96 protein-coding genes and 3 pseudogenes (1 of these 99 running past the window's edge) are annotated in these 115343 nt (G+C 48.7%); 83 read left to right on the plus strand and 16 right to left on the minus strand.

Features of this window, described 5'->3' with window-relative positions; genetic code table 11:
- Nucleotides 1–59: 59 nt before the first annotated feature.
- The 7 genes and pseudogenes from H8S80_RS27285 to H8S80_RS27315 form a co-directional block, all read right to left on the minus strand.
- Nucleotides 60–248 (minus strand): transposon-encoded TnpW family protein, encoded by a 189-nt coding sequence (locus H8S80_RS27285; RefSeq protein ID WP_117461393.1) that lies wholly within the window; start codon nucleotides 246–248, stop codon nucleotides 60–62.
- 11 nt (nucleotides 249–259) lie between these two features.
- Nucleotides 260–1099 carry an ATP-binding protein gene (locus tag H8S80_RS27290; RefSeq protein WP_117461392.1) on the minus strand — a complete coding sequence of 280 codons (840 nt, stop codon included), beginning with the start codon at nucleotides 1097–1099 and terminating at the stop codon, nucleotides 260–262.
- Entirely contained in the window at nucleotides 1096–1845 is a 750-nt protein-coding gene (locus H8S80_RS27295; protein WP_117461391.1) for a phage replisome organizer N-terminal domain-containing protein, read from the minus strand. The genes H8S80_RS27290 and H8S80_RS27295 overlap by 4 nt, the downstream gene beginning before the upstream one ends.
- A complete protein-coding gene (locus tag H8S80_RS27300) occupies nucleotides 1835–2047 on the minus strand; it encodes a hypothetical protein (protein WP_117461390.1) in 213 nt (70 codons plus the stop codon). Before H8S80_RS27300 ends, H8S80_RS27295 begins: the two co-directional genes overlap by 11 nt.
- Before the next feature lie 184 nt (nucleotides 2048–2231).
- The gene (locus H8S80_RS27305; RefSeq protein WP_118090882.1) at nucleotides 2232–3854 is read right to left on the minus strand and encodes a relaxase/mobilization nuclease domain-containing protein; all 1623 of its coding nucleotides are present in this window, start codon (nucleotides 3852–3854) and stop codon (nucleotides 2232–2234) included.
- Nucleotides 3826–4233: pseudogene (locus H8S80_RS27310) on the minus strand (plasmid mobilization protein); the annotation flags it as partial. The gene H8S80_RS27305 and the pseudogene H8S80_RS27310, both read right to left, overlap by 29 nt.
- Nucleotides 4234–4849: 616 nt before the next feature.
- The gene (locus H8S80_RS27315) at nucleotides 4850–5338 is read right to left on the minus strand and encodes a YfbM family protein (RefSeq protein ID WP_117461408.1); all 489 of its coding nucleotides are present in this window, start codon (nucleotides 5336–5338) and stop codon (nucleotides 4850–4852) included.
- Nucleotides 5339–5497: 159 nt separating this feature from the next.
- On the opposite strand from H8S80_RS27315, the pseudogene H8S80_RS35190 reads away from it, so the two are divergent.
- Nucleotides 5498–5566: pseudogene (locus H8S80_RS35190) on the plus strand (AraC family transcriptional regulator); the annotation flags it as partial.
- A gap of 102 nt (nucleotides 5567–5668) precedes the next feature.
- Here H8S80_RS35190 and H8S80_RS27325 read toward each other — a convergent pair.
- Complete coding sequence (locus H8S80_RS27325) at nucleotides 5669–7054, minus strand: sensor histidine kinase (protein WP_117621019.1); 1386 nt, start codon at nucleotides 7052–7054, stop codon at nucleotides 5669–5671.
- The gene (locus H8S80_RS27330) at nucleotides 7047–7736 is read right to left on the minus strand and encodes a response regulator transcription factor (RefSeq protein ID WP_002601036.1); all 690 of its coding nucleotides are present in this window, start codon (nucleotides 7734–7736) and stop codon (nucleotides 7047–7049) included. Before H8S80_RS27330 ends, H8S80_RS27325 begins: the two co-directional genes overlap by 8 nt.
- Nucleotides 7737–7901: 165 nt before the next feature.
- Between H8S80_RS27330 and H8S80_RS27335 the strand changes: the two genes are divergently transcribed.
- From H8S80_RS27335 to H8S80_RS27365, 7 genes are all read left to right on the plus strand, one after another.
- Nucleotides 7902–10160 (plus strand): hypothetical protein, encoded by a 2259-nt coding sequence (locus H8S80_RS27335; RefSeq protein ID WP_147338532.1) that lies wholly within the window; start codon nucleotides 7902–7904, stop codon nucleotides 10158–10160.
- 52 nt (nucleotides 10161–10212) lie between these two features.
- A complete protein-coding gene (locus H8S80_RS27340; RefSeq protein WP_117621017.1) occupies nucleotides 10213–12468 on the plus strand; it encodes an extracellular solute-binding protein in 2256 nt (751 codons plus the stop codon).
- Nucleotides 12458–13318, plus strand: coding sequence for a carbohydrate ABC transporter permease (locus H8S80_RS27345; RefSeq protein ID WP_117621016.1), 861 nt, complete (start codon nucleotides 12458–12460; stop codon nucleotides 13316–13318). Before H8S80_RS27340 ends, H8S80_RS27345 begins: the two co-directional genes overlap by 11 nt.
- Nucleotides 13315–14190 carry a carbohydrate ABC transporter permease gene (locus H8S80_RS27350; protein WP_117621015.1) on the plus strand — a complete coding sequence of 292 codons (876 nt, stop codon included), beginning with the start codon at nucleotides 13315–13317 and terminating at the stop codon, nucleotides 14188–14190. Before H8S80_RS27345 ends, H8S80_RS27350 begins: the two co-directional genes overlap by 4 nt.
- 4 nt (nucleotides 14191–14194) lie before the next feature.
- The gene (locus H8S80_RS27355) at nucleotides 14195–15892 is read left to right on the plus strand and encodes an HlyD family efflux transporter periplasmic adaptor subunit (protein ID WP_117621014.1); all 1698 of its coding nucleotides are present in this window, start codon (nucleotides 14195–14197) and stop codon (nucleotides 15890–15892) included.
- Nucleotides 15893–15899: 7 nt separating this feature from the next.
- Entirely contained in the window at nucleotides 15900–17027 is a 1128-nt protein-coding gene (locus H8S80_RS27360; RefSeq protein ID WP_117621013.1) for an ABC transporter permease, read from the plus strand.
- Nucleotides 17028–17140: 113 nt separating this feature from the next.
- Nucleotides 17141–17986 carry a MerR family transcriptional regulator gene (locus H8S80_RS27365; RefSeq protein WP_002601029.1) on the plus strand — a complete coding sequence of 282 codons (846 nt, stop codon included), beginning with the start codon at nucleotides 17141–17143 and terminating at the stop codon, nucleotides 17984–17986.
- 111 nt (nucleotides 17987–18097) lie between these two features.
- Here the strand turns inward: H8S80_RS27365 and H8S80_RS27370 are convergent, their stop codons facing one another.
- Nucleotides 18098–19426, minus strand: a complete 1329-nt coding sequence (locus H8S80_RS27370; protein WP_117621012.1) for an MATE family efflux transporter — start codon at nucleotides 19424–19426, stop codon at nucleotides 18098–18100.
- Nucleotides 19427–19595: 169 nt separating this feature from the next.
- Between H8S80_RS27370 and H8S80_RS27375 the strand changes: the two genes are divergently transcribed.
- A complete protein-coding gene (locus tag H8S80_RS27375) occupies nucleotides 19596–20414 on the plus strand; it encodes a MerR family transcriptional regulator (RefSeq protein WP_117621011.1) in 819 nt (272 codons plus the stop codon).
- A 51-nt stretch (nucleotides 20415–20465) separates the two neighbouring features.
- Here H8S80_RS27375 and H8S80_RS27380 read toward each other — a convergent pair whose 3' ends face one another.
- Nucleotides 20466–20783, minus strand: coding sequence for a hypothetical protein (locus H8S80_RS27380; RefSeq protein ID WP_117621010.1), 318 nt, complete (start codon nucleotides 20781–20783; stop codon nucleotides 20466–20468).
- A 216-nt stretch (nucleotides 20784–20999) separates the two neighbouring features.
- Between H8S80_RS27380 and H8S80_RS27385 the strand changes: the two genes are divergently transcribed.
- The 9 genes from H8S80_RS27385 to H8S80_RS27425 all read left to right on the plus strand — a co-directional run bounded on the left by H8S80_RS27385 (nucleotide 21000) and on the right by H8S80_RS27425 (nucleotide 32127).
- Nucleotides 21000–21737 carry a response regulator transcription factor gene (locus tag H8S80_RS27385; protein WP_002601025.1) on the plus strand — a complete coding sequence of 246 codons (738 nt, stop codon included), beginning with the start codon at nucleotides 21000–21002 and terminating at the stop codon, nucleotides 21735–21737.
- The gene (locus H8S80_RS34905; RefSeq protein WP_117621008.1) at nucleotides 21734–23512 is read left to right on the plus strand and encodes a cache domain-containing sensor histidine kinase; all 1779 of its coding nucleotides are present in this window, start codon (nucleotides 21734–21736) and stop codon (nucleotides 23510–23512) included. The genes H8S80_RS27385 and H8S80_RS34905 overlap by 4 nt, the downstream gene beginning before the upstream one ends.
- Nucleotides 23513–23692: 180 nt before the next feature.
- The gene (locus H8S80_RS27395; RefSeq protein ID WP_181987895.1) at nucleotides 23693–25072 is read left to right on the plus strand and encodes an ABC transporter substrate-binding protein; all 1380 of its coding nucleotides are present in this window, start codon (nucleotides 23693–23695) and stop codon (nucleotides 25070–25072) included.
- Between the two features lie 21 nt (nucleotides 25073–25093).
- Nucleotides 25094–26011, plus strand: coding sequence for a carbohydrate ABC transporter permease (locus H8S80_RS27400; protein WP_002601022.1), 918 nt, complete (start codon nucleotides 25094–25096; stop codon nucleotides 26009–26011).
- Between the two features lie 16 nt (nucleotides 26012–26027).
- On the plus strand, nucleotides 26028–26879 hold the full coding sequence (locus H8S80_RS27405; RefSeq protein ID WP_002601021.1) for a carbohydrate ABC transporter permease: 852 nt from the start codon (nucleotides 26028–26030) through the stop codon (nucleotides 26877–26879).
- A 32-nt stretch (nucleotides 26880–26911) separates the two neighbouring features.
- Nucleotides 26912–28342, plus strand: coding sequence for a family 43 glycosylhydrolase (locus H8S80_RS27410; protein ID WP_117621006.1), 1431 nt, complete (start codon nucleotides 26912–26914; stop codon nucleotides 28340–28342).
- A 324-nt stretch (nucleotides 28343–28666) separates the two neighbouring features.
- Nucleotides 28667–30229 (plus strand): ATP-binding cassette domain-containing protein, encoded by a 1563-nt coding sequence (locus H8S80_RS27415; RefSeq protein WP_117621005.1) that lies wholly within the window; start codon nucleotides 28667–28669, stop codon nucleotides 30227–30229.
- 191 nt (nucleotides 30230–30420) lie between these two features.
- On the plus strand, nucleotides 30421–31206 hold the full coding sequence (locus tag H8S80_RS27420; RefSeq protein WP_117621030.1) for an aspartate dehydrogenase domain-containing protein: 786 nt from the start codon (nucleotides 30421–30423) through the stop codon (nucleotides 31204–31206).
- Nucleotides 31207–31227: 21 nt separating this feature from the next.
- The gene (locus H8S80_RS27425; protein WP_117621004.1) at nucleotides 31228–32127 is read left to right on the plus strand and encodes an NAD(P)-dependent oxidoreductase; all 900 of its coding nucleotides are present in this window, start codon (nucleotides 31228–31230) and stop codon (nucleotides 32125–32127) included.
- 309 nt (nucleotides 32128–32436) lie between these two features.
- Here H8S80_RS27425 and H8S80_RS27430 read toward each other — a convergent pair whose 3' ends face one another.
- On the minus strand, nucleotides 32437–33885 hold the full coding sequence (locus H8S80_RS27430; RefSeq protein ID WP_243007862.1) for a hypothetical protein: 1449 nt from the start codon (nucleotides 33883–33885) through the stop codon (nucleotides 32437–32439).
- A 76-nt stretch (nucleotides 33886–33961) separates the two neighbouring features.
- A complete protein-coding gene (locus tag H8S80_RS27435) occupies nucleotides 33962–34900 on the minus strand; it encodes a GDP-mannose 4,6-dehydratase (protein WP_117621002.1) in 939 nt (312 codons plus the stop codon).
- 641 nt (nucleotides 34901–35541) lie between these two features.
- Between H8S80_RS27435 and H8S80_RS27440 the strand changes: the two genes are divergently transcribed.
- The 16 genes from H8S80_RS27440 to recN all read left to right on the plus strand — a co-directional run bounded on the left by H8S80_RS27440 (nucleotide 35542) and on the right by recN (nucleotide 56654).
- On the plus strand, nucleotides 35542–36108 hold the full coding sequence (locus H8S80_RS27440) for a signal peptidase I (RefSeq protein ID WP_117621001.1): 567 nt from the start codon (nucleotides 35542–35544) through the stop codon (nucleotides 36106–36108).
- Between the two features lie 222 nt (nucleotides 36109–36330).
- Nucleotides 36331–36927 carry a hypothetical protein gene (locus H8S80_RS27445; RefSeq protein ID WP_117621000.1) on the plus strand — a complete coding sequence of 199 codons (597 nt, stop codon included), beginning with the start codon at nucleotides 36331–36333 and terminating at the stop codon, nucleotides 36925–36927.
- Between the two features lie 124 nt (nucleotides 36928–37051).
- On the plus strand, nucleotides 37052–38728 hold the full coding sequence (locus H8S80_RS27450; protein WP_117620999.1) for a carboxypeptidase-like regulatory domain-containing protein: 1677 nt from the start codon (nucleotides 37052–37054) through the stop codon (nucleotides 38726–38728).
- A 64-nt stretch (nucleotides 38729–38792) separates the two neighbouring features.
- On the plus strand, nucleotides 38793–39290 hold the full coding sequence (locus H8S80_RS27455) for a signal peptidase I (RefSeq protein ID WP_117620998.1): 498 nt from the start codon (nucleotides 38793–38795) through the stop codon (nucleotides 39288–39290).
- Nucleotides 39291–39323: 33 nt separating this feature from the next.
- Nucleotides 39324–39884, plus strand: coding sequence for a hypothetical protein (locus tag H8S80_RS27460; protein ID WP_051364838.1), 561 nt, complete (start codon nucleotides 39324–39326; stop codon nucleotides 39882–39884).
- 16 nt (nucleotides 39885–39900) lie between these two features.
- Complete coding sequence (locus H8S80_RS27465) at nucleotides 39901–40641, plus strand: hypothetical protein (RefSeq protein WP_117620997.1); 741 nt, start codon at nucleotides 39901–39903, stop codon at nucleotides 40639–40641.
- A 36-nt stretch (nucleotides 40642–40677) separates the two neighbouring features.
- A complete protein-coding gene (locus H8S80_RS27470) occupies nucleotides 40678–47802 on the plus strand; it encodes a hypothetical protein (protein WP_117631045.1) in 7125 nt (2374 codons plus the stop codon).
- A 255-nt stretch (nucleotides 47803–48057) separates the two neighbouring features.
- Complete coding sequence (gene nusB / locus H8S80_RS27475; protein ID WP_117620995.1) at nucleotides 48058–48501, plus strand: transcription antitermination factor NusB; 444 nt, start codon at nucleotides 48058–48060, stop codon at nucleotides 48499–48501.
- A 6-nt stretch (nucleotides 48502–48507) separates the two neighbouring features.
- Nucleotides 48508–49788 (plus strand): exodeoxyribonuclease VII large subunit, encoded by a 1281-nt coding sequence (gene xseA, locus H8S80_RS27480; RefSeq protein WP_055656512.1) that lies wholly within the window; start codon nucleotides 48508–48510, stop codon nucleotides 49786–49788.
- A gap of 34 nt (nucleotides 49789–49822) precedes the next feature.
- Nucleotides 49823–50035, plus strand: coding sequence for an exodeoxyribonuclease VII small subunit (xseB, locus tag H8S80_RS27485; RefSeq protein ID WP_002601005.1), 213 nt, complete (start codon nucleotides 49823–49825; stop codon nucleotides 50033–50035).
- The gene (locus H8S80_RS27490; protein ID WP_029465539.1) at nucleotides 50025–50912 is read left to right on the plus strand and encodes a polyprenyl synthetase family protein; all 888 of its coding nucleotides are present in this window, start codon (nucleotides 50025–50027) and stop codon (nucleotides 50910–50912) included. Before xseB ends, H8S80_RS27490 begins: the two co-directional genes overlap by 11 nt.
- Nucleotides 50913–50929: 17 nt before the next feature.
- A complete protein-coding gene (gene dxs / locus H8S80_RS27495) occupies nucleotides 50930–52846 on the plus strand; it encodes a 1-deoxy-D-xylulose-5-phosphate synthase (protein ID WP_002601003.1) in 1917 nt (638 codons plus the stop codon).
- Nucleotides 52843–53658: a TlyA family RNA methyltransferase gene (locus tag H8S80_RS27500; protein WP_117620994.1), complete on the plus strand. Its 816-nt coding sequence runs from the start codon at nucleotides 52843–52845 to the stop codon at nucleotides 53656–53658. Before dxs ends, H8S80_RS27500 begins: the two co-directional genes overlap by 4 nt.
- 9 nt (nucleotides 53659–53667) lie before the next feature.
- Complete coding sequence (locus tag H8S80_RS27505) at nucleotides 53668–54522, plus strand: NAD(+)/NADH kinase (protein WP_117620993.1); 855 nt, start codon at nucleotides 53668–53670, stop codon at nucleotides 54520–54522.
- A gap of 11 nt (nucleotides 54523–54533) precedes the next feature.
- Nucleotides 54534–54983: an arginine repressor gene (argR, locus tag H8S80_RS27510; protein WP_002601000.1), complete on the plus strand. Its 450-nt coding sequence runs from the start codon at nucleotides 54534–54536 to the stop codon at nucleotides 54981–54983.
- Between the two features lie 12 nt (nucleotides 54984–54995).
- Nucleotides 54996–56654, plus strand: coding sequence for a DNA repair protein RecN (recN, locus tag H8S80_RS27515; RefSeq protein ID WP_117620992.1), 1659 nt, complete (start codon nucleotides 54996–54998; stop codon nucleotides 56652–56654).
- Between the two features lie 74 nt (nucleotides 56655–56728).
- Here recN and H8S80_RS27520 read toward each other — a convergent pair whose 3' ends face one another.
- Entirely contained in the window at nucleotides 56729–57520 is a 792-nt protein-coding gene (locus tag H8S80_RS27520; protein ID WP_055656498.1) for an IclR family transcriptional regulator, read from the minus strand.
- Nucleotides 57521–57878: 358 nt separating this feature from the next.
- Between H8S80_RS27520 and H8S80_RS27525 the strand changes: the two genes are divergently transcribed.
- The 21 genes and pseudogenes from H8S80_RS27525 to H8S80_RS34440 all read left to right on the plus strand — a co-directional run.
- Nucleotides 57879–59315: an ABC transporter substrate-binding protein gene (locus tag H8S80_RS27525; RefSeq protein WP_181987894.1), complete on the plus strand. Its 1437-nt coding sequence runs from the start codon at nucleotides 57879–57881 to the stop codon at nucleotides 59313–59315.
- A gap of 95 nt (nucleotides 59316–59410) precedes the next feature.
- Nucleotides 59411–60760 carry an FAD-dependent oxidoreductase gene (locus tag H8S80_RS27530; RefSeq protein WP_117620990.1) on the plus strand — a complete coding sequence of 450 codons (1350 nt, stop codon included), beginning with the start codon at nucleotides 59411–59413 and terminating at the stop codon, nucleotides 60758–60760.
- Nucleotides 60761–60776: 16 nt separating this feature from the next.
- Nucleotides 60777–61709: a carbohydrate ABC transporter permease gene (locus H8S80_RS27535; RefSeq protein WP_117620989.1), complete on the plus strand. Its 933-nt coding sequence runs from the start codon at nucleotides 60777–60779 to the stop codon at nucleotides 61707–61709.
- Between the two features lie 22 nt (nucleotides 61710–61731).
- Nucleotides 61732–62586: a carbohydrate ABC transporter permease gene (locus tag H8S80_RS27540; protein WP_117620988.1), complete on the plus strand. Its 855-nt coding sequence runs from the start codon at nucleotides 61732–61734 to the stop codon at nucleotides 62584–62586.
- 15 nt (nucleotides 62587–62601) lie between these two features.
- Nucleotides 62602–63309, plus strand: a complete 708-nt coding sequence (locus H8S80_RS27545; RefSeq protein WP_117620987.1) for an RraA family protein — start codon at nucleotides 62602–62604, stop codon at nucleotides 63307–63309.
- Between the two features lies 1 nt (nucleotide 63310).
- Nucleotides 63311–65362 carry a beta-N-acetylhexosaminidase family protein gene (locus H8S80_RS27550; RefSeq protein ID WP_117620986.1) on the plus strand — a complete coding sequence of 684 codons (2052 nt, stop codon included), beginning with the start codon at nucleotides 63311–63313 and terminating at the stop codon, nucleotides 65360–65362.
- A gap of 18 nt (nucleotides 65363–65380) precedes the next feature.
- Complete coding sequence (locus H8S80_RS27555; protein WP_117620985.1) at nucleotides 65381–67393, plus strand: alpha-amylase family protein; 2013 nt, start codon at nucleotides 65381–65383, stop codon at nucleotides 67391–67393.
- Entirely contained in the window at nucleotides 67390–68292 is a 903-nt protein-coding gene (locus H8S80_RS27560) for a sugar phosphate isomerase/epimerase family protein (protein ID WP_117620984.1), read from the plus strand. Before H8S80_RS27555 ends, H8S80_RS27560 begins: the two co-directional genes overlap by 4 nt.
- A gap of 3 nt (nucleotides 68293–68295) precedes the next feature.
- Nucleotides 68296–69273, plus strand: coding sequence for a D-2-hydroxyacid dehydrogenase (locus H8S80_RS27565; protein WP_117620983.1), 978 nt, complete (start codon nucleotides 68296–68298; stop codon nucleotides 69271–69273).
- 31 nt (nucleotides 69274–69304) lie between these two features.
- A complete protein-coding gene (locus H8S80_RS27570; protein WP_117620982.1) occupies nucleotides 69305–70261 on the plus strand; it encodes a 2-hydroxyacid dehydrogenase in 957 nt (318 codons plus the stop codon).
- A 29-nt stretch (nucleotides 70262–70290) separates the two neighbouring features.
- Nucleotides 70291–71244 (plus strand): AEC family transporter, encoded by a 954-nt coding sequence (locus H8S80_RS27575; RefSeq protein WP_117620981.1) that lies wholly within the window; start codon nucleotides 70291–70293, stop codon nucleotides 71242–71244.
- Nucleotides 71245–71391: 147 nt separating this feature from the next.
- Nucleotides 71392–72639 carry an endo-1,4-beta-xylanase gene (locus tag H8S80_RS27580; protein ID WP_187049079.1) on the plus strand — a complete coding sequence of 416 codons (1248 nt, stop codon included), beginning with the start codon at nucleotides 71392–71394 and terminating at the stop codon, nucleotides 72637–72639.
- Nucleotides 72640–72669: 30 nt separating this feature from the next.
- Nucleotides 72670–74073: an MATE family efflux transporter gene (locus H8S80_RS27585; RefSeq protein WP_117621029.1), complete on the plus strand. Its 1404-nt coding sequence runs from the start codon at nucleotides 72670–72672 to the stop codon at nucleotides 74071–74073.
- Between the two features lie 128 nt (nucleotides 74074–74201).
- On the plus strand, nucleotides 74202–75476 hold the full coding sequence (spoIVB, locus tag H8S80_RS27590; protein ID WP_117620979.1) for a SpoIVB peptidase: 1275 nt from the start codon (nucleotides 74202–74204) through the stop codon (nucleotides 75474–75476).
- A gap of 266 nt (nucleotides 75477–75742) precedes the next feature.
- Nucleotides 75743–76537, plus strand: coding sequence for a hypothetical protein (locus H8S80_RS27595; RefSeq protein WP_117620978.1), 795 nt, complete (start codon nucleotides 75743–75745; stop codon nucleotides 76535–76537).
- On the plus strand, nucleotides 76444–77304 hold the full coding sequence (locus H8S80_RS27600; protein ID WP_147419176.1) for a hypothetical protein: 861 nt from the start codon (nucleotides 76444–76446) through the stop codon (nucleotides 77302–77304). The genes H8S80_RS27595 and H8S80_RS27600 overlap by 94 nt, the downstream gene beginning before the upstream one ends.
- A 12-nt stretch (nucleotides 77305–77316) precedes the next feature.
- Nucleotides 77317–80052, plus strand: coding sequence for a coiled-coil domain-containing protein (locus H8S80_RS27605; RefSeq protein WP_117620976.1), 2736 nt, complete (start codon nucleotides 77317–77319; stop codon nucleotides 80050–80052).
- Nucleotides 80039–81043: a hypothetical protein gene (locus H8S80_RS27610; protein WP_117620975.1), complete on the plus strand. Its 1005-nt coding sequence runs from the start codon at nucleotides 80039–80041 to the stop codon at nucleotides 81041–81043. The genes H8S80_RS27605 and H8S80_RS27610 overlap by 14 nt, the downstream gene beginning before the upstream one ends.
- Nucleotides 81044–81046: 3 nt before the next feature.
- Nucleotides 81047–86296, plus strand: a complete 5250-nt coding sequence (locus H8S80_RS27615) for a DEAD/DEAH box helicase family protein (protein WP_117620974.1) — start codon at nucleotides 81047–81049, stop codon at nucleotides 86294–86296.
- Between the two features lie 21 nt (nucleotides 86297–86317).
- The gene (locus H8S80_RS27620; protein WP_117620973.1) at nucleotides 86318–87694 is read left to right on the plus strand and encodes an ATP-binding protein; all 1377 of its coding nucleotides are present in this window, start codon (nucleotides 86318–86320) and stop codon (nucleotides 87692–87694) included.
- Between the two features lie 74 nt (nucleotides 87695–87768).
- Nucleotides 87769–87891, plus strand: a pseudogene (locus H8S80_RS34440) (SpoIVB peptidase S55 domain-containing protein); the annotation flags it as partial.
- 79 nt (nucleotides 87892–87970) lie between these two features.
- Here the strand turns inward: H8S80_RS34440 and H8S80_RS27630 are convergent.
- Nucleotides 87971–88795 carry a DeoR/GlpR family DNA-binding transcription regulator gene (locus H8S80_RS27630; protein WP_117620972.1) on the minus strand — a complete coding sequence of 275 codons (825 nt, stop codon included), beginning with the start codon at nucleotides 88793–88795 and terminating at the stop codon, nucleotides 87971–87973.
- 509 nt (nucleotides 88796–89304) lie between these two features.
- Between H8S80_RS27630 and H8S80_RS27635 the strand changes: the two genes are divergently transcribed.
- From H8S80_RS27635 to H8S80_RS27730, 20 genes are all read left to right on the plus strand, one after another.
- Entirely contained in the window at nucleotides 89305–90432 is a 1128-nt protein-coding gene (locus H8S80_RS27635; protein WP_117620971.1) for an iron-containing alcohol dehydrogenase family protein, read from the plus strand.
- 15 nt (nucleotides 90433–90447) lie between these two features.
- Nucleotides 90448–91284: a transketolase gene (locus H8S80_RS27640; protein WP_117620970.1), complete on the plus strand. Its 837-nt coding sequence runs from the start codon at nucleotides 90448–90450 to the stop codon at nucleotides 91282–91284.
- Complete coding sequence (locus H8S80_RS27645; RefSeq protein WP_117620969.1) at nucleotides 91281–92246, plus strand: transketolase family protein; 966 nt, start codon at nucleotides 91281–91283, stop codon at nucleotides 92244–92246. Before H8S80_RS27640 ends, H8S80_RS27645 begins: the two co-directional genes overlap by 4 nt.
- Before the next feature lies 1 nt (nucleotide 92247).
- The gene (locus H8S80_RS27650; RefSeq protein WP_117620968.1) at nucleotides 92248–93132 is read left to right on the plus strand and encodes a class II fructose-bisphosphate aldolase; all 885 of its coding nucleotides are present in this window, start codon (nucleotides 92248–92250) and stop codon (nucleotides 93130–93132) included.
- An 18-nt stretch (nucleotides 93133–93150) separates the two neighbouring features.
- The gene (locus tag H8S80_RS27655; protein WP_055656439.1) at nucleotides 93151–93783 is read left to right on the plus strand and encodes an RpiB/LacA/LacB family sugar-phosphate isomerase; all 633 of its coding nucleotides are present in this window, start codon (nucleotides 93151–93153) and stop codon (nucleotides 93781–93783) included.
- A gap of 27 nt (nucleotides 93784–93810) precedes the next feature.
- Nucleotides 93811–94242: a PTS sugar transporter subunit IIA gene (locus H8S80_RS27660; protein WP_117631043.1), complete on the plus strand. Its 432-nt coding sequence runs from the start codon at nucleotides 93811–93813 to the stop codon at nucleotides 94240–94242.
- Nucleotides 94243–94256: 14 nt separating this feature from the next.
- Nucleotides 94257–94754 (plus strand): PTS sugar transporter subunit IIB, encoded by a 498-nt coding sequence (locus H8S80_RS27665; protein WP_055656435.1) that lies wholly within the window; start codon nucleotides 94257–94259, stop codon nucleotides 94752–94754.
- A gap of 21 nt (nucleotides 94755–94775) precedes the next feature.
- Complete coding sequence (locus H8S80_RS27670) at nucleotides 94776–95570, plus strand: PTS mannose/fructose/sorbose/N-acetylgalactosamine transporter subunit IIC (RefSeq protein WP_055656433.1); 795 nt, start codon at nucleotides 94776–94778, stop codon at nucleotides 95568–95570.
- Complete coding sequence (locus H8S80_RS27675; protein WP_055656431.1) at nucleotides 95567–96394, plus strand: PTS system mannose/fructose/sorbose family transporter subunit IID; 828 nt, start codon at nucleotides 95567–95569, stop codon at nucleotides 96392–96394. The genes H8S80_RS27670 and H8S80_RS27675 overlap by 4 nt, the downstream gene beginning before the upstream one ends.
- Nucleotides 96395–96831: 437 nt before the next feature.
- Nucleotides 96832–97635: a sporulation transcription factor Spo0A gene (gene spo0A / locus H8S80_RS27680; RefSeq protein ID WP_002600991.1), complete on the plus strand. Its 804-nt coding sequence runs from the start codon at nucleotides 96832–96834 to the stop codon at nucleotides 97633–97635.
- 103 nt (nucleotides 97636–97738) lie between these two features.
- Nucleotides 97739–99184 carry a glycogen synthase GlgA gene (gene glgA, locus H8S80_RS27685; RefSeq protein WP_117631041.1) on the plus strand — a complete coding sequence of 482 codons (1446 nt, stop codon included), beginning with the start codon at nucleotides 97739–97741 and terminating at the stop codon, nucleotides 99182–99184.
- A gap of 29 nt (nucleotides 99185–99213) precedes the next feature.
- Entirely contained in the window at nucleotides 99214–99783 is a 570-nt protein-coding gene (locus H8S80_RS27690) for an HD domain-containing protein (protein ID WP_117631039.1), read from the plus strand.
- Nucleotides 99784–99826: 43 nt separating this feature from the next.
- Nucleotides 99827–100285 carry a divergent PAP2 family protein gene (locus H8S80_RS27695; protein ID WP_002600988.1) on the plus strand — a complete coding sequence of 153 codons (459 nt, stop codon included), beginning with the start codon at nucleotides 99827–99829 and terminating at the stop codon, nucleotides 100283–100285.
- A 111-nt stretch (nucleotides 100286–100396) separates the two neighbouring features.
- On the plus strand, nucleotides 100397–100960 hold the full coding sequence (locus tag H8S80_RS27700) for a putative ABC transporter permease (RefSeq protein ID WP_117631063.1): 564 nt from the start codon (nucleotides 100397–100399) through the stop codon (nucleotides 100958–100960).
- Between the two features lie 157 nt (nucleotides 100961–101117).
- Nucleotides 101118–101723 carry a Maf family protein gene (locus tag H8S80_RS27705; RefSeq protein WP_117631061.1) on the plus strand — a complete coding sequence of 202 codons (606 nt, stop codon included), beginning with the start codon at nucleotides 101118–101120 and terminating at the stop codon, nucleotides 101721–101723.
- Nucleotides 101720–102505, plus strand: a complete 786-nt coding sequence (locus H8S80_RS27710; protein ID WP_002600985.1) for an HAD family hydrolase — start codon at nucleotides 101720–101722, stop codon at nucleotides 102503–102505. Before H8S80_RS27705 ends, H8S80_RS27710 begins: the two co-directional genes overlap by 4 nt.
- A gap of 55 nt (nucleotides 102506–102560) precedes the next feature.
- Nucleotides 102561–103715 carry an exonuclease SbcCD subunit D gene (locus H8S80_RS27715; protein ID WP_117631037.1) on the plus strand — a complete coding sequence of 385 codons (1155 nt, stop codon included), beginning with the start codon at nucleotides 102561–102563 and terminating at the stop codon, nucleotides 103713–103715.
- On the plus strand, nucleotides 103712–105985 hold the full coding sequence (locus tag H8S80_RS27720) for an AAA family ATPase (RefSeq protein ID WP_117631035.1): 2274 nt from the start codon (nucleotides 103712–103714) through the stop codon (nucleotides 105983–105985). The genes H8S80_RS27715 and H8S80_RS27720 overlap by 4 nt, the downstream gene beginning before the upstream one ends.
- Nucleotides 105986–106036: 51 nt before the next feature.
- Nucleotides 106037–107011, plus strand: coding sequence for a peptidylprolyl isomerase (locus H8S80_RS27725; protein WP_117620961.1), 975 nt, complete (start codon nucleotides 106037–106039; stop codon nucleotides 107009–107011).
- A 27-nt stretch (nucleotides 107012–107038) separates the two neighbouring features.
- Nucleotides 107039–107269, plus strand: a complete 231-nt coding sequence (locus H8S80_RS27730) for a hypothetical protein (RefSeq protein WP_002600981.1) — start codon at nucleotides 107039–107041, stop codon at nucleotides 107267–107269.
- Between the two features lie 102 nt (nucleotides 107270–107371).
- Here the strand turns inward: H8S80_RS27730 and H8S80_RS27735 are convergent, their stop codons facing one another.
- A complete protein-coding gene (locus H8S80_RS27735) occupies nucleotides 107372–108670 on the minus strand; it encodes a M18 family aminopeptidase (protein ID WP_117631033.1) in 1299 nt (432 codons plus the stop codon).
- A gap of 171 nt (nucleotides 108671–108841) precedes the next feature.
- Here H8S80_RS27735 and H8S80_RS27740 point away from each other — a divergent pair, with 171 nt between their 5' ends.
- The 8 genes from H8S80_RS27740 to H8S80_RS27775 form a co-directional block, all read left to right on the plus strand.
- Nucleotides 108842–109609, plus strand: a complete 768-nt coding sequence (locus H8S80_RS27740; protein ID WP_117631030.1) for a DUF6882 domain-containing protein — start codon at nucleotides 108842–108844, stop codon at nucleotides 109607–109609.
- Between the two features lies 1 nt (nucleotide 109610).
- Entirely contained in the window at nucleotides 109611–110108 is a 498-nt protein-coding gene (locus H8S80_RS27745) for a DUF5721 family protein (protein ID WP_002600978.1), read from the plus strand.
- Nucleotides 110109–110255: 147 nt separating this feature from the next.
- A complete protein-coding gene (gene htpG / locus H8S80_RS27750) occupies nucleotides 110256–112274 on the plus strand; it encodes a molecular chaperone HtpG (protein ID WP_117631028.1) in 2019 nt (672 codons plus the stop codon).
- 267 nt (nucleotides 112275–112541) lie between these two features.
- Nucleotides 112542–112838, plus strand: coding sequence for a hypothetical protein (locus H8S80_RS27755; protein ID WP_002600976.1), 297 nt, complete (start codon nucleotides 112542–112544; stop codon nucleotides 112836–112838).
- 129 nt (nucleotides 112839–112967) lie between these two features.
- Nucleotides 112968–113465, plus strand: coding sequence for a MarR family winged helix-turn-helix transcriptional regulator (locus tag H8S80_RS27760; RefSeq protein ID WP_117631026.1), 498 nt, complete (start codon nucleotides 112968–112970; stop codon nucleotides 113463–113465).
- Nucleotides 113466–113501: 36 nt separating this feature from the next.
- Nucleotides 113502–114095, plus strand: a complete 594-nt coding sequence (locus H8S80_RS27765; protein WP_117631024.1) for a flavodoxin domain-containing protein — start codon at nucleotides 113502–113504, stop codon at nucleotides 114093–114095.
- An 87-nt stretch (nucleotides 114096–114182) separates the two neighbouring features.
- Nucleotides 114183–115025, plus strand: a complete 843-nt coding sequence (locus H8S80_RS27770) for a DegV family protein (protein WP_117631022.1) — start codon at nucleotides 114183–114185, stop codon at nucleotides 115023–115025.
- A 293-nt stretch (nucleotides 115026–115318) separates the two neighbouring features.
- On the plus strand, nucleotides 115319–115343 hold the 5' end (the start) of the coding sequence (locus tag H8S80_RS27775) for a flavodoxin family protein (RefSeq protein ID WP_002600972.1). Its footprint extends 401 nt past the window's final position; 25 of the gene's 426 nt are visible here — the first part of the coding sequence; it begins with the start codon at nucleotides 115319–115321; its stop codon lies beyond the right edge, outside the window.

Raw genomic sequence — 115343 nt, forward strand, 5'->3', positions numbered from 1 at the left:
CACATGGGGCGGCTGTCTGTATAGCGGCAAAAGCGTCAAATCTGCTTCTTTATGGTCGGTCAAATCGCCGTTTTTTGTGTAGCAGCTTCCGCTTCCAGCACTTTCATCATCTTGTCGGCGGCGGTGTCAGTTGCGCCCTGCTTGAAAAAGCCGGAAACAGTAAGGACGGAGTTGCCCATGCGGATTTCCGTCACACAGTCCGGGCGGCGGTCTGTTTTGGTGGTGCTTTTCTGTTTCGTTTCTGCCATAGGCTCTCCTTTCAGTGCTTCATCAGTTGCTTTAGCCGTCCCAGCTTGTCCTGTGCGGTTTCCTTTCGGAAGTTGCTGCCCGTGAAACGGACGGGGGCGCACATGGAAAGTAGCCGGTCATAGATACGGGCATGGGGTGTGTCCTGCGGGTGCTGTAATTCCTCCAACGTGAGGTTGGTCGTGACGATTAGCGGCTTGCCGCTTCGGTAACGGCTGTCAATCACGCTGTAAACCTGTTCCAGCCCGTATTCTGTCCCCCGTTCCATACCAAAATCATCAAGTATCAGCAGGGGGTAGCTGCAAAGACGGGAAATATATTCATTCCTGCCCTCAAAGCTGGCGGCAAGGTCATTTAAGATAAGGGCAAAATTTGTCATGCAGACGGCAACCTCTTTCTCCATAAGGGCGTTGGCGATACTGGCGGCAAGATAGCTTTTTCCCGTCCCCACGCCGCCCCAGAACAGATAGCCGATATTTTCAGCCCGCATGGTGTCCCAGTTCTCCACATAAAAACGGGCGGTTTCGGTCTGTGGGTTTCTGCCATTGTCATGCTCAAATGTCCAGTTCTGCATAGCAGGGTCAGTAAAGCCCCGGCGTTTCAAGTCCTCCACTTTTTCAAGGTGCTTCTGTCGGCTTTCAGCAGCTTTCTGCTTTTCACGGGCTGCCCGCTGGCAGTCGCAGTCTGTTGGGTGGCGGTCACGCCCGAAACAGGTCTTTCCCTCTGCAAAGTAGGCTTCTTTGGGCGTATGGCATTTGCCGCAGTATAAAAGCCCGTCCTCCCCGGTGTAGTCCTCCGCTTCGGCGGTAGTGGCTGTCATATTTAAAATCATATCTTCAATTTCGTTTTTCATAAGCTCTCGCCCTCCTTGCAAGAATAATCGGGGATACTCTGTTTTGGCGTACCCTTGCCTTTGGCTGCGTCCTCCTGCGCCCACTTGTAAATGGTGGCTGCATGGCTGTGGTACTGTTTCCCGGTAGAAGCGATGTGGCAGGATAGGCGGTCAAGGTAATACTCCCATTTGTCGGGCAACTCTGTTTTCAGCCCGAAAAGCTCTGTATCGGTCAGTATCACATTGTTGTATCTGCCATAAGCGGCGGGGGCGGGGTGTCCCGTTTCTCCCTCTCTCTCTTTTTCTATCTCTATCTCTATCTCTTTCTCTAACTCTATCTCTGGTGGACGAATGTCGGACAAATGTCCGCCGTTTGTCCGGGGTGGTAAAAGTGCCTTGTTTTCCAGCCTTGCAGCCCGTTTTCTCTCGGCTTCGGTAGAGGATTGTCCTATCATCAGTTCAATGTCGGTCATATAGAAAGCCCCGCTGTCAAGCTGCTCCACAAGCCCCAACTGTCGGAAAATCTCTAAAGCCCTTTCAACCGTCCCTATCTGGTGGCGGGTCAGCGTCGCTATCATCTGCGCTGTGTAGGGGATATGCTCGTCAAGCTGCAACTTCCCGCCGTTTTTCAGCGATTTTAAGTACAGCTTCAAAAGGATGTTGGAATATAAAATCCCGTCTTTCATATCTTCCAGCAGCACAATGGAGTCGCTGTCAAAAAAGTTCTCTTTCAGCTTGAGGTAGTAATACTTGCGGTTATCTGCCATTGTCCCTGCCCTCCTTTTTCCGGCGTTTGGAATAGTAGCGGGGGCAGAGTATGATAACCGCCCGGAAACTCTGCTTGCAGCTATGGGTACAGCCCCGGCAGAGGTCATTGTATGTGATACGGTCGCAGGTGGTATCCCCGACTTTTACCTGCCGCAGGAAAAAAGACCATTCCAGTCGCCGTTTCTTGCTCATTCTTGGCATAATTGTGCTCCTTTCTGCCGTTTCCGCTGGTGTGGCGGTATCGGCGGTAATTCTGTATCATCTCGGTATCATTTTCGGGGTTTTTCTGCTCTGTAAGCCCGTTAAAAAATCCTTTGGTATTGCGGATAGGGTACGGGGCAGCCCCCTTGTTTGGTATGGGTTCGGGTGCATTTGGGGGTAGTTTTTATCGCTCCTGTTCCTGATTCTTCACGGGCTTTCGCTCCCGGCTTAAAATCTGGTCGATATTGCCTTTGACCGTCTGTAAGCGGCGGTATTCCTCCCGTTTTGTCCGGTAATCGTTGTAGCCGCTGTTTTTCTCTTTGATAAGGGCTTCAATCTCTGCTTGCAGGGCTTTATAGCTTGGCAGCTTGGAAATGCCGTTTTCCTTGAAATAGCGGGCGGCTGCGTCTGCTATGATAAAGTCGCTTTCGTGCTGCTGGCGGTAGGCTGCCCTTGCCTTATCGTTTTTCTGCTGTTTCAGCCCGTCCCGGACGGGGCGGGTCTTGGAATAGGCAAGCACCTGCCGTTGCAGCTCCTTTTTCCCGTTCAGCGTCTTTTCCACATTTTTCAGTTCTGTAAGGCTTTTCTGCATGGCGGCATAGGCGGCGGAGCAGGCTGCGTCCAGTTCCTCCGGGGAAGAAAAGCCGTATTCCCGATAAGCGGTAACGGTAGCCGCCATCTGCTTTAGGTTGTGCTTTGCCGCCCAGCGGTCATAGCCCACGCCCTTGCCCTCGGCTCGCTTGGCTTCCCGGTCAACCATGCGCTGTAAGGTGTTGTCTGCCGGGGTGTTTTTTTCGATTTTCTCCCCTTGTAACGGCTCTTTGACAGCGGCAGGGTATTCGGGTATGGCTTTGGTCTGTCCAGCGGCTCTGTGGGCGTTCTGCGTGAGCATGGCAAGGACGGTAGCCTTGTCAAAATCGTCCCCCAGCTTCCGGGCTGTGATGGGCTTTGTCCTGTCCGGCGTGAGGTAAGAAAGCCGCCCCCGGCTCTCCTTGACGGTCACACCCTCCCGCAGCAAAAGGGAAGAAAACTCGTCAAAGCTGGCGGCTTGGGAAAGTGCCTGCCGTATCGTCCGGCGCAGCTTCGCCTTGTCCGTTTCAAACTTGGTGGGCTTGGTCGGCTGTCCGGCGGCTTCTCTGGCGGCGTTCTCTTTATCAAGGGCAAGCTGCCCTTTCTTTGCCGCCCAGTATTCCCGTTCGGTTATCCGTTCCTTGCTGCCGTTTAGGAGGTCGATTTGGTAAAGCCCCTCCCGGTGGCACATCTCCATGACTTCACTCTTGAAATATTCCATAGCGGCATTGGTGCAGCGGTGCTTGCAGCCCTCCCGTGTGTCGGCTGGTCTGTCCATGTAGGGCAGAAGCGGGACTTCATAAATCCGCAGGGAGTTGATGACGATATGCACATGGATATTGCCGCTGTGGTTATGCCCGTCCGGGTGGGTGCAGACTAAGGCTTGGTGTCCGGGGAAATGCTCTTTACAGAACTGCTCGCCCAGCTCCTGCGCCCGGTCTACGGTCAAGCCGTTGTCTGTCCCGTCCCGTGGGTCAAAGCTGATGATATAGTGGTGGCTTTTCACATCTTCCTGTTTTTGGTTTTTCTCATAGTGGAGATTGGCTCGCATACAGGCAACAGCGAAATCCTCGCCCCCGCAGTTGAGGGAAGAAATGCGGTAATCCTCCCTCGGTATCAGCCGCCCGTTTTCATCAAGGGTGGGCTTCATGGTAAACTCGTCATGCTCAAATGTGAGGTAGGCTTCCGCTGCGCCATAGTCGGCATTTTTAGAGCTGATATGTTTGAATGTTGCCAACAGCGTCACCCACTTTCTGCAAGACTTCAAACTTTAGGGCAGCAAGGTCGGAAACCGCCGCCCGTACCTCCCCGGCAAGCTGCGGGTAGGGACTGTGCCACTCGTTCAGCGTCCGGGCTATCTGGTTTAGGTTGCCGCCGATCCTGCCGTATTCGGCGGTCAGCTTCCCGACAGCGGCAAGCAGCTCGTCATTGACGGGGGAAACAGTTATGATGGGGCGTATGGCTGCCCCGGTTATGGCTTGCCGGATAAACTCGGCTTGGCTCATGTGGTAAGCAGAAAGCCTTTCCGCAAAAGCGGCGTATTCTTCTTCTGTCATGCGTGTCTTGACTACCCGGCTGCGGTGGGGTGTGTTGTATCGTTTCATAGGTGGTTGACCTCCTTTCTTGTGCGTGGTGTCCTCCCACTAATAGGAGAAAAACGGGGTGTGAAGCGGAACTGTTTTTGAAAAATCCGAAAAATATTTTGAGGGATTTTTCAGCGGCGTAAGCCGCATGGCAGGGTTTGGGGAAGGCACTCCCCAACAAGATTCCCGCAGGGGCAAAATGAGCAGAAAGCGAATTTTGGCACCTCGGTAGAATCTTGCTCTAAGAAACTGCCGGACTGCCGCTCACTTCCTACTGCCACTTTTCCGGGAAATCGCAACCAGCTTTTTTTCACACATAGAGCGTTGGGCTGGCTGCGTTTTGCCCGCTGTATGAAAAAATCAGCGGCTTTTTCCGGCTTCATTCCCTAATACAGAACATTTTGAAATTTGCCAAACGGACAACAAAAAAGCAGCAAATCTTTTTCGGATTTACTGCTTCATGTGCCGCTGCGTGGCGACGGTTATTCAGTTGTAAATAATAAAAGAGGGCGGTAGCACTTTGGGCTATCGTCCTCTTGGCTGCTTATCAGCAAAAACGGGCGAGGCTGTCAACGGTGGGCGAAGCCCACTTGCTTGCCGTTGACTGGCTCGGCTGGATTTGCTATCTGCTCGATAAACTGAAATTTGCTTAAAAGTCAACAGTAAAAATCACTTGGCAATTTTCTTTCAGTGCGTTTTCGTAAAAAGCAAGAATTTCTTCGCTCCAACCTAAAGTGTGTTCTAATCCATCATCGTTTTTATACATAAAATTTTCATCATCAATATTCCAAAAGTTCTTTTGTATTATTTCTTGCAATTTATTCTGATGAAGATATTCAACAATATCTCTGACATCTTGATGATTTTTCAATGTAATAATTTCATCATCCGTTTCTACCAAAACTTCTCCGCCAAAGACAATATTAGTCGGGATGCAATTATCTTCATTCCATTGTCCACCACCTAAGCAATACTGAATACCCTCCCATGCTTTATCTAATTCACAACTGCGCGGACTTCCGATTAAGGCTTCTTCTATTTCTTCCAACATATATTCATATCGTTCTTCTTCTGGCACAGAGCGAAGTTTTTTTACATCTTCTTCGTTCAGTGCATAAAGCATACCTAATCTTGACATATTGTTATCCTCCCATATCAATTCTTGTTTGTTGATTTGTTCATAATCATATTCTACCATACAGATTTTAAGAAATCTATTTATTTTCCCTTAATTTTAGGAATAGTGAGGGGCTGTTGTCTATTAAATTCTTGTGTGTTACTTTACCGCACATGAGCATTCAGCAAGGTATTTAAGCAGTTTACCGGGATGACTCCCAGTGAATACCGGGAGGCGCTGAACAGGTAATAGGATAAGAACTGTGATTCCTTTGTAAGCTAAGACAACAGGCCCGTTAAAAATCAGGCCTGTTGCCTTTTTTATTTCCCTGGTCAATGAGCCCGGGCGCATTTACAGTCTCTGCCCTTCATTTTCCGCCATGACAGGCAGCTTCACCCGGAAGGCTGCGCCGCCGCCTTCCGTTTCATCCACCGAGATCCGGCCGCCGTGGAGCGTGGTCAGCTCTTTGGCGATGGAGAGGCCGAGGCCGAAATGGCGTTTGTCCGTCCTGGAGGTGTCGCCCCGGTAAAAGCGGTCGAAGATATGCGCCCTGACATCGGCGGGAATCCCGCACCCCTGGTCTGCTACGCAGATCGTCATTTCTTTCCCTTTCACCGCGGCGCTTATGGTGATCTTTTTATTGGCCGGTGTATAGGACACGGCGTTGTCCAAAAGGATGGTGAGCAGCTGTTTTAAGCAGGAGGCGTCGCCGGTTACATGGGGAAGCGTCTCTTCCGGCAGGTCCAGGAAAAGCCTGACCTGGCTGTTTTGACAGACCGGTTCAAAGAGCTCGTAGGTTTCGATGAGAAGCGTATCCATATCCACGGTCTCCTGTTTGATGGACCAGCTGCCGGCGTCTGTGGACGCGAGAAGCAGCATATCCCCCACAAGCGCCGCCATGCGCCTGCATTCACTCCGTATGTTTTTCAGATACTGGGCCTGCTTTTCCGAACACTCCGCTGATTGCAGGGGAGAGGGACTGTCCGAACCTTCCGCCGACTGTAAGGGAGAGTGACTTGCCGCTACTGCGTCAATGGCGGTGACACTGGATTCGATGACTGCCAAAGGGGAGCGAAGCTCGTGGGAGGCCGAAGCGATGAATTCGTTCTGGCGTTTTCTGCTCATTTCGACCGGTTCCAGGGATTTTCCGACGAAATACCAGCTGACGAGAAAGAGGGCTGCAATCCCCAGAATATCGAACAGCAGGAAGCGCGGCCCCTGACTCCTGATCAGAGAGATACCCGGCGTCCGGTACCCCAGAAGCGTCAGGCTCTGATATCCTTTGGCGGTGGGAAAGACAAGGATTGTGCCGTAATAGGAGTCTCCCTGATCCCCCTTTACCGTGAAGACCGAGCTCTGAATGACCGAGGAGGAGACGGGGCGCACCGCCGGATTGACTTTTTCCTTCAGGGCCTCTTCCCGCGCCCGGTCGATGAGCGTCTGCCGGTCCGTGGCCGGAGCCCAGGACCCGGAATAGAGAAATGGTTCCCGGTTCTCCTCAATATGTATGATCAGCTTTTCTGAAGCCTCGGTCTGGGCCAGCCAGCTTCCGGAAATGGTGGAGCCGTACTGCATGCGGGACGCGACGGCTACGATCTGATTCTGGAAGGTCTGCAGCGCGTCCTTTTCCGATACACGAAGGTTGTAGAAGAGGAGTCCTGCGACTACCAGGGTCAGAATGGTTCCCGTGGTTACGGTGTACAACAGGGTCAGTTTTTTGCGAAGCTCTTTAATCATGGAATTCCTCCAGCCGGTAGCCGACGCCATGGACCGTCTGGATTTTTGCATTTCCATGAAGCGCCTTTAAACGCCGGCGTAAAAAATAGATGTAGTTGTCCAGATTGCCTGCCTCCACCTCGGAATCCGGTCCCCACACGTAGGAGAGGATGGCATTTCGCGGAAGCGTACGGCCGGCATTTCTCATCAGATACTCCAGAAGCGACGACTCCCGGCCGGAGAGTGTAACCGTCTCGGAGGCGGCGCCTTCTCTGGTGAGTTCATGCTTGACCGCGTCCAGGCTGAGGCTGCCGAAGGTCAGAGTCGTGGTGTCCGCGGTTCGTCCGGGTCTGCGGGTGACTGCCCGGATCCGTGCCAGGAGTTCCTCCACTGCAAAGGGCTTGACTAGGTAGTCGTCCGCGCCTGCGTCCAGCCCGTCGATTCTGTCGCCCACACCGTCGAGCGCGGTGGTGATGATGACAGGAGTCATGACGGATTTCTGCCGGATGGCCTGTAAGAGGCTTAAACCGTCCAGGCTCGGGAGCATCCGGTCCAGAATCAGCACGTCATAGGGATACTCCGTCGCGTAGTAGAGGGCGTCATCGCCCCGGTAACACTGATCGACCTGATATCCCGCCTGCTCTAACTGCATGGCTACCGTGCTGCACAGTATTTTATCATCTTCTACCAGTAAGATTCTCATGTCTGTGATCCCTGCTTTCTTTCTTATTTATATCAGTTGTTTCCTCTATTATAGCAGAGAAATCTCTAAAAAATCTAAAAACCAGCCGTTTCCAGTTTTTTTAGAGATTTCTCTGGTATGATTATTCTAAAGGCAAATCCGGAATGGCAGAAAGGACAAAAAGGGATGGACAGAAAAAAAGGAATGACCGCACGGAAAGCCGCCGCATGGCTCTTGATACTGGCCGCGGTAACTGTGATGGCGGCAGGATGCGGCCCGAAGCCGGGTGGTGCGGAGGCGGGCGGGGCGGATGCGCCGACGGCCGATAATGGGGGAGCCGGTGATAACTCCGACGTCCCCAGAGGACGGTATGTGGAGCAGGAACTGGCATTTCCGTTCGATCCATCGACGGAGATGATGGAAGCCATGATGCTTTCTCCGGAAGGAGATCTCCTGGTTCTTACATACAACCAGGAGATGGAAAACAGGATTTACCGGATGGAAGATACGGGTGAATGGAACATGGATGAAGCCCTCACCGCCAGCATTCCCGAGGGCAGCATGCTTTTAAAGATGAACGGTACGAAGGATGCGGCGTATTACTACCTTACACAGGGGGAAGAGAGATACATCGGAAAGATGGCCTGGGGCAGTCAGAAGATGGAGCGGCTTGCAGATCCCGCGTTTGAAAAGGATGGGATCTATAATATCTCCGATTTTCTGGCGGCTGACAGCGGGGCGGTGCTCTTTTCCCTGATGGATGGAAAGACCGTGGTCTGGAAGCCGGAAGACGGGGTGTCCCTCCAGCTGTATCAGAAAAACAGAAACAGCACGCTGAATACCAGCAGCACACTGGTGGGAGATACGTACATAACGGCGGGTGACCTGGGATTTCTGGCTTATGACATGGAGACAGGAAAGGAACTGGAGACGATTCCTTACCAGACGGGGGACTCCGACGCGGAGGGCAGCCTCGCAGCCGGAGAAGGGGACGATATCTACCTGTGCAACGCGGCGGGAATTCACCACATGGCGCTCGGCGGGACGATGTGGGAGACCATTGTGGACGGGAGTCTGAATTCCTTAAGCCTTCCGGGGATTAGAATTAGTAAGATGTGTGTCGGTAAGAACAACGACTTTTTCGTATGGTACGAGAAAGACGAAAATCCCGTTCTTGCACACTATGTATACGATCCGGACACCATTTCCGTTCCGACATCGACGCTGACCGTATACGGTCTTGATCTGTCGGAGAAGTATCTGATCCGCCAGGGAGCCATACGGTTCCAGATGGAAAATCCCGATATTCGTGTCGAGGTGATCGACGGAAGAAAGCAGATGGAAGGGATGATGGATGCGGATATCATCCGAAGCTTAAACGAGGAGCTGCTGACCGGAGCGGGAGCGGATGTTCTCGTGCTGGACGGCCTTCCGGGAAAGTCCTATATAGAAAAAGGGATTCTGGAGGATATGAGCGAACTTCTTGCGCCGTTTACAGAGAGTGGGGAAATATACCGGAATCTGACCGGCCATTTCCGGAGAAGCGACGGATCTGTCTACGAGGTGCCAGTGAGGGTCTTATTCCCGGTTGTATATGGGGAGGCCGGGGCCACAGCGAGTTTATCCAGCCTGCAGGCGTATCTGGAGTATCAGGAATCGCCGGGAGCCGGCTCCATAAGTGGAAAGACCGTATATGAAAATATTCTCCGGCGCCTTGCTTTTCTGTATGACCAGGAGCTTTGGGATGACGATGGAAAATTAAAGGAAGAGGAGCTTACAGACCTTCTGGAAGCGGCCATGCGGACCGGAGAGCATTCCGGCGCCCGCGTTCTGTATCCGGAGGACGAGGATAACGGAGCCGGAAAACGGTATAATCTGGTCGCTGAGAACGGGTTTACCACTCCGGACCATCTGGGGATTATGGCGGGAGACAATCAAGCCTCTCTGGAGCTTCCGCGGGAAATGGCGGAGATGAGCCTTTCGTTTGCAGTTATGAGGGAAAAAGGGTATCCGCTTCAATCCGTCAATCATACCTTCTATCCGGAAGAGCGGGTCGCCATTAACCGGAACAGCAGGCAGAAAGAGACGGCGGAACGCTTTGTAACCTTCCTGCTGTCGGAACAGATACAGGGAGAGGACGTGGAGGATGGCTTCCCCGTCACCCGTGCTGGTGTGGAACGATGGAAGCAGCGGCAAATAGTGATGAGCTATGGGACGGGGAACTGGGAGGGCCTTATGATCTACGGGGATTATCCAACGGAATCAGAGCGGAAGCTTTTGCTGGATATGATCCCGGACCTGGATAATCCGGTCGTACCGGATCCCACGGTTCTGTCCATTATGGCGGAAGAATCGGAAGGCTATTTCAGCGGGACACAGGATCTCCCGGCCGCTGTAAAGGCCATAATAAGCAAGGTGACGCTCTATCGGGCGGAGACAGAATAAAGATATGGTTTGATTTATGCAGGAGTGAATTGAGAGAAAGGAATAAAAGAAGATGAAAAACAGTCACTTGATTCAGAGAGCCGCGGCTCTGGCTCTGGCCGCGGTCATGGCAGTCATGACCGCCGGATGCGGCACAAAGGAACAGAAGGATGGCGCCACAGAGGGGGCAAAGGACAGTACAAAACAAACAGGGAATGCGGACCCGGGAACCGCGGACGTCGCAAAGGGGCGTTACGTGGAGCAGGCGGTTGCATATCCGTTTGAAGCTGGAACGGAACGTGTTGTGGATATCATCCAGGACCAGAACGGGGAGCTGGTGATGTTCACCTTAATCGGCCAGGAAGTGGATGGGAAAAAGAAGGCCTACCGCTACGACGGTTCCTCCTGGAGCGAAGATACGGCATCTCCGGTGCAGGAGCTTCAGGACAGCGACTATTTAACGTATTCCGCTTACGGCGCGGATGGGACGCTTTATCTGATCTACGCGGATCAGAGTTATAAGGCGCATCTGGTGAAGTTTGCAGAAGGGCAGCCCATGCAGGAGATTTCCGCCGGGATTGAGGATGCCATGGTTCTGCTGAACGGACTGTACGTAAGCGAAGACGGCACTCTGTTCATTCCCTCCGGTGACCAGGTCATCGTCGTCGGTACGGATGGCGTGGTGGAAAAGAAGCTCCCTCAGAGGAATTCCCACAGCAATTTCTGCGACAGCCACACGCTGACAGCTAATAGTTTTATGACTACAGGAGACAGGGGATTTCTCCGGTACGATTTAAAATCGCTGGCGGAGAAGGAAGTGATTCCGTTCCAGACCGACGAGTCAGACGTATACGGAAGTCTGGCCCGTGGAGAAGGAGATGATTTCTACCTTGCCAATACTAAAGGAATTCATCACATGGCGGATCAGGGAACGATGTGGGAGACCATCGTGGACGGTTCCCTGAATTCCATGAGCATGCCCAGCGCATACGTAAAACGTCTTCTCGTCGGAAATGACAATGATTTTTACTTATGGTACTCGGAAAGTGAGGAACAGAAACTGGCCCGCTATACGTATGATCCGGAAATGCCGACCATACCGTCGAAAACCCTTACGGTATACGGCTTAAACCTTTCGGAAAATCAGACCGTGAAACAGGCGGCCGCCCTCTTCCAGATGGAGTATCCCGATGTCAGAGTCGAACTGATCGACGGAGCCGGCGAGTCGGGGAGCACCTTAAAATCCGATACGATCCGTTCCTTAAACGCGGAACTGTTAAACGGCAACGGCGCTGACGTGCTGGTGCTGGATGGGCTTCCGATCGAATCCTATATTGAAAAAGGGGTTCTGGAGGATTTAAGTGATATTATCACTCCCATGGTAAAAGCGGGAGAGCTATACCCCAACATAGCGGAGAGCTTCACCGGTTCCGACGGAAGTGTCTATCAGTACCCGGTCCGTGTCACCATTCCGATTATGTACGGAGACGGAACGGCGGTGAGCCAGATGGCTGCGATCGGTTCTCTCCGGGCGTGGCAGGAGGCGAATCCGGATAAGGCTCTCTTCCCAAAGACCATCTATGAAAATATTCTGAGGCAGATGATCTATCTCTACTATCCGGAGCTGGCAGGAAAAGACGCCGGACAGCTGGATACGGAGAAAGTCAGAATCCTTCTGGAAACCGCGAAGCTGGCGGGAGACGCCAGCGGAAGCAAGGTAGTCTTCGATGAATCGGAAGACGGCGGCCGCGGACGGGTATACAATGCCGCCGATACGAGAGGATTTACTGGTTTAAGCGATTATGGACTGCTGACGAAAAATGCAGAGATCTCTCTGGTGGAACTGGCGGGTATGATGGATGTCATGACACCTGTTGCAATCGTTGATAAGTATGGTTACCAGATGGAACAGTTTAATGATATCTATTATCCGAAGGGACTCCTGGGAGTCACCAGCTTTGGTAAGGAAAAGGAGACTGCGAGAGAGTTTGTCGCGTTTGCCCTGTCACCGAAGGTTCAGAATGGGGATTTAAATGACGGATTTACTGTGAGTAAGACCGCTTCCGGTGCCTGGATAGAACGGACTTCCATGGTGAGCATCGGTTTCAGCTTTGACGGCGGCGATATGATGAGCGCAGAGTACCCGGATGATAAGAAGAAGGAAGAGATTATGGGAATGCTGGATAAGCTCCATACACCCATTTCTGTTGACGATATACTGCTGGAGATGATAGTCAGTGAAACTAAGGGATATTTTGAAGGGAAACAGACTGCGGCCGAGGCGGCGGGGCAGTTTGAAAACAAGGCGAAGCTGTATTATGCGGAATAAAACACAGTCGGGCCGTCTGGCACGGAAGGCGTATCTGTTCCTTCTGCCGAGTCTGGCGGGGACAGCCGTGTTTGTCCTGCTCCCGTATGTGGATGTTGTCCGCAGGTCATTTTTCGAGGCGGCAGGAGGGCGTTTCGTCGCCATGCAGAACTATGTGACGGTGGTCGGCAACAGCGCGTTTCGATTGGCATCTTTTAACACACTCCGCTTTCTGGTGATCTGCGTACCGCTTCTGGTGCTGGTGTCACTGTTTTGCTCCATGCTGATTGCGGGATTAAAGGAGGAGGGGACCGTCTTTAAGACGAGTCTCCTCGTTCCGCTTGCCATTCCTGTGGCTTCGATCGTCCTGCTGTGGAAGCTGTTTTTCCATCCACAGGGGATGGTCAACCAGATCACCGCGCTCTTCGGCATGGCGGGGGTAGACTGGATCAATGGAGACACGGCCTTCGGCGTGCTGGTCTTTACCTATGTGTGGAAGAATCTGGGATACGATGTGGTTCTGTGGGTGGCGGGTCTGGCGGCCATATCGGATGAACTTTACGAGGCGGCCAGAGTGGACGGAGCGGGCATCGTGGCACGGTTTTTATACGTGACGCTGCCGGGCCTTTCCAAGACGGCATTTCTGGTGGTATCCCTTTCCGTGTTCAATTCCTTTAAGGTATTCCGGGAAGCGTACTTAATCGCAGGGGAGTATCCCCACGAGAGCATTTATATGCTGCAGCACCTGTTTAACCACTGGTTTGTGACCCTGGATATCCAGAAGATGAGTGCGGCCTCCGTCCTTCTTTTGCTGGTGGTGGCACTGCCGGTTATCACGAAAGGGCTGGCTTCGAGGAGAGGTGAAACATGAAATGGTTGAGAGAACGGATGCCGGAGAAAAAGATTCTCCCGCACGTCAGAAGGCTTATCCTGTCGGTAATCTGCCTGTTTATCTGGCTTCCCCTGCTCATGATGGCGGGAAATTCCTTCCTGTCCAGGGGGGAAATGCTGTCCCGGTTCGGTCCGGTGTTAAACGGCGGAACCGGAGCGGTGAAAGTTACCCTGTTTCCGGACTTTCCGACCTTAAGTCCCTTTGTGGAGCTGCTTCTGGATTCCCCGGGATTTTTCGTGATGTTCTGGAACTCCTGCCTCCAGACCGGGGCTGTGCTGTTCGGCCAGATGCTGGTGGCCGTTCCGGCGGCGTGGGCGTTTGCCATGTATTCATTTCCGGGTAAAAAGGTGTTGTTTATGGGATATATCATACTGATGATACTCCCGTTTCAGGTTCTGATGACCCCGGATTACTTTGTGCTGAACCAGATGCATATTTTAGATACCCATCTGGCGGTCATCCTTCCGGGGATATTTTCCACATTTCCGGTATTTATCATGGCACAGTTCTTTTCCTCGATCCCACCGTCTCTGCTGGAAGCGGCGCGTCTGGATGGGGCGGGAGAAGGGGCGGTGTTCTTTCGGATCGGTATACCGATGGGGTTCCCGGGAATCATGTCGGCAGGAATCCTGGGCTTTTTAGAGAGCTGGAATGCCATCGAGGCGCCGATGGCATTTTTGAAGAACCGGACGCTCTGGCCGCTGTCCCTCTATCTTCCGGATATTACGGCGGATAAGGTCAGTGTGGCGTGGGTGGCATCCGTGGCGGCTATGGCGCCCCCGCTCTTTTTGTTTCTGGCCGGACAGAGTTTTTTGGAGCAGGGAATTATGGTATCGGGGATAAAGGAGTAGACAGATGGAGAGGAAAAAAATACGAAAATGGTGCAGAGATGGTTTCCTTATGTTTCTTGGAGCCATGGCGGTCTTTACCGTTCTTTCCAGAAGCCTGGATTCCCTGACGGTGCCGCAGGTCGGCACCTCTTACGGCAAGATGGGAAATGTAAATTATGAAATCAAAGGGGACGGGAAATTTCTCGCCGCCGGAATCACATACTTAAATCCCGAGGAAGGGTTAAAGGTCCAGTCCGTCGGAAAAACGGCCGGGCAGAAGGTGGAGGCGGGAGAGGTGCTTTTCGCCTATCAGCTGGAGGGAATTCAGAAGAAAAAGGAGGAACTGGCTCTTTCCATCGAAAAGATGAGACTGGAGCTGACCCAGTCCGAGGTCCGCTCGAAACAGATACCGGGAATATCCGAGGAGACGCTGGCCATTCAGTCGCTGGACGCGGCAAAACGGGCCCTGGATTTCGGATATCAGGACTTGGAGGAACTGAGGCGGGAGAGCGGCGAAAAGCTTGCAAAGCTCAAACGGGACTACAATCAGAACATGACCCAGTCCGAGGAAGAGATGGAGGAGGAGACGAGACGGCAGTACCGGACCGCCGAGCGGGCCTACGATGCGGCTGTGGCGAAGAAGGAGAGTGCGGTCAAGAAAGCGGAGCGCGAGGTGACCGACTGCGAGGAGAAGCTGGACCGCCTGGAAGAAGAAGGGGCTTCAGACGAGGAGATCCTGAAAGCCAGAAAAGCTCTGGACCGGGCAAATGAGGATCTGGAAGAGGTGCGGGAAGAGCAGTCGCTTAACGTGGAGGAGGCGAAAGCGGCCTTAAACAGCGCGGAGGAAGATTACGGCGATGTCAGTGCCGGTAGGAGAACCGCGGCGGAAGCGCTAAAGAGCAGCTATGAGTCCTCGGTGGAAGCGGTGGAGGCGCAGATCAAGGCCGGAGAGAAGAGCGTGAGGAATTTGGAAGAAGCGCTCAGCCAGGCTGAACTCGCGGTATCCAACGCGCGGGCCAGGGATGCGGTGACGGCCGCCGAAAATCAAAAGGAGCAGACCGCCTCCGGCCTGGACCGCCAGGTGAAGCAGCTGGATATTACAAAGGCGGAGGAGCAGTTAAAAGCCCTGGAAGCCCTGGAGGCAGCATCTGGTGAAGTGACGGCTCCGGTATCCGGTGTGGTGACAGAGCTGGCCGTCGTCCCGGGAAAGACCGTGACGGGTGATGAGCTTGTGGCCATAGGTGACGGAAGGCTGAAATTCGAGGGAACGGTAGAAAAAAAGCTGGGCGAACTGATTACGGCGGGAACGAAGATAAACCTGCAGTATGGAGAGTCCAGGCGAACGTATGAGGCGGTGGTGGACAGCGTGGACTTCTTATCGGAGGAAGAACAGGCGCATTTTACCGCATCGGTCCAGGAGGACACGGGGATTCTGGGGGCAACGGCCGCATTTTCGCTTAATCTGACATCCCGGCAGTACACTCAGGTTATTCCCATCGCAGGGCTCAGGCAGGAATCGGATGGTTACTACATCCTGGTGGTAAAACCGCAGAAGACGATACTCGGCGAAGAGCTGACCGCGGAAAAGATTCCCGTGGAATTACTGGAAAAGAGCAGCACCCAGGCGGCAGTACAGGGTGCATTCAGCAATACGGACCAGCTGATCGTATCCAGCAGCAGGATCATCGAGGCAGGCGACCGTGTCAGAATATCCGGAGAGTGAGAGAACGATGAACAGGTTTAAGACATGGATCAGAACGGGCAGAGCAGCCAGAGTAAAAACCGTGTTTCTGGCAGTGCTTCTGTCGGCGGTTCTGTGGGGAATTTCCCTGTGGCAGGGAGAGAAGATAGAGCCATACGCCGGTGATATCCAGATCCGTTACCACGGACAGGGGGTGTCCCGGCAGGCTTTGGAGCAAATAAAAGAAGCCGGGTTAAAGCCTGAAGATGAGAGCTTCCCGGAGACCGCGGCATGGAATGTGGAGTACTATGTGGAGGCCAGGAATCCGGTGCTGAACTTTAAGCAGGATGTCACCTGCATCATGGTCCGGGGAGAGATGGATCAGATCGTGAAGGACCGGCTGGTGGCCGGCACGTATGGCTTTGGAGATGATGAGGAGGGCTGTGTCGTCAGCAGTAAAACGGCATGGGAACTGTTCGGCTCCACCGATGTGACCGGCAGCTGGATCTCCGTAAAGGGGAAACGCTTTGTCATTCGGGGAGTGACGGCCGCCTCCTATCCCATGGTAATGCTTCCGGCAAAACGGCTGGAGACGGAGTTTTTTCCCAACGTCTCCTTTTCTTACTCCGGTCAGGAGGGACTTGAGGGGCAGGCGGAAGAGATGATCATGCGCTTCGGACTGCCGGGACATGAAATCAGAATTAATGGGAGTATTTACTATGCCATGGTAAGGTTTTGCTGCACGCTGCCCGGATGGGCCCTGCTTATCTGGTTCTGGATTTTGATGCGGCGTTCGCGGCGTTTGAAAAAATTTGATATGCAGCAGGCTGGGCGGAGAGACAAAACGGAAAATCATGCTAAATATCGAAACTGGCTGTGGAAAGTTTTTTTCTTTGCGGTGATGGCCGGAGGTGCGGCAGCTCTGCTCTGGTATGGCTTCCGTTTTCCGGGAGAGTTTATTCCATCCCGGTGGTCGGATTTTTCCTTCTATGCGGAAAAATTCACACAGGTAAAAGAGAATCTCTTTGACATAGCCATGCTGCCAAAGACCCGGTGGGATGTGGAGATGATACGCGCGTTTGCTGCCTCCGTGTTCTGTTCGGCAAGCGCGGCTGCGCTGATCATCATAACGGGAAGTCTTCTGCTTTCCATGCCTGACCATACCGGGCAGGAGTAGAAGGCTCCTTTTTTCTTCAAATATAAGTATTTCAAACAATTTATGCATAAGCTATTGACTGTAAACCCTGTTTATACCTTATAGTAAACAGCAAAAAAGGGAGAAAAGACGACATGACAATTAAGGAAGTGGAAGAAAAAACAGGGATTGTACGTTCCAGTGTCCGTTTCTACGAAAAAGAAAAACTGATCCATCCTGTCAGAAATAACAGGAATGGATACCGGGAGTATACGGAAGAGGATGTACAGAACATCAAAAAAATAGCGTACTTACGAACCTTGGGAATCTCACTGGAAAATATTCACCGTATAATCGATCACGAGGTATCCCTGCAGGTGGTCCTTGAAAGACAAGCGGATGCGCTGGAGAGCCAAATCGCAGATCTGGAGAAATACCATTATATATGTAAAAAGATGCTGACCGAAAAGGAAATGACGTATGAAGATTTAGAGGTGGAAGCATACGTGACAGAGCTGGAAGAATACTGGAAAAATAACAGTAAGGTCTTTCGGCTGGATTCGGTCGGTTTCCTGTATCTGTGGGGTGGATTACTGGCATGGGGCGGAATCACAGCGGTGTGCTTTCTGCTTGCGCTGCTTGCATATCCGCATTTGCCATCCCAGGTTCCGATTCAGTGGAATAACGGCGAAATAAGCCGTCAGATTGGAAAAGCATTTATTTTTGTATATCCCGCCGCCTGTATCATCATAAGATTTTTTTTGCGTCAGTTTATATGGAGATGGCTGACACTCCGTCTGTTCTGCTTCAGTGATACCATCTGCGATTACGTGACCAACTGCCTGTGTTTTGTCATATTATCAGTAGAAGCATTTACAATCTTTTACGTGAATGGAATGATGCAAAATGTGACCACGATTCTGACTGCGGACGCAGTGGTGCTTGTGGGAGTCCTTTTGATCGGGTGGTACAAACTGACCGTGGGACAAGCGCGGGATTGAAAGACCGGGGGATAGGAAGAGACTGATCGGAATGCAAACAGGTCAGCATTTTCAGTTGTTTTTCAACTTCGAAAATGCTGACCTGTTTTGTATGAACGCCGTATGCATAAATCAAATATAGCTGTATGTTTTTGCATGCCTCTTCAGGAAGAAAAGGCAGAGCAGGAACCCTCCCGCTTCTGCTACCGGAACGGCAAGCCAGACTCCGTCAAGCCCCATAATAAGAGGAAGGAGCAGTAAGCATAGGACGATCAGGCACAGCGTGCGCACGAAGGAAATCACAGCCGATACCCTGCCGTTAGATAAAGCGGTGAACAGGGCCGACGAAAAGATGTTGACTCCGGAAAATAAGTAGCCGAAAGAGAACACCATGAATCCGTGGCGGGCCAGATCGTATACGGCTGTGCCGGGGTGTGCGAAAATCGTTACGATAATCCCGCCCGCCAGCTGTGCTGTGGCAAATACGAGGAACGAAGTGACACCTGTAAAGATCAGGGAGGTCTTAAACACCTGCTTCAGCTGCTTCGTATTGCGGCTGCCGTAATTGTAGCTGATGACGGGTGAGACGCCCTGTGAAAATCCCATGTACAATGCATTTAACAGGAACTGGGAGTACTGGATAATGGTGATGGCCGCGACGCCGTCTTCTCCTGCGTAGTGCATCATCAGGAGGTTGAACAGGAACGTGATAATGCCGGAGGATAAATTGGTCACCATTTCCGAGGAACCGTTAATCAGTGTTTCCTTTAATTCTGCCGCAGAAAGACGGGGCTTTACGAGCCACAGCGCCTTGCGGGAAAAGGCAAAGTAGATCAGACCGAATACCGCAGGGATCATGTAGCCGATAACGGTAGCAATGGCAGCGCCAGCCACGCCCAGCTTGAGCGGGACGATGAGAATATAATCCAGAACCGCGTTGCTTAAGCCGGCCAGAATCGTAAGAAAAAGTCCCAGTCCGGGCCGCCCCTCCGTGATAAAATACATCTGAAACAGAATCTGAAGCATCAGCGCCGGAGCGAAGGCCATCTGCCATCTCATATAAGTAATACAGTCGCTCATGAGCAGGTCGCTGGCTCCCAGGAGCCGTACGATCGGTGCAGCAAAGAGATTGCCGAGAACCGCCGTTACGGCTCCGACAATGATATTCAAATATATAATAGAAGTAAAGGCAGCCCGTGCTTCCTCTGCTTTTCCTTCGCCCATCTTCTTTGCAACGATGGCGCAGCTGCCGGTTGAAAACATGACCGCAATGCCGAGCACGATGTTAATGGCGGGATAAACGATATTGATGGATGAAAGCGCATTGGTCCCGACGAAACGCGATACAAAGACCCCGTCAATAATCGTATAGAGGGAGGTAAAAATCATCATGATGGTCGTCGGCAGTGCAAACATCATGAGGGAACCAAATGTAAATTTTTTTGCCAGTGAATAATTCATACTATTTCTCCTGATTTTCTTGTAAATTTCAGCCGCATGGATTATCATAGGGTATAGGGTAGGCCGATAGTCAAGCAGAAAAACTTTGTATATAGAAAGGAATGTTGCAGCTCACAGACCGGGAAGCGGTGACCGACAGGGCTGTGAGCTGCAACAGAGGAATCAAAATATGGAAAAACAGTCGGAGTTATATTTTACAACAGGTGAGTTTGCGAAGATTTTAGGGGTTAAGAAGCATACGCTGTTTCACTATGATGAGATTGGTCTGTTTTCGCCGGTGGTGAAGGATGAGGAGAATAATTACCGGTATTATTTTGTGTGGCAGATGGATACGTTTGAGGTGATTCGGGCATTGCAGAAGCTGGGGATGCCTCTCAGTGAGATCAGGGAGTATATGGAGACCCGGTCGCCGGAGCATTTTCTGGCGCTGGTGGATCAGAAGGATGCGGAGATCGACCAGGAGATTGAACGTCTGAAAAATATGAAGCGTTTTATGGAGTGGGAGAGAACGACGATTAAGGAGGCGCTGGAGGCCGAGGTGGATAAGCCGAAGCTGGCGGAGAGAGGCCAGGAATACTTATTTTCTTCCGAGGTGAATATCACAGGGGAACGGAAGCTGGCAGAGGAGATCGCACACCATGTCAGGGTCTGCGAGCAGTACCATATCAGCATGAACGCCGTGGGCGCAGTCTGTCTGGGCAGAGACTTAGAGGCGGGGAAATACGACCGCTACCGGAGTGTCTATACGCGGCTGGATAAGCGCATTTCGGCGCTGAAACCGTATGTGAAGCCGGCGGGAACCTACGTGGAACTGTATTACCGGGGGTACGACGGAGACATGGGGAAGGCGTATCCGGTTATTCGGGATTTCGCCGAACAACAGGGGATCCGTCTGGATGAAATGTGGTATGAGGACCTTCTCCTCGATGAACTGACGGTCAGAGATACCGCGGATTACGTCGTGAAGGTGGCGGTGCGTGTGAAATAACGCTTCCGGCCGGTGAAGCGGGAAGCGTTGTCCGATCGCCTGGGATACCATTTACCACATATTGGCGAGGTGGCTTTCAATAAAGGAATCCAGCTGTTCCGGATCCAGGCCGAGGGCGGGAACCAGGAGGTTTTGGAGCTGCAGCTTTGCCTGCTGTTCCATGGCGGCTTCCGCGTCGCTGGGACGCCTTCCTGTTTTCGGGTCGTTCCGGCAGATATAGATGGTTTTTACGACTTTGATCCATTCAACCGGATCGTCGGATTTCTGAGCGGCCCGGAGGGCGCTTAAGCGGTTTCTTTCGTTGGAGATCACAAAGGCCGGTATGTACGGCATTCTTTCGATCAGTTCTAATGCGTCGTCTTTCGTCATGGTTATGTCCTCGTTTAATCAGATTGGGTATAGGGTCCGGATCTATTTTACCATAGATAAAGGCCGGATTTCAAAGGACGTTTTGTACAAAGAAACAGGTCTGCTGATTGGTGAAATCCGCATTTGCCTTTTAAAGCCGGTATGTTATAATGCAGGTAGTGTAAAAAGCTGCGGCTGGGAAGCCGTAAGGCTGATTTTAACGGGGGATAAAGGGATATGTACCGATTGATTATTATCGATGACGAGGAAAAAATCGTAGAAGGGATGGGGATGCTTTTTCCGTGGAAGACCATAGGATTTTCCGTGGAGGGCCTCTTCACCAGCGCGGTGGAAGCGCTGGAATTTATGGAGAACAATCAGGTGGACGTGGTGCTCAGCGATATTGAGATGCCGGATATGGATGGCATCGAGCTCAGCCGCAGATTGTTAGAGAAGGAAGATGTGAAGGTGGTTTTATTCAGCAGCCACCAGGATTACGACTATTTCCGGGCGGCGATTCAGAACCGGGTGGAGGACTTTTTGCTGAAGCCGGTGGATTACGCCATGCTTCTGGAATGTCTGGGCCGGGTGAAGGAGCAGCTGGATGCCAGAAGCCAGAAGAAGGTGGAGCTTCCAAAAGGGTATTACGACAAGATCGTGTCCGGCGTCAGGGAGTATCTGAGGAAGCATTATCAGGATGCCTCCCTGGAGGGGGCGGCCGAGACGGTGAATTTAAGCCCTGCTTACTTATCTAAGATTTTCAAAGAGAAAAATGGGACCAGCTTTTCGGATACGCTTCTTTCCATTCGGATGGAGAAGGCGAAGGAGATGCTGGAGGACATTCGTTATAAGAGCTATGACATTGCCTACTATATCGGCTACGACAATCCGAAGAACTTCTCCAGGGCGTTTAAGTCATACTATGGAATGACTCCGATGGAATACCGGAAATCAAAGACGGAGGAAGGGCAGTGAAGAAAAAGTTCTTTTTCAAGCGTGTGGCGATTTATCTGGGTATGATGCTCCTGCCGATGACGCTCCTGTTTACGGCGTTCTGCGTCCTGAATTTGCGGACGATAGACCGGGACTTAAAGAGACAGGGGAGACAGACCGTGGATGCGGTGGATGTGAACTTTGATCTGGTCCTGAGCAATGTCCTCTACCAGAACGATCTGCTGACCAGCACGACCCGGATGAACCTGTCGCTAAAGAGAATTCTGTCCCAGAGCGAAATGGCTTACGGCGATGCGGTCAACATCGACAGCCTTCTGGCCATTCTGCGGAGTATCAAGGATTCCCATGAGTATGTGGAGTCCATCTATCTCTACACCGACGGCGCGGCCCGGTATTTTTCCTCGGACAAGGGTATTCATACCATAGATGAGAGTACGGATTCCTCCTGGCTCGATGTCTACCGGGAGATTGCAAAGGACAGCAGCAGTTACATTGCGCCGCGGGAGATATCCCTGGGAGCGGATCAGGTGGTTCCTGTTTTGAGCATTTACAAACGCCTTCTTTTACAGAAGGGATGTATTGTGGTAAACATTGACGTGGCGAAGCTGGAGGAGATTCTGGCAAAGCAGATTTCCGGCCATGAGGAGACGGTCTATCTGGTAAACAGGGACGGCGATGTCCTGGCAGAACAGTCGGCGGGAAGCGGTAAGAACGGGGACCGGGAGTATTTTGCACGGCTGAAGGAACAGTATGGGGACGGATGGCAGGAGCATTTAAAGGGGATGGACGGCACCTGGGTCAGGACTCAGAACGGCACCTGCCTCCTGAGTGTGGGAAGCTACGATGCGATGGAAGTGTATTACGTGTCGGCGATCTCCTCAAAGGCCAGAACCGAGAGTATTTTCGCCATGCTGCAGTCATTCCTGGCGTTTCTGGTCCTGGATCTCTGTGTGGTGGTGTTCCTGGCGTATTTGACGACGAAGCGGTCCTTTGACCAGATTTCCTATATGATTTCGGTGTTCAATGAGGCGGAAAAGGGGCTGCCGGTGGCGAAGCCGGAAAACAGCAACCGGGACGAATACGATGTGATCATGAATAATATCATCTATCTGTTCCTGAACACCAACCATTTAAACGCCCAGCTAAAGGAAAATGAATACAAGAGAGAACACGCGGAAATGATGGCGCTCCAGCTTCAGATCAATCCCCATTTCCTGTTCAATACGCTTCAGACCGTGGACATGGAGGTGCGGAAGCAGGGGGCCAGTCCCGAGGAGATCAGCACGGTAATCCGCTGCGTCTCGGATATCTTAAAATATGCGCTGAGCGCCCCCGGGGAGCCGGTCACGGTGGAGGAGGAGATCCAGTACTTAAAAAAATACGCGGCTATTCAGAAATTCCGGTTCGGCGACCAGTTTATCATCTACTATGAGGTCGATGATGAGGTGATGGACGCCGCGGTGTTCCGGCTGTTCTTACAGCCGCTGGTGGAGAACAGCCTGCTCCATGGGATACGCGGATCGAAGCAGAAGGGCTACGTCAAGGTATCCATTCAGAAACGGGGAGAACGCCTGCGCTGCTGTGTGATGGACACCGGAGCGGGGATGACCAAAGAAGAGAAGGCCGGTCTGGAGAGCCGCTTTTCGAGTGATGACGCGGGTGGAATCGGACTGGCGAATCTGTACCGGAGACTCGTGCTCCGGTATGGAGAGGATAGCGCCCTGCGTGTCTGGTCGAAAAAGGGGATGGGAACCGCGGTCAGCTTCTATATACCCTGTGAAAAGATGAATGTGTAAGAGATGGTATCATTCCTTTCGGTTATCAAAAGGAATGATACCATTTTTTGCAGATATCGCAATTTAAGAAGAATTTTAGAAAGCCGGGCGCCTTTTATTTCTCCTGGTTTCATTATAAAATAGGAGTATCAAAAGGAGAGACGGTCCGGACGTCCAAACAAGAAAATGGAGGAAGGTTTCATGAAAAAATATTTAGCAATACCAGCGGTGCTCTGTCTGGCAGCAAGTTTATTAACAGCCTGTGGGGGCGGAAAAGGTGAGACGACCGCTGCGGATACGAAGGCAGAACAGGGCCAGACCGCGGCGGCGGAAAAAGAAACCGCCAAAACAGCGGATGGCGGATCGGAACAGATTACACTGCGGTTTTCCTGGTGGGGCGGTGAGGAACGCCTTGCGGCCACGCTCGATGTGATTAAGCAGTTTGAAGAGCTGAATCCCAATATTAAGATCGAACCGGAATACGGAAGCTCCGACGGCTATGCGGACAAACTGGCAACCCAGCTCGCAAGCGGAACGGCTCCCGACATCATCCAGATCGATCCGGGCCTCATGCCGGCGCTGGTTTCCGATGAGACCAATTACTTCCTGGATTTAAATACTTCCAGCTTCGATTTTTCCAATTTTGACGAAAACTACTATAAGCTGAGAATCAACGGCTTCTATGATGGAAAGCAGCTCGGAATCCCGACCGGAATATCCGGCGGCGCGGTTCTGGTAAATCAGGGACTGGCAGATCAGATCGGTATCGATTTCCACACCCAGTATACCTGGGACGACATCTTTGACTGGGCGAAAAAGGTGAGAGAGTACGACGATTCCATGTACTTAATCTGCTCCAACAAGGATTATGTGGCCAATATTCTGGCCAACAACTATGCGAAACAGTTAAGCGGCAAGACGTTTATCAACGAGGAAACGAAGGAGATTAACTTAACATCCGAGCAGTGGCAGGAGGTCTACACCTTTGTGAAACGCCTGTACGATGAGGAAGTGATCGCTCCGGCTTCCTATTCGGCCGCATACTCCGGAGACAATATGCAGTCCGATCCAAACTGGATTGCCGGAAAATACGTCTGCAGCTTTACCTACATGTCCACCATGGAAACCCTGGCGGCTGCCAATGCGGATGCAGAATACACAGCCGGTCTCTTCCCTCTCTATCAGGGCTCCGATGTGGATGCATGGAATGCAAACTGCCCGCAGATCATAGCGATCAACGCCAAATCCAAAAATCCGGAAGCGGCAGTGGAATTTTTAGATTATTTCTTTAACAATGAGAAGGCCATGGAGACCTTGGGATGCACCAGAAGTGTTCCTCCGACTGCAAAGGCCAGAGAAATCTGTACGGCGGACGGCTCATTGAGCAAGCTGTTGTCGGAGGCCGCGGATGTAGCCGGAAGCTACAGCGGAATGGTTGACGATAAGTATTTTTCAGCTGCGGAAGCAAAGCAGATCGTGACCGATGAGGTGGAGGCGGTTGGATTCGGAGTGACAACTCCGGAAAGCGCGTCTGAGGAGACTATCAGCCTGCTGAACAATTACATTTCCGGCATTCAGTAAACGGCGGCGGGGGAAACTATTATGGCAGCAAACCAGACAGCAATAAAAACCAAACGGTATAAGAAGCGGGACTATCAGGCATTTCTCTACCTGATGCCCTGGATTTTGGGAATGCTTATCCTTCAGATTTATCCATTTTTATGTTCTTTCTATTATTCATTTACCAATTATCAGGTCAGCTCCAGTCCAAACTGGAGCGGCCTGGATAATTACCGCTATCTCTTTACCAAGGACACCGAGTTCTGGAATTCGGTGAAGGTGACTGTGGTCTATACCCTGTATACCGTACCCGGCAAGCTGGTGATGGCCCTGGCGGTCGCTGTATTTTTAAACCGCAACATCAAGGGGATTAACCTGATCCGGACGCTCTACTACATACCGTCGCTGTTTGGCGGAAGCGTGGCGGTCTCTGTCCTGTGGAAGGCGCTTTTCATCGACAACGGCGTGATCAACGCCCTGCTTACAGGCTTAAGTCTGCCGGCCATCCAGTTCTGGGGCGATCCGAGATATGCACTAAAGACCATCTGCGCCCTGGAAATCTGGCAGTTTGGTTCCTCCATGGTGATGTTTCTCGCTGCCTTAAAGCAGGTTCCCGCGTCGCTTTACGAGGCCGCCTCCATCGATGGAGCGGGAAAGCTTCAGAGCTTCTTCCGGATCACGCTTCCCCAGATCACTCCGATCATATTTTTTAACCTGATCATGCAGACGATTCAGGCGCTGCAGAACTTCACCTCCGCCTTCGTCATCACCAAGGGCGGCCCGGTGAAATCCACGTATGTGCTGGGAATGAAGCTGTACAAGGAGGGCTTCTCCTATTTTAAGATGGGGTATGCCTCCGCCATTTCCTGGGCGATCTTTGTCATGATCGTGGCAGTTACCATGTTGTTGTTCCGATCCTCGTCTGTCTGGGTTCACTATGACGACGAAGGAAGTTTCTGATGGAAGAGGGATGAATATGAATAGAAAAACGACGAAAAAGACTGTGAAGACCATATTGTCCTATCTTGTGATCGCGGTGATCGGACTGGTGCTGCTGTATCCGATTCTCTGGATGTTTTTTGCGGCATTCAAGACCAACGATGAAATATTTGGCTCCACGAAACTGCTGGCCACCCATTACAGCTTTCAGAATTTTATAGACGGTTGGAGAGGAAGCGGCACCATGACATACGCCGTCTATTTCTGGAATACATTCCGGCTGGTGATTCCGGTCACCCTGCTGACGCTGGTGTCCAGCACCCTTGTGGCCTACGGCTTTGCCAGATTCAATTTTCCATTTAAGAAGGCGCTGTTTTCCCTTCTGATTGCGACGCTGATGCTTCCCAATGCGGTCATTATCATTCCGCGCTACACGCTGTTTGCCAAATTTGGCTGGATTGATACGTATATCCCCTTTTACGCCCTGGCGGCTCTGGCCTGCTATCCGTTCTTTATCTTCATGCTGGTGCAGTTTTTGCGGGGAATTCCGCGGGATCTGGACGAGTCGGCATACATAGACGGCTGCGGCACATTCCGCACGCTGATGCAGATTATCCTGCCCCTCATGAAGCCGTCCCTGTTCTCTGCGGCATTATTCCAGTTCATGTGGACGTACAACGACTACTTCAATTCCCTGATTTTTATCAATTCAGGGAAGAAATATACCGTATCCCTGGCGCTCCGCTTATCCCTGGATTCCGAATCCGTGATCAACTGGGGCAAAATCATGGCCACCTCCTTCGTAGTCGTACTGCCCCTGATCCTCCTGTTCTTCATGGCACAGAAATACTTTGTCGAAGGCATTGCCACCAGCGGATTAAAGGGTTAAAACCGTCCAAGTAAAAGGAGAGTATACATACTATGAAGAAACCAGGATTTAACCCATATCTTCCATCATGGGAATACGTACCGGATGGCGAGCCGCACGTCTTTGGCGACCGCGTTTACGTCTACGGCTCCCATGACCATTTTAACGGATACGTCTACTGTCCCGGCGATTACGTCTGCTGGTCGGCCCCTGTCTGCGACCTGACGGACTGGACCTGTGAGGGCGTGATCTACAAACGGACTGACGACCCGGAAAACGGCGACGGTGAAATGTGTCTCTATGCCCCGGACGTCACACAAGGCCCGGACGGAAGGTACTATCTTTACTACGTACTGGACCGTCTCCCCATAGTCTCGGCGGCAGTCTGTGACACGCCTGCCGGAACGTATCGGTTTTACGGATACGTTCACTACCTGGACGGCACACTTCTGGGAAAACGCCCCGGTGACCAGCCTCAGTTTGATCCGGGAGTTCTGACAGAAGGAGAGACCACCTGGCTTTACACCGGATTCTGCAGGAAAAATGATCCGTCACGCATCGGTTCCATGGTATGTGCCTTAGAGCCTGACATGGTCACCGTCAAAGAGGGGCCGGACTTCCTGATCCCCGACGCCTTCCACAGCCAGGGGACCGGCTTTGAAGGCCATGAGTTCTTCGAGGCTTCCTCCATCAGAAAGCGGAACGGTCTTTATTACCTGATCTATTCCTCGATCCTGGGTCACGAACTCTGCTATGCTGTCAGCCGATTCCCCAACCGCGATTTCACATACGGCGGCGTAATCGTGAGCAACAACGATTCCTATATCAGTACCTATAAGCCTGCAGAACGTCCCATGTACTACGGCGGCAATAATCACGGAAGCATCGTAGAAATTCAGGGCCAGTGGTACGTCTTTTACCACCGTCACACCAACGGAACCAATTTCTCCAGACAGGGCTGTATAGAACCGATCACATTCCGCGGCGACGGCTCCATACCGCAGGCTGAGATGACCTCCTGCGGCCCCAACCAGGGCCCTCTCCCGGGAAACGGTACGTACCCGGCATACATCGCCTGCAACCTATACTGCCGGGATGAGTCCGCCTTCACCGCCCTCCCCGGCGACTGGATGGACTGCCGCTTCCCCAAAATCACCCAGGACGGATGCGGCGGTTCCGAAGCACAGGGCTACATAGCCAACCTGCGGGACGGCGCCGCCGCAGGCTTTAAATATTTTTCCTGCGACGCCGTAAAACAAATTTCCGTAACCACCCGCGGCATGGGAAACGGAGCCCTTGAACTCTTAACATCCTGGGACGGAAATCCCCTCGGAGAAATCCCGGTAACCAGCTCTAACGAATGGAAAACCCACAAAGCCGATCTCCGAATCCCGGATGGAGTCCATGCGTTATACTTTCGGTACAGAGGAACAAAAAATATCAGTTTCCACTCGTTTACCCTTTCCGCAGACTCAGGAGTGTAACTTTCCATCACTCCCCCTTGACAAATTCTCCACCCTATCGTATACTGCGGATAGCACCAATTAAAAAAATAAAAACAGGAAAGAAGGTTCTGTCGGAAGATGATGACAAAATAATGACGAAGAAAAGGCTGAGAAACACTGAGGTAACAGGCATGCTCCCCCACGTAAGTGCGGAGATGGTGCCCTGTATTCTATGCCATTTCGTCCGGTCATCAGGGAAAATTCCGTACAGACATGAGTTTGTGCAGGCTTTGTTCTGCGCGCGTTTCCTCATACGTATAGAATCTTTAATCCCTTCCGGACGATTGGCCGGGAGGGATTTTTATGTTACAGATAAAACAATTGACAATAACGCATAAAAAGGATTTCAGAGTCATATTAAAGGATTTCAGCTTTGTGCTGAACCCCGGGGATAAGGTAGTTTTGATCGGGGAAGAGGGAAATGGAAAGAGCACCCTGTTAAAATGGATTTACGATCCCGAACTGATCGAAGGCTATGCGGAGGCGCAGGGCGAACGGATCTGTACGGGAGAGCATCCGGGCTATCTGCCCCAGGAACTGCCAGCGGAGGAGAAAGAAAAGACAGTCTATGAATATTTTTGCGGGGAGGATGCCTTTGGGATGCAGACGCCCAGAGAACTGACCCATCTGGCCGGACAGTTGAAGCTGCCCACGGATTTCTTCTACCGGGACCAGAAGATGAGCACGCTTTCCGGCGGTGAAAAGGTAAAAGCGCAGATGGCACGGCTTCTCATGGCACAGCCCACCGTCCTGCTTCTGGATGAGCCGTCCAATGACATTGACATCGAGACGCTGGAATGGCTGGAAAAGCTGATTCTCGAAGCGGTACAGCCCGTGTTGTTTATCTCCCACGATGAGACGCTGATTGAGCGGACCGCCAATGTGGTAATCCATATCGAACAGCTGAAGCGTAAAACGGAAAGCCACTACAGCATAGCAAAAACCAGCTACCGCCAGTATGCGGCAAACCGTGCGGCGCAGCTGGCCAGTCAGGAACAGCAGGCGTTAAGTGAGCGCAGGGAAGAGAAGAAACGGCAGGAGAAATTCCGCAGAATCGAGCAGGCGGTGGATCACGATTTGAACAGCATAAGCCGTCAGAACCCACACGGCGGATACCTGCTGAAAAAGAAGATGAAAGCGGTGAAATCTCTGGAAAAGAGGTATGAACGGGAGGCTTTAGACAAAACGGAGATACCGGAGACTGAGGATGCGATCTTCTTTAAGCTGGGTGAAAAGGTAAAAATGCCCGCCGGAAAAACCGTTCTGGAATATTCCCTGGACCGGCTCCTTACACCATCCTCGGAAGAAGAGGAACCGCGTCTTCTGGCGGAACATGTATTCCTGCGGATAAAAGGCGGAGAGCGGGTCTGTATTACCGGAAAAAACGGCGCTGGCAAGACGACGCTGCTGAAACAGATGAAGGAGGAGCTTTTAAGCCGGACCGATATCCGGGCCTGTTATATGCCGCAGAATTATGAGGACCTTCTGGAGCTGGACCGGACGCCTGTGGAATTTCTGTCCGTGACCGGTGACAAGGAAGAGACGACACGCATCCGGACGTATCTGGGCTCTATGAAATACACCGTCGATGAAATGAATCATCCGATGTCGGAGCTCTCCGGCGGCCAGAAGGCAAAGGTACTTCTGCTGAAAATGAGCCTGTCAGGGGCCGATGTCCTGATCCTGGATGAGCCGACGCGCAATTTCTCCCCGCTGTCAGGGCCGGTAATCCGAAAGATACTGCGCCAGTACCAGGGAGCCATATTAAGCATTTCTCATGACAGGAAATATATCGAAGAGGTCTGTACTGCCGTTTATCAGCTGACGCCGGAGGGTCTTGTGAAGACGGACGGAGAGGGCGTGTAAGCTCCCTTTACTCGGAACATCTCAGAAAAAGAGAGGTTCCTTGAACTGGAATTTCATGGTATACTGGGCTGGTATGGAAACCGGCCGCGATGGGGAACAGAGGTCGCGGCCGGTTTTTAAAATAAATGAATCGAAGAAACGAAAAAGAAAAAAAGACTGCCGCCCGAGCAGGCGGCCGAAGGGAGTTTATCATGAGCAGATTAAAACTTGGAATCCTGGGTAGTGGGTATCTGGGCGGAATTATTGCAGACGCGTGGAAAAACGGTTATTTGGACGAGTACGAGCTGGTGGGAATCGCGGGCCGTAATGAGGAGAAGACGAAGGCTCTGGCGGAAAAAACAGGATGCAGGCCGTGCGCGGATGTGGACGAGCTTCTGGCGCTGAAACCGGATTACATAGCCGAGGCGGCCTCTGTTGCCGCGGTAAAAGGGATGGCTGTCAAGGCTCTTTGTGCAGGAACCAGCATCATTGTGCTGTCGATCGGCGCATTTGCGGACGCGGATTTCTATGAGGAAGTAAAGCGCACAGCCCTGGAGCATGGGACCAGGGTACATATTGCGTCCGGCGCGGTGGGCGGTTTTGATGTGCTTCGGACGGTTTCTCTGATGGGGGATGCGGTTTCCGGTATTGAGACGAGGAAGGGGCCGAAATCGCTGAAGAATACGCCTCTGTTTGAAGACCATTTGATGACAGACACAGAGGGCACAGAGGTATTCGCGGGCAATGCGAAGGAAGCGATCGCGCTTCTGCCGACCAAGGTCAATGTGGCAGTGGCGGCTTCTCTGGCCACAACAGGTCCGGAACACACGAAGGTAAATATTCACAGCATCCCCGGATTTGTGGGTGATGACCATAAGATCACGGCGGAGATTAAAGGGGTAAAGGCGGTCGTGGATATCTACTCCGACACCAGTGCGATCGCGGGCTGGAGTGTCGTGGCCGTTCTTCGCAATCTGGTATCACCAATCGTATTTTAACGAAATAAGGAGGATGAGGATATGTTTAAGAAATTAGTGGCCATCGAGCCGGTAAGCCTGGTGGAAGAGGCGGAAAAAGAACTGCATCAGTATGCGGAGGAAGTCGTCATGTACGACGGCGTGCCGGCGGATGATGATGAAATTATCAGGAGAATCGGAGACGCGGATGGCGTCCTGCTCAGCTATACATCAAAAATCAACAGCTATGTATTTGAACATTGTCCCGCTGTCCGTTATGTGGGCATGTGCTGCAGCCTGTATTCCAAAGAGAGCGCCAATGTGGACATCGCCTGGGCGGAGGAGCACGGCGTTACCGTGAAAGGAATCCGGGACTATGGCGACAGAGGTGTCGTGGAATACGTGGTCTGCGAGCTGGTGCGTTTTCTTCATGGCTATGACCGTCCCATGTGGAAGGAGATGCCGGTGGAGATCACGGGACTCAAGGTAGGCATGGTGGGAATGGGCGTGTCCGGTGGAATGATCGCCGAGGCCATGAAATTTATGGGCGCCGAGGTTTCCTACTACAGCAGGAGCAGAAAGCCGGCTTACGACGCAGAAGGCATGGTATACCGTCCGCTTACCGAGCTGCTGGAGCAGTCCGAGGTGGTATTTGCCTGCTTAAATAAGAACGTGATTCTCATGCACGAGGAGGAATTCAAGGCGCTGGGCAATGGAAAGATCCTGTTCAACACATCCATCGGACCTGCCTTTGAAGCGGAAGATTTAAAGAACTGGCTGGATGGTGGAGATAACTACTTTGCCTGTGATACGGCCGGAGCCATCGGCGATCCGACGGGAGCGCTTTTAAACCATCCGAGAGTATTCTGCGTCAACTATTCCGCAGGCAGGACGAAACAGGCATTCGGCCTTCTGAGTGAAAAGGTGCTGGACAATATCAAAGAGTATATGGTGAATGCTTAAATCTGGTTGAAGGTTCATAGAGTACCAGGCTAAAACGGACCAAAGCTGAAAATTGAAAAAACGGACAAAATACGGCAAAATGTCCCGAATTGGCAGGATTGTGATATAAAAAGGCAGAAATGGAATAGTGATATATGGGGAATTGAACTATAATGATATATACAGAGAGAACAGGGAAATGGATCCCCTTCCATTTCGTCAGAACGAATTACCAGTCTTTGCAAATAGTTCATTATGAATGGGGGCCAAATGCTTTTGCGTTTGGCCCCCAAACCCCATCCATGGCCTGGATACGGAAGACAGAATCGATTAAACCTGAAGTTCCCGAATCCTTTTTTTTATCTGAGAAATAATCTTGGCTCTGTTCATTCCGCTGTATCCGATCTGCTCAGCCATTTTGTATAAATATTCCTGACAGAGCTGTATCATCTCAGGCTGAGATATTTCCAGGACGGAGACCGGATGATATCCACGCACCAGAAGAACTCTATGGCCATCTTTCACCATAAGCGTACCTTCCTTTTGGGCTCTCGGATTAATAGGCACAAAATGGTAATTATCATAGGTATCTAAAATATCCAGAATATTTTTTAAATGCAGAATGTAAGTTTCAGATGTGTAGTAAAGCGGAGGCGAGTCGACATTAGTATAAGACAGGAGAATAGGGACTTTGCCGCTTTTTACATCTTCTGCACTGGCTAGATACACAAGATCAATAAATACATATGGTTTGCTGCTGCCTTTAGAAAGGGCTAATTCCTGAAGATAGAGATTACCGAGTTTCAACAGGTCGGGATGTGCCTGCTTTTCCGTACAGTAGGCCATCAGCTCGGGAGGCGCCGTTTCTGCGGAAAGAGAGGGCAGCTTTTGAATGCGGTCCCCATCAAATGATAAAAAACTGGTAAAACAGTACATTAGTCCCTGAGACTCCGTATATATAATCTGCATAGGGCGGCAAAGGGATATATAGTCCTGAAACTGAGAGGCATAGGCCAGAGTCAGCCTCGTGTCCGTAGTCAGCATGGTCTCGGTGCTGATGGTTTGATGCGCGGCGGAGTTTGAAGTCATAGTGATTTCTCCGGGCACGACGATGAGGGTACGCCGATGCAGACTGTCCCGCAGCCGGGGATAGAAATATGCGGTTACCTGGAAGGTCATATAGAGAGGAAGCCAGCGGGTTAATGACTCAAATGCCAGGTTGGAAGGCGCAGCAGGAGGTACAATCTGTAAAATTTTAAACCCTCTGTGCAAAAGATTTAACCCCCAGGCCTGAAGGCTGCGGGAAAATTCTATATCTTCAGAAATCCAGTCATCGGCTTCATCCGACAGGATGTAAATCGTACACGGTTTTTCCATCGACAGTAAATGCTGATAAACCGTGCGCGTGGCGGATCGTTTTCCGTCATTGCCATAATAGACGGCATTATCAATGTTTAGCCTGAATGGATCCTCTGGGATACCTGCGTCCGGATCTCCAAAGGTGAGCGACTCGAAGGTCCGGATAAAACGGCCGACTTCAGCGGATTCACCGCAGAGCCAATAATAGAGGATCTCAGACAGCTGATCCTTTTTCAGAGTAAGCGCCTGCTTGATACCGAGCATTCCGGAAAGGGCCTGACGCTGATATTCCGTGTTGCACCGTTTTGCGAAGTAGGAGGACATGGCTTTAATAAGATCGCGGTTGCGCGGAATTCCTCTGGCTCCGGTACGCAGACGGCTGATCTGTGAGGGGTCCACCTGAATTTCATGTGCCAGCATTCGATTTGTAACTTGTGTGAGATTTTGTAAAAATATAAGTTTTTCATAGAATTGCATAAAATTCCTCGCTTTAGTCTCAATTCTGCTGAGTCATGTACCAGAGGATCGTCTTCCTGAGACCCGTTTCAAAATCATAGGAGGGGACCCAGCCTAGCGCCTGCGTGATCTTTGAAGTATCCAGTACAGATTGTCTTTTATGATTCCCATTATCTTTAGAACAGTAGACAAGATCTTCCGGTTTGTTCAGAATCCTTACTATTGTCTTAACGGCTTCGGTCTTCGTCAGCATACTCTCACTGGCGATATGATAGATCTCACCGTCTTTCCCCTCATTGATAATCAGATCGAGGGCACGGCAGTGATCCGCTACATAGAGCCAGCCGTTTATGGTTTCTCCGTCTGTTTCTGGAATTATCGTTTCTTCAGCCAGTGCTTTCCTGACAACTGTAAAAGGGAATTCATTCTGGCTGCAATAAGGCCCATAGTTTTTGGAACATCGTGAAATAGTAACTGGAAGACCGTCGAATCTGTGGTACATCCGGGCGGTCAGATCCGCGTCCGTCATCACTGGAGAGAATGCGTCTGACACAGCGATGGGAGTTTCTTCTGTAAAAATGTGAGGGGTATGATAAGGCGGACGTGTGCCATAGATTTTTTCTGATGATACGTGATGATACCGTCTGATGCCACAGGTGCGGCAGGCATCGAGAAGATTTATGGCTGCTGTCTCCGATTTTTCTGCGTATGAATCCATTCCACAGGGGTCTCTTTGTTCCTGTGCAAAGTTGATGATAATATCGGGTTTTACCGTATCAAGCAGATGAAAAACTGCCTCCCGGTTGGTCAAATTCCATCTCATAAACTGATAGTTAGCCATATCTTCCATCGATCTTAATTTCTGCTTATCCTCGTAAATATCCAGGTTAATAATCTGATTTTCCGGGTATTTGCCGGCCATATACTGAACAAAATGACTGCCCATAAAACCCGAGCCGCCAGCAATTATTACTTTCATATGTAACCCTCCGTTTTATCTGATCGTAGACCGCCTAACTGTGGATGCAATTCATGGTATATCAAAAGAGTACAATTCAAGGAAAATGGCATATGTGTAATTTCTCTTCTTTGCAAAGAATACTTCATTTAAATGTAAATGACAAGATAATGGAAGATATTGGCAATGCCATTTATTTGGCATCAAAAATGCCAGAATACCACCTGGATAAACCTTCATGATACTTTAGTTAGTCCGAACTGTATTTTCCGATAAATAGAAAATGGCATCATTATTGCCACATAAATGGCATTGCCAAAACGGTGTAAAATCTTGTTATTTCCAGTAAAAAGAAGTATTCTAAAAACATAAGAAAATGTTAGAAGCGGCGGGAAATATCCCTTGAAGAATAAGTCGAAGGAATGCCAGCCAGTTGCCTGTAGATAGAAAGTCAGCTGTGTAGTATGAGGCTGGCTTTTATTTTATGTAATAGGAAAGTATACAGGGGAGACAGAAACGATGAACATACGCTTAAAGCGTACATTTGCGAGCGCCTTTCAATCCAGTCTGCCCGAAGCTGAATACAAGAGCCAAAAGGAGAATTTCATGAGCGTAGAAAGACCTCCACGATAGTTTCTACGGTAACAGGGGCGGTACTGTGTGTGCTGCTCATTCCTGTTATTATCATCAATCTGATATTAATTGTCGGAAGTTATAGGAATCCTGATGAGCTTCCCGGTGTTTTTGGCATCAAGCCTGCCGTGGTGTTATCCGGTTCCATGGAACCGGTGATTCGGGTTGGCGATATGATTTTTATACACAATACGGATACGGATCTGCTGAAAGAAGGGGACGTTATCTGTTACCTCTCCTCCGGAAAGGCGATCACGCACCGTATCGCAGGCGTGACTGCAGGTGAGGAGGGGGAGGTAAGATATGTAACCCGGGGCGATGCCAATAATACAGAAGACCGGCTGCCAGTGACTGCGGATCAGATACAGGGCATCTGGAAGGGCGGAAGAATCGGGGGCCTGGGCAGCATGATCCTGTTTATGCAGACTACCACAGGGATGATCCTCTTTATTATTTGCCCCCTGCTTCTTTTCCTTCTCTGGGATATCTGGCGGAGGCGCCGGGCTGACCAGGAGGAGGCGTCCCATACCGCGCAGCTGGAGGCGGAGCTTGCGGCCCTGAAAGCGGAACGTGAGAGTAAGGAACGAAAACCATGAAGCTTAAGGCATGATACTTTCGTGTATGTAACGAAAGGTAAGAAGATAAGTTGTATGCACTGGCTCTTGCTCTATGGGCACGGCGTAGGAGAGCCATACAGAACCGGGTATGGGAGTGCCCGGGATAAATCTTAATGTCACAGGCACAGGGAACCGTACCTTGACGATGTTCTGTTATCAGCTAAGCGGTTCCCTATTATATGGAAAGCGAGGAGATTAAGTATGAAGAAGAGATCGTATGTTTCCTGTCTTGGCGCTTTGGCAGTGGCAATGACACTTGTGACTACCAGCCTGACGGGCGGGACGATGGCTAAGTATGCTACGGAGGTTACCGGGAGCGCCACGGCTACGGTGGCGGCTTGGAGTTTTAAAGCGAATGGCCAAGAGGCAACAATGACGGGGATTGATTTGGGGAGTACTGCAAACAGGGCCAGTTATAACGAAGGTACTATTAAAGAGGGTGTGATTGCACCTGGGACAAAAGGCTCTTTTGAGATTGTGGTTGATGGAACTGGCAGTGAGGTGGGAATTGATTGCAGCATTATAATCAGTAAAGATGGTGCAAATGGAATTCCAGATGGATTTATTTTTAAGGTGGATGGTACTTCATATACGTTGGGTGAGAGTATTACAAAAAAAATTGACTATGATGGAGCGGCAGATGCTATGAAAAAACCAATTACCGTGACTTGGGAATGGCCAAATGGAAATGCCACAGCAAGCGACAACGATAATGCTTATAACGATAAAGATTTAACATTAAAAATTACTGTCACCGGTACACAGCAAACTCCAACCTCAACTACTGAAAATCCATAAAAATCACTACCCCCTGTGCCGGGGTATTTCTGCGAGGGCCTTCAGCCCTCGGCAAAGAATATGGGTGACCGTATTTTTTGCCATAGGCTGAATGCACTATTTTCCCTAAAGGAGGATTCACGCCATGGAACAACAGAAAAAAACGGGATCTGAGGTAAAAAGACGGGATAACAGCAGAATATGGCTGGTGCTGATCCTGCTGTTGTTTTTTATTACACTGATAACCTCCAGTCTGGTGGGATACATATTAGGCAGCAATGCCGGACCGTCTTCTATGGGACAGCTGATCGATACGATCTTACTGACGCCGGAGAGTACGGACAGCCGTACAATGATTCATCTCTCCGGTATTGTGGCATACACGGATGGCACACCGGCAGCAGGGCGGCGTCTCGAACTGCACAGTGATCCGATTACAACCGTATCAGACTCAAAAGGCGGTTTTTTATTTCCCAATGTACCGCAGGGAGAGCATACCATATCCATTCTCACCGATGAGGGAGAAGTACAGGTACAGAGAAAGATCAATATCCAGTATGACAGCAGGAAAGAGAAAGACGTGTCCATCCAATTGACGGAAAATGGAGCATATGCGATTGAACTATCCATTGATGTACGAGTGCTGGAAGTAGTAATTGAGCTGGATCAGGAGAGTATGAGGATTGATTCAGAAAGCTTTACCTTCTCCACTCGTGACGGAGACGTTGTCACACCCACGGGAAGCGCAAATGTCAGAGATGGTGTGATCGTGACTCCGGGAGGCAACGTGCATCTGCCCGATGGGAACGTAGTATTTCCGGGAGGTAAGACGGATGACACCGCCTATATTATACTCTCAGATGACACTGTGATAGAAAAACAGCCGATAGCGTCCGGTGATATTAAGGTGGACGCCGATGGAGCGGTAAGTCTGCCTGACGGAACAGTGATTGAGCCTGGAGGAAAGATTATAAATCCGGATGGAACTGCAGAGCTTCCGGGTGCATCGGGCGTCGTTGTTGGAGACGGAATTGTCAGTCCTATCGGCAGCGGAACTTCGAAGCAGCCGGAAACGGAAAGTGAGGCTGGAAGTGATACGTCTGCCCCATCCTCCGAAGAAATTGGGAGACCGGGAGCGTCAGACCGTTTTCCGGAAATTTCAGAATCTCCGGAAGAATCTTCTTCGAAAAATAGCGCTGGTCAGTCAGATACGGAAGAACAGGAGAATCCAACAGGACCCACTTTCCCGGCAGACCAGGTAATGCCATCAAAGCCATCCGGTTCCGGGAACTCATCTGATTCGGATCGTGATTCTGTAAAACCTGAGAAGCCGGAAGAACCGACGCAGCCTGATGGAGGAGTTCTTGATGTTTCCGGGCAGACAACAGATGGATCTTATGCGCAGTGGACGCAGAACTGTACCATTGATTTATTTTCCAACCGCACCGGCGGAGAGCAGAACAAAATTGCACCGGGATCTTCCGGATACTACTTATTCCGGCTGCAGAACACGCGGCGTACTTCGCTGAACGCAACGGTAACCATGTCAGAAGGAGATGGACTTCATCTTCCGCTTTCCTTCACGCTGACCCCACTGGATAACGCTGGAAATAAGCAGACGAAGCGGTCGGTTTCCGGTACTCTGCAAAGGAACGGCACAGATCTGAGGTTAAACACGGAAATATACGCTGAATCGAGTGAACTATACCGGTTGGACTGGATCTGGCCGCCGGAAGGAAATGACAGCGAGGATACCCGTATCGGCAGCGGTACGGAACATACCTATATACTGAATATGAAAATTCATGCGGAGGAAAGCTGACGACACGTCTGCGGCAGGCGCAGAGCTTAGCTGAGATGCAGAGACTGGCAGCAGAAGGAACATTTTGAGAAAACTGAGTAAAAACGTTGTTTTAATCCTGATGGTCATTGTCATTATAATCAATGCCTGGCAGTTATTTTCAAATATGATGTGGAAGGATCAATTACCGGCCATCTTCGGATATTCCCAGGTTATTGTTCTGACGGGCAGCATGGAACCAGTCATATCGGCAGGGGATCTTCTGATTATCCATCAGGAGGAACTGTATCAGGAAGGGGATATTATCAGCTATTGGGATAACGGCAGCCTGATTACACACCGTTTTATTGAAAATACAGCGGATGGCATTATTACGAAGGGCGATTATAACAATGTGGCTGACCGTGTTCCGGTACAGACGGACCAGATTGCAGGCCGTGTGATCGTTGTTATTCCGGGTATTGGAAACATTTTCATGTTCTTTCGCACAGTTCCCGGCAGGCTTCTCATATTACTGGCCGTGGTATTGTTCGTATGCTTTCCCGGTCAGACGGTTCGAAAGTCTAAGAGAAATGAGCACTGAATAAGCAGAAATACCATAGGCAGGAAGGATACTATGAAAATGAAAAAACACCTGACAAGAGCCAGAATCATAGGATATATCTTACTGTTTTGTGCAGTCACAATGACGATACTGCCAAGTACCCTTGCCAGATACAGAACCCGGATAGAGGGCGGAGCTGTGGCGTCTGTGGCATTGTGGGGAAGCGGCAGCAGCGAATTTCAGATCGATATAAATGGGATGAAGCCGGGAAATGACTCGGCACAGCAATATGAGTTCGTTGTTACCAACACAAAAGAGGGCCAGATTAGTGAGGTAGGGCAGAACTATTCAATTACGGTCGAAACTACAGACAATCTGCCATTGAAATTTACGCTTTCTGCAAAAGAGGAATCAGGGAGCAGCGGATTGGGAAATACAGTGAATACTGGAATATTGAGCTTCTCGGATGGGAAAGCCGTCTTGGAAGGCGGCTTTCTTCCTCATTCCGTAGAAACTAAACATACTTATGTATTAACCGTTTTGCTGCCCGTGAGCAATGCAGAATATGCCGATGAGATAGACCTGATAACAGTGACCGTTCAGGCAGAACAGACGACCCCGGTCAGTCCGTAATGAGGAGACAAAGGTTATGAATAAAAATAAAAAAAGCCGGCGTCTGCTGCGGTTTCTTCCAGGGATAGTTCTGTTGACCGTACTGGCAGCTGGAGTGAGTGTCACTGCGGCGCGTTACGTGTCCAGGAAAGAACAGAGCGGAATCATTGCGCCCCAGGAATTCTATTTTACAAGCGATCTTCTGAAGGAAGAGGCGGAGGATGTGAAATATTATATCGATCCGGATAGAGCAAACTTCACGGTGCAATTGTTTAATTACGCAGATGCTCAAAGAATAACCCAGACAGAGATCCCATATGAGATAGAGGTAACAAATGGAAGTGCGTCGCCTGAATCCGGTAAGCTTTCAGCCGGGTCACAGACTACAGCAGAGATTACCGTGACGCCGGTTAAGAATGACCAGGTGACAACCGTAACCGTAAAATCGATGTCCCCATATGAAAAAACGTTAAAAGCCGTTTTTGAAAAAGGTCTGGGGAATCAATATACGGTGGAGGATCATGAGGGCAACGCCGCCGCAGTACTGACAATGATCTGTGCCGATTCGTCAAGAGATATTAAAATTCAGATATTGTCAGATCAAATTACGGTGAATCAGGCCGACGACAGGGTGAAATTAAATGGCAGTGAATTTATCTATACATCACCGGGGCTCGGGGTGTATTCTCTGATTCTGCTGAAGTCAGATACCAGCCTGAATCTTACCGCAGGCGGTCAGTTTGCAGATTCTATCACGATTGGCGGGATAAGCGAGTAAAGGCTTCCTGTTATTCATAAAGTCGGAGGTATAACTATGGACACAAAACAGATACGAAACAGAAGGAACAGGCGGAGATATCACCGGCAGCGGTGGATTGCTGCTAGTCTGATCGTCTGTCTTATGCTGACTAATTTGAGTTTTGAGTCTATACTTGCCTATGCAACAGAGGGCAGAACAGTAAAATTCCATGTGGGTGAGAGTGTGACCGCTGAATTGGAAGACGGTGTTCTGACATTAAAGGGTACCGGTGATACAAACGATTTTACCAAGGAAAATGCACCATTTCTGGAGTATGCAAAAGAGATTCACACTCTGATGATAGAAGATGGCATTACCTATATCGGTTCCTGTTTGTTTTATGATCTGGGCGGTCTGAAAGGAGAATTGAGGCTTCCGGAGAGTCTCATGGGGATTGGTGATTATGCGTTCTCAGGCAGAGACGCAGAACACGCTCCCCGATTTTCTGTTGTGATCAATGAATTTGATGGCGGGGAAATTGTCAGCCGTGATTGGGAATTTCTAGATAAAGAACAGAAGGCGACACCTTCCAATGCTGCGAAAAAATCAAGTCCGAGCAATGCATATAGTGAGAATACGCCACCGGCTTTGAATGCAGGGATTATACCCCATATCCAGGCGCTGTTGTGCGAAGGTGCGGTAACGGCAGGGACAAATGACGATGATTCCAGGACGGAAAGTGGTATTGGAACGAAAACGGAATCTGGAGCGGAAAGTAGTATCAGAGCGGAAATAGAATCTGAAGCAGGAAATGGTACCGGAAGAAAACTGGAAACGGGAGCAGAAGATGGTATCGGAACGTCCCCGGAAACGAGAGCAGAAAATGGAACCGGAACACCCCAGGAAACGGGAGCAGAAAATAGAACCGGAACCCCCTCGGAAACGGGAGCAGAAAATGGAACCGGAACACCCCCGGAAACGGAAGCAGAAAATGGAGCCGGAACACCCCGAGAAACCAAACCAGAAAATGGAACCGTAAAACCCCGAGAAACCAAACCAGAAAATGGAACCGTAACACCCCCAGAAACCAAACCAGAAAATGGTACTGGAACACCCCCAGATACCAAACCAGAAAATGGAACCGTAACACCCCCAGAAACCAAACCAAAAAGTGCTGCCGGAACACCCCCAGAAACCGGAACAGAAAGTGATACAGAAACACCCCCGAAAACCGAAGCAGAAAATAGTACAGCAACGAATACCGAAGCCGGAGCAGAAAACAGTACCGAAACAGACACCGAAGCGGAGACTGGAACCGCTGTGGAAACAGAGACCGGTGCAGAAACAGTGCCAGGAGTAGAAAATGGAGGAGCCGCAGCAACGGATTCCGCCACAGACAGGGGTAGAAAGAAGATCAAAAATCCCTTGGAGGATGAAGCGGAATACGCGATAGAGTACATAATGGAACAACAGATCGAAAACCCGGAAACCATATTTTATGAGGATCAGAGAGGTTTTGTGATTTGTTCTCAGGATAATCAGACTTTCATCGATGCGGCGGAATATGCCGGATACGAAGTGGCGGACGGGCTTGTTACGGCTGCTTTGGATGATAAGGCAGAGATGGAACTGCCGGTCCGGGATGAACAGATTCTTCTGCCGGAATGTCCGGAAGAGATCAGTCTGCTCCATGAGGATAACGAATTTTACCAGGAGACGTTTAAAGGCTGGACTTTAGAAGGGGAGGAACCTGGCCTGGTGAGAACTCCCGGGGAGACCATTTCTTCGGTGGAGGGCGAGTATCTGAGCTTGTACTCGGTATGGGAAAAGGCCGAAAACTATCATTTCCGCGTGGAAGCGAAACGGGAAGGGAACACGGCAGTGTATACCGTGATCGATAACAGCACCGGGGAGATACCGGAAAATCCGGATGAATTTATGTACCGGTACCAGTGGCAGGTTACTGATCGTGCCGGGGATATAGAACAGCAGGAAGGAAAGAAGATCACAATCATGCACGCTGCCCATTCGGCTACCCCATCGGAAGCCGTTGGCAGTGACATGGAGACGGAAAGCGGCTGGACGGAGCTTCAGGGGGCCGATACTCCAAGATATGAGAGAGAGCTTGAAGAAAATCGTGTTGATTTATATTACCGGTGTGTGATCACTCCTGTGAAACTGACACGTTCGCGTTCCGCTTCTGAGGCGGTTGTACTGTATTCTGACGCAGTGGCTGCGGTAGAGGATATCAATATAATTTATGTAGATCAGTTAAATGGTAATGACATCAATTCCGGAAAATCCAGCGATCAGGCCGTTCAGACGTTGGAAATGGCGGCGTCACGGCTAAATAAGAGGGAAGCCGGAGGAACAGCTGAAAGTAACCAGATTATATTGACACAAAATTATACCTATAAAGGAAATAGTTCGGTGTCTGAGCAAAATAAATGGAAGTGGCATTTTTTATCAGATAATGCAGTCCCAGTCACAATTAAAGGTATCAATGATAAAATAGAATTATCGAATCACGCAAACAGTGCAAACAATGATTTTTACCAGTACGAGGAAATTATCTTTGATTCTGTTAAACTGTTGAACCTGGATCATATGTACTGTAACGGACACAATATTCGGATTAACAGCAGTGTTACAACTGGTTCAAATCTCTATTTGTATGGATCCGGACAGAATGACATCACTGAAAATGTGGGAACAATCAGTGTATACGCCGGAAAAATTACAAGAATTGTAGGTTATATAAGAAGTAAGCCCTCTGTCGATGTTAAGCAGAAGAAAGCCGTTATTACGGTAGGGGGAAGTGCAGATGTAGCGACTATTATTGCAGGCAGCGCCAGTGGAGAAATAAAAAATGCAGATGTGGAAATCAACATAGAAGGGGGAAATGTAGATAAACTGGTCGGTGGCTGTCAGGGATACAGTGAGGCCAAATCTCCGTATTCCGGAACTACGGTCCTTAATATTTCAGGCGGAACGGTCAAAAGCATCTATGGGGCAGGATCGGGCAGGAATAAAAGCATTCCGACATTTTCCGGTGAGCTGGATATCAATATAACGGGGGGCAGCGTGGGTAATGTATACGGCTCCGGTTCTGCAGCCTATGTTACCAGCAGCGGGAGTGAAATATCAAAAGTAAGAATTACTGCTTCCGGAGGCGTCGTAGGAAATATCTTTGCAGCAGGTATTGGCGGGGAAGCCAGTGTTTCTGCAGAAAATGAGGCCAATCAGACGTTAGCTAAAGATTTTGGAAGCTTGACAGGTGACGTAACAATTACAATTAAAGACAATGCAGAGATAACAGGAGATGTTTATACGAGCGGAAGCGGACATGACACAACGGGGACGCCCGGATATGATATCACCCAGAATGCATATTTGAAAGGAAACGTGACCTTGAATATCTCCGGGGGAGCGATTCAGGGAAATGTCTACGGAGGCGGTAAAGGAATCAGCCGGTCTGGATTCGATGACTGTGCCCGAATTGAAGAAGGCTCTACGGTCAATTTTCAGATAAGTGGCGGCAGCATAAAGGGAAATGTCTACGGAGGCGGAAAAAATGCGAAGGTCAAAGGAAGAACCATCATATCCATTTCCGGCGGAACGATTCAGGGAAACGTCTATGGCGGAGGAGAAAAGGCTGAGATAAGCGGCTCCACGTCAATAACTATAACCAATGGGATCATCGTGAGTAATCTCTATGGAGGAGGAAGTGAAGGTCTGGTTCGGGGAGATGCCTCCGTATCCATCACTGGCGGAACGATTCAGGGAAACGTCTATGGCGGCGGCAGTGAAGGGCTGGTTCAGGGAAAAACCAACATTAAAATAGAAGATGGAACCATTAACGGTTCTGTTTATGGTGGCGCGCTTGGCAAGGCTGGCGAGCGCTATGTCTTAGGCGGCTCCACCGTCAACCTGACGGGCGGCTGGATACGCGGCAATTTATACGGCGGCAGTGAATTCAGCAATGACGGGCCGGAAGAAGGCGACCCTGAAGATTTGATTTTCCTTAATTTTGTCGGAGGCAAGGTCAGCGGCAAGGTATTCGGCGGCGGCTACCAGGGGATTACGAATGGATCGACTCATGTGCATATAGGGGTGGAGGCGATAGGAGCATGCCAGCACTATAAGGATAATCCGGGTGAAAAGCCTGATTTGAAGGCCTCCGATCTGTCTGTGGAAAGCTCTGTATATGCCGGCGGTGATTTTGGCGGAGATACTCCGGATTACACAACCATAACTGTAAAGGGCTTTTCACATATTTATATAGACGGAGAGGGGTATGACTTCGGCGGAGATCAGGGCGGCAGTAAAATGAGTATATCAGGCGGAGTATTTGGCAGCGGAGCCTCCTGTGACGCCGGTTCCGTCAGACTGGTGACCGTGGCTAATTATGGCAGAAAGCTTACGGACGCTGACGGGAATCTGGACAGTGTCAGCAGCACTCTTACATCGATCCAGAGGGCAGACCAGGTTCGCCTCATCAATTCTCATGTCCATTTATCCGGACAGTCGGATGCGGCCAATAGTAATCAGACGGCATTGTATTCTTTAAACCGGATTGGAGATCTGGAAAAGCCGGAGGAAGATCAGAAGAAGCTGGGCGTATTGGGAAACAGTCTGGTGCTGGCAGACGGAAGTACGCTGGTTCTGGATTCCGCTTCCATCGAACTGGCTAATTATAAGAGTGTTCAGATTACGGAGGCGGGAATAAAGGAAGTGAAGTACGAGGAGCTTTCCAGTGTTTCCAATACAATTATGCTGACAACCGGTACCGTATTCCTTGTCTCTCATAAATCAGCGGCCGATTCCACGACGGAAACGTATGGGGCGGTTAATGGGTATTCCTACCTGCTTGCAGAGGAGACCGCGAAAGCCTATGCCTACGCCCGGATTAAGAACGATGATGCTAATCCGGACGACGGAGGTTTTGCCGTACCCAATCAGGCCGGAGAACTGGGGTATACAAATGTCATTGACCAGGGCTTCCGCTTCTGGCAGGTGGCTGGGGCCAATGCCAGCGCTGTGCGGGAAACCGTACTGACCGCGCAAAAGCTGGAAGATGGGCCGGCGGATGGGTTCTCTGTTGCATCAGGCACGGTCGAACTGCCTCCTGCGGAGCATGAATCAGTCTATAAAATCAGCAGTATCACGATACCAGCCGCAGTTAAGCTTGCAGATACCGCAAAGGATAAGGAGGGAAATTGGATTAAGTCTGACGAGTCTATTGACGGTGACACTGAGAAAAATAAGATTAAGGCAGACCCGCTGAACAGTTTTGGTCTGAGCATAGGCACAGACATCGGACTTATTTCAGCTGCGGATCATATCATTTCACCCAATACGGCCAGTTCGGGTTCATCCTATACGATTATCGGAAAAAGCTCAGACTCTGTCAGTCAGGGAAAGGTACCTAAGATTACGCTGTACCTGACCTATGATAACGACGGAATCACCAAGAGCCAGGACTTGGGGACTGTGACTGCCGAGATCGAACGTTACGAGGGAAATGTAAAAAAAGAGACGACCACCCTGAATATAGAAATAGTCACGAAGGCGGCTGCGCTGTCCGATCAGAGTGTGGAACTCTACGCGACACAGAGCGGCAATTACACGGGGAAGCTGGTGATACCGGCCGGAATGAGCAGAACGTTGGATTTAACAGGTGTGAAGACCGACTTTAAGGGAACAACCACATTATGCAGCTATCATTCTGAAACGAAGCTTACAGGGTACAACATCGCAGTCGCCATGCAGCCTGTCCAGAGTCAGGGATGGCACAGCGCGGACCTGATGGCAGAAAGTTATGATCTGAGCGGTTATATGGAAGCGGATTCCGTGAGAATTGGATCAACCGACAGCCGGTATGAAGCGGCCATAGAATTTACCCTTTACAACGCGCCCGGATTTACGGCAAAGAACGATATTGATGTGGTGGCTTTAAGTCTGCAGGATGGAAGCGGCGTGACGGTTACCATTGAACTGAATGTCCGCTGGGAAGAATCAGCGGTTTCCGAAATAAAGACAGCCGGTGGAAAACAGTATAATGGTTTCGAGGCAGCAGAAAATATTATGATCTCTCCTAAAAGTTCGTTGACGGCATCGTTTATACTCAGAAAGCCATACAATGCTGCGGATCTGTGGCTCGAACTGCAGAAGTCGGGAAAAAGGATCCCGATCCCGGCGGGAACGAAATTGACTCTGACAGAACAGGGAAAACCATTTTTTATATACCGTGTGACGGGAAATGAGCAGGACGAAAAGATTAAGCTGGATGATTTCGAGAAGATGTGGGCCGGCAGTAAACTGACTGGTGAGACAGGCAGCAATCCGGTTACTGTTATCATGGAATTTGACTCATCGGACGGGATAACCGCAGATGAGTACAGCCTTCGTCTCCGCAATGAAGAGAGCGCAGATTCCATAGGAGCCGGTTTTACGGTGAATAATTCGTCCGTGTCTTTAGCCGTAAGCGGGGGCGATGGTCTTTCCCGCGGTGAGCATACGTTTCAGCTGGAGGTGGCGCTTAGAAACGATACCCGTATGCTGGATGGGGCGGCTGTGGTAATGCAGCCTGAGGACGGAACCGTTTTCCCGGACGGGACGGTATTCACCGTCGGAGAAAAGAATTACTATCCGGTTGGCGGCAGGGTTTATCTGCCCATCAGCCTGAGCGATCTGGAGAAGGGAAGCTTTCCGGTTACCATGAACACCACAGATACCGTTGGATTACCTCCGGGCGAAAACCGCGTATCGGTACAGCTTTTTTCAACAGGAGTGAACTCCGGCGGAGCGGCAATCACCTCTGCCGTAACCGATTATACGGTAGAAGAAAATCCAGAATATGGATTGAAGATTTTTACCCATGAGGGGAAGCGGCTATTTTCTCCTGGATCAGAAGTGATAGTTTATGCAGATTATATTATTAAAAATGCAGCAGAAGGAATTGCGGTACAGGTTGAGTTTTACAAAAAGGAGAATGGCTCTTACGTGAAAATGGACGACTGGAATGTAAGCAGCAGCGGACTGCCTGTCGGCGGACTTCCGCAATATACAGGCACCCAGACATTCCATATCAATGTGCCTGACGCAGATCAAATGACTCCGGGTACTTACCGTCTGGTCTTTATCCTTGGAGACAGGAGCGTTCCGTATAATATCATTGTCCGGCAGAGCGGGCAGTAAAAGAAATCTGATTATCCGGTCAGTCCGGCAGTGAGTTTGAAAAACCGCAGCTATCCCGCTGCGGCTTTTCTTTACCGGAAGATTGGAAGTTCCAGGCCTGCATGATAAGGAACGCCGGAAGGCTCTGTGCCCGTCCGCCACAAAATCCTGAAAAAGTATTGTAGAAAAATGCGCATTAAGGTATAATAAACCCAATATGCTAAGTAATGAATCATTATAAATTCAATGAATTACCATACAGGAGGACCACAAACCATGACCAGGAGTAAACTGCGTGAACACTGCTTTAAGATGCTTTTCTGTGCCGATTTCTATCCGGCAGAAGAAAAAGAGGAGCAGATAGACCGGTATTTTGACGAGCCGAAGGAAGATGAGACGACTCCGGAAGGGGTAGATGAGATTCTTCATGATGTGGAGATGAGTCCGGAAGATGAAAGCTATTTAAAAGCCAAGACGGAAGCCGTTATGCGGAAGATTCCGGAGCTGGATGAGAAGATCGATGCTGTGGCCGAAGGATGGAAGACGAAGAGAATGGGCAAGGCGGAGCTGGCGATTCTGCGCCTTGCGTTATATGAGATTTTATACGACGAAGAGGTACCGGAAAAGGTAGCGATCAATGAGGCGGTAGAACTGGCGAAACGGTTCGGCGGGAATGAATCCCCGGCGTTTATCAACGGAGTTCTGGCGAAACTGGTGTAATGGCCTATGGCGAGTGTATATTCCGTTTCACAGGTCAATGCTTATATTAAGAATATGTTTGCCCAGGATTTTGCATTGAACCGCATATCCATTAAGGGCGAGGTGTCCAACTGTAAGTATCATACGTCCGGCCATATTTATTTTACCCTGAAGGACAGAGGCGCGGCGATTGCGTGTGTGATGTTTGCCGGTCAGCGGAAAGGTCTTACGTTTAAGCTGGAGGAAGGCCAGAAGGTGATTGCGAAGGGCAGCGTCGAGGTCTATGAGCGGGATGGCCGTTACCAGCTTTACGCTCAGGAGATCACAAAGGAGGGTGTCGGAGATTTATTCGAACGGTTCCAGAAGCTGAGGGACGAGCTTGAGGAGATGGGGATGTTTTCCCCGGAGTACAAGCAGCCCATCCCGCGCTACGCCAGGACGGTCGGGATCATAACAGCCCCGACAGGCGCGGCGATCCGGGACATTATGAACATTTCCGCACGAAGGAATCCGTATGTTCAGCTCTATCTCTATCCGGCCCTTGTTCAGGGCGAGAACGCAAAATTCAGCATTGTAAAGGGAATCGAGACGCTGGACCGCCTGGGACTGGATGTCATCATCGTGGGAAGAGGCGGCGGCTCCATCGAGGATTTGTGGGCGTTTAATGAGGAAATCGTGGCGCGTGCCATCTTTGCCTGTAAGACGCCTGTGATCTCGGCGGTGGGACATGAGACCGATGTGACGATCGCAGATTATGTGGCGGATATGAGAGCGCCGACACCGTCCGCGGCGGCGGAACTGGCGGTGTTCGATTACAGCCAGTTCGAAGGCCAGGTGGAACTATACCGGGATGCCCTGGGGAAATCCGTGGCCAGAAAATTAGAACGTTACCGCTATCAGACGGAGCAGTTCAGGCTCCGTTTTCAACTTTTTGACCCGCGCCGTCAGGTGAGGGAAAACAGGCAGCGGGCGGCTGATCTGGAAGAAAAGCTGAAAAACAGGATGGCTTCCCAGATTGTGACAGACAGGAACCGTGCCGTGGAGGCGGAAAGCCGCTTAAGGCAGCTCATCGAAAAGCAGGCGGTAAGGGACAGGCATCGCCTGGAGCTTATGAGCAGCAGGCTGGATGGACTGTCTCCCCTCAAGAAGATCGGCGGCGGCTACGGCTTTTTGACCAATGATAAGAACCGACGGATCGAGTCGGTGGAACAGGTGAAAAAAGGAGATCTTATTCAGATGAGAATCCGCGATGGACGGATCGATGCTGTGGTTTCCGGCACTGCTGCTGCGGAGCTTGGGGCCAGATGACAGAAGACAGCGGACAGTAAGGAGGCAGATGCGAATGGCTGCAAAGAAAGAGAAAAGTGTTGAGGAGACCTTTCAGGAGCTGGAGGAGATTATTCGTAAGCTGGAAAGCGGCGAAAGCTCTCTGGAGGAATCTTTTAAATATTATGAGGCAGGAATGAAGCTTGTGAAATCCTGCAATGAAAAGATAGACAAGGTAGAGAAACAGATTATTGTCCTGGAGGAAGATGGTGAAAGTCATGAACTTTAATGAGATGCTGGAGACCAGAACGAGGGAAGTGGAAGCGGTGGTGGAGCGTTATCTGCCGGCCGCGGACGGATACCAGAAGACCGTTCTCGATGCCATGAATTACAGCGTGCGCGCCGGCGGCAAGAGGCTGCGCCCCATGCTGATGGAGGAGACATACCGGTTGTTTGGCGGCAGCCAGGAGGTGGTCGAACCGTTTATGGCGGCCATCGAGATGATCCATACCTCATCCCTGATTCACGACGATCTTCCCTGCATGGATAACGACGAACTCCGGAGAGGGCTTCCGACCACATGGGTGAAGTACGGATACGACATGGCGGTTCTTGCTGGCGACAGCCTGCTCATTTACGCGGTGGAGACTGCGGCAAAGGCATTTGCCATGACGGAGGATCCGGCGGTCGTGGGCCGCTGCATCGGAATTTTGGCGCAGAAAACAGGAATCTATGGCATGATAGGTGGGCAGACTGTGGATGTGGAGCTGACCAATAAACCCATTCCCCATGAAAAACTGGACTTCATCTACCATTTGAAGACAGGGGCTCTCTTAGAGGCATCCATGATGATCGGCGCGCTGCTTGGCGGCGCTGACGAGGAGGAGACCCGGCTGGTGGAACAGATGGCCGCGGCCATCGGCGTTGCATTTCAGATTCAGGACGATATCCTGGATGTGACCAGCAGCATGGAAGTGCTGGGAAAGCCGGTACTCAGCGATGAAAAGAACAATAAAACCACTTATGTGACCCTGGAGGGGCTCGAGAAGGCAAAAAAGGACGTGGCCCGGATTTCCGACGACGCTGTCCGAATTCTTCATGAGCTGCCAGGGGAAAACGAATTCCTGGAGGCATTGATCCACATGCTGGTGAGCCGGGAAAAGTAAAAGGATCTGGTTAAATTATGATACTGGAATTAATCAATGGCCCGGAGGATATCAAGAAACTGACGGGGAAAGAACTGGATATACTGAGACAGGAGATACGGGACTTTTTGATCGGAAAGATCAGCAGGACCGGAGGCCACCTGGCTTCCAATCTGGGAGTCGTGGAGCTGACCATGGCTATTTATCTCGTGTTTGATCTGCCGAAGGATAAGATCATCTGGGATGTGGGACACCAGTCGTACACCCATAAGATCTTAAGCGGCAGAAAGGGTGAGTTTGACGATTTGCGGCAGTACGGCGGGATGAGCGGCTTCCCGAAACGGAAGGAGAGCCCCTGCGACGCCTTTGATACAGGTCACAGTTCTACTTCTATTTCGGCAGGACTCGGTCTTGCACAGGCCAGGGATGTTTCCGGACAGGACCATTTCGTCGTGTCTGTGATCGGCGACGGTGCATTAACCGGCGGTATGGCCTACGAGGCGCTGAATAACGCTGCCCGCATGAAGAAGAATTTCATCATTATATTAAATGACAACAACATGTCCATTTCCGAGAATGTCGGGGGAATGTCCCGGTATTTAAACGGAATCCGGACTGGCGACGGATACCTGGATCTGAAGAAATATGTGACAAATGTCCTTTCCAGAATCCCGGTAATCGGAGATGAACTGATTGACAAGATCAGCCGTACGAAAAACGGCATCAAGCAGCTCCTGATTCCGGGAATGCTGTTCGAAAACATGGGAATCACGTATCTGGGACCGGTGGATGGCCATGATGTCAAGGCCCTGGCCAGAGCGCTCAAAGAGGCGAAGAAGCTGGACCACGCGGTTCTCGTCCATGTTATCACGAAAAAGGGAAAAGGCTATGAGCCTGCGGAAAAGAATCCGTCCAGATTCCATGGTGTGGAACCATTTGACGTGCTCACAGGGGAATCGAAAAAAGAGAAAAAGAATCCCAGCTATACGGACGTATTTTCCAAGACGATCTGCCAGCTGGCGGAAAAGGACCCAAAGATCACGGCGGTGACGGCAGCGATGCCGGACGGAACCGGACTCAAGCGCTTCAGCCGTCTCTATCCGGACCGGTTCTTCGATGTCGGAATCGCGGAGGAGCACGCGGTGACTTCCGCGGCTGGGATGGCCGCCGGCGGTTTGAAGCCGGTGGTGGCGGTCTACTCATCCTTTTTACAGAGAGGCTTCGATCAGATTCTGCATGATGTCTGTATCCAGAATCTGCCGGTGGTATTTGCCGTGGACCGTGCCGGACTGGTCGGCAGCGACGGCGAGACCCATCAGGGAATCTTTGATTTATCCTTCTTATCGGCAATCCCGAACATGAGCATCTTCGCCCCGAAGAATCTATGGGAGCTGAAGGCGGGACTGGAATTTGCCGTGTCCTTCGGTGGGCCGTTTGCCATTCGCTATCCGAGGGGAGAGGCCTACAGAGGCTTGAAGGAATTTAACGCGCCTGTCGAATACGGCAGGGGCGAGATGCTGTACGAGGAAAAGGACATTGCCCTTCTGGCCGTGGGCAGCATGGTGAGTACGGGAGAGCACGTCCGGGAGAAGCTAAAGTCAGAGGGCTGGAGTTGTACGCTGGCCAACGGCCGGTTTGTCAAGCCGTTTGACGAGGAGCTGGTGGACCGCCTTGCGAAAAACCACTGGCTGATCGTCACCATGGAGGAGAATGTCCTTCAGGGCGGCTACGGCCTCATGGTCACTCGGTATATCCACGAGCACTATCCGCACGTGAAGGTGATGAATATCGCCATTCCGGACGGCTATGTGGAGCACGGCAATGTATCGCTTCTGAGAAAAGGTCTGGGCATCGACAGTGATTCCGTGATCTGGAGGATGAAGAAGGAATATCTCGATACCGAGCGTCAGAATATGGAATGGAAGACTATCAATACAGAGGAAAAGAAGGCATGAAAGAACGATTAGATGTGCTTTTAGTGAAACGGAATTTAGCGGAATCCAGGGAGAAGGCGAAGGCTGTGATCATGTCCGGCATCGTCTATGTGGAAGGCCAGAAGGAAGATAAGGCGGGAACCACCTTCGATGAGTCCGCGAATATTGAAGTGCGGGGCCATACTTTAAAATATGTGAGCCGCGGAGGACTCAAGCTGGAGAAGGCCATGAGCCATTTCGGCGTCATGCTGGAGGGAAAGACCTGTATGGACGTAGGCTCTTCCACCGGTGGATTTACCGACTGCATGCTTCAGAACGGGGCTGTAAGGGTCTATGCCGTGGACGTCGGACACGGCCAGCTGGCCTGGAAGCTTCGGAACGACGAGCGGGTAGTCTGCATGGAAAAGACGAATATCCGCTACGTGACGCCGGACGAGATCCCGGAAAAGATCGATTTCTCATCCATCGACGTGTCCTTTATCTCTCTGACGAAGGTGCTGGAGCCTGTGAAGAAGCTTTTGAAGGACGACGGCGAGATCGTCTGCCTAATTAAGCCGCAGTTTGAAGCAGGCCGTGAGAAGGTTGGGAAAAAAGGGGTGGTACGTGAGAAGAGCGTGCATCTGGAAGTGATTGAGATGGTGATCGCCTACGCGGTTTCCATTGGCTTCGAGGTGCTTCATTTAGAATACTCTCCGATCAAGGGGCCGGAGGGCAATATTGAATATCTCCTTTATTTGAAGAACCATCCGGAAGGAGTGCATTTTCCCGACGTGCCGGTGGCGCCGAAGGAAATTGTGGAAGCCGCGCATCAGGAACTGAGCGAGGGAAAATAAGGAGAGGTTATGAAAGAGTTCTTTATCATCATGAATCCCGAGAAACAGGGGGCGAAGGAGACGGCGCAGGTGATCCGCGATTATCTGACCAGTCATGGCGCTTCCTGTCTGATCGGGAAGGGGGACGGCAGACGGGGCGGGGATTACCATTATACGGACGCTTCCATGGTGCCGCCGGAGACGGAATGCATCATCACTCTTGGCGGAGACGGAACCCTGATTCAGGCGGCCAGGGACTTGGCGGGCAGAAATATTCCCATGCTGGGAATCAACCGCGGCACCCTGGGGTACTTAACGCAGATTTCCAGGACTGAGGAGATCGATACGGCTCTGGATGCCCTTCTGGCAGACGAGTATCAAGTGGAAGAACGGATGATGTTAAACGGACGGGCCTACAGCAGTACAGGCCGTCTGTATGAGGATATCGCGCTGAACGAGATCGTAATTACGAGAAACGAACGGCTGAAAATGCTTCATTTTCGGGTTTATGTCAACCATGAATTCTTAAATGAATACCGGGCGGATGGGCTGATCGCAGCCACCCCCACGGGATCTACCGCGTACAATCTGTCGGCCGGGGGACCGATCATAGTTCCGGATTCCACTCTGATGGTCTTAACGCCCATCTGTTCCCACGCATTAAATGCCAGGAGCATCGTCATGTCCGCTGACGCGCGGATACGGATTGAAATACTGGGCGACCCGGGAACAAGCCAGGCTGCCGTCTACGATGGGGACACGGCCGCGGAGCTGCATTCCGGGGATTACATCGAGATACACCGGTCGGAGACGAAGACCGTTCTTATAAAATTAAAAGATGTATCATTTCTTGACAACCTGCGCAATAAAATGGCTGGCATATAGGAGGGCACATTATGAAACTGGAAAGACACAGCAAAATTGTGGAACTCATCGGGAAATATGAGATTGAGACCCAGGAGGAACTGGCGGAATACTTAAACCAGGCCGGATTTGCCGTGACTCAGGCGACGGTATCGAGAGATATCAGGGAGCTGAAGCTGACAAAGGTTCAGTCGGAGTCCGGAAAGCAGCGGTACATGGTGCTTCAGAATCAGAGCTCCTTTTCTGACAAGTACATCAGAATTCTGCGTGACGGGTACATGTCCATGGACATGGCGCAGAACATTCTCGTCATCAAGACTGTTTCGGGCATGGCCATGGCCGTGGCGGCTGCCCTGGACGCTCTTCATTTTAATGAAATCGTAGGCTGTATTGCCGGGGATGATACGATCATGTGCGCAGTGCGCAGCGCGGACGATACCATTCTGGTGATGGACAAACTGAAAAAACTCATCGCAGGATAAAGGAGGCGTGCCATGCTTTCAGAATTACATGTGAAGAACCTGGCCCTGATCGAAAAGGCAGATATCGAATTCGGGGAGGGGCTTAACATTTTAACGGGTGAGACGGGGGCTGGAAAGTCGATTATCATCGGCTCAGTCACCATGGCGCTGGGCGGTAAGGTGCCGAAGGACATTATCCGCAGGGGCACGGAGTATGCCTATGTGGAACTCTTATTTACCGTAACGGAGCCGGACAAGGTGCGCGTATTGAAGGAGATGGACGTCTGCCCGGATGAGGGCGGAACCGTGATCATTTCCCGGAAAATTATGCCCGCGCGCAGCCTCTGCAAGATCAACGATGAAACGGTGACTGTCGGAAAGCTTAAGACGATTACCGGTCTTCTAATCGATATTCATGGTCAGCATGAACATCAGTCTCTGCTGTACAAGCACAAGCATCTGGAAATTCTGGATAAATACCACGAGCGAAAATCATACGACCTAAAACAGAATATTGCCGGCCTGTACCGAACCTATACCGGGCTTAAGGATCGGGTGGCTTCGTTTCACATGGATGAGGAATCCCGCCTGCGGGAGATGGATTTTCTGCGGTTCGAGATTGATGAGATCGAGGGGGCGAACGTAAAAGACGGGGAGGAAGAGGAGCTGACGGCCCGCTACCGCCTGTTTACCAACGCCAGAAGGATTGCGGAGAGCCTGTCGGCCGCCTATGAGGCGGTGAATACCGATACGCTGGATTACGCCTTAAAAGAGGTGGAGCATGTGGCCTCCTTCGATGAGAAGCTGGGGGCGATCCGGGATCAGCTGTTTGACGCCGACGCGATTTTGAGCGATATCAGCCACGAGATTTCATCGTATATGGAGGACATGTCCTTCGATGAGGAGGAATACCGGGAGCTGGAGGAGCGGCTGGATGTGATTCACAATCTGGAGGCGAAGTACGGGAAGACGGCGGAGCAGATTCAGGAGAATTTAGAGAATAAGAGAAAGCGTCTGGAAGAGCTGGAAGATTACGATGCCTTAAAGCAGAGGACGGAGCAGGAGCTGGAAGAGACGGAGAGCAGGCTGGAGGTGCTCTGCGGGCAGCTGTCCGAGATGAGAAAGGCTGCGGCGAAGGAGCTGACGGCGAAGATCAAAGCCGGGCTCACGGACTTGAATTTCATCGATGTGGAGTTTTCCATGGAATTCAGCCGTTTAAGCCACTTTACCGCCGGCGGATTTGACGAAGCGGAGTTCATGATCTCCACGAACCCGGGAGAGAGCGTAAAGCCTCTGGGCATGGTGGCCTCCGGCGGCGAGCTGTCGAGAATCATGCTGGCCATCAAGACTGTGCTCGCGGACACCGACGACATTCCCACTCTGATCTTCGATGAGATCGACACGGGAATCAGCGGCAGAACGGCGCAGATGGTGTCGGAGAAGCTCTCCTACATCGCAAAGAACCATCAGGTTATCTGCATCACCCACTTACCGCAGATCGCGGCCATGGCCGATGCGCATTACGAGATCGCGAAGACGGCCGCAGACGGGCGGACCACCACCACGATCCGGCCGCTGGCGGCGGATGAGATGGTGGACGAGCTGGCAAGGCTGCTGGGAGGTGCGAAGATCACCGAAGCGGTGAGAGAGAACGCCAGGGAGATGAAGAGGCTGGCGGGGGAGAGGAAGTAGAGAAGATAATTGAAGCTTTAACAAAACAAAAAAGAATCACTGGATTTTTTAGTCCGGTGATTCTTTTTTGTATCTTAGCCGTGATATCCGAGCTGATAGGAAATATCCTGTACAGTTTCCAGGATCGTCCGGAAACAGGAATTGATAAAATCATCCGTCATGCGGCCAAGTGGTCCTGTGACACTTAGGGCGGCGATAATCTTTCCGCTGTAGTCCCGCAATGGGAAGGCAATGCAGCGGGCGCCGAGTTCACACTCTTCATTGTCATAGCCGTACCCTCTTTTCCTGATTAGCTGCAGTTCATTAAGGAGCATCTCCTTCGTAACCAGGGTATTGCTGGTGTATCGGGTAAGACCTTTTAGCCGTATCATCTCATCGATCCTGGATTCCGGGAATTCTGAGAGGATTACCTTGCCGACGCCGGTGCAGTGCATGGGGGCCTGACTGCCGATCCGCTGGGTGGTCCGCAGCATCTGGCCGGGACCGTCTGCGACGTGAACGTAGACCACGGTATAGTCCTGTTCCACCGCCAGACAGACACATTCACCAAGATTAGTAGACAGCTGTTTCATCGGACCGGATGCGATTTCCACAATGCCGGTCCGGTTGCTGATATGGCTGGCAAGACCGCATAACTTGTATGTCATCTGGTATTTTAATGTTTCACGGTCCTTGTAGACGTAGCCGTTGCGTTCCAATGAATTTAAAAAACGCAGAGTCGTGCTGGTGTTGTAATTTAACTGGTTTGAGATATCAATAAGTCTCATGGGCTCTTTGCTACAGGAAAGCAGTTCTATAATGGCTAATACCTTGTCAGTCGATTGATTGTCCTTTGCAAAGCGGTTTGAATGTTCTGTCTCTTCCATGATCCGCCTCCGTTTCTGTTCTTGAAGATTAGTATACCATAAACACGATATTCGTAAAAGACCTTACTTCGTGCTCATAGTATACCATACTTTATCGGGCTATGAGTATATCATATCGGCCGGTGTATAGAATTGTCAATGGTTTGAGGAAAATAATTTCAATAAATGAAATAAGATTTTAAATAATAAAATAAAAATAGTAAACCATCTTGACTTATTTTGGAAAATAATATATAATTTTGATTAACAAAAGTAGAATTCAATTATTAAAAATAAATAATCGGAAGGAGGGTATAGAAATTACGTTGCATTGGGGAAGCAAGAGGAAAATATTGATTGGTACATGAAGGAGGAGAACATGAAAAAGAAGATTTTAGCTCTTTTAGCAGGAACAGTATTGGTTACGGGGATACTTGCCGGATGTGGGAATTCCGGAAAAACAGAGGTGCAGAATAACAGCACCGAGGCGGGGAAGGCAGAGAGTACAAAAACGGCTCAGACGGAGGAAAAGAAAGAATCCGTGGAGATGGATACCATCACCGTATGGTCTGATAATGCCCATGAGCAGGAACTGAGAGAAAAACAGATTGCAGATTTTAACAACGGAGAAGGAAAAGAGCTGGGAATTCAGATCGATTACAAGGTTTATGGGGACAAGTACTCCGATACGATCAAGATTGCCGCCCAGGCGGGAGAAGCTCCTGACTTATTCCGTTCGGATTCAAAGTGGATGCAGGATTTCGTGGACAATGGTTTTCTGGTTCCAATCGAGGAGCTTCCGGGAAGCGAAGCGCTTCTGGACCAGTATAAGGATCTGGTGGCGAACCAGTCCCATGTATTTAACGGCAAGACGTACACACTGCCCTATAACCTGACTACATATGGATTTGTAATTAACAAGGAGTTATTTGCAAAGGCTGGTCTCACGGAAGCAGACTATCCAACGACCTGGGATGAAGTAAGGGAGGTAGCAGCGAAGATCACGGAGGCTTCGGAAGGAAAGGCGTATGGCCTGGGACTTTCCAGCACGCTCTGGACGATCAGTTCCTTCTATACCATGCCGGCAGGACAGAACGTGGGTCACTATGGGTATGACTGGAATGCGAAGAAGTTCGACTATTCCGCATTTAATCCAATGATTAAGGCGATTGATCAGATGGTAGCAGATGAAAGTGTGTTCCCAGGATTTGAGACGCTGGACGGTGATGGCATCAGGGCTCAGTTTGCGGCAGGTAATATCGGTATGATCGGTGCGGCCAGTTTCGACTGTGCGGTTTACACGACTCAGTTCCCGGCTGTATGTGACTGGGAAGTCATTAATATTCCGAAGTTCACCGAAGATCAGGTTACATATAAGCGTTTCGGAAATCCAACAAACCTTTTATGTGTGGGTACAAAGGCCAAAGAGCATCCGGAAAAGGTGCTGAAAGTGCTGGAATTCTTCTATTCAGACAAGAACGCAGCCGAGATGTATGAAAACGGCCTGTATATTCCGGTAAGGACCCAGGCAGTCGAGATGGCGTCAAAGAAGCCGGAGTTAAAGGGCTGGGAGGCATTTGCTGATTTTGATGAAATCTTTGCTATGCCGCCGGTTCCGGATACCTTAATTACAGTGGAGGGCACCACTTACAGAGAGGCCATTGCCAATATCTGGTCCAATGCGGAAATCGATGATGTGGATTCGATTATGGCAGATATCGATCAGCGTTACAATGACGCCCTGCAGAAGGCAGATCAGACAGTAGTGGCACTTTACGCACTGAAGGACGGGGTAACACCGGAAAAAAGTAAATAGTATACCAGGATTGTGAGAACAGGAGCCGTATTCTTAAAACTGCAGAAAATTTAAGGATGCGGCTCTTATAAATGCAGGAGACGGGGGATTAAAAAATGAAGGTAATCAGGAAAGAACAGGCCCTGGAAGTCTGGAAGCATGTGGATATTGTTGTGGCTGGAGGCGGTCCTGCGGGGGTAGGAGCGGCCGTATCAGCTTCACGTCAGGGAAAAAAGGTGCTTCTTCTTGAAAAACGGGCATACCTTGGAGGCAATATAACGGCGTGTTACGTCGAGAACTGCAACTACTTCTTAAAGGGGACGGGCTTCGAATCAGAGGGAATTTATGCGGAAATCGAAAAAAAGTGTTATGAGAAATATGGGAATGATAATCTGCGGGAATGCAATAAGACGTGTTTCAGCAGCGAGTATCTGAAGGTGTTCCTGGATGAGTTTGTGCAGGAAGCTGGTGTGGAAGTCCTGTTTCATTCCTTTGTAAATGAAGTGATCATGGAGAAGGACCGGATTGCTGCCGTTCTGATCCAGACAAAGAAAGGCCCGATGGCAGTAACTGCTGATATCTACATTGATACCACCGGCGATGGTGATGTGGCCTTTGCGGCGGGAATTCCATATGAGCAGGGACGAAAGGAAGACGGACTATGCCAGCCGGGAACCGTTTCTCTGCGGCTTTCAGGCGCCGATACGGATGCTTTGCTGCAGGATGGAGACCGGCTCTCTGAAATCGGGCGGATCTTTAAAGAGGATTACCGGGCCGGCAGGACGGGACTTCCCTGCAAACGTCAGGATCTGCCGTTTGGAAGGCTGACTGGGGGCGGAGTGATCTCTTATGTGAATTATTCCTGCTGCTATGGCCTGGATCCTACGGATCCCGGGGATTTGACAAAGGGGGAACTGGAATGCAGACAGTATGTCATGGATATCTACCGCTACTTAAAAGGGCATTTTGAGGAGCTGAAAGGAATCGAAGTCGCCTCCATATCGCCGGAAATTGGTTTCCGCGACAGCAGAAGAATTCTGGGAAAGTATTATCTGACAATTGAGGATATGGAGAGCCAACGTCATTTCGATGATGTGATAGCAGTATTTCCGCGATTTTATGACATGCTTGCACCGGATGCATATATGGATGGAGACGGCAGGGTGGAAGGAAAAGGCTACAAAGGCCATATCTATGAACCGGTCGTGGACAAGAGAACGTTTGAGGTTCCGTATGGGAGCCTGCTTCCTGTATCCGTCACTAATCTGTTGACGGCAGGACGGTGTATCAGCGCAGATCATGTAGCTGAGAGCGGGGTGCGTGCGATATCACTCTGCATGATGACGGGAGAGGCGGCTGGTACGGCAGCGGCGCTTGCAGTCAGGGACCAGGTGACTCCGGCGGAGATCTCTGTGAAGGAACTGCAGACCATATTAAAACAGCAGAACAGACTGCTGCCGGTATAAGACAGGGGTGGATAAAATGGGAAAAGAGAGAAACGGGAAGCTTCCCGGAAAGAGACGCAGGCTGAAGGGGGATTCCATTCAGGCAATCGCCATGCTGACGCCAATGATGCTGGGATTTGTAATATTTACGTATGTACCGATTGTATATATACTGCGCTACTCCTTCTATCAGTCAAACGGTTTTCGGGAAACCTGGATCGGTCTCGATAATTTCGTCAGGGTGTTTACAAGAGATCCTGCGTTCTGGCAGTCCATCGTGAATGTCTTTATCCTGTCGTTCGGGAAGCTGGCTGTGGAAATCCCGCTGGCTCTTCTGCTGGCAGTACTGTTAAACAAGGGGCTGAAGGCTACTGGTCTGTTCCGGGTTGCCCTGTTCCTTCCGGCGATCATCAGCACAGCCATAACCGGCCTCATCTTTTCGCTGATGTTTGCCTCGTTTAATGGAATTATCAACGGCATGCTTCAGAGTATCGGATGGATTCAAAAGCCGATCAGCTGGTTCAGCCATAAGGGAACCGCCATGCTGGTTCTGGGAATGGCTTCTGTCTGGAATAATTTCGGAATCAACATGATTTTCTTCCTCATGGCGCTCCAGAGTGTTCCGATAGAGCTGTATGAATGTGCAGATATTGACGGAATTACTCCGTTTAAAAAGTTTTTTTACATCACGCTTCCGATGATAGGGCCGACCTTCCAGGCAGTACTCTTAATGGCAATTGTAGGAAGCTTAAAGATGAGCGAGCTGATCCTCGCTTCCACCAACGGCCAGCCTGCAGGCAAGACCGAGGTGGTCATGACGTACGTGTTCAAGTATTTCTTTGGATATGACGGAAGAACTGTAGAGGTGGGGTACGCTTCGGCGATGGCTCTCGTAACGGGTGTGATTTTGGCCGGTATTTCCGCCGTATACATGAAGTGCAGCAATAAAATTGGCCACAGCATTGATTAGGGGACAGAAAAGGGGTGTACATATGAGCGAAGGCAAACGAAAAAAAATAATATCATCCGCACTGGTTTATCTGGTCCTTACGGTAATCCTGATTATTTCTATTTTTCCTGTTCTATATACGATTCTGGGCTCATTTAAAGGAAATATGGAACTGCTGACCGAAGGCAACCGTTTATTTCCAAGGAAATTTGTTCTGGACAACTATATTCAGGCGTGGAATCTGGCGGATTTCGAGAAATATACCGTGAATTCCGTGTTTATGTCGGGGACTATTGTTATCGGTACGATTGTGACCAGCACGATCGCCGGATACGTTTTTGAGAGGGGAGATTTCCCCGGAAAGAATCTTTTATTTGGACTGGTTATTTCATCCATGTTCGTGTCACTGGGAAGCCTGACTCTTTATCCGACCTTTGTGATCGCCAAGTTTTTCGGTATCAACAAGTCTTTATGGGGTGTCATCATAATCCGGGTGTTTGGGTTAAATGTGACGAATCTTTTCATCACCCGATCCTACATCCGATCCATCTCGAGAGAGATAGACGAGTCGGCAAAGGTGGATGGCTGTTCCTTCTTTGGTATTTACCGCAGAATCATCTTTCCGCTGCTGAAGCCTCTGATTGCTACGATAGCAATTCTGGAGTTCCGCCATTCTTGGAATGATTATCTGATGCCCATGGTGTTTACACTGTCGAATCCGGACCGTATGCCGCTGATCGTGGGAATCATGAACTTAAAGGGATCGGGAGAAGCGGCATCGTCCTGGAATTTAATGCTGGCGGGATCATCCATCGCGTTAATTCCCATGATTATTGTATATCTGATATTTAACCGCTATTTTATCGAAGGCCTGACGGCCGGTTCTGTTAAAGGATAAGGAGAGGAAACCGATATGACGAAAAAGGAATTGATTACAGAAATAAGAAAATATAGATGTTCCGATCTGTCTGATGGTATGGATGCGATGGGGCTGGTCGATAAGGGAACAATGGCTGAAGGCATGCGGCCGATCCGGCCAGGCATCGAGTTCAAGGGGTATGCCCATACGGTCAGGCTTCTTCCGAGACAGAGCGCGGTGACCCGCTGTACGAGCGTGGAGGAATGGAGAAAAGTACTGGCAGAGGGCTGTGACAATATTTATAATTTCGTGGATACCGTGACGGAGGAGAATGCCGGCGATATGGTAATCTGCATCGACATGGCCGGCGTGCGCGGTGGTGTATGGGGGTCGGAGATTGCCATGACCATGATGGAAAAAGGAATAGAGGGTGCCGTTATTGACGGCGGATGCCGGGATTCGTATGAAGCGAACCTGGAAAATGCACCTGTGTTCTGCACAAAAAGAACCTTTACTCATGCTTATGGCAGAGTGGAGCGCGGCGCCATCGGCGTACCTGTGGAATGTGCCGGTGTTACCGTGAAGCCGGGAGACATCATCTGTGCAGACGACGACGGTGTTCTGGTGATTCCCATTGAATACGCGGAGGAAGTGATACAGTATGCACGCGCCCAGCTGGAAGACGATATCGCGGTCAGAAGCAGACATTACGAGAATCTGGGATATGAGTCGGACTCCACTCTGGAGAGGCTAAAGGAGTAAGATGTTTTACGTATACGGCAGTATGGCGGAAGAACAGCCTGTGCAGTTCGCCGCAGGAAAAGTGAGAGAATGGCTGGAGGGTTCAAACAGCGGCGGTGATCTGTATGTTTTCCTGGAAGAAGACAGGAGGTGCCCCGAAGAGGGATACCGGCTGAGACGGGAAAAAAGCGGTTTTCGAATCGCGGCTTCAGACCGGGCCGGCATGATGTACGGTCTGCTGGATCTGGGCCGGGCACTGACTAACGCCGATGGCCGGACGGAGTGTGTCAAAGACAGGAGTGTGACGCCGTACATACGAAAGAGAGGGATCAAGTTTAATATCCCTCTGGATGCCAGAACGCCCAGCTATTCTGATGCATCAGACTCCGCCTTCGAAACAATCCCCGATGTGTGGGATTTTGAATTCTGGCAGGAATACTTAGACGCTATGGCGGAGTACCATTACAACGTCCTTTCCCTCTGGTCTCTGTCACCTTTTCCGTCTATGGTGAGGATCCCGGAGTACCCGCTTACCGCACTGGAAGATGTAATGCGGTCCGTAATTATCCCACAGCCGGAGATGAGCGGCTGGAAGATGTATACAGAGGACATGAAGAAAGGGCTGTATCCGGTAAAGAAGATGTCCATGGATGAGAAGATGGATTTCTGGAAACGGGTTATGGCCTGCGCCGCAGACCGATGCATCGAAGTGTATCTGTTTACCTGGAATCTGTTTGTCTATGGCACGGAAGAGAGTCCGTACGCGCTGACCTCCGATCAGCATAATCCTGTGACAAAAGATTACGTGTACCATGCCGTGCGCGCCATGCTGGAGACGTATCCCCTGTTGGCGGGAATCGGCGTGACAGCAGGCGAGTATATGGCCGGAGACGGCACGGATATTGCATTTATCCGGGATACCTACGGAAGGGCGGTGGAAGACTGTCTGAAATGCCATCCGGGCAGGAAGATCCGGTTTATTCATCGGATGCAGTATGCGGCATTTCATGAGATAGAAGAGAAGTTTCGTGATTTTCCGGGGACGTTTGAGATCAGTTTTAAGTACTCCCAGGCACATATGCATTCCTCGGTAAAACCGCAGTTTTTCCTGGATTTTATAAAGGAACATGATACGGAGACAAGGTTCTGGTTTACACTCCGTGACGATGATTACTATATGTTCCGCTGGGGAGATCCGGATTTTGCAAGAGAGTATTTAAGGAATATGCCGGTTTCAAGGATGACGGGATTTTGTCTCGGTGCGGACGGTTTTACCTGGGGGCGCGATTATATGGACCGGATCGATCAGACGCATCCCCTCTATATACGAAAGATGTGGTACAAAATGTGGCTGTGGGGCCAGCTTTCCTATGATATAAACTGTGAAGAGGAATTCTTTGCCGGCGAATTGGAGCGCGTGTATGGAACAGAGGGAAAAAGGCTGAGTGGCGTATGGAAAAAAGCATCACGGATTATCAGCATATTTCATCTGGTTCACTGGCACGACTACGATTTTCAGTGGTATCCGGAAATGTGCTGCAGCCTCGAGCATCCACCGGTAAGAAAACTGGAATTTGCAGATATCAATGAATTTATGGCATGTAAGAGCATGCCGGAAGGCGGATGCATCTCTGTTAAGGAGTTTGCAGAGTGTCTGGTGGAAGGGCAGACTGTAAAGGCGGTCACGCCTCTTCAAATCGCACAGATTATGAAACAATATTCGGAATTTGTGCTAAAAGAAGTTGCATTATTGGAAAAAGGTTGTAAGATGGGATGCGGGCTTTATCGTCTTCTCATGGATATGAGAGCGCTGGCATATCTGGGAACCTATTATTCTGATAAATTGAAGGCTGCTGTTCATTTATGCGTCTGGCGCATCGATCCGGAGCGGTACCAGGAAAAAAAAACGGCAGTCGGACTTTTAAGAGACTGTGCCGGGCACTGGAAAATGTATTCGTCATTTATAAAGCAGTATTATAAACCACAACGTTTTGCAAGGCTGTGCAGCTATGTGGATCCGGAATATTTTGACCGGTGGGCTGAGCTGGATATTCAGCTGGCTGAAAATCAGTGAGGGACGGGAGGGAAGATTATGCCATGGTGGAAGGAAGAGCCGTGGAGGCTGATTCAGACGAATCTCCGGGAAATTGATATGCAGGATTTATCAGCGGAACGGTATGTTGCGGATTTAAAAGATTTCCATGCTACGGTTGTCCTGCTCAATGCGGCGGGAATTAGCGCGGGATACGATACGAAACTGCCGTATCACAGCAAAAATCCGTATCTGACAGGGGACAGCCTGGAAAGAATCGTGGAACTCTGCCATGAAAATGGTATACGGGTGATTGCCAGAGCCGACTTTTCAAAGGTAAGGCGGAACGTGTACGAAATGCATCCGGAATGGGCATTTCGAACGGAACACGGAGATGTAATGGAACAGAACGGTTTTGTCCAGACGTGTCTCTGCGGAGATTACCAGCAGAAATACGCCTTTGAAATTCTGGAGGAGCTTTTCGGACGGATCCCATTCGACGGCCTGTACTGCAACATGGGCGGCTTTCAGACAAGGGACTATGAATTTCGGGATTATGGATTCTGTCACTGCCGAAGCTGCCGCGAAGCGTTTCGGAATTACTCGGGAAAAGAACTTCCGGAACAAAGAGATTTGCAGGATCCTGTCTGGAGTGAGTATGAGGTATTTCAGAAACACATGCTTACAACTTACCGGAAAAAGATGGCAGGTTTCCTAAAGGGGATAAGCGGGGAGATCTGTTTTGACGACGTGGATTACGCCAGGATTGAAGCGGCTACAGAGGTAAGCACACGCCTGCCTCACTGGATCTACCATGCTTCCAGCAACTGCCGGGCAATCATTGGTGACGGCACATCCGGAATTATCTGTTCCAATACCTCTGTCAGCTATCCTGGTTACGGTCTGCGCCACGCGTCGGTGAGTCCTGCTCTGCATGCCATGCGTCTGTGGCAGAATATGGCGAACTTAGGAGTCCTGGACTACTATCTGATCGGTAGGCTCGATACGGCATCGGACAGAAGCGCATTTGAAACCGTAAAACGTATTTTTGCATTTCGTGAGAAGCATGACGCTGTATACCGGAATCTTCATTCGACTGCCAGTGTTCTGCTGCGAAGAAAGGACCGATGGGTGGCCACGGAAGAAGAAAAAGGCTGGATTCGCGTTCTGACGGAAGCGCATATTCTGTTTGCGGAGATCTTGCCTGACGCGATGAAGCAGGCAGATTTGAGCAGGTACCGGGTGGTAATTCTTGCTGACGAGGGGGAATTGGAGCAGCAGGAAGGTGATCGGATTGATGAATATGTCCTGCGGGGCGGAACCGTAATCGCATCGGGGCAGAACCGGATCAGAGAGTACCCCGCCGGAAGCGGAGGACCGGAATTCCTAAGAAGCTCCGGCATTATGAAATTAGAGAAGGAAGACCGGCAGGCCATGTCTGCGCAGCTGTTTCTGGAAAAAGAAGAAAAACAGGCCTTTCCTTCTCATCAGGACATCGATGCTGTTCCAGTGGGAGACACCTACTTTTTCCTGGAGTGGGACAAAGCGGCGAAAACCTTTCTGAAACTGATACCCCGTCAGCCTTTTGGTCCGCCGGAATGCTGCTGTTCCAGGGAAGTATGGAACTATCCGGGACTGATTGAATATACGTACGGTTCCGGGAGATCGTTCACTCTTCCCTGGCTGCCTGGAAGTTTTTACAGTAAAACCGGCCATTCCAACACGGTTGGAATCATGAGAGATATTCTTACAGAGCACTGTGGCCTGGTCAGTGTGGCTGCGGACTTAACACCGATGGCAGAGGTCACCGTATCAGCGGATGAGAGCGGCCATATCCTGATCCAGCTGGTTAATAACAGCGGCGCCTTTGGTCTCACATTTTTTGGTCCGCTGCCGGTGGAACAGGTAAGCCTGCAGATTCCAACAGAAAAAATACCGGTAAGTGTTATAAGTCTTATGGGAGGCCATGTGACGTGGCGGAAGGAACATGGAACTCTGTTTCTGCTGCTGGACCGCCTGGCAGAGTACGATGCTCTGAGAATAGAATTTGAGGATGGAGGAAGTGACGGATGAGAGATAGTATTCATAAGTATTTCAGGGTGGGGACCATACTATGGATGAGTTACCCGCCAGCCCAGTATGGTTTTACAGAACCGTTAAAAAAGATCCTGAGAGACGATTATTTTGACGCAATAGAAGTGAAGTCGGTCGAAGACGAGACACAAAGAACAGAAGCAAAGGCACTTCTTGCCCAGTCTCATATGACCGTGTGCTTCGGCGCGCAGCCAGGACTCTTAAGCCGTGGATTAAATCCCAACTCTCTTGTGGAGGAAGAGCGGAAGGAAGCGGAAGCCTTTCTCTGCGCTTCCATTGATGAGGCGGAATACCTTGGCGCGGAGGGGATTGCATTTCTGTCCGGCGCATGGGAAGAGGAGACGAGGGAACAGGCCTTTAAACAGCTAAAAAAAACCACGCTGGCCGTATGCAGATACGGAGCGTCAAAAAATATGACTGTAAATCTGGAAGTATTTGATTACGATATGGATAAGAAAGCGCTCATAGGGCCTGCGCCTTATGCCGCGAGATTTGCCTCTGAAATCAGATGCTTTTGCAGGAACTTTGGCCTTTTGGTGGATCTGTCCCATTTTCCGACCACATATGAGACGAGCCGGTTTGTGATTCAGACTCTGAGACCGTATATCACCCATCTTCATATTGGAAATGCGGTGGTGAAGGAAGGCTGTGACGGATATGGCGACAAGCATCCAAGATTTGGATATCCAGGCAGTGCCAACGATACTCCTGAACTGCTTGATTTCTTTCAGGTATTGAGAGAAGAGGGCTTTTTTAGAAAGGCCGATCCATTGGTATTATCCTTAGAGGTGACGCCGCGGCCTGGAGAAGACGGAGATCTGATACTGGCTAATACAAAGCGGGTGATTAACCGTGCATGGGCGCTGCTGGAGGATTAGAGAATGAAGATAGTGATATTGGATGGATACACGGAGAATCCGGGAGATTTAAGCTGGAGCGTATTTGAAGAGCTGGGAGAGGTGACGGTCTATGACAGAACAGAGAAATCTCAGATCGTGGAGAGAATAGGCACTGCAGAGGCGGTGCTGACCAATAAAACACCCATAACTGCGGAGACGATGGCGGCGTGCAGGAATCTGCATTATATCGGGGTTCTGGCTACCGGATATAATGTTGTGGACCTGGAGGCAGCAGGCAGACACGGCGTTACCGTGACAAATGTGCCCGCCTACAGTACGGATTCCGTGGCGCAGCATACGATGGCGTTAATTCTGGAGCTGTGCAACCATGTAGGTGTGCATCAGGAGAGCGTCAGAGATGGTGACTGGGTGCGGAGCCGGGATTTCTGTTACTGGAAGCGGCCGGTCATAGAACTGGCGGGAAAGACACTTGGAATTGTGGGATACGGAAGTATTGGGAAGAGGACGAAAGCTCTGGCAGAGGCGTTCGGCATGAAGGTTCTGGTAACCTCGGGCCATCTGGATCCCGGTGTGCTGCCGGGAGGGACGGCAAGAGTGGTAGATCTTGAGACCCTGTTGTGCAGCTCGGATTACGTATCCCTGCATTGTCCTCTGACAGATAAGAACCGGCATATGATGAATAAGGATTCGTTTAGAAAGATGAAGAAAAGCGCATATGTGATCAATACCTCCCGTGGTCCGCTGATCTGTGAGGAAGACTTAAAAGAAGCCGTTTTAAACAGAACCATAGCAGGTGCTGCGGTCGATGTGGCGGAGGAAGAGCCCATGAGAGCAGACAGCCCGCTTCTGGATGTGGAAGGAATTCTTGTTACTCCACATATCGCCTGGGCGTCGAGAGAAGCCAGAGAGCGTCTGATGAGGATAGCAGAAGAAAATTTAAAACAGTATGTGGCGGGGACACCCGTCCATGTAGTCAGTGAAATACCCCGCGTTCATTAGCGGGAGTCAATATAATTTGGAGGTAAAAGAAATGAATATTAGTTTATTGGAACCAATCGGTGTACCGGAAGAGATGATCAACAGTCTGGCAGAGGGCTTAAGAAAGGAAGGACACGTATTTACGTATTACGACACGAAGACCACCGACGTGGAGGAACTGAAGAGACGTTCCGCCGGACAGGAAATAGTGATGATTGCCAACAATCCCTATCCCGATGAAGTGGTACAGTCCAGTGACAGCTTAAAAGCGATTGCTGTGGCGTTTACAGGAATCGATCATGTTGGACTTGCGGCATGCAGGGAAAAGAATATTCAGGTGCTCAACTGTGCCGGCTACTCCAACCAGTCAGTGGCAGAGTTGGCCGTAGGCATGGCCGTAACCGTGATGAGAAAGATACTGGAAGGTGATTTCGCGGTGAGAAACGGAAGAACCTCAGAAGGTCTTGTTGGTACGGAGATTTGCGGCAGAACTGTGGGTATCGTTGGCTGCGGCCAGATTGGTTTTAAGACAGCCAGACTGTTTAAAGCGTTCGGTGCCGAGGTGCTGGCATACTCCCGTCACGAAAAAGAAGAGTGGAAGGAAGCCGGAATCCGCTTTGCCGATATCGATATTTTATTAAAGGAGAGTGACATTATATCCCTTCATCTTCCGTTAAATGAAACAACAAAAGGCTTTTTTGACGGAGAAAAGATTGAGAAAATGAAGGAAGATGCAATTTTGATTAACTGCGCAAGGGGGCCGATCGTAGATAATGCGGCTCTGGCAAAGGCACTGAATGAAGGCAGGATCGCAGGAGCCGCCATCGATGTGTTTGATATGGAGCCTCCGATTCCCGCGGATTATCCGCTGTTAAGCGCTAAAAACGTTCTCATGACGCCTCATGTAGCTTTTGCTACAAAAGAAGCAATGGTTCGGAGAGCAAAAATAGAATTTGATAATGTTTACGCGTATCTTCAGGGAAAACCGGAGAATGTATGTAAATTCTGATCCGGCTATTTGGGAAAGGGTAAGAGTACATGACTGGAATCGTCTTTCAGAAAATAACCGTTATGTTTCTCATTTTAGCTGCCGGAATCCTGTGCTGCCGTTGGAAGCTGATTGATGAAGAGGGCAACCGGAAACTGTCCAATCTGCTACTGCTTCTGGTCAATCCTGTTGTCATATTCGTGTCTTACCAGATGGAATATGACAGCAGGCTGATCCGGAATCTGATTCTGGCGTTTCTTCTTGGGCTGCTCTGTTTTGCCCTACAAATCGCAGTCTGCAGTCTGCTAATCCCTGCGGGCGGCAAGTCAGGTCTTTTGACCCGAAAAAAAGAAAATAAAAATTATCAGATCGAAAGGCTGTGTGCTGTCTATTCCAACTGCGGGTTTATCGGAATCCCCCTGATTAACAGTCTGTTTGGAAGAGAAGGAGTCTTCTATCTGACCGGCTATCTCACGATCTTTTATCTGTTTCTGTGGTCTCACGGCGTGATACTCATGACGGGAAAAGCGGACAGACGTACAACCATAAAGAATCTCTGTTCTCCTGCTATCATCGGAGTGCTGCTGGGGTTGTTCTGTTTTGCGTTTCAGATACTTCTTCCGGATACGGTGGTCGAAGCGTTAAGTAGCATCGGGAGTATGAATACTCCCCTGGCCATGCTGGTTGCGGGGGCTGCGCTGGGACAGACCAGTCTGCGCTCCTGTGTAGGAAATGTGAGAATCTATTACATTTCCATGATCAGACTGATGATCATTCCATTCTGTCTTATTCTGCTGTTTCAGTTTCTTCCGTTTTCCCCGGTTTTACTTTTGACAACGTTAATTGCAGCCTCCTGTCCCGTAGGCGCCTGTTGTACCATGTTTGCACTCACATATGGAAAAGACGGAGCATATGCATCCCAGATATTTACGGTTACCACTTTGCTTTGCATCGTAACGATTCCATTTGTAGTGGCCGCTGCGGGGATTGTGGGGATAGGATAGTTGGGAAACGAGGACAGGAATTGGCGTTGCGCTGAAAGGGTATGGGAAGCGGTAAAGGAATGGGGAAACGATATGGAATGAGAAAACGATATGGAATGAGAAAATAATATGGAGAGGATAAAAATATAAGCAATGGGAGGATTCAAAATGGAGAAGGCGGATTGTTTGAAACACCGGAAAAGCAGTGTTGTGATAGCGGTTCAAAGGCCGGATGGAAGTCCGGTCAGTAAAAGGGAGGTGGAGATCCGGCAGACGGGTCACTCTTTTCTATTTGGATGCGGCGCATTTGAGACGCTGAACATCACAGACAGTGATTCTGGACCGGAAAAGCGGGCATTTTATGAAGAACGTATGGAAAAATGGCTGAAGCTTTTTAACTATGCGACGCTGCCGTTTTATTGGGGGCAGTTTGAAGCATCAGAAGGCAATACGAATACGGAAGCTGTAAGAAGGGCAGCCCTCTGGCTGAAAGAGAGAGGTGTTATACTGAAGGGACATCCGCTATGCTGGCATACCCAGACGGCACCGTGGCTTTTAGAGCTTACTAATCGGGATATTTTGGAGAAGCAGCTGGCAAGGATCCGGAGGGAGGTCACGGAATTCAAGGGACTGATTGACATGTGGGATGTGATCAATGAGGTCGTGATCATGCCGGTATTTGACAAATATGACAACGGAATCACCCGCATCTGCAAGGAACTGGGACGGGTACAGCTGGTCTCGGATGTATTTGGAGAGGCGAGGCGCAGTAATCCGGGCGCTGTGCTTCTTTTAAATGATTTTAATACCAGTCCCAAATACGAAGAATTAATAGAAGCGTGCCTGGAAGCGGGCGTTTCTATTGATGCGATCGGGATTCAGTCGCATCAGCATCAGGGATACTGGGGAAAAGAAAAGCTTCTTGAGGTGCTGGCGCGATTTTCACGTTTTGGACTTCCTGTTCATTTTACAGAAAACACGTTTATTTCCGGTCATCTGATGCCGCCTGACATCACAGATTTAAATGATTACCAGATCAAAGAGTGGCCTACTACGGAAGAGGGAGAAGCAAGACAGGCTGAAAATGTAGAAGAATTTTACCGGATTCTGTTTGCAGATCCCCATGTGGAAGCCATTACCACGTGGGCGTTTCAGGACGGCGCGTGGCTGGGAGCTCCGGCCGGTCTGGTGAGAACTGATAATTCAGAAAAACCGGCCTATGAGGCTTTGAGACATTTAATAAGAGAGGAATGGAACACCAGCGAAGTAAAGAGCACCGATGAATTAGGACGTGTGGAAGTATACGGATTTAACGGGCGCTACGAAGCAATGATTGACGGAGTGGTTAAAAAGTTTGAAATAAGAAAGCAGGAAGATGTGAGACGGCAGGAAGAAATTGTAATTACGCTGAACTGAGTGAATGATTTTCGGAAGGAGGTGATAAATGTGGCGTCTGAGTATGTACACGATATGACTTCCGGCAATATCCCGGGACAGCTTCTGGCCTTCTCGGCTCCCATGCTTGTTGGAAACATTGTACAGCAATTTTATAATATGGCGGATTCTGTTATTGTCGGTAATTACGTCGGCGCCCGGGCATTAGGCGCTGTGGGAGCCTGTAATTCTTTAAATTTCCTCTTCTTTTCCCTGTGTTCCGGGATGGCTCTTGGAATTGGCGTGATCATGGCCCAGTATTTCGGAGCCCAGTCGGAAGTTAAAGTAAAAAAAACGATTATAAACGGATTTTTTCTATTGACAGTCGTGTCTGTGTTAATGGGAGGAATGGGATATCTGCTGGCAGAACCGGCACTCAGGCTTCTCCGGACGCCAACGGAATACATTGGGGATTCCGTTACATATTTAAGAACCGTATCCTGCGGAATGGCAGCAGTGGCAGCCTACAATGGAGTCGCAGCCATGCTGCGGGCATTGGGCGACTCGAAAACACCGCTGATTTTTCTCGTGCTGGCCAGTCTATTAAACATTGGGCTTGATTTGCTGTTTGTTCTCTATTTTAATATGGCAGTCTATGGTGTGGCGATAGCAACCGTAATTGCTCAGGGAACCAGTGCGGCCGGATGTATGATTTTTGCTTTTCGGGTGAATCCTTACTTTAAAGTAAAAAGAAAAGATATGATTCTGGACCGCGACATTCTTAGCCAGTGTATCCGCCTCGGTGTTCCGGTCACCTTTCAAAATGCCCTTATAGCCGTCTCAACCTCCTGCCTTCAGGGCGTTGCTAATGGATTTGGTCCCAGTGTGGCTACCGCATATACCATGACGACCAGGCTGGAACAGCTGATCGGCCAGCCATACAGCTCTATGGCCTCCGGCGTTTCGACGTTTACGGGACAGAATATGGGAGCGGGCCGGATCAAGCGGGTAAGACAGGGGCTAAGGACCGGACTTATTTTTTCCGCCTGTTTCAGCGTGGTCATGCTTATTCTCATGCGTTTTGGCGGTCATTTGATTTTACGGCTGTTTGGCAATGATACTGAAATTCTCGGTATCGCTGTAAATGCGCTGAAAATTACAAGCTTTTTTTACTTTCCGCTGGGTGTGATCTACTTAATCCGGGGTCTGTCTAATGGAGCTGGAGACGCGGCCTATTCCATGATGAATGGAATTGTTGAGGTATTTTGCCGCTTTTTCTTTTCCATGGTGCTGACGAGGATTACCGGGATCGGCATGTGGGGAGTCTGGCTGACGACTGGATTTACATGGAGCCTGACCGCCCTAGCCAGCGTGGTACGCTATAAACAGAAAAAGTGGATGAGAGGATATCCATTAACAATTATGTTCAAACAGAGAAAAATGTATGCAAATTCTGACAAGAACGATTTTACGTAAAATCAATTCTGGTTTTAAAAGAAATTAGTTACAACTAAAATATGACAGAGTGTTTTCACCGATTTCTCACATACTATGAAAGGAGCAAAAAATTGTCTCCTTTCATTTTTTATAAGGAGGTATGTGAGATGACGGGAAAAAAATTCCACAGATATGTGGTGGCTGCGTTTTGGGTGAGCCTGGTGTTTTGCATCGGCTTCTCTTATTTCTATATGAAGTGGGTGATACCGGACAAGCTGAATGTCGTAGCCGAAGAAGAAGAACAGTTTCATTTCTCCATGCCTTTTGGAGTGACGCTGTCTTCAGACAGTGAGGAAGTGGTTTTAAGTAATGGTTCCAATATTCCGACGGGTCAGATTAACCTTTCCGTGAACCAGCCGTTTTCTGTATATTCAGAAAATCAGGGAAGCTACAAGATTGGCTTAAAGCTGTTTGGCTGGCTCCAGCTAAAGGATATCCAGGTGGATGTGGTGGATACGAAATACGCCATTCCATGCGGAACTCCAGTGGGAATTTACTTAAAATCTGATGGGATTATGGTAATTGGAACGGGGGATATCACGAAGAAAGACGGTATGATTGTAGAACCGGCCTTTGGAGTGCTTCAGTCGGGGGACTATATTGAGGCATTTAATGGAACACCTTTAAAGGATAAGGAAGCGCTGGTTACAGAATTAAACAAAAATGGTACCAGCGAGGCGGTTTTGGCAGTCCGACGCGGAGATCAGGAGATCGAGGTGAAGATGACTCCGGTGGAGGGAGAGGATGGAAATCCAAAGCTGGGCGTCTGGGTCCGTGACGATACTCAGGGAATTGGAACCATGACTTATATTGATATGAATGGTAATTTTGGGGCGCTGGGACATGGGATCAGCGACAGTGACACAGGCGGAGTCGTCCAGATTGAGGACGGCGCACTATATGAAACTTCCATTTTAGGAATCGAAAAGGGAACTTTCGGTAAGCCGGGAGTCATGAGCGGAGTGATCTACTATGGTCCGGGATCGGTGTTGGGAACGATTCATTCCAATACCGAAGAGGGAATATTTGGTACGGTCAATGAACGGTTTAAGCAGACCGCAAAAGCAGACGCGATACCAATCGGATACCGCCAGGACGTCAAAAAGGGAACCGCGTATATCCGAAGCGATGTTTCAGGAGTTGTAAAAGACTATGAGATCGAGATTCAGAAGGTGGATTATACGACAGCCCATAAGAACAAGGGAATGGTAATCAAGGTGACTGATCCGGAGCTGCTGGCGATTACCGGGGGAATTGTGCAGGGAATGTCAGGCTCGCCGATTATCCAGGATGGGAAGCTGATTGGGGCGGTGACTCATGTGTTTATTCAGGATAGTACGAGAGGGTATGGGATCTTTATTGAGAATATGCTGGAGCATTGAGTCCGGGCAGGGCATAGTGAAAAGGAAGGTGTTGGGAGCTTGCCCACATAAGCCTTCCTTTTTGCTATGCCCTATGCGGCGAAAGCCCTTGGGCTGCTGGCTGGTCGGAGTAGTGGGAGATGGTAAATTACTCTTCTATTTTTAGATGACTTGTTTAAGAAAACATGGTATTTATTGACAATTTAAGGTATAATATGATTAATGTTTTGAAAATTGATTTGTATTAATTTATTTTACTCAAGAAAAAATTCTGAGGAGGAGACAGGATGGCTTCATTGACACATGTCAGTATGTGGTCAGAGGCAGAACATGAATGGAGAAAAATAACAGCGTCAGAAGCTGGAAAATTATATCCTGAAGGTACGGTCTCCGCACATAGCGGATTATTTGTATGTGAATTATGTGGACAATATGTAATTCTTACAGATGGCAGAAAAAATGTTCGTTATTTCAAACATAGCGCATATGATACCTGCAAAGATTGTCCGGAACGAACTACTGGGTTATCAACAAGGGGAGGGGATATCGCTGGGGAGCATGAGCTCCCCATACGTCTTTCCAATATTACAAGTAGTGATTTTGAATTGGAACTCGGGTTATTATATATTCCGGCATCTATATTGAAGATGCAAAAACAGCAACAGGTCATTATCCAACCTTTAGGCGTTAGCGAAAAACCTTACATTTACTCCTTTGAGCGTCTGAACTCAGAATCAATTACATATGTATCTGTCGGTGCTTCGCCGGCTTACAAATATGAATTAACTTCAAGTGATGAGCTTAGGACATTCTGGCCGCGTTTTGTTAATGGAGTTGATGGCTTCGGCAGTATTTTTGATCAGAAAACAGCAAAAAAAATGGTTGATGGTGCAGAGGTACAAGTTGGTAAGGTTTACTATTTACTCTGTTCTAAACATTTAAACCGGAACTATCCAAGTATAGAAGCGAGAAGACTGTGTGAGAAAAAATGTTTTATGGTACATGGTATATATATGAGGTTCAAGCAACGGCTTTCAAAAAAGACGCAGCGCGGTTTTTTTGGAATTTTCGTTGCAGGCTAACAGAAACCCCAGTTTTTTTACAACCGGTTTGGCCAATATACGTGGAAAAGCCGTATGCAATTCGCTACAGAGCAAATCAGCTATTTATGCATATACGGGGAAAAAGTGATATAACAACAAAAATATATCCTGAAACTCATCAAGTTAGTTTTTGGTGTCCTAATGAAAAAAGTCAGGTAATCAGTCTCTCATGTAAAAGCCGCCAGCAGTTAGTTTCGGTAGGGCGCTCAAAGGCTTTACAGTATACTTATCTGTGGAAAGAAAAGATGGATGAAACGGCATCCATACCAGTTATAGAAGTAACAGATAAAAAAGACAATAGAATAGGTACAGGTTTCCAATATTTATTGCCGGAAGGAGGCTTATTAAATATTAGTTCCCCGTTCGATGGTATTGTAATCGTTTTGAAAAATGGCATTATTTTTGATAAGCGGCATCTTAAGGGGGGATACAGTTTAGAACTTGATAATATTCAAGTTGGAGTTGAAATTAAAGTCTTTCAGGGGCTTGATTTGGTTTGGTCAGTATATTATGAACATAAGCAGTATAGCTTGATGCCAGATGAAACTACCATCCTGAAAACATTAGATGCATTGGGAGGAAAAGTGATTCCGGTAACTCGTTCAATCTGTTTTTCGGTCAATCAATTGAAGAATTATCCAAAGCTTAAACGGTGGGTATATAAAAGAATTAAGATAGGCTATATACCGGAAGAAGCACTTCGATATCTAAGAAGATTTTTAATTGACGCAAAACTTAAGCAATAAGGAGACTAAGAGATGGATTTTATTGAAAAAATTTCGGACGAGGAACTTACTTATGTTTGCACCATTATTACAGGAAAGACAATTAAATTATTTTTCCAGAGAAATTCAAAAGAATTTAATAAAATCCGTCCGGGCTATCGTCCAAATGGAATTTCTGATGGTGAAGCAATTAAATTAATTGTCCGATTTAAAAGTAAACCGTTTATCCGCTCTTTTATAAATGAATATATAAAAAGGTGGCTTGATGAAACCGATGCTTATAAAGCCAAGCTGATTAGAGAGGGGCTGGAACCTGCTGCTGCTTTTTTGCTGACATTACCCGAAACTCAATTTAGAGGCAATTTGAAACTCTATTTTAAAGTATCAGGGGAGTCTTACTCGGAGGAGCATATTCAGTTGGCTGTCAGTGCGGTGCGATTAATACAGACTAATCGGGAAGTTGCTGCCTCCAATGTTGAAGAACCATCAGGAGATGAGGCTTATATCATATTGCAGGAACAATTCGCGACAGCCAGGAAAATATGGGAAGATTCTGAAAGCAAATATGTACAGAAAATAGAGATGCTGACCATGAAAGCGGAAGAGACGGAGAAGGCACTGGACGTTGCACGGAAAGATCTTACAAGTATTAAGGATGAGGTGGCTGTTTTAGAAGCAGAGCTTGCAGAATTGCGCAAACTTGAAAAAAGCTCTGTTTCTAGAGGAGAAATGGTTAGAGATGAGGCATATCAATATACATCGTTATGCAAAGTAGTTCCGGGTTATGATGGACGTCCAAGATTAGTTCGACTTTCTGACATTGAAAATGGAGTGATTTTGGGTCATTATCTGCCTGATGCACCTGAACATAATAAGCTATATACGAAGTACACCCCCGCAGAAGAAGGATTTATTGGTATATGGGATTGGACAGTTACACCTAACATCAGTAATCCGGAAAAGGATTTTATTGAGTCTGCTTATAATGATAAATATACACCAATAGAGGTGATTATTCTTCGAGACTGTACAACGTTAGATGAAGTGATAAACCAGATGAAAGATGGAATTATTGGAAAAATAGCAACGGGTAAGGTGATATATGCATACTGGAATGATAACGGAACTTATGAAGGATTATTCTGTACTTCAAAAGATCTGGACTTATTAGAAAATAATACCAAGTTAAAAGCTAATGTTTTTTCTTTGCCTATGTTTGTGTTTACGGAAGCAGATATTTTTCCCGTAAATGAAACATATATTCATCGTATTATTAATATTGGAATGCCGAGAAAAATTGTCCGGATTAAAGATCCATTAGAAATAGTTAAGAACATCCTAATGCAGCGGGTAACATGGACGGCTTCAAAACAAAGAGGGTTGGTGAAAAACGAATATCAACAATTTAGAAGTTTTTTAAGGGAACTCCCTACTAATGAACTGTATTCTGAAATTTCAGAGGCGTGCGATTGCAGTATGAAGGAATCAGAAGAATATGTAAAAATGTTTATTCGGCGTGCAGATAGCTATCTAGATGTAACAGATTTGGAAAGTGAGATAATATCCAGCATCATTCAGAATCACTCGGAATTTGCGGAAATATGTAAAGCTGCTATAGCAGATGAGTGGAAGCAAGAAAATGCAACTCAAATTGTACAGGCTAATGCTGAACTTGAACTTGTACAAGGAAAGGTTACCGATCAGAAAGAAGTCCTTGGACAAATAACTAAAGAGTATACAGAAAAAAAGGTAGAATTGGAGGATTCGCTATCTGCAATAGAGCAGCAAAAACAACTTGCTGTAGATGTGGAAATGAAGGTAGCTGAACGAATTGAACAGGCAAGAAAAAATGTCGCCGATTTTATTACTGATATGGCGTTTTATCAACCTCTTGCAGTAGGCACTGTTGCTATCTCACAAACAAATGTTTCCTCAGATATTTTTACAGAGGGAAAGATCTTGCCAACAGAAGAAATTGAGCCAGATAATACCTGGCTTGAACAGCAGAACACGATTATGTATGAACTTGCAGAGGCAGGGGTTTCTGAGAGGTTTGCTGCAGGTTTAGCAGCATATATCTATGCCGCTTATGTTAACAATATACCATTATTATTAGCAGGACCTGGAGCAAGAGAAATAGCAGACGCTTTTTCCGCGGCATTATTTGGCCGTTTGGCAGGAACATTGAGACTTGATGATGATTGCCCGATTCCGGCTATAGAGCAGTCCTTGTCTTGTGAAGATCAGGTTATTACAATAGAAAACGCATTCTGTCATTTGTGGAATCGATATTTGCCAAGAATATTATCTGACAAAAGCCGGTTTTACATAGCAGTTAGTCTGTATGCGGAAGACTTGTTAATTGAACCTAATGGAATTTTAAATTATATGGTTCCATTGTTAACCGAATTTTTTGTGGATAAGATCCCGGGCAGGAATTTTGTTGGTGGATATATGTCAAAAGATTTTACACATTATACTCCAATGAAGATTAAACCTTGGCATGATAAATTATTGAAAGCCATAAAGGCAGGTCCTTTTGCAAAAAGATTGCTTCAGCAGGTTCTGACTGATATGCATGAGATAGAGCAGGTTGATAATGCTGATTATGACTGCATTTTTGCTCTTATTCCATATGCATATGCCTGTGAAAAAACAAGTATTCTTAAAGAAGAATTACTTGGACATCCGCAAAAAGAGATAATAGTTTCTTCCGATGTGATATCTCTTATAAATACATATTTTGGAGAATTAGATGAATCAATATAATCGTTTACTGGGCAGGATTGCTGACGAGTTTCATGTTTTCCAGGGAAAGACAGAGACAGAGGTCGATTGGAAATCCCGGATCATTTACAGCTTGCTTGGCCGGATGGGGTATGCCTCATTATGGGATATACGGGAAGATTTACAACCCGTTTCTGTTGTGCATTTTAAAAATAGAATTGAATCCATACTGGAAAGCTATTTGGAGATGTATCCGGAACTCCGTCTATTTTATCCTGATGACATCAGTGAATTGAGTAATGAAATTTATAACATATTCTTATGTACTGGTCAGATGTACCATACTTCATATAGAATTACCCCAGCAATTAAAGCAGTATCTGAAAAGGCTGGAATCTATTTTTTGCGCGGTATACCTTTAGACCGTAAACCATATATAAGCGGTATTGGAAACTACTCTTTCTCAGAAGATGAACCAGCAGTAATTCAACCAGCAGATATGTTCCAACTACCACAAACTACTCTTGCGGAGCAATGGGAATATTTGGTTTACCATGCTAAGTGGTATCCACTTGAGGTGGAGAATGAAATAGAGTTTCTTCGTACAAAACCTCCATTTACATATAACTATTGGATTGAGAAGCCCGATATTTCAGGAATGGTGTCTTTGGCGCGAATTGGTTTGCCTGGAAACAAAACCTACTTTTTGTATAAGATAGAGGCAGAACGGATTTTAGGGAGCCAATTACCTCAATGGATGGTAAGCGCCAATTATTATAGAACTCTGTCTAACGGATGCCTGGCTTCTGTAGAAAGGCTGCCGGCATCCACATACCACGTAGACGGCAAAATTGTTCAATTGCGGATTCACTATCTACTACCGCCAGCTGAACTTAATCTGATTAAGCTTTACAGTTGGCCTGAGTCATGCGCGGATTTGCCGGACGATTTTAGCAGAATTTTTGATTATCAAGTTTTTTTTGCAATTAAAAGTATTTTGGAACCTATTGGATATACATTCGTAGAGGAATAAAAAATGTCAAACGGGGCGGACTCTGTCCATAAACAGTTGCGTAAAGAATTGGAAAATTATATTAAATCCCAGTATTTTGGTAAATCGCCACTCTTGCTCTCAGCAATTAGTGACCAATTGGATCGAGAAGGACTTTTGTATCAGAAGCCCTTTATAGAATCATCGCCTGCATACAAAAGCGTAAATGATGGTATACAGCACACCGATTTGCCTGAGTGGTTAAGGGATTATTTTAACAGATTAGCAGAGGCTGGACTTGGTGTATACCCATCTCCTTTTGTTCATCAAATTAGAGTGCTTGAAGCAGCAACTGCAGGCAAAGATCTTTTTATTGCAACGGGTACTGGTTCTGGTAAAACAGAATGCTTTATGTGGCCGTTAATGTCAAAATTGGCATCAGAAGCCCGTAATAAAAAAGATTCCTGGCATATGCGGGGCGTAAGGACGATTATTATGTATCCGATGAACGCTCTCGTCTCGGACCAAATTAGCAGACTTAGGCGTCTCATTGGCGATCAGGAAAATAAGTTTCTAACTATTTTTCGGGATATTTGTGGTTTGGATGTACGCAGGCCACAGTTTGGCATGTATACCGGACGAACGCCTTATCCGGGAGACGGGCCGGATAAAACTCAGGATCATCTGTTGGAGAAAACCCTGGCCAGAATGTCATTTCCACAGAATGAGACTGAAAAGGATTATTTTAATAAGCTGATAAAGGAGGGAAAAGTACCTGCCAAAGCTGACATGGGGGCATTCCTTAAAGGACTCTATAATAGTCGCCATACTCCAAGTGATGAAGATGCCGAGCTTATTACAAGGTTTGAAATGCAGCAATTTTGCCCGGATATCTTAATAACAAACTATTCCATGCTGGAATACATGCTTCTCAGGCCAAGAGAAGGAAAAATCTGGTCTGATACAAAAGACTGGCTGAATGCGGATAAGTCTAATAAGCTGTTGTTTGTAATTGATGAGGCTCATATGTACAGAGGTTCGGCGGGAGGGGAGGTGGCTCTGCTCATAAGACGTTTGTTTCATAAACTGGGAATCAAACGCGACCGGGTACAATTTATACTGACTACGGCTAGTATGCCGGATAGAAATGCCGATGACCGAAAGGCAGTAATTCAGTTTGCAAATAGGCTGACCTCGGCTAATAATAAGACTGAATTTTGCTATCTTACAGGTGAAAGGGAAGAAATACAGGGTAAATGTAGATATGATATTGCTATCTCTAAGTTTGAAGAAATAGAAGCAGCGGATTTTGATGGAAAAGATGATGCACGTCTGACGGCGCTAAATCAATTTTGGGATAAGATTGAGGGAGCAGCGGCTCCATTTTTTGATTTGGAATCAGTATACGTATGGATGTATGAGCATTTGATTGAGTATAGGCCTTTTTATGAGTTGATAAACAGATGTCGTGGAAATGCTCTATCTTTATGGGAATTGGCTACAGCAATTTTTCCGAATTTAAACGAAGAAAGTGCACTCAATGCGATAAGTATTCTTTTAGCGATTGCTCCTATGGCTAAGAGTTCTAAAGGCGCTGTACTGTTTCCTGCACGTATGCATATGCTGTTCCGGGGGATTAGAGGCGTTTATGCCTGTACGAATGAAGATTGTGGGCACTCCCATTCGGATGGTACGCTGACTCTGGGAGAGGTTTTTCTGTCAGAGGATCGGCTTATCTGTCCTCACTGTGGCAGTGTTGTGTATGAACTTTATAACGACAGACGCTGCGGAGCGCTTTTTTATAAAGGGTATATTTTAAAAGAGGAGTCTAATTTTCGTGAGAATGCTTATTTATGGCATTATCCGGGACAATTGGTAGACCGCCATATGCGGGAGGTTCACCTGTTCATTCCGACAAAGGATTATGCACTTCCTTTAAAGCAAGGTAAAAATCCAATCAAACCATGTTATCTTGATGTAAGCAGCGGTTTTTTAAACTTTAGAGATGATTCTTTGGCTGATAAACCCGGAATCAGAAAATTATATTGCTGCGATTATTCAGTCAAGGGCCGGCCGCTTATTGTAACATTCCCTACCTGCCCTCACTGCAGACATGGATTATCCCAAACCCAGTTAACCTCATTTAGCACTAGAGGTAACCAATCTTTTTTTAATTTGATTAATACACAGTTTCAGGTTCAGCCGGCAGTCCCTGGCAAGGATCGGGATCCAGACCATTTGCCAAATGAAGGAAGAAAAGTGTTGCTATTTTCTGACAGCCGCCAGCGAGCAGCTAAACTTGCGCGTGATATGTCAGAAGCATCTGATCTTACAGCCGTTCGACAATTATTTGTGCTGGCGATTGAGAGTATGGAAAAATCAAAAGAAGAACAATCCATGAATGTATTGTATGATTATTTTTGCCTTGCAGCCTACCAACATCACGTTCAGATTTTTTACGGACCAGAAAGAGAAAAGTTTGTAGATGACTGCACTTCTGCATATAATAATTATACACGTTGCCTCAAAAGAAAAAAGGACTATATGCCGAGATTTACGATTGCTAATGCACCTATACAAATGCATGCTTATTTGTTGCGTTTGTTTTCGGGCGGTTATAATACGCTTTATGACTGTGCAATCAGTTGGTTAGAACCAACGGAGCAGGCTCTTTTTGATGCAGTGGATATGTTGGAGGAAGAGGGAATCAAGATATCGGATGATGCGTTTCTGGAAGTGTTTAATGCGTGGATGATTTCTATTTGTGATACGGCTACGGCTTTAGGTCATACAATTTCGGATACAGTAAGATATAATGTCAGAACAAAATATAGTGGATATGGTCTTGAGAAGGATTGGAAATTTTCGGAAAATATTAAAAATATTATGAGGTGGAAAGATCAATCCGGTGTGATTGAGGCTTGGCGCAGAGCATTAAAGGAGTCTTTTTTAGATTCGGCACAACCGGATAATGGTAAGTTTTATGTAGATCTTTCTCGCATTAGACCGAGATTTGATGCACGGCACATTTGGTACAGGTGTGAACGATGTTCGGAAATAACTCCGTATTTGCTGCGCGACAAGTGTCCGAGTTGTGGCGCTACAACTGTGCATGAAATGTCAGAGGCAGAGTACGAGGCCTTGGGATTTTGGCGTAGACCCATCGAAGATGCCTTAAATGGTGGAAAAATTCATGTGATTGATACCGAAGAACATACCGCCCAGCTGTCCCACAAAGATCAGCGGGATGATATGTGGAGTAAAACTGAGAGGTATGAACTCCGCTTTCAGGATTTGGTCCAGGAGGGTGAAGTTCCGGTTGATATTTTAAGCAGTACTACTACTATGGAGGTAGGGATTGATATAGGTTCCCTTGTTGCGGTGGGGCTGAGAAATATTCCTCCCATGAGAGAAAATTACCAACAGCGTGCTGGACGTGCGGGCAGACGTGGTTCTAGTTTATCTACAATAGTAACATTTTGCGAGGACGGTCCCCACGATACGCTGTATTTTAACAATCCGGTTCCCATGTTCAGAGGCGATCCCAGAAAGCCATGGATTGATATCGAAAGTAAAAAATTGCTTCAGAGACATTTAAATATGGTAATTTTACAGGAATTTCTTGCGGAGAAGTGTTCTAGTTTGGATCAGATTTCTGCGGCGAGTTTTGTCGATGATTATTTGATGGAGTTTTACACCTTTGCTGATGAGTATGAGATTCGGGATGAAGATATACTTATGCCGGCTAATGCAGTAGTTGATTATGATATATTTCGGACAGAACTACAAAAAGAGCTTGAATTATTGAAGGAGAAACGAGATGCTCATCCGGAATTATTTGATGTTGAAGAAAATGTAAACACAAGTGTTGTGAAAAGTTTACTAGATGCCTTATATGAAGAGGGCATTGTACCTACGTATTCTTTCCCAAAGAATGTGGTAAGTACCTATATTACCGATACGAATGGAAAGTTAATCTATGAAGTTGACCGCGGATTGGATATTGCAATAGGAGAGTATGCTCCGGGACGGGCTATTGTAGTTGATAAACAGACTTATCAGATAGGCGGTATTTTTTATCCTGGAAGTGAACGGCGTCGGGGACAGGCATTGACACCGGCTCGTGCTTATGTAGAAGATCCTAATTACTTAAAGCCTGTTCTTTCCTGTGCTGAATGTGGATGGTTTGGTCTGGAAGAAGAAAAAACAAAGGTGTGCCCATTTTGCGGAAACAGTGTACTTGAAAGAAACAGGCAGATGCTTCGGCCTTGGGGGTTTGCACCAAAGAATGCAGAAGCGATTCCAGAATCACAGTTGACAGAAGAATATTCTGCTGTTCAACAACCGCTGTATTCTACATTGCCGGATTCGGACGAAATGACGCCAATTTCGTCCTGCCAACACATAAGAATCGCTTCCAGAACAAATCAGCGGATCATTATGTTGAATAAAGGCGTTGATAATTGCGGCTTTATGGTGTGTAAAGATTGTGGCGCTACAATGCCGGGAGACGATATCCATGTTCTCGACGGAATTCAGCGGCCATACAGGTCAAAGTTTGCACAAAGCAGATGCAGACATTTAAATGCAATCAATGTCAACTTGGGTTATAATTTTGTCACGGATATGCTTGTGTTGGAGATCGCTTTAGATAATGAGCGAATCGATACTCAAAGAAATGATAATCCCTGGCTAATCCGTGCGGCTCAGTCTCTAGCAGAGGCTTTCCGACTAGCGGCCAGTAAGGAATTGGATGTTGAGTTTACAGAGTTAGTAACGGGTTATCGTCTGAGGGGAAATTATAAGGGGACCTTTGTTGATATCTATTTATATGACAGTCTTTCCAGCGGCGCCGGATATGCAGTGAGCGTAGCTGATGAAATAGAGTTGTTGCTTGATAAAGTAGAAGAACTTCTGAGAAATTGTGACTGCGAGAATGCGTGTCATAATTGTTTAAAGCATTATCGGAATCATCATGTTCATGGATTACTGGATCGTTTTGCTGCTTTAGAACTTTTGGACTGGGGTAGAAAGGGGATTTTAGCACAGGCTATTTCGAACGAAAAGCAGGTAGTGTATGTGGATACTCTAACACATATACTTGATATGTCCGGGTGTAAAATAAATATTATGTCGGATTCAATTACTGTCTGCAGACAGGGGAAACAAAAGCAAATTGTGGTTTATCCTGCTATGTGGGTTGAACCTTATAGCAAGGACACAATATTTATCAGTGATTCACTTATTAAATATGCAAAACCATATGCGATACAGAAAATCATCGAGGGTTGTTAGACAATATAAGGGAGGGATATAATGCCGGAGCATCAGACAATCGAGTGGAAAGAATCATGGCATAACGAATATTTGGAATGGATTTGTGGTTATGCTAATGCTAATGGCGGTATTTTGTATATTGGTATGGATGATCTTGGACATGTAAAAGGTATTAAGGATTCGAAAAAGTTGTTGGAGAAGATACCGAGTCAAGTAACGGATACAATGGGGATCGTTGTAGATATAAATCTTCGTTTTGAGGGTGATTTAGAGTATTTAGAAATAATTGTAGATAAATACCCTTCTCTTATCAGTTATCATGGAAAGTATTTTTACCGTTCAGGGAGTACAATGCGTACTATTACGGGGAAAGAGTTGGATAGGGCTATCCTGAAGGCTCAGGGAAGAACATGGGATGGTATGCCGATACCGAAACTTAAAATTGAGGATTTGAGCCAAACCGCTATCAAACTTTTCAAGAAAAAGGCAATTGAGAGAGGTAGGCTGACGGAAGAAGAAACTAAAGTCACAGACAAAGTGTTGCTAGAAAATCTGCATCTTTTTGACGATGACGATTATCTCACCAGGGCAGCTATGCTTGCTTTTTATGACGATCCTGAAAAATGGGTGACTGGTTCCTATATCAAAATTGGTTTTTTCGGAAATTCTGATTCTGATCTGCAATATCAAGATGAAGTGCATGGCGCTCTGATTGAACAGGTGGATAAGACTTTGGACTTGATTTATACAAAATATATGAAAGCTCTCATCACCTACCGGGATATTCAGCGGATAGAGCAATTCATGTTCCATCGTAACGCCACAAGGGAGATTTTGTTGAATGCTGTGGTTCATAAGGACTATAGTAGTTGTAATCCAATACAGATTAGCATTTATGAAGATCGAATGTATATCTGGAATGATGGTGAAATGCCAGAAGAAGTTAATTCAACTGAGAAGCTGTTTCAGAAACATTCATCAAAACCATATAACCCCAAATTGGCAAATGTGTTCTTTAAGAGTGGCTTGATAGAGGCATGGGGGCGCGGTTTTGATAAGATACGGGAGGCATGTGAATCCTATGGTGGTCCATTACCGGAGTATGAGATATCAAAAAGTGGTATTATGGTTTTATGTAAAGCATGTAATTCTTATTTGCAACTGCTAAACGGAGTTCTTGGACAAAGCGAACAAGAACATGGACAAGAAAATGAGCAAGATATTACAAACAAAATTTTACAGTTCTGTAAAGAACCGAAAACAGTAAAAGAAATCATGAACAAGTTTAGTATTCCTAATCGGTCTTATTTAAAACGACATTATATGAACCAAATGATAGAGGAAGGGCTGTTGAAGATGACAATCCCTGAACAGCCAAGAAATAGAAATCAAAGATATTATTCGTCGGTTTCTTGAACATGGTGAACAAGAAATGAACAAGAAAGTGATTAAGAAAATATTAAAAATGTTGTCCCTATATTGACTCACTCGTGTCAGGCTCGCCAATTATCCAGGATGGGAAGCTGATTGGGGCGGTGACTCATGTGTTTATTCAGGATAGTACGAGAGGGTATGGGATCTTTATTGAGAATATGCTGGAGGCGGCAGAATAATAGGAACAAAATATGTAACATGCAAAAATCGAGGATGCCGCTCTGAGCTTCCTCGATCTTTGCGTATATTTAAGAAGTTTTATATGCCGTTCCGTCTTCCCATATTCTTATCCCAGTACTCCAGACTCTTCACGGATTCGGGATCATCCGCGTAGACAAGGTGAATATTATGCTCTGCGATCTGTTCCAGAATCTCCGCCGGTGGCTCGGGATGCGTTGTGATAATACAGTGTATCTGTGAGGCACTCCCAAAGATAAACATCCGGTTTCTGTGAAAGCTCTGACTGGAAGTGACAAGAATCACCTGCCTTGCGACCTGAATCATTGCCTGCTTTACACCTACTTCAATATTTAAGGAAGCAGTCAGGTTTAAATCACTTGAAATACCGGTGGTGCCGATGAACACCTTATCAGGTCTGATCTGATAAAATATCTTTTCCGCCTCCGGACCGACGGTACACATACTGCGGCTGAGCACCTGGCCTCCTGCGAGAAATATAGTATGGTGGCTTTGCTCCAGTGCCATGGCGGCCCGGATAGAATTGGTAACGATATTGACCGGTGGTAAGGATTTGATTTCGTTGGCGATCATATACGTAGTGGTCCCGGAATCAAGAGCTATGGCATCATCTGGATGAATCAGCGTGGCGGCTGCCTTGGCAATCAGTTTTTTGTCCTGTTCATTAAACGCTTCACGAAGACTGAAGGGGATTTGATTGTTTTCATATTGATAGGGTAGCGAAACGCTGCCATGCTGCCTGGAGACAAGTTCCTTTGCCTCCAGATTGGCTACGTCTTTTCTTATCGTTACCAGCGAAACACCCAATGTACTGGACAGTTCAGACAGGGATATGGACCCGGTTTGCTGCAGAGCCTGCAGAATATATTTTTCTCGGCTGTTCATAAGTTATTTATTTTCCTTTCTTACTCTGATCTTTTTCGATTAACAACTAAAGTTATCTCGTATTTTCAATTCAATCTTTCAATTATTAATTCACTTCTTTTCATATCCCATATATAAACACAAGAAATGAAATAAGTATACTTTCTAATATTATTATTTCTTCTATTTAATTTTAGAATACATGATTTTTGTAAAAAACACAAGAGAAAAACGAAAAAAAAGTAAGATAAAAGTTTCGATTGCAAACTAATATCCAAAGATATTAGTGAAAATGATGGTATGTATTTGAAAAAGAAAAGAAAATGCAGGAAAAATAACAAAAAACGATTAAAGCGAAATGTAAAAAGCAAATAAAAATACATAAATAATTTACAAACGTGTAAAAATAACTAAAAATATAGCGATAAAATGAATGAAAATTGACAAAAAGTAAAAAAACAGCTAAGATAAAGTCAAGAAAAGAAACTAACAAACAGAAAAAAGAAATAAAAACGAAAGAAAGGAAAATAATGGAAAATCAGAACTCAAGTTTTCAATACTGGATGCCCGTCAGGATTCTTTTCACAGAAGCGGAACCGGATATCAGAGAAGAAATCGCAGGAGAATCCATAGTCATAGTGACCGATCCATTTCTCTATGAATCGGGGGTAGCCGGGCGGACAGGGGACAGACTGGGAAATGCAGACGTTTCCTATTTTTCAAAGGTTGAGCCGAATCCATCGACAGATACAGTGAATGCATGTGCGGCTATGATCCGGGAGCATGAAGCAAAAACCGTAATTGGAATCGGAGGCGGAAGCAGTATGGATACAGCCAAAGCGGCGGCCTGTCTGGCGTCATCCGGCGGTGTGATCGGAGACTATGCAGGAAAGGGGAAAAGCTTCGGAAAACGAACCGTTCGTCTGATTCTGATTCCTACTACAGCGGGAACGGGCAGCGAGGTCACTAATGTGGGGGTCTATACCGATTCGGAGACGGGAGAAAAGAGACCGGTGGTCTGTCCGGAATTTTATGCCGATCTTGCCGTAATTCATCCGAAATATACTTATACTATGCCACGCAGCGTGACGGCGAATACGGGCATGGATGCATTCTGCCATGCTATAGAAGCCTATTGGAATTTAAACAGCCAGCCGATCAGTGACTCCTTTGCTGTACAGGCGATGAAGCTGATTCTCGATAATCTGCTTACAGCGTACCGCTTGCCGGAAGATGGAGCTGCACGGGAGAATTTATGTACTGCCAGCCTTCTGGCGGGACTTGCATTCGGGCAGACACGGACTACGGGTGCACATGTGCTGAGCTATCCGCTGACAGCAAGATACCACGTTCCTCATGGAACCGGATGTGCCATTACTCTGCCGGCTTTTATACGGATCAGCGTTGAGAAGGCGGGAAAGAAGATGCAGACGCTGGCGGAGGCATTGGGATATATCGATGTGGAAGCTTTGGCAGATGGTGTATGTGATCTTATGAGATCATTGGAGATGCCGGTCGCTTTGAGGGAAATCGGGGCGAAGGCAGAGGAACTTTCAGGCATCGCGAAAGATGCAATGAATTATTATCCACAGCTTTCGCTGACTCCTGCCTTCATGACAGAAGAGACGGTGTTTGACCTGCTGAAATCGATTTACTGAAAAGGAGTTGTTTCTATGAACTGTGCAGAAAATAAAGAACTGGCACAAAAGGCTAAAGAGATTCGTAAGCTGACGCTTACAAGTATTGCGAAGGTCGGAAAAGGCCATATTGGAGGCGCATTGTCTCTCTGCGAGGTGATGAGTGTCCTGTATTTTAAACATATGAATGTGCGGCCGGCTGATCCGCTGTGGGACGACCGGGACCGGTTCGTACTTTCCAAAGGCCATGCGGGACCTGTGGTTTATGCGGCCCTGGTACTGCGGGGGTTTCTTGATCCTTCCGAGCTTGAGACCATGAACCATTTCGGCAGCATGCTTCCAAGCCACTGTGACAGGAAGCTGACCAGAGGCATCGATATGTCGACGGGAAGTCTGGGACAAGGGTTTGCGGCAGCAGCAGGGATGGCACTGGGGGCGAAGCTGGATAAGAAGGACTGTTTTATCTATGCAATCATCGGCGACGGGGAAAGCCAGGAAGGATTAATCTGGGAGACGGCTATGCTTGCAGGAAGCAGAAGACTGGATCATTTTATTGCATTTACCGACTACAATAAGATGCAGATTGACGGATATATCGGGGATGTGAATGATTTGGAGCCTCTGGATAAGAAATGGGAGTCATTCGGATGGCATGTGCAGAGTATTGATGGTCACGATATTGGAGCAATTGATTTCGCCATTGAGACAGCCCGAAAAACAAAGGGAAAGCCGTCCATGATTATCTTAAATACAGCAAAGGGAAAGGGCGCATATTTTGCTGAAAATAAACTGGAGAGCCACAGTATGAATATAACGGAAGAAATGTATGTGAAAGCGCTGGCAGAAATAGAAGGCCGGGAGGTGTGTCTATGATCTATGAGAGAGAAGAAAGACCGCTTAAGGAGGTTTACTCAGACCTTCTTGTGGAGTACGGCAGGAAAGATCCGCGCATCGTAATCGTGGAGGCAGATCTGATGAAAAGCGGTTCTACGGACAAGTTTCAGCAGGAATTCCCGGACCGGACCTTTGATGTGGGAGTCGCAGAGGCCAATATGATCTGCGTAGCTGCAGGGCTGTCACTCATGGGGAAAATACCGTTTACACATACCTTTGCAGTATTTGCTTCCCGACGTTGCTGTGATCAGATAAACCAGAGCGTGGCCTACGCAGGCTGCAATGTAAAAATGTGCGGTTCGGATCCGGGCATCACCACCGAGCTGAACGGCGGCACTCATATGGCCATGGATGACGTGGGAATCATGAGAAGTATTCCGGAAATGACAATCTTTGAACCGGTTGACAGCCGGCAGCTGCGAGCTGTTTTTCCGCAGATTCTTAATCTGGAAACACCTGTTTACATACGGCTGTTCCGTCCCAATGCCACCAGAATTTTTACCGGGGAAGAGACTGACTTTAGACTTGGAAAAGGAATTGTACTAAGAGAAGGAAGTGATGTTACAATTCTGTCGTCCGGAATTATGGTAGCGGAGGCGCTTAAGGCGGCGGAGCTTCTGGAAAAACAGCAGATACGGGCGGAGATAATCAACATCCATACAATAAAGCCTTTGGATACCAGGCTTATTATAGAGAGCGCAGCAAAGACCGGATGTGTGGTGACTGCGGAAAATGGGAGTATTTACAATGGACTTGGCAGCGCTGCAGCGGAATGCCTGGCGGAGCACCTGCCAAGACCGATGAAACGGATCGGAGTGCAGGACTGTTTCGGACAGATTGGCCATGTGGAGGAACTTTTGAATGCATTTCACATGGCAGCCGAAGATATTGCCGCGGCCGCAGCCGAACTGGTAAGAAACAAGGAAAAGGGAGGATTGTAATATGTTTGTTTCAATGAAAGAAATGCTGAACCATGCCCATGAAAATAAATATGCAGTGATGGCGGTAAACTGTGTAAATATGGAGCAGGTTAAGGCATGTGTGGAGAGTGCTGAGGAGGAGTGTTCGCCGATTATCTTAAATATTTCTCCGAGACAGATGAGAGAGCACGGACACAGCTATGTACTCACGCCCATGGTGCGTTCCATAGCGGAACGTGCGGCGGTACCGGTGGCTTTTAACCTGGATCATGGAGCCGCATATCAGGATTTTGTGACGGCCCTGCAGTCTGGTTTTTCCAGCGTCATGATTGATGCCTCATCCTGCGATTTTGAGGAGAATGTCAGGCGTACACAGATGATTGCAGCACTGGCCCACGGATGCGGTAAATCCTGTGAAGCGGAGCTTGGCCATGTGGGCAATGCGGACGCGGGTGATGATTCCAACAGTGATTATTATACCAATCAGGAACAGGCCAGGGAATTTGTGAAGCGGACCCACTGCGACTGTCTGGCAGTCGCCATAGGTACGGCCCATGGAAGTTATCCGAAGGGGATGATTCCAAAGCTGGATTTTGAGCGTCTTACTCTGCTTGCCAATACGCTTGACATCCCCCTGGTGCTGCACGGAGGCAGCGGAGCAGGGGAAGAGAATATCAGAAAAGCGGTTGCCTGCGGAATTAACAAGATCAATGTAAATACAGATGTCATGGCTCATGCGGTAGCAGAGACAGGCCGGGCTCTGAAAGAGAATCCGGAATATGGTTATATGGATCTGTGTATGCGCTGTGAAGATGCCATGAAAGATTTTATTAAGAGTTATATGCGTATGATTGGCTCCAGCATGCGTTATACCTTTGGGAGCACGGCGGGAGCGGAATTCGACTGACCGAAAGGAGACGGCAATATGAAAATTGCTTTAATTAATGAGAGCAGCCAGGTATCGAAAAACAGACTGATCTTTGAGACACTGAAGGAAACGGTAGAACCTCTTGGGCACGAGGCATTTAATTATGGTATGAGTGAGGATGATCCGGACTATGCGATCAGCTATGTGGAAGCGGGATTATTGGCAGCGATTCTGCTGAACAGCCAAACGGCAGACTTTGTCATCACAGGGTGCGGAACGGGGGAGGGCGCCTGTCTGGCCTCCAATATCTATCCGAATGTGTACTGTGGCTATGTGAAGGAATCTGCCGACGCTTTTCTGTTTACACAGATTAACAGTGGAAATGCCATTTCCATGCCGTTTGCTAAAGATTTTGGATGGTGTGCGGATCTGAATCTGAAATACGTGTTCCGTGAACTGTTTTCCTGCCGCCACGGAATCGGATATCCGCCTGAGCGGGGAGCGGTTCAGAGACAGTTCCGGGAATGCTTCGAGATGGTTAAGGGGCAGGTGTCAAAAGATATGATGACGGTCTTAAAGGAGGTGGATAGAGATATCCTTGAAAATACGGTCAGCGGAAAGAATTTTAAAAGTCAGTATTTTGTCCATACACCAGATTCGGAAATCCGGCGCTACATCGCTTTGATTTAATCGTACGAGGAGAAAGGAGGTGTGTGAGTGAGACATATACTGATTGCAACACATGGCCGCATAGCCAGTGGATTAAAATCGGCGCTGAAACTGTTTCTGAATAAAGCGGATGATATTACAGTTATCGATGCATATGTTGGGGAGGCAGATGAGAACTATGAGCGTGATTTAGAGTTGTTTCTCGGTGAGATGCAGGAGGGGGATGAGGCATACATATTTACAGATATCAAAGCCGGGAGCGTAAATCAGAAGGTGATGGCCGTCTTAGACGGTTTCGATAAGCGGACGGTTCTTGTTACCAATATTAATCTGCCGCTTCTCGTCGGCCTTCTGGTGGAGGACGATGTGAAGACACTGGAAGAAATAAAGGCTATGATAGAGATGGCTCAGCCGGAGGTCATATCGCTTGAAGAGCTGAAGAAAAATCACGTATTCACAACAGAAAAAGACTTTTTTTAGGAGGAGGTAAGACAATGATACCATCGTTAAGGATTGATGACCGTCTGATTCACGGTCAGATCGCGCTGGTCTGGAGCAAAGCTTTCGGAACCAACCGAATTGTGGTGGCGAATGACAAGGCGGTGACAGATGAAGTGACGAACGTGTCGCTGCAGATGGCGGTTCCGACAGGAATCAAGCTTTTAATCAAGACCGTGGATGATGCGGTTAAACTGTTCCATGATCCGAGAGCGGCGGAGAGCAGTATTTTCGTATTAACAAACTGTATTGCTGATGCAGTGAAAATCGTAAAGGCCTGTCCGGGCATGATACAGTCGGTAAATGTGGCAAACGTCGGCAGGTTTGATACGTCACCGTCATCGGAGAAACTGGTATTATCAAGTACAATCATTGTGAATAAGGCAGAGCTGGAGGCGCTGAAAGAATTGGCTGCCATGGATATTCCTGCATACCAGCAGGTAATACCAAGTGATGCTAAAAAACCGGTAAAAGACTTGTTAAAGGGGCATTGATCAGAGAGGGGGAAACAGTAAATGGTTTTACGTGCATTTTTAGCAGCATTAGCGTATTTTATCTGTTATGGAGGCAACTGGCTGTTTGCACAGTCCATGACGGAGCGGCCGATCGTGGTCGGATTTATTACGGGTTTATTTTTAGGGGATATTAAGACAGGAATCATTGTGGGAGCCGCGGTCGAGGCGATCTTCATGGGGTCTGTGAATATTGGGGGAAATATTTCGGCAGAGCCCGCAGCTGCGGCAACCTTTGCAGTAGTTATGGCAACTATGGAAAATATCAGCGCGGACGCGGCGCTGGCTTTATCCGTTCCGGTAGGCGTTTTTTCAGCCTTCCTTTTCATGATTATCAACAATGTTTTATATAACTTCACAGCGCCCATTATCGACCGCCTCGCTGAAAAGGGCAACGATAAGGGTCTTATTACCATGAACTTTACCATGTGGTTTATCCGGTTCTTTATCGTGGCTCTATGCATGTTCGCGGGTCTGCTGGCAGGCGGCGCAGCCATCGAAGCCACGATTAACAGTATTCCGGCAGTGGTTCTGACAGGACTTAATACCGCCGGAAAATTCCTCCCGGCAGTGGGGCTTTCAATCCTTATGAAAATGCTTTGGAACAAACAGCTGGCAATCTACTTCTTCCTGGGATTCATTATGGTTGTATATTTAGGACTTCCGCAGGTCGCCATTGCGGCACTGGCAATTATTCTGGTAATTTCGGTTGCATTGCGGGATATGGAGCTTCATAAGCTTCAGGAAACCAGAACAGCCGTAACACCAGTTGACAGAGAGGAGGATTTCTTCGCATGAAACAGAACACAATGTCAAAAGAAGACAGAAAGATGCTGAACTCCATTTTCTGGAGATCCATGTTCTTATCGTCAGGCCGCTGCGGTGGACAGGTGAGAATGCATGCCGTTGGATTTATTAACAGTATTCTGCCGGCTCTTCGGCGCTACTATAAGGATGATCAGGAGGGCTACCGCCAGGCACTGATGCGCCACACTACATATTTTAACATGACACAACACGTGTCCACCTTCTGTATGGGGCTGGTTGCCTCCATGGAGAAGAAAGCATCGGAGGACAGTACCTTTGATACCAGTTCCATTTCCGCGGTAAAGACCTCCCTGATGGGACCAATGTCGGGAATCGGCGATTCGATTTTCTGGGGAGTCCTGCGGCTTCTGGCCGCGAGTATTGCAATAACTTTTGCTGCCAGTGGTTCGATTCTGGCTCCGATTTCTTTCCTTCTGATCTTTAATGTACCAGCGTTTATCTGTCGGTATTATTTAACCTATAAGGGATTCAGCCTTGGTACAACATTTTTATCGGATATGCAAAAGAGCGGAACAATACAGATCCTTACAAAGGCCGCCAGTATTTTGGGCCTTGTTATGATCGGAGCGATGGTGGCATCTACAGTTACCTTTAAGTGTGCGCTTGCCATTCCCGTAGAGAATGCCGATCCAATTACGGTTCAGACGTATCTGGATTCTATCTTCAAGGGACTGGTACCTCTGTCACTGACTCTGGGCTGCTTATATGCGCAGATGAAGAAAATCAATATTAATATAATCATGCTTCTGGTTCTGGCACTCGCTATGATTCTGGCTTTGTTGGGGGTTGTTTAAAAACCGCCTGCCAAATCGAGGCTCTGCAAGACAGGCTCCTCTCTCAACATAAATAAACAATTATTTAACACAGAATGGCAAAGGTTCCCGAATTACTGGGCCTTTGCCGTTTTAATGTCAGAAATAAATCTTAATACCTTTCAAAAAGCACCATAATATGGTAGAATATTCCGATAATCACGAAAGAAGGTTTTTCCCGACACCGAGCCACAAATTTCAACATTTACATAAAAATGAAGTCTGTCGGATTTTGTGACCAGGCCTGGATTTGGATCGAAGGGTGATTATTTCACTTCGGGGGCCATCGGAGGAAAATGTGGGAAAAACGCCCGCCTTTTGTCGAAAAATGCGACAGAATTCCATTGCGGCAATTCGGGGGCAAGTCTATAATGGCTTTACACTAATCATTCAATCAACAAGAAAGGGAGAGTAGGAAGATGTCGGAAATCAGTATTGCAATAGCGGACGATAACCTGCAGACGCTCAGTCTGCTAAACGATATATTGGAGGGAGAGGAGGATTTCCATGTCGTCGGGAAGGCGGATAATGGAGAAGATGCTTACAACATGATTGTAAAAACGAGCCCTGATGTTGTCTTATTGGATGTCATTATGCCGAGAATGGACGGAATTACGGTGATGGAGCGCGTGCGCGGCAATGCAGCACTGACTAAGATGCCGTCGTTTATTATGGTAACAGCGGCCGGAAGTGAGAATATTACCGAAGATGCGTTCCGCATGGGCGCCAATTATTACATCATGAAGCCTTTCAATAAAGATATTGTTGTCGATAAAGTCAGAAGAGTCGGACACAGGAAAGCGAAAACACCGGGACTTTCAGGCATGAAGAAGGTCAAGCCATATGTGAACAAGAATGAGTACATGGAACAGAATCTGGAAAATGACGTGACTCAAATGCTTCATGAAATCGGCATCCCGGCTCATATCAAAGGATATCAGTACTTAAGGGATGCCATTGTTATCTCTGTACAGGACCAGGAAATGTTAACCAGTGTTACCAAAATCCTTTATCCATCCATAGCCAAGAAGCATCAGACAACGCCGAGCCGTGTGGAGCGTGCGATCCGCCATGCCATCGAGGTTGCGTGGAGCCGGGGCAAGATGGATACGATCAATGATCTCTTCGGATATACCGTCAGCACCGGAAAAGGCAAGCCGACAAACTCCGAATTTATCGCCCTTATTGCGGATAAAATAAGACTGGATTACAAAAAACTTTAGAAAATCTATCACAAATATACTTCCTTATTTAATCAAAATGCAGTATACTATAAGACAAAGAGTGGCGCCCTCAGGGGTGACTGTAAATGAGGGAGGTTTTTTGATGAAGAAGATTTTATTCGTTGCATCGGAGGCAGTACCTTTTATTAAAACCGGTGGACTTGCTGATGTAGTAGGTTCCCTTCCCAAATGTTTTGATAAGGAATATTTTGATGTCAGGGTTATGATTCCCAAGTATCTGTGTATGAAGGAGTCGTGGAGAAACGACATGGAGTATGTAAACCATTTTTACATGGATTACATGGGACAGAGCAGATACGTTGGAATTCTTCAATACGTATACGAGGGAATTACTTTTTACTTTATTGATAATGAAGGCTATTTTAACGGTCCAAAGCCATACGGCGACTGGTACTGTGATTTGGAAAAATTCTGCTTTTTCTCAAGGGCGGCTTTGTCGGCACTTCCGGTTATTGGATTTCAGCCGGATGTGGTACACTGCCATGACTGGCAGACGGCGCTTATACCTGTCCTGTTAAAAGACCGGTTCCATGACGGAGAGTTCTTCCGCAGCATGAAGTCGGTTATCACCATCCACAACTTAAAGTTCCAGGGAGTGTGGGATGTCATGACGATCAAGAGGCTGACAGGCCTCCCGGATTACTACTTTACACCAGATAAACTTGAAGCATACAAGGATGGCAACCTGTTAAAGGGCGGCATTGTTTACGCCGACGCCATAACCACTGTAAGCGAGACGTATGCCGAGGAGATCAAGATGCCATTCTATGGCGAAGGGCTGGACGGCCTGATGAGGGCGCGTGCAAACAGCCTGCGTGGTATTGTAAACGGCATTGATTACGATGATTTCAATCCAGAGACGGATCCTTACATTGTCCAGAAGTACAATGCAAAGAATTTCCGGAAGGAAAAGATAAAGAACAAACGGGCCCTGCAGGAAGAACTGGGACTGCCCCGGGACGACAGGAAGTTTATGGTCGGCATTGTATCCAGACTGACTGACCAGAAGGGACTCGATTTAATTCAGTGTGTTCTGGATGAACTGTGCCAGGACGATATCCAGCTGGTTGTGCTGGGAACAGGTGAAGAAAAGTATGAGAACATGTTCCGCCATTACGACTGGAAGTATAATGACAAGGTATCCGCGAATATTTTCTATTCCGAGCCGATGTCCCATAAGATTTATGCGGCCTGCGATGCATTTCTGATGCCGTCCTTATTTGAACCGTGCGGTTTGAGCCAGCTGATGTCGCTCCGCTACGGAACCGTCCCGATTGTCCGTGAAACAGGCGGTCTGAAGGATACGGTGGAACCGTATAACGAGTTTGAGAACCGTGGAACCGGATTCTCATTCCAGAATTACAACGCTCATGAGATGCTGGCGGTTATTCGCTATGCAGAGCGGATATACTATGATAAGAAGCGGGAGTGGAATAAGATCATAGACCGCGCCATGGCGACGGATTATTCCTGGAATACTTCGGCTGTCAAGTATCAGGAACTGTATGACTGGCTGATTGGCTATTGAGTTCAGATAAAGAAGGAAGCGGACATAGCATGAAAAACAAGTGTTTTACTCGGGAAGAAAAGGAGGAGGTGCTCCGCTGGGCGGAGGACTCTTCCTGGATCAATCAGGAGCGGTATGAGGATGATGATGCGTATCTTGCGTGTGTAGAGGACATTCTGGAAAATCCTGTGTTTCAATCCATGGATCATTTTATGCAGCATGGGGATACTACCTGTAAGGCGCACTGCATCAAGGTATCTTATTTAAGTTACCGGATCTGCCGCCGCTTTGGATGGGACTATGTACAGACCGCCAGAGCGGGACTTCTGCATGATTTATTCTTATACGACTGGCATACCCATGCGAAGGAGACGGGAGAACACTTTCACGGATTTACCCATCCGCGCAGGGCGTTAGCCAACGCAGAAAAGTACTTTGACTTAACGGATAAGGAAAAGGACATGATTCTGCGCCATATGTGGCCGCTTACCCCGGTTCCGCCAAAGAGCAGGGAAGGGCTGGCCATCATTTACGCGGATAAGTTCTGCGGCCTGGCAGAGACGGCCGCCAGAGTAAAAAGGTGGGTTTTATACAGCCTGAGAGCGGGAAGAACCGCTTAAACCGGCTGGAAGGATCCTCTGATACAAAAAGCAGGAGAAAACCATGACATTTTGGGACGAATTACTGGCAAATCAGGTTCTGATGAGCGCTGTCACCGGCTGGGTGGTAGCTCAGGTACTGAAGACAATCATCGACCTTGCCCTGAATAAAAGCTTTAATCCGGAGCGGCTGGTGGGATCGGGCGGTATGCCCAGCTCCCACTCCGCAACGGTATGTGGAATGACGACCGCCGCCGCCTTGCATTACGGCGTCGGTTCTTTTGAGTTTGCAGTATGTTTTATCCTTTCCATGGTGGTTATGTATGACGCCATGGGAGTCCGCAGGGAGACGGGAAAGCAGGCGAAGCTGTTAAACAGCATACTGCTTGAGAACCCGCTCAAGTTAAGCGGAGAGGTGTTGCAGGAAAAGTTAAAGGAATATGTGGGACATACTCCGCTTCAGGTGGCGGCAGGTGCCATTCTTGGCATTGCTCTCGCCGTTTTCATGGCGCAGTATTATTAAAAAAGTCGGAATATTTCCGTGAATCGTAAGAAAATAATTCTTGATTTCTTAAGATATCCATATTATACTTTAACAAGTTAAAAAACTGTTAAAGTTGGAGGTACAATGGATATGACGATTTACCATACGATTAACTGGTTTTTCGCGTTTAGTTTCATCGGTTACCTTCTGGAATGTACCGTGCTCAGCTATGAGAACCGGAGACCGGTGTTGAACCGTGGATTTGGACATGGCCCGTTTTGTGTCATATATGGCTTTGGAGCGCTGGGGGCCTGCCTGATTCTGGAACCGCTGGCAGGACAGCCTGTGGAACTGTATTTCGCTTCCGTGGTGATGGCAACTTCCATGGAACTTGTGACGGCGCACATTATGATTAAGCTGTTCGGAGCATTCTGGTGGGATTACAGCCAGAAGCCATTCAATTACAAGGGCATTATCTGTCTGGAAAGCAGTATTGCCTGGGGATTTTTAGGATTATTTTTCTTCAAGTTTTTAAATGGGTTTGTAAGCCAGCTGGTGGATGTTGTTCCGATCGGCATGGAACGCCTTGTGGCCTTGGGACTCTTATCCTTCTACGTAGCGGATTTTACATACACCATGCGGTATCAGCTTAAGGCCGCGGAGATGGAAGAAGAGGAAGGCGTGTCAGTCGTGGGGCGCCTGAAAGTATATTGATGGTTGGCGGGATTCGTAAAGGGTCCCGCTTATTTCATTCTTGGAAACGCGCCCAGATGTGAGCGTGGAAACGTGTCCGGTTGTGAGCATACGTGCCGTGCTTATGTGTGAGAATCCGGACGGCCGGGCTTTTAAAACAGAACAGGAGGCAGATAGTTTGACTGAAGACAGAGAGATCGTTCTTGCATCCGCGTCACCGAGGCGCAGGGAACTGTTAGGACAGATAGGAATCGTGCCGGAGATTATTCCCAGCACGCTGGAAGAGAAGATAACGACCGACAGGCCGGAGGATGTTGTAAAGGAGCTGTCGCTTCAAAAGGCCGCTGATGTGGCGAAGCGTTGTGCGAAGGGTACGATTGTGATCGGTGCGGACACGGTGGTGGCCGCGGAAGGCCGGATTCTGGGAAAGCCCAAATCTCATGAGGAGGCGGAGCGCATGATTGCGCTTCTGGCTGGGAAGACCCATCAGGTGTACACGGGAGTGACCATGATCGTATGCGGCCAGGAAGGCAGGGCCCGCAAGACATTTGCGGAGAAGACGGATGTGCATGTCTATCCGATGACGGCTGAGGAGATCCACGAATACGCTTTTTCAGAGGAACCCATGGACAAGGCCGGGGCCTATGGAATTCAGGGAAAATTCGCTTCTTACATCAAAGGGATTGACGGGGATTACAATAATGTAGTAGGATTGCCTGTAGGACGTGTATACCAGGAAATGAAGAGCCTTTTGACGCTCACAGCAAGGAGGAATAACGGATGATTAAACTGATCGTATCCGATATCGACGGCACACTGGTGCCGGATGGAAGCCATGAGATGAACCCGGAGCTTCTCGATGTGATCATGAAAATTAGAGAGAACGGGGTACAGTTTGCGGCTGCCAGCGGCCGTCAGTGGGCCAGCATTGAGTCGATATTCGGACCAATCAAAGAAAAAGTATTTTACTTATCCGACAACGGAGCCTATGTGGGCTGCCATGGCCGGAATTTATTTTTAAATCCCATCGACCGGGAAACGGTGATGGATATGGTGCGCGATGTGCGCCGGATGGAGGGCCTTGAGGTGATGCTCAGCGGCCCTGATGTGGTCTATCTGGAGACGGAGAAGCAGGATTTTATCGACTGGCTGGTGGAGGGATACCAGTTCCGCGTAAAACAGGTGCCGGATTTGACGAAGGTGGACTCCCAGTTCATCAAGGTGTCCATATACCGTGAGACCGAGGTGGAGGAATACACCAGGGAGCTGAGAGAGAAATACAAAGACAGGTTTAAGATTACCATTGCAGGCGATATGTGGATGGACTGCATGAAGCCGGGGATCAACAAGGGACAGGCCGTGAAGCTTTTACAGGACAGCCTGGAGATCAAACCGGAGGAGACGATGGCTTTCGGCGATCAGCTAAATGATATCGAGATGCTGGAACAGGCGTACTACAGCTTTGCCGTAGGAAATGCCAGGCCGGAGGTGAAAGCCACAGCCAGGTTTCAGACGGATACCAATGTGAACGACGGCGTGTTAAAGATTCTGAAGCTTTTGGTATAAGCCCCGTTGGATACGTAAGAATCAGCAGGGAAGTAAGGGACGAAAGGGAACGAGGATGCGATTTATTCATACATCAGACCTCCATATTGGCAAGACCGTCAGTGGATTCTCCATGCTGGAGGAACAGGAAGCGGCACTGAAACAGATCATGGGTTACGTAAAAGAACGGCAGGCAGATGCCGTTCTTTTGAGTGGTGACTTATATGACCGTTCCGTGCCGCCTGCCGCCGCAGTGACCATGTTTGACGCGTTTTTGACCGGATTGTCCGAAATGGGAGTGACGATTCTGGCCATTGCCGGGAATCACGACTGTGGAGAGCGGATCGGATTTGCCAACCGGATTCTGGAAAAGAGGGGGCTCTATCTGGAGGGAAAGCTGGAAGCCCCGGTCCGGTTCGTGGATATCCCCGACCAGTGGGGCTTTGTACGTGTTCATCTGGCTCCGTTTGCAAAGCCTGCGGAGGTTAGATCCCTCTACCGGTGCGAGGGCAGCATGAAGACGTTTGAAGAGAGCTTCGAGGAGATTCTCCGCCATGTGACATACAGTCCCGGAGGAAGGGATATTCTGATGGCTCATCAGTTTGTGGTGAACCAGGGATTGCTGCCGGAGCTCTCCGATTCGGAGACACGGGTGACTGTGGGCGGAACGGATCAGGTGGAGGCGGCATTGTTTCAGCCATTCTGCTATACGGCTCTGGGACATATCCACGGCTGTCAGCAGATCGGGAAGAATCCGGTATACTACAGCGGCTCGCCGGTAAAATACTCTTTTTCCGAGTGCAGTCACCGGAAGTCGGTGCTGTACGGTGAGGTGGGAGAGAACGGGAAGGTTACGCTGGAACGCCTTCCGCTGACGCCGGTCCACGATATGCGAAAGATCAGGGGCCGTCTGGCAGATTTAATTCTCCCGGAGGTTGTGAGCGCGGCGGATCCGGAGGACTATATCCTGGCGGTTTTAACGGATGAGACGGAGCTGCTGGATCCGATCGGAACACTCCGAAGCGTCTATCCCAATATCATGCAGTTAAAATGGGAAAAACGGGCGGTGGAGCAGGACGATACCGTGATCCATGATGATATTATGAAGGAAAAGGGTCCGTATGGACTGTTTGCGGATTTTTACGAGCTTGTTACGGGAAAGACCATGTCAGAAGAGCAGGAAGCCGTGATGAGGGAGACGGCCGAACAGGCAGAGGAGGAGGTTTCATGAAGCCAACAGCGCTTGTTTTGAGCGGATGGGGGCCTTATAAAGGCGTGGAACGGGCAGATTTCGAGGCCATGCAGCGGGGGCTGTTTCTGATCTCAGGACCGACCGGCGCCGGAAAGACCACGATATTTGACGGGATTACCTTTGCCCTTTACGGGGAGGTCAGCGGAAGCATCCGGGAGAAGGACAGCCTGCGGAGCGATTTTGCGGACGCTTCCACACCCACGTATGCGACGCTCACCTTTTCCCATAGAGGAAAGCAATACCGGGTTACCCGAAATCCAAAGTATGACAGACCGAAGCTTAAGGGCGAGGGAATGACCACGGAACTGGAGGGCGGCGAGCTCTACGAAGAAGAGGCGCTTCTGGCCTCGGGGAGCACGCAGGTGACGGAGCGGGTGACGGAACTGCTGGGACTGGATTACCGCCAGTTCCGCCAGATATCCATGATCGCACAGGGGGAATTTCAGCAGCTTCTTGTGTCCAGCTCCAAAGAGAGAACCCAGATATTCCGGGATATTTTCCAGACGCGGATCTACGATACGATGACGGCGCTGCTGTCCTCCAGAGTGAAGGGCCTAAACGGCCGGATCGATGAGGTGAAGCACCGGGCGGACGAGATCACGGGAACGTTCCGCATTGAGAATGGGGACTGGGAGGAACTGAAATCAAAGAAAAACCGGAATTACCGAAAGCTTCTGGGATTTGTGGAACAGGAAAATGAACGGCTGGGGAGCCGGGAGAGAGAACTGGCCTCCCACCTGAGAGAACTGGACCAGACCTATAAGGACCGGGTGAGGGCGATCGAGGAGCTGCGAAGCGGCAACCAGGCGGTCCGAAAGTATGAAAGTGACAGGAAGACCCTGGCAAAGCTGGAAGAGGAGCGGGACTGCTTAAAAGAACAGAAAAAGGAGCTGGCCAGGGCATACGGCCGCCTCCCCGCCCGCCGGGAAAAGCTGGAGGGGAAGAAGGCGGATTTACGCGTGCTGGAGGAGCAGAAAAAGGGGCTTGCCGCATGGAAGGCCGCACGGAGACAGTTGACTGAACGGCAGGAAAAGTATTTAAAGCTCGATGGAGAGGCAAAGGAAAAGAAGCGGATTTACGAATATCAGGATGACTGTTTTAAGAAAGCGGCTGCGGGAATTATTGCAAGGGATCTGGTGGAAGGATTTCCGTGTCCGGTCTGCGGTTCCACTGTCCATCCGGCTCCCGCGTCCATGGAGGGCGAGGTGCCGGACGAGAAACAGATCCGGCGGCTGAAGGCGGACTATGAGGCGGCATTAGAAAAGGCATCGGCGGCCGCGAGCGACGCGGCGGCGCTGGTGGGCGCCGTAAAAAACATGGAAGAAAACCTTGGTTCCATGGATCTATCGGACGGCGGAGAGCGGGCTCTTCTCGAAATCGAGGAAAGGCTCCGCCTGCTGGAAGAAGAGACAAAACAGGAAGAAAAAGAGATCCGGGAGTGTGAAAAGGCCTACCAGGACTGCGCGGTTAAGCTGGAAAAGCAGAAAGCGGCTTATTCCCAGTTAAAGGCGGCCATCCGGGTTCCAAAACAGACGGAGCTGGTGGAGCTATCCGGATTTGAAGCGGCGCTTACGGAATGTGAGAGAGAACGCAGGCAGACGGCCAAGGAAAAGGAACGGACGGGAGCGGCTCTGGCTTTGAACCGGCAGTCGCTGGCCACTCTGAAAGGCCATCTGGAGGAAAAGGAAAAGCTGGAGACAGAGTACAGCGTGGTCCGTGAACTGGAACGGGCGGCCGGGGGATATAATGGCCGGAATCTGGTATTTGAGCAGTACGTCTTATCCGTCTATTTTGAGGACATTCTCCGGGCGGCAAACCGGCGCCTTCTCAAGATGAGCGGGGAGCGGTACGAACTGCACCGGCTGGACAGAACAAGAGACAGGAGAAGTAAGGAGAGCATGGAGATGGAGGTGCTTGACCAGTATACGGGCAAGCGCCGTTCCGTGAAGAGTCTGTCGGGAGGCGAGGCGTTTAACGCTGCGCTGGCACTGGCGCTGGGGACCTCCGATGTGATACAGAGCTACGCGGGAGGCATCCAGGTGGAAGCTCTCTTTGTGGACGAGGGATTTGGCTCTCTCGATGCAGAATCCCTGGAACAGGCGGTGGCGATTCTGACCTCTTTGAGCGGCGGTTCCAGCATGGTTGGAATCATTTCCCATGTGGAAGAATTGAAAGAACAGATCGGCAGCCATATTCTGGTAGAAAAAACGAATCAGGGAAGTAGAATCGTGACAGAAAGTATGGTATAATACTATTCGCATAACACATAGGAGAGTTTTTCATTCATACAGGAGTTGTCCATGAATTTTAAATATAGAAAAAAAGTGAAACAAACGCTGGCCGCTGTTCTGGCCGCCATGCTTCTTACCGGCTGCGCCAAGGGGCTTCCCATGGTCTCAGAGGTAAATGAAACGAAGGCATACACACTTCCGCAGTCCATGATCATTGTGGCGACAGAGCGCAACCGTTACCAGCAGGCATATACCGGCCAGATCTGGAGCGTGGAACTGCCGGATGGGGAGACATTTGAGACGTATCTGCTGGGGCAGGCCCAGGAATTCCTTCAGGAGATGAAATGGATGAATCTTCTGGCAAAGGATAAGGAGATTATCATCACGAGCGCCGAGAAGGAGGAGATCCGGAAGCTGTCGGAGGAGTATTATGAGTCTCTGACCGAGGATGACATCGCGTACATGGGGGTGAAGGAGGACGATGTGCGGACGATGTATGAGGAATACTTCCTTTCCAACAAGGTGGTCAGTGAACTGACAAAGGATATGAATCTGGAGATCAGCGACAGTGAGGCAAAGGTCATAACCATCGACCAGATCGTCCTCTCGGACGGGAATACGGCCCAGGACGTGTTGAATCAGGTGAACGAAGACGGGGCGGACTTCGAAGCCATTGCACGGGAGTATTCAGAGGATAACGAGATTCAAAAACAGCTGGGACGCGGAGAAGCGAGGAAAGCGCTGGAGGATGCGGCATTTTCCCTGACGGCAGGCGAGATCAGCCCGGTGGTGGAGGACAACGGCATGTTCTACATCATCAAATGTGTGAGCGATTACGACGAGGATGCCACACAGGCGAGAAAGGATAACCTGTACCAGCAGAGGAAAAAGGATGCATTCGGACAGATCTACAATCAGTTCAAGACAGAGAATCCGGTTACATTCAGCAACGATATCTGGGATGGAATTAAGTTTTCCATTGACGATAAGACGACGACTACGAATTTTTTTGACTTGTACAGAAAACATTTTCCCAATTCATAATGGGGAAGGAAAGCAGAGGGGCATTCCATGGCAGAAGGGGGAAGGAGCAGCCGGGGCAGGAGCCGGAAGCGAAAAAGTACCAGGGGGAAGGCAGTTTTTGCCGCGGTGCTTAAGGTTATTCTGGTCCTTCTGATCGCGGCGGGACTTTTATTTTCCAGTACCTATGTATACCGGTACTGGGAAGGAAGCCGTACATCGACCACACCGCTGGAAACCGGCAGAGAGATTGTGCCGGAGACGATGAAGATCTATGAATAGCCTGTGAATAGCGGTTGGGCTTGAGAGCAGAAGAACGAGATAAGGAAACAGGAGGCTCCATCAGCTGGCGCCCCCCTGTTTCCTGTTTTTTATTCAAGTCTTTCAATCCATGTTTGTTTTGTTAAAATAAGCAGTCACCAGATCAACAAGTGCTTTCTGATCCGCAGTCCCCATGACCTCCCTGGCGGAGTGCATGGCCAGCATCGGGATTCCCGCATCCACGGTGCGCATGGTTAAATAGCTGGAGGAAATGCTTCCGAGAGTCGATCCGCCCTTCATATCGGAACGGTTGGAGAATTTCCTGTATGGAATTTTGGCATTTCTGCAGATACTTTCAATCATTCCCGTACTGGTCGCGTCGGTCGCATAGGACTGGCTGGCCGACAGTTTGATGGCGACTCCGTCTCCCATGAGGATCTGGTTCTTGATATCACATTTTTCGCTGTGGTTGGGATGAATCGCGTGTGCGACGTCGAGGGACAGCATGAAGCCGTCAAACAGGGCGTTCAAGTAGGCTTCTCTGGAGCAGCCGAGGGACAGGAAGAGCTTTTCCAGCACACGGTCCATGAGCAGCGAGGCGGCTCCCTGTTTCGTGCTGCTTCCGATCTCCTCATTGTCGTAGAGTGCGATCACATGTATCTCATTTCCGGCAGTGCTGTTCATGATACCGCTTAAGCAGGCCTGCACGGAGGTCAGGTTATCGAGACGCGGAGCGGAATAGAATTCACCGTCAAGCCCGCATAAAGTGCCGTTCTCCGTATTGTAGACGTAGATTTCGTAGTCCAGTATATCCTGCTTTTCCACACCGGCTTCGGCGGCCAGAGCCTTTAAGAAGAAATCTTCCTTTTCCAGGTCACTCTTAATTAAGGTTAAGAGCGGGAGCATGTCAACCTGCGGATTGACAGCGACGCCCTGATTGGCCTCCCGGTTCATGTGGATAGCCAGGTTTGGAATCGTGAGCACCGGGCGCTTAAAGTCCACGAATATGGTTTTCGTGCCGGCAGGAGCATCACTGGTCACGCAGACTTTGCCTGCCATGGACAGCGGTCTGTCAAACCAGGTGTGAAGAAGCGGTCCGCCGTAGACCTCTGTGTTGAGTTTTCCGTACCGTCCGGAAGTTACCTCGGGAGAAGGCTTTAATTTCAGACAGGGCCAGTCCGTATGGGAGGCGGCCAGTTTAAGCTTCGGCGTCTGATCCGCCAGCTCGCCGATGGTAAATGCGATGAGCGTCGAATCGTACGCTTTTATATAGTAGGAGTGTCCCTGCTCCAGTTTCCAGGAACCGGAAAGGGAGAGTTCTGTAAATCCGGCGCCGTCCAGGGAAGCGGCGGCCGTCATGATGCAGTGATACGGGGATACGGAAGCGGAGATAAGCCGCTCCAGCTGTTTCATATCATTCATAGGTTTGACCTCTTTTCTGTGTAATTACAGCTTTTAGTATATCACAAAGTGGAAGAGGTGGGAATTGGTTCTTACTGATTGTGGGTAAAAATTAAGAATGGCGTCCCCGCGCCTTCTATGGTAAAATAGTTCCATTGAGGATGAAGCGGAATATAGACGAGGAGGAGCAAAATGAACTTCTTTAAAAATCGAAAAAAAGCGGAGACGCCGGGAACTGATGGGAATGGGGATCATAATAGAAAGTCGGCTTTTACCTGTTGTGAATTTGACAGGAGCAGCTGGTTTCTCGTATTTTCCGCCTGCCTCGGCAAGGTGATGGCGGTTCAGGATGCGTGCAGGGAGCTGGTTGTAAAGGACCGGGACTGGAATGTGGATTTTTCACGGGGCGTGATCGCTTTTGGAACGGACGAGTATCCTCTGCAGTTTCTTGGAAGCGAGGCGTCTTCCTCCAATACGTGGCTGTGGGGCTGGGAAAATGTGAATGGTTTTCCAGAGGAGATTCTTCAGACGGCGAACAAGGTGAGAGCCGCGGGAGAAGAGTGGAGGCTTGAGCCGCTTACGACTGCGGAATTTGAACTGACGGACTGTTTTAACGGCCATTCACTGTCCATAGTGGCCTGTGGGTTAGCGGAGCATTGCTGCTATTACCGGGGGCCGCATTCCGGCGGCGCGGTTCTGGTGGCCTTTTCCGGTGTCCCGGAGGAGGTCTTTGCACCGGTGACCGAGCAGAAATTTGTGGCGCTTACCATGCAGTGCATCCAGCAGTTTTCAGTGGATCATAAGCTGTTTGTGGAGAGCTTTTTACTATGGAACGGAACGCCGTATGAGTGGCAGGATCTTACGGTCACGGCACATTTCAAAGATGACCTGATCATCGAATATGAGATCGTGGACAGCTTTTGGCGAATTAAATGCATGAAGAATACGGGGAGAATGTGAAATGATAGCATTAAGAATTGAAGATATCAGACAATTTACAGCCAAACTCTTTGTGGGAGAGACTTTTGATCACTTCCTGATCAAGGAAGCGGAGATTGTTACCTTTAATGTGTTTACCATCGACGGTCATATCCGCCAGGGGTATTATTCCGAAGAGGAGCTGGAGGAGAATCAGATGGAAGAACTGTCTTCCTGGAAGATGATCCGGCCATACTGTTTTTCACTGATTAAGGGGAAGAAGCTTCCGGGCAGCTTCCAGATTGTGCTGCAGATGCCGCCTCAGGCAGTGGATAAGTTTGTAACTGGCCATCAGATGCCTTTGAAGGCGGATCAGGTCAATGGCCTGTACTTAAATATCCGTTATGAGGAAGGAAAACTGTTCTGCGTGACCGGCACTTCGGTCTCGATTTTTACATTGGACAAGACCCTGGATATGGAATGGGATCAGGCGGTGAGAAGCTTTTTGAAGAAAAACGAGATTATTTTCCAGGAGGAATAGGCAATTACTAGCACTCATTTAAAATGAGTGCTAATTTTCTATTGACATTTGGAAAATGGAGTATTAAAATACTCTTTGCAGGCAAAGAGTGAGAAACCATGGCAAACCATGGAAAAATATACAGCAAAGAGTAAGGAGTGTATGGATATGGCAAAGACAGGTAGTTTGACAATTAACAGCGAAAACATATTCCCGATTATCAAGAAGTGGCTTTATTCGGATCACGACATTTTCTACCGTGAATTAGTGTCTAACGGCTGCGACGCGATCACGAAATTAAAGAAGCTTGAGGTCATGGGAGAGTGGCAGAAGCCGGAGGACGTGGAATTTAAGATTACCGTGACGGTGGATTCCAACGATAAGACGATCACCTTCACCGATAACGGCCTCGGTATGACCATGGAAGAAGTGGATGAGTACATCAACCAGATCGCATTTTCGGGAGCACAGGATTTCCTGGAGAAGTATAAGGACAAGGCCAATGAGGATCAGATTATCGGCCATTTCGGACTGGGCTTCTATTCCGCATTTATGGTAGCGGATAAGGTGACGATCGATACATTATCCTATCAGGAAGGTGCAGCGCCGGTTCACTGGGAATCTGACGGCGGCACGGAATATGAGATGGAAGAGGGGGATAAGACCTCTTTCGGAACCACGATTAAGCTGTACCTGAATGAAGAGAGTCTGGAGTTCTGCAACGAGTACCGCGCCAGAGAAGTGCTGGAGAAGTACTGCTCCTTCATGCCGGTGGAGATTTATCTGGAGAATTCCTCCGCTGAACCGCAGTATGATACTATCGAGAAGGATGAGCTGACCGAGAAAGACACCATTATCGAGACGATCGTCGAGGAAGCCAAGACTGAGGAGAAAGAGAATGAGAACGGCGAAAAAGAAGTCGTAGAGATTTCTCCTGCCAGGGAAAAATATAAGATATTAAAGCGTCCCGTTCCGGAGAATGACATCCACCCGCTGTGGAACAAGCATCCGAACGAGTGCACAGAGGAAGAGTACAAGGGCTTCTACCGCAAGGTATTCCATGACTACAAAGAACCGCTGTTCTGGATTCATTTAAACATGGACTACCCGTTCAACTTAAAGGGAATCTTATACTTCCCGAAACTGAACTTAAATTATGACAGCCTGGAAGGCGTAATCAAGCTTTACAACAACCAGGTATTTATCGCAGACAACATCAAGGAAGTAATTCCGGAGTTCTTAATGCTGCTGAAGGGCGTGATCGACTGTCCGGATCTGCCGCTTAACGTATCGAGAAGCGCGCTGCAGAACGATGGCTTTGTCAAGAAGATTTCCGATTACATCACGAAGAAGGTGGCGGACAAGTTAAGCGGTATGTTCAAGACCGACCGTGAGAATTACGAGAAGTACTGGGATGATATCAATCCATTTATCAAATTCGGCTGCTTAAAGGACGAGAAATTCGCTGAAAAGATGAATGATTATATCATTTTCAAGAATCTGGAAGGAAAGTATTTCACTCTGGCCGACTGCCTGGAGGAGAATAAGGAAAAGCACGAGAACACCGTATTCTATATCACAGACGAGAAGGAACAGAGCCAGTACATCAATATGTTTAAGCAGGAAGGCATGGACGCGGTCTATATGACTCAGAATATCGACAGCCCGTTCATCAATTTCCTGGAGCAGAAGAATGAGAATGTGAAGTTCCTGGCTATCAACTCAGACTTATCAGACAGCTTTAAGGAAGAGATGACGGAAGAGGCCAGGGAAGCCATGAAGGGTGATGCGGACGCGCTGACAGAGGTGTTTAAGAAGGCGCTTGGCAACGATAAACTGGAAGTAAAAGTGGAAAAACTGAAAAATGAATCCGTTTCTTCCATGATTACGGTCTCCGAAGACAGCCGCCGTATGCAGGAGATGATGAAGATGTACACCATGCCGGGTATGGATCCGTCCATGTTTGGAGCCGGCGGTGAGACTCTGGTGCTCAACTACAACAATAAGCTGGTTCAGTACGTTTTGAATCACAGAGAGGGCGGCCACATCCAGGAGATCTGCGAGCAGCTGTATGACCTGGCCGCATTAAGCCACGGATCCCTGACTCCGGAGCGCATGACGAAATTCATTGCGAGAAGTAACGATATCATGATCCTCATGGCAGATATGGGTAAAGAAGAGGAATAAGTAACTAAGAGGAATAAGAAACTAAGAATGATTGGGGATACCATTTTCCGCTCCCTTATGATATACTAGTACTGCATTGTGTAATTAATTGTGAATAAAATGCCTGATATCTGCGTCAGAGGCGTGTCTGCAAAGCGACGGCGTAGTGGACCCTACGACTAGCTTTGCAGGCGCGGCTCTGGCGTAGATAGCGGGTGTTTTATCACAGTTAATTGCGCAACGCAGTACTAGGTACTATGATTGTATAGTAACCAGGAGGAGATTCTTATGACGGACAAGATAAGGGAGATAAAGAAGGCAGTGCTGCGGCTTATGTTGGCGCTGGCCATCGGAGTATTAGCAGGAGCGGCCCCGGGAGCGGTGCTCATCTCTCATGCGGAGACGGAAAATGCGGCGGCTGCCGCGGAACCAGCTGCCGCAGAGACGGCTTCGGAAGATGACGGTACGACCTTTATGCTGGCATTTTTCGGAGGGATTATTCTGCTGATCCTCTTTGTCGTTGTGATTGTCGTTGCGACTGCTGCCAGTACGGCGGGGGTTATAGGCGCACAGGAAGACGACTGATCTACAGACAGATAAGACGAACCGGCTGGCCTCCATGAGATCAGCCGGAAAATAGGACAGGGAAGCCTGCAGACTTTCCTGTCCTCCTCTTTACAACAAATAGGTAACTAGTTACTATATGGAGGGCGCATGCAGATTTTAGATCTCATCAGACGTTTTAAAGGTACAAGAGAAAGACAGGAGAAAGCCGTGTTCAGCACGCTGTGCATTGCCGAAAACAGGCTGCAGACCATATTCGATAGGAGCAGCTCCGGCATCACGCTTAAGCAGTTTATGCTTCTGACCATGGTGAGGCAGTCGGAGGAGCGGCTGACGTTCACCCAGCTGGGAGATCTGCTGGGATGCTCCAGGCAGAATATCAAGAAGCTGGCCGCAGTTCTCGAACAGAAGGGGTTCGTCACAATCATACAGAACGAAAATGACAAGCGGGCGTCATTTCTGCTTCCGACGGAACGGTTGGGCGAGTACTTTGAACAGACTGCAGCGCTTCACGGACAGAAACTCGCCTGTCTGTTTCAGGGGTACACGGATCAGGAGATGGAGCAGCTGTTTACGCTGCTTATGAAGCTGTACGATGGAATCGACGGCCTGGAGGCCGCGGAAGAGGCGATGACGGCGGCACCGTAACGGTCACAGAAAAAAGAGGGATACAGGAGGAATGATATGGATCGAATCATTATTTATGGCAGCAAGTACGGAACAACGAAGCGTTATGCGGAAGAATTGTCACGAAGGACGGGAATACCGTGCAGAAACTGCAAGGAGGTAAAGTCTCTCTCTTCCTGTGAAGTGGTCATACACCTGGGAGGGATCTATGCCGGACAGATTCTAGGCCTGAGCCACACGGCAAAGCTGCTTCGCCAGGAACCGGCTGCTAAGCTTCTGGTGGTCACGGTGGGACTGTCTGATCCGGCCGATGAAACCAATGTCAGAAATATCCGAAATTTTATAAAAAAGCAGCTGGCGGACCCGCTTTGGGCCGAAACGAAGCTCTTTCATCTGAGAGGAGGCATGGATTACTCCAGGCTGTCCGTCGCACACCGGGCAATGATGGGGCTTCTGTACAGCAGGGTTAAGAAGATCCCGCCGGAAGAGCGGAATTCCGAGACACAGGGGCTGATTGAGACATTTGGCAGGAAGGTGGATTTTACAGATTTTGAGAGCCTGAATGAGATTACCGGCTTTCTTATGGCCGAAAACGGGACGAATGGCCCGGAACTCCGGGAACAGATGCAAAATGCGGAAGTTCAGGAGTAATATTCTATTGACATTCCACCGTGGCTTCCCTATAATATATAGTAATGAATACTACATGACAAGTTATATGTCAGGAGGAAATAGAATATGAGCTATAAGATTATCGGGGACAGCTGTCTGGATTTAACGGCTGACTTAAAGAAAGATCCGCATTTTCAGATTATTCCCCTTACTTTGCAGGTAGAGCATACCCAGGTAATAGATGATGAGACCTTTGACCAGAAGAAGTTTCTGGAGCTGGTAAGAAGCAGCAGTGAGTGCCCGCAGACCGCATGTCCGTCGCCTGAGAGGTTTAAGGAGGCATTTGAATGCGACGCGGAGCAGATATTTGTTATTACACTGTCCGAGCATTTAAGCGGAACGTACAACAGCGCCGTACTGGCGAAGAAGCTCTATGAGGAGGAACATGGCCAGGATGGGAAAAACATCGCAGTCTTCAGTTCCGATTCCGCCTCTTCCGGGGAGTTAAACATCGCCCTCTATATCCAGTCGCTCTGTCAGGCATCTCTTCCGTTTGAGGAGATTGAGGAGAAGACACGCAGCTTTATTAAGAATATGAGAACATATTTCGTACTGGAGAGTCTGGACACGCTGCGCAAGAACGGCCGTCTGACCGGCCTTCAGGCATTTTTTGCTACCGCATTGAACATTAAGCCGGTTATGGGAGCTGATTCCGGTGTGATCGTCAAGCTGGATCAGGCGAGGGGGATCAATAAAGCCCTTACGCGCATGGCCGATATCGCGATCCGGGAAGCAGGAGAGACGAAAGACAAGGTACTTATTATCGCCCACTGCAACAATCCCGAGCGCGCAGAGGTGGTGAAGAACGAGATGTGCCGCCAGGCGACATTTAAGGATGTTATCATTACAGAGACGGCCGGAGTGGCAACGGTATATGCCAGTGACGGCGGGATTATCGTTGCATTGTAGGCGGTATGGCCTCCAGACATGTGCGTTGGAGCAGGAATATAGAACGAAGTATAATGAAACAGTAATGATAAAATAGTAATAGTAAAATCGTAATGCAAGTATATTGGGTAATGTGAATCAGGCCTTCATGGCTGTCCTGAAATCGGATAGCCGCGAAGGCCTTTCTTTGTGATGGAGGTGTGAACGGTCATGCGCATATAAAGCATAAGCGCGGCCACTGCTGGCATAATTTGACAAATACACAGTCTCAGTGTAATATTAGTAAAGACTATCAAGAGATTGGAGCGGGAAGCATGAAGACAGCAGTGCGTTATTATT

The sequence above is a fragment of the Hungatella sp. L36 genome, from assembly GCF_014288035.1.

Coding starts and splice junctions, on each gene's coding strand:
- H8S80_RS27695 (WP_002600988.1), top strand. CDS start 99,827: ATGACATTTTGGGACGAATTACTGGCAAATCAGGTTCTGATGAGCGCT.
- H8S80_RS27395 (WP_181987895.1), top strand. CDS start 23,693: ATGAAAAAATATTTAGCAATACCAGCGGTGCTCTGTCTGGCAGCAAGT.
- H8S80_RS27545 (WP_117620987.1), top strand. CDS start 62,602: ATGACGAAAAAGGAATTGATTACAGAAATAAGAAAATATAGATGTTCC.
- H8S80_RS27365 (WP_002601029.1), top strand. CDS start 17,141: ATGACAATTAAGGAAGTGGAAGAAAAAACAGGGATTGTACGTTCCAGT.
- H8S80_RS27600 (WP_147419176.1), top strand. CDS start 76,444: ATGTTTTATGGTACATGGTATATATATGAGGTTCAAGCAACGGCTTTC.
- H8S80_RS27560 (WP_117620984.1), top strand. CDS start 67,390: ATGAGAGATAGTATTCATAAGTATTTCAGGGTGGGGACCATACTATGG.
- H8S80_RS27300 (WP_117461390.1), bottom strand. CDS start 2,047: ATGCCAAGAATGAGCAAGAAACGGCGACTGGAATGGTCTTTTTTCCTG.
- spo0A (WP_002600991.1), top strand. CDS start 96,832: ATGTCGGAAATCAGTATTGCAATAGCGGACGATAACCTGCAGACGCTC.
- H8S80_RS27715 (WP_117631037.1), top strand. CDS start 102,561: ATGCGATTTATTCATACATCAGACCTCCATATTGGCAAGACCGTCAGT.
- H8S80_RS27385 (WP_002601025.1), top strand. CDS start 21,000: ATGTACCGATTGATTATTATCGATGACGAGGAAAAAATCGTAGAAGGG.
- H8S80_RS27690 (WP_117631039.1), top strand. CDS start 99,214: ATGAAAAACAAGTGTTTTACTCGGGAAGAAAAGGAGGAGGTGCTCCGC.
- H8S80_RS27325 (WP_117621019.1), bottom strand. CDS start 7,054: ATGATTAAAGAGCTTCGCAAAAAACTGACCCTGTTGTACACCGTAACC.
- argR (WP_002601000.1), top strand. CDS start 54,534: ATGAAACTGGAAAGACACAGCAAAATTGTGGAACTCATCGGGAAATAT.
- H8S80_RS27290 (WP_117461392.1), bottom strand. CDS start 1,099: ATGAAAAACGAAATTGAAGATATGATTTTAAATATGACAGCCACTACC.
- H8S80_RS27670 (WP_055656433.1), top strand. CDS start 94,776: ATGGTTTTACGTGCATTTTTAGCAGCATTAGCGTATTTTATCTGTTAT.
- H8S80_RS27520 (WP_055656498.1), bottom strand. CDS start 57,520: ATGGAAGAGACAGAACATTCAAACCGCTTTGCAAAGGACAATCAATCG.
- H8S80_RS27370 (WP_117621012.1), bottom strand. CDS start 19,426: ATGAATTATTCACTGGCAAAAAAATTTACATTTGGTTCCCTCATGATG.
- H8S80_RS27645 (WP_117620969.1), top strand. CDS start 91,281: ATGATCTATGAGAGAGAAGAAAGACCGCTTAAGGAGGTTTACTCAGAC.
- H8S80_RS27410 (WP_117621006.1), top strand. CDS start 26,912: ATGAAGAAACCAGGATTTAACCCATATCTTCCATCATGGGAATACGTA.
- H8S80_RS27635 (WP_117620971.1), top strand. CDS start 89,305: ATGGAAAATCAGAACTCAAGTTTTCAATACTGGATGCCCGTCAGGATT.
- H8S80_RS27730 (WP_002600981.1), top strand. CDS start 107,039: ATGGCAGAAGGGGGAAGGAGCAGCCGGGGCAGGAGCCGGAAGCGAAAA.
- H8S80_RS27430 (WP_243007862.1), bottom strand. CDS start 33,885: ATGCTGGCACATGAAATTCAGGTGGACCCCTCACAGATCAGCCGTCTG.
- H8S80_RS27555 (WP_117620985.1), top strand. CDS start 65,381: ATGCCATGGTGGAAGGAAGAGCCGTGGAGGCTGATTCAGACGAATCTC.
- recN (WP_117620992.1), top strand. CDS start 54,996: ATGCTTTCAGAATTACATGTGAAGAACCTGGCCCTGATCGAAAAGGCA.
- H8S80_RS27655 (WP_055656439.1), top strand. CDS start 93,151: ATGAAAATTGCTTTAATTAATGAGAGCAGCCAGGTATCGAAAAACAGA.
- H8S80_RS27540 (WP_117620988.1), top strand. CDS start 61,732: ATGAGCGAAGGCAAACGAAAAAAAATAATATCATCCGCACTGGTTTAT.
- H8S80_RS27350 (WP_117621015.1), top strand. CDS start 13,315: ATGAAATGGTTGAGAGAACGGATGCCGGAGAAAAAGATTCTCCCGCAC.
- H8S80_RS27375 (WP_117621011.1), top strand. CDS start 19,596: ATGGAAAAACAGTCGGAGTTATATTTTACAACAGGTGAGTTTGCGAAG.
- nusB (WP_117620995.1), top strand. CDS start 48,058: ATGACCAGGAGTAAACTGCGTGAACACTGCTTTAAGATGCTTTTCTGT.
- xseB (WP_002601005.1), top strand. CDS start 49,823: ATGGCTGCAAAGAAAGAGAAAAGTGTTGAGGAGACCTTTCAGGAGCTG.
- H8S80_RS27620 (WP_117620973.1), top strand. CDS start 86,318: ATGCCGGAGCATCAGACAATCGAGTGGAAAGAATCATGGCATAACGAA.
- H8S80_RS27490 (WP_029465539.1), top strand. CDS start 50,025: ATGAACTTTAATGAGATGCTGGAGACCAGAACGAGGGAAGTGGAAGCG.
- xseA (WP_055656512.1), top strand. CDS start 48,508: ATGGCGAGTGTATATTCCGTTTCACAGGTCAATGCTTATATTAAGAAT.
- H8S80_RS27415 (WP_117621005.1), top strand. CDS start 28,667: ATGTTACAGATAAAACAATTGACAATAACGCATAAAAAGGATTTCAGA.
- H8S80_RS27535 (WP_117620989.1), top strand. CDS start 60,777: ATGGGAAAAGAGAGAAACGGGAAGCTTCCCGGAAAGAGACGCAGGCTG.
- H8S80_RS27630 (WP_117620972.1), bottom strand. CDS start 88,795: ATGAACAGCCGAGAAAAATATATTCTGCAGGCTCTGCAGCAAACCGGG.
- H8S80_RS27570 (WP_117620982.1), top strand. CDS start 69,305: ATGAATATTAGTTTATTGGAACCAATCGGTGTACCGGAAGAGATGATC.
- H8S80_RS27335 (WP_147338532.1), top strand. CDS start 7,902: ATGGACAGAAAAAAAGGAATGACCGCACGGAAAGCCGCCGCATGGCTC.
- H8S80_RS27330 (WP_002601036.1), bottom strand. CDS start 7,736: ATGAGAATCTTACTGGTAGAAGATGATAAAATACTGTGCAGCACGGTA.
- H8S80_RS27425 (WP_117621004.1), top strand. CDS start 31,228: ATGTTTAAGAAATTAGTGGCCATCGAGCCGGTAAGCCTGGTGGAAGAG.
- H8S80_RS27615 (WP_117620974.1), top strand. CDS start 81,047: ATGTCAAACGGGGCGGACTCTGTCCATAAACAGTTGCGTAAAGAATTG.
- H8S80_RS27295 (WP_117461391.1), bottom strand. CDS start 1,845: ATGGCAGATAACCGCAAGTATTACTACCTCAAGCTGAAAGAGAACTTT.
- H8S80_RS27340 (WP_117621017.1), top strand. CDS start 10,213: ATGAAAAACAGTCACTTGATTCAGAGAGCCGCGGCTCTGGCTCTGGCC.
- H8S80_RS27720 (WP_117631035.1), top strand. CDS start 103,712: ATGAAGCCAACAGCGCTTGTTTTGAGCGGATGGGGGCCTTATAAAGGC.
- H8S80_RS27400 (WP_002601022.1), top strand. CDS start 25,094: ATGGCAGCAAACCAGACAGCAATAAAAACCAAACGGTATAAGAAGCGG.
- H8S80_RS27345 (WP_117621016.1), top strand. CDS start 12,458: ATGCGGAATAAAACACAGTCGGGCCGTCTGGCACGGAAGGCGTATCTG.
- H8S80_RS27745 (WP_002600978.1), top strand. CDS start 109,611: ATGATAGCATTAAGAATTGAAGATATCAGACAATTTACAGCCAAACTC.
- H8S80_RS27565 (WP_117620983.1), top strand. CDS start 68,296: ATGAAGATAGTGATATTGGATGGATACACGGAGAATCCGGGAGATTTA.
- H8S80_RS27530 (WP_117620990.1), top strand. CDS start 59,411: ATGAAGGTAATCAGGAAAGAACAGGCCCTGGAAGTCTGGAAGCATGTG.
- H8S80_RS27315 (WP_117461408.1), bottom strand. CDS start 5,338: ATGTCAAGATTAGGTATGCTTTATGCACTGAACGAAGAAGATGTAAAA.
- H8S80_RS27580 (WP_187049079.1), top strand. CDS start 71,392: ATGGAGAAGGCGGATTGTTTGAAACACCGGAAAAGCAGTGTTGTGATA.
- H8S80_RS27640 (WP_117620970.1), top strand. CDS start 90,448: ATGAACTGTGCAGAAAATAAAGAACTGGCACAAAAGGCTAAAGAGATT.
- H8S80_RS27360 (WP_117621013.1), top strand. CDS start 15,900: ATGAACAGGTTTAAGACATGGATCAGAACGGGCAGAGCAGCCAGAGTA.
- H8S80_RS27450 (WP_117620999.1), top strand. CDS start 37,052: ATGGAACAACAGAAAAAAACGGGATCTGAGGTAAAAAGACGGGATAAC.
- htpG (WP_117631028.1), top strand. CDS start 110,256: ATGGCAAAGACAGGTAGTTTGACAATTAACAGCGAAAACATATTCCCG.
- H8S80_RS27710 (WP_002600985.1), top strand. CDS start 101,720: ATGATTAAACTGATCGTATCCGATATCGACGGCACACTGGTGCCGGAT.
- H8S80_RS27355 (WP_117621014.1), top strand. CDS start 14,195: ATGGAGAGGAAAAAAATACGAAAATGGTGCAGAGATGGTTTCCTTATG.
- H8S80_RS27460 (WP_051364838.1), top strand. CDS start 39,324: ATGAAAATGAAAAAACACCTGACAAGAGCCAGAATCATAGGATATATC.
- H8S80_RS27445 (WP_117621000.1), top strand. CDS start 36,331: ATGAAGAAGAGATCGTATGTTTCCTGTCTTGGCGCTTTGGCAGTGGCA.
- dxs (WP_002601003.1), top strand. CDS start 50,930: ATGATACTGGAATTAATCAATGGCCCGGAGGATATCAAGAAACTGACG.
- H8S80_RS27700 (WP_117631063.1), top strand. CDS start 100,397: ATGACGATTTACCATACGATTAACTGGTTTTTCGCGTTTAGTTTCATC.
- H8S80_RS27470 (WP_117631045.1), top strand. CDS start 40,678: ATGGACACAAAACAGATACGAAACAGAAGGAACAGGCGGAGATATCAC.
- H8S80_RS27405 (WP_002601021.1), top strand. CDS start 26,028: ATGAATAGAAAAACGACGAAAAAGACTGTGAAGACCATATTGTCCTAT.
- H8S80_RS27420 (WP_117621030.1), top strand. CDS start 30,421: ATGAGCAGATTAAAACTTGGAATCCTGGGTAGTGGGTATCTGGGCGGA.
- H8S80_RS27605 (WP_117620976.1), top strand. CDS start 77,317: ATGGATTTTATTGAAAAAATTTCGGACGAGGAACTTACTTATGTTTGC.
- H8S80_RS27760 (WP_117631026.1), top strand. CDS start 112,968: ATGCAGATTTTAGATCTCATCAGACGTTTTAAAGGTACAAGAGAAAGA.
- H8S80_RS27380 (WP_117621010.1), bottom strand. CDS start 20,783: ATGACGAAAGACGACGCATTAGAACTGATCGAAAGAATGCCGTACATA.
- H8S80_RS27765 (WP_117631024.1), top strand. CDS start 113,502: ATGGATCGAATCATTATTTATGGCAGCAAGTACGGAACAACGAAGCGT.
- H8S80_RS27610 (WP_117620975.1), top strand. CDS start 80,039: ATGAATCAATATAATCGTTTACTGGGCAGGATTGCTGACGAGTTTCAT.
- H8S80_RS27435 (WP_117621002.1), bottom strand. CDS start 34,900: ATGAAAGTAATAATTGCTGGCGGCTCGGGTTTTATGGGCAGTCATTTT.
- spoIVB (WP_117620979.1), top strand. CDS start 74,202: ATGACGGGAAAAAAATTCCACAGATATGTGGTGGCTGCGTTTTGGGTG.
- H8S80_RS27770 (WP_117631022.1), top strand. CDS start 114,183: ATGAGCTATAAGATTATCGGGGACAGCTGTCTGGATTTAACGGCTGAC.
- H8S80_RS27505 (WP_117620993.1), top strand. CDS start 53,668: ATGAAAGAGTTCTTTATCATCATGAATCCCGAGAAACAGGGGGCGAAG.
- H8S80_RS27550 (WP_117620986.1), top strand. CDS start 63,311: ATGTTTTACGTATACGGCAGTATGGCGGAAGAACAGCCTGTGCAGTTC.
- H8S80_RS27755 (WP_002600976.1), top strand. CDS start 112,542: ATGACGGACAAGATAAGGGAGATAAAGAAGGCAGTGCTGCGGCTTATG.
- H8S80_RS27740 (WP_117631030.1), top strand. CDS start 108,842: ATGAACTTCTTTAAAAATCGAAAAAAAGCGGAGACGCCGGGAACTGAT.
- H8S80_RS27665 (WP_055656435.1), top strand. CDS start 94,257: ATGATACCATCGTTAAGGATTGATGACCGTCTGATTCACGGTCAGATC.
- H8S80_RS27500 (WP_117620994.1), top strand. CDS start 52,843: ATGAAAGAACGATTAGATGTGCTTTTAGTGAAACGGAATTTAGCGGAA.
- H8S80_RS27725 (WP_117620961.1), top strand. CDS start 106,037: ATGAATTTTAAATATAGAAAAAAAGTGAAACAAACGCTGGCCGCTGTT.
- H8S80_RS27675 (WP_055656431.1), top strand. CDS start 95,567: ATGAAACAGAACACAATGTCAAAAGAAGACAGAAAGATGCTGAACTCC.
- H8S80_RS27735 (WP_117631033.1), bottom strand. CDS start 108,670: ATGAATGATATGAAACAGCTGGAGCGGCTTATCTCCGCTTCCGTATCC.
- glgA (WP_117631041.1), top strand. CDS start 97,739: ATGAAGAAGATTTTATTCGTTGCATCGGAGGCAGTACCTTTTATTAAA.
- H8S80_RS27650 (WP_117620968.1), top strand. CDS start 92,248: ATGTTTGTTTCAATGAAAGAAATGCTGAACCATGCCCATGAAAATAAA.
- H8S80_RS27595 (WP_117620978.1), top strand. CDS start 75,743: ATGGCTTCATTGACACATGTCAGTATGTGGTCAGAGGCAGAACATGAA.
- H8S80_RS27575 (WP_117620981.1), top strand. CDS start 70,291: ATGACTGGAATCGTCTTTCAGAAAATAACCGTTATGTTTCTCATTTTA.
- H8S80_RS27525 (WP_181987894.1), top strand. CDS start 57,879: ATGAAAAAGAAGATTTTAGCTCTTTTAGCAGGAACAGTATTGGTTACG.
- H8S80_RS27285 (WP_117461393.1), bottom strand. CDS start 248: ATGGCAGAAACGAAACAGAAAAGCACCACCAAAACAGACCGCCGCCCG.
- H8S80_RS27465 (WP_117620997.1), top strand. CDS start 39,901: ATGAATAAAAATAAAAAAAGCCGGCGTCTGCTGCGGTTTCTTCCAGGG.